The sequence below is a fragment of the Candidatus Pseudomonas adelgestsugas genome (assembly GCF_004124255.1).
GTDB classification, from domain to species: Bacteria; Pseudomonadota; Gammaproteobacteria; order Pseudomonadales; family Pseudomonadaceae; genus Aquipseudomonas; species Aquipseudomonas adelgestsugas.
This window is the reverse complement of record NZ_CP026512.1, coordinates 57,672-173,014: the sequence shown is the minus strand read 5'-3', so window position 1 is coordinate 173,014 and position 115,343 is coordinate 57,672. Positions and strand designations below refer to the sequence as shown.

At 38.7% G+C, this 115,343-nt stretch carries 53 protein-coding genes and 2 pseudogenes (1 of these 55 only partly in view); 29 read left to right on the top strand and 26 right to left on the bottom strand.

What is annotated here, in order from left to right; translation table 11 throughout:
• The 16 genes from C3B55_RS00460 to hemW form a co-directional block, all read left to right on the top strand.
• A protein-coding gene (locus C3B55_RS00460; protein WP_129210488.1) for an adenosylhomocysteinase crosses the window boundary here: on the top strand, positions 1 to 881 show its 3' portion. Its footprint begins 529 nt before the window's first position; 881 of the gene's 1,410 nt are visible here — the last part of the coding sequence; its start codon lies off the left edge, out of view; the stop codon is at positions 879 to 881.
• 68 nt (positions 882 to 949) lie between these two features.
• Positions 950 to 1,795, top strand: a complete 846-nt coding sequence (metF, locus tag C3B55_RS00455) for a methylenetetrahydrofolate reductase [NAD(P)H] (RefSeq protein ID WP_129210486.1) — start codon at positions 950 to 952, stop codon at positions 1,793 to 1,795.
• Positions 1,796 to 2,754: 959 nt separating this feature from the next.
• Positions 2,755 to 4,464 carry a DEAD/DEAH box helicase gene (locus C3B55_RS00450; protein WP_129210484.1) on the top strand — a complete coding sequence of 570 codons (1,710 nt, stop codon included), beginning with the start codon at positions 2,755 to 2,757 and terminating at the stop codon, positions 4,462 to 4,464.
• 2,170 nt (positions 4,465 to 6,634) lie between these two features.
• Entirely contained in the window at positions 6,635 to 8,041 is a 1,407-nt protein-coding gene (locus tag C3B55_RS00445; RefSeq protein ID WP_129210482.1) for an adenosylmethionine--8-amino-7-oxononanoate transaminase, read from the top strand.
• Between the two features lie 29 nt (positions 8,042 to 8,070).
• Complete coding sequence (locus tag C3B55_RS00440; protein WP_129210480.1) at positions 8,071 to 8,790, top strand: 16S rRNA (uracil(1498)-N(3))-methyltransferase; 720 nt, start codon at positions 8,071 to 8,073, stop codon at positions 8,788 to 8,790.
• A 2,793-nt stretch (positions 8,791 to 11,583) separates the two neighbouring features.
• The gene (gene gshB, locus C3B55_RS00435; RefSeq protein WP_129210478.1) at positions 11,584 to 12,537 is read left to right on the top strand and encodes a glutathione synthase; all 954 of its coding nucleotides are present in this window, start codon (positions 11,584 to 11,586) and stop codon (positions 12,535 to 12,537) included.
• Positions 12,538 to 13,271: 734 nt separating this feature from the next.
• Positions 13,272 to 13,841: a YqgE/AlgH family protein gene (locus C3B55_RS00430; RefSeq protein ID WP_129211857.1), complete on the top strand. Its 570-nt coding sequence runs from the start codon at positions 13,272 to 13,274 to the stop codon at positions 13,839 to 13,841.
• Positions 13,841 to 14,266, top strand: a complete 426-nt coding sequence (gene ruvX / locus C3B55_RS00425) for a Holliday junction resolvase RuvX (protein WP_129210476.1) — start codon at positions 13,841 to 13,843, stop codon at positions 14,264 to 14,266. Before C3B55_RS00430 ends, ruvX begins: the two co-directional genes overlap by 1 nt.
• 619 nt (positions 14,267 to 14,885) lie before the next feature.
• Positions 14,886 to 15,890 carry an aspartate carbamoyltransferase catalytic subunit gene (locus C3B55_RS00420; RefSeq protein WP_129210474.1) on the top strand — a complete coding sequence of 335 codons (1,005 nt, stop codon included), beginning with the start codon at positions 14,886 to 14,888 and terminating at the stop codon, positions 15,888 to 15,890.
• Complete coding sequence (locus C3B55_RS00415) at positions 15,887 to 17,158, top strand: dihydroorotase (protein ID WP_129210472.1); 1,272 nt, start codon at positions 15,887 to 15,889, stop codon at positions 17,156 to 17,158. Before C3B55_RS00420 ends, C3B55_RS00415 begins: the two co-directional genes overlap by 4 nt.
• Before the next feature lie 1,297 nt (positions 17,159 to 18,455).
• Positions 18,456 to 19,133, top strand: coding sequence for a YggS family pyridoxal phosphate-dependent enzyme (locus tag C3B55_RS00410; protein WP_129210470.1), 678 nt, complete (start codon positions 18,456 to 18,458; stop codon positions 19,131 to 19,133).
• 38 nt (positions 19,134 to 19,171) lie between these two features.
• The gene (gene proC, locus C3B55_RS00405) at positions 19,172 to 19,966 is read left to right on the top strand and encodes a pyrroline-5-carboxylate reductase (protein WP_129210468.1); all 795 of its coding nucleotides are present in this window, start codon (positions 19,172 to 19,174) and stop codon (positions 19,964 to 19,966) included.
• Between the two features lie 37 nt (positions 19,967 to 20,003).
• A complete protein-coding gene (locus tag C3B55_RS00400) occupies positions 20,004 to 20,591 on the top strand; it encodes a YggT family protein (protein WP_129210466.1) in 588 nt (195 codons plus the stop codon).
• 132 nt (positions 20,592 to 20,723) lie between these two features.
• Complete coding sequence (metX, locus tag C3B55_RS00395) at positions 20,724 to 21,866, top strand: homoserine O-succinyltransferase MetX (protein ID WP_129210464.1); 1,143 nt, start codon at positions 20,724 to 20,726, stop codon at positions 21,864 to 21,866.
• A 23-nt stretch (positions 21,867 to 21,889) separates the two neighbouring features.
• A complete protein-coding gene (metW, locus tag C3B55_RS00390; RefSeq protein ID WP_129210462.1) occupies positions 21,890 to 22,498 on the top strand; it encodes a methionine biosynthesis protein MetW in 609 nt (202 codons plus the stop codon).
• 762 nt (positions 22,499 to 23,260) lie between these two features.
• Positions 23,261 to 24,463 (top strand): radical SAM family heme chaperone HemW, encoded by a 1,203-nt coding sequence (gene hemW / locus C3B55_RS00385; RefSeq protein WP_129211855.1) that lies wholly within the window; start codon positions 23,261 to 23,263, stop codon positions 24,461 to 24,463.
• A 263-nt stretch (positions 24,464 to 24,726) separates the two neighbouring features.
• Here the strand turns inward: hemW and trmB are convergent, their stop codons facing one another.
• The 3 genes from trmB to ftsY form a co-directional block, all read right to left on the bottom strand.
• Positions 24,727 to 25,452: a tRNA (guanosine(46)-N7)-methyltransferase TrmB gene (gene trmB, locus C3B55_RS00380; protein ID WP_129210460.1), complete on the bottom strand. Its 726-nt coding sequence runs from the start codon at positions 25,450 to 25,452 to the stop codon at positions 24,727 to 24,729.
• Positions 25,453 to 26,645: 1,193 nt separating this feature from the next.
• A complete protein-coding gene (rpoH, locus tag C3B55_RS00375) occupies positions 26,646 to 27,500 on the bottom strand; it encodes an RNA polymerase sigma factor RpoH (RefSeq protein WP_129210458.1) in 855 nt (284 codons plus the stop codon).
• Positions 27,501 to 28,807: 1,307 nt separating this feature from the next.
• The gene (ftsY, locus tag C3B55_RS00370) at positions 28,808 to 29,974 is read right to left on the bottom strand and encodes a signal recognition particle-docking protein FtsY (protein ID WP_129210456.1); all 1,167 of its coding nucleotides are present in this window, start codon (positions 29,972 to 29,974) and stop codon (positions 28,808 to 28,810) included.
• A 929-nt stretch (positions 29,975 to 30,903) separates the two neighbouring features.
• Between ftsY and C3B55_RS04540 the strand changes: the two genes are divergently transcribed.
• From C3B55_RS04540 to C3B55_RS00355, 4 genes are all read left to right on the top strand, one after another.
• Positions 30,904 to 31,044, top strand: a complete 141-nt coding sequence (locus tag C3B55_RS04540) for a hypothetical protein (RefSeq protein ID WP_157978044.1) — start codon at positions 30,904 to 30,906, stop codon at positions 31,042 to 31,044.
• A gap of 1,064 nt (positions 31,045 to 32,108) precedes the next feature.
• Positions 32,109 to 32,726, top strand: a complete 618-nt coding sequence (gene rsmD, locus C3B55_RS00365; RefSeq protein WP_129210453.1) for a 16S rRNA (guanine(966)-N(2))-methyltransferase RsmD — start codon at positions 32,109 to 32,111, stop codon at positions 32,724 to 32,726.
• A gap of 3,701 nt (positions 32,727 to 36,427) precedes the next feature.
• On the top strand, positions 36,428 to 36,907 hold the full coding sequence (coaD, locus tag C3B55_RS00360) for a pantetheine-phosphate adenylyltransferase (protein ID WP_129211853.1): 480 nt from the start codon (positions 36,428 to 36,430) through the stop codon (positions 36,905 to 36,907).
• A gap of 105 nt (positions 36,908 to 37,012) precedes the next feature.
• Positions 37,013 to 37,264, top strand: a complete 252-nt coding sequence (locus C3B55_RS00355) for a YfhL family 4Fe-4S dicluster ferredoxin (RefSeq protein WP_129210451.1) — start codon at positions 37,013 to 37,015, stop codon at positions 37,262 to 37,264.
• 123 nt (positions 37,265 to 37,387) lie between these two features.
• Here the strand turns inward: C3B55_RS00355 and mutM are convergent, their stop codons facing one another.
• Positions 37,388 to 38,200 carry a bifunctional DNA-formamidopyrimidine glycosylase/DNA-(apurinic or apyrimidinic site) lyase gene (gene mutM / locus C3B55_RS00350; protein WP_129210449.1) on the bottom strand — a complete coding sequence of 271 codons (813 nt, stop codon included), beginning with the start codon at positions 38,198 to 38,200 and terminating at the stop codon, positions 37,388 to 37,390.
• 2,310 nt (positions 38,201 to 40,510) lie between these two features.
• Here mutM and C3B55_RS04615 point away from each other — a divergent pair.
• Positions 40,511 to 42,290: pseudogene (locus C3B55_RS04615) on the top strand (dihydroxy-acid dehydratase domain-containing protein).
• Positions 42,291 to 43,856: 1,566 nt separating this feature from the next.
• Here C3B55_RS04615 and C3B55_RS00325 read toward each other — a convergent pair.
• From C3B55_RS00325 to C3B55_RS00295, 5 genes and pseudogenes are all read right to left on the bottom strand, one after another.
• Complete coding sequence (locus C3B55_RS00325) at positions 43,857 to 44,369, bottom strand: dihydrofolate reductase (protein ID WP_129210441.1); 513 nt, start codon at positions 44,367 to 44,369, stop codon at positions 43,857 to 43,859.
• Positions 44,370 to 45,437: 1,068 nt separating this feature from the next.
• The gene (locus C3B55_RS00320; RefSeq protein WP_129210439.1) at positions 45,438 to 46,271 is read right to left on the bottom strand and encodes a thymidylate synthase; all 834 of its coding nucleotides are present in this window, start codon (positions 46,269 to 46,271) and stop codon (positions 45,438 to 45,440) included.
• Between the two features lie 70 nt (positions 46,272 to 46,341).
• A complete protein-coding gene (gene lgt, locus C3B55_RS00315; protein ID WP_129210437.1) occupies positions 46,342 to 47,139 on the bottom strand; it encodes a prolipoprotein diacylglyceryl transferase in 798 nt (265 codons plus the stop codon).
• A gap of 797 nt (positions 47,140 to 47,936) precedes the next feature.
• A pseudogene (locus C3B55_RS04610) lies at positions 47,937 to 50,168 on the bottom strand (putative PEP-binding protein).
• 22 nt (positions 50,169 to 50,190) lie between these two features.
• Positions 50,191 to 50,670, bottom strand: coding sequence for an RNA pyrophosphohydrolase (locus C3B55_RS00295; protein WP_129211847.1), 480 nt, complete (start codon positions 50,668 to 50,670; stop codon positions 50,191 to 50,193).
• Positions 50,671 to 50,818: 148 nt separating this feature from the next.
• Here C3B55_RS00295 and C3B55_RS00290 point away from each other — a divergent pair, with 148 nt between their 5' ends.
• Positions 50,819 to 51,478 carry a histidinol-phosphatase gene (locus C3B55_RS00290; RefSeq protein ID WP_129210433.1) on the top strand — a complete coding sequence of 220 codons (660 nt, stop codon included), beginning with the start codon at positions 50,819 to 50,821 and terminating at the stop codon, positions 51,476 to 51,478.
• A gap of 1,741 nt (positions 51,479 to 53,219) precedes the next feature.
• Complete coding sequence (rpiA, locus tag C3B55_RS00285; RefSeq protein WP_129210431.1) at positions 53,220 to 53,918, top strand: ribose-5-phosphate isomerase RpiA; 699 nt, start codon at positions 53,220 to 53,222, stop codon at positions 53,916 to 53,918.
• 4 nt (positions 53,919 to 53,922) lie between these two features.
• Here rpiA and C3B55_RS00280 read toward each other — a convergent pair whose 3' ends face one another.
• The 8 genes from C3B55_RS00280 to ubiH all read right to left on the bottom strand — a co-directional run bounded on the left by C3B55_RS00280 (position 53,923) and on the right by ubiH (position 74,220).
• A complete protein-coding gene (locus C3B55_RS00280) occupies positions 53,923 to 54,807 on the bottom strand; it encodes an ABC transporter permease subunit (RefSeq protein ID WP_129210429.1) in 885 nt (294 codons plus the stop codon).
• Entirely contained in the window at positions 54,804 to 55,724 is a 921-nt protein-coding gene (locus C3B55_RS00275) for an ABC transporter permease subunit (protein WP_129210427.1), read from the bottom strand. Before C3B55_RS00275 ends, C3B55_RS00280 begins: the two co-directional genes overlap by 4 nt.
• Positions 55,721 to 56,863, bottom strand: a complete 1,143-nt coding sequence (locus C3B55_RS00270; RefSeq protein WP_129210425.1) for an ABC transporter ATP-binding protein — start codon at positions 56,861 to 56,863, stop codon at positions 55,721 to 55,723. Before C3B55_RS00270 ends, C3B55_RS00275 begins: the two co-directional genes overlap by 4 nt.
• Positions 56,864 to 57,983: 1,120 nt before the next feature.
• Entirely contained in the window at positions 57,984 to 59,081 is a 1,098-nt protein-coding gene (locus tag C3B55_RS00265) for a polyamine ABC transporter substrate-binding protein (RefSeq protein WP_129211845.1), read from the bottom strand.
• Between the two features lie 3,850 nt (positions 59,082 to 62,931).
• Positions 62,932 to 64,266, bottom strand: coding sequence for an OprD family outer membrane porin (locus C3B55_RS00260; protein ID WP_129210423.1), 1,335 nt, complete (start codon positions 64,264 to 64,266; stop codon positions 62,932 to 62,934).
• Positions 64,267 to 68,822: 4,556 nt separating this feature from the next.
• Positions 68,823 to 69,206 carry a glycine cleavage system protein GcvH gene (gene gcvH / locus C3B55_RS00255; protein ID WP_129210421.1) on the bottom strand — a complete coding sequence of 128 codons (384 nt, stop codon included), beginning with the start codon at positions 69,204 to 69,206 and terminating at the stop codon, positions 68,823 to 68,825.
• Positions 69,207 to 71,310: 2,104 nt separating this feature from the next.
• Positions 71,311 to 72,534 carry a 2-octaprenyl-3-methyl-6-methoxy-1,4-benzoquinol hydroxylase gene (locus C3B55_RS00250; RefSeq protein WP_129210419.1) on the bottom strand — a complete coding sequence of 408 codons (1,224 nt, stop codon included), beginning with the start codon at positions 72,532 to 72,534 and terminating at the stop codon, positions 71,311 to 71,313.
• A 498-nt stretch (positions 72,535 to 73,032) separates the two neighbouring features.
• The gene (ubiH, locus tag C3B55_RS00245; RefSeq protein ID WP_129210417.1) at positions 73,033 to 74,220 is read right to left on the bottom strand and encodes a 2-octaprenyl-6-methoxyphenyl hydroxylase; all 1,188 of its coding nucleotides are present in this window, start codon (positions 74,218 to 74,220) and stop codon (positions 73,033 to 73,035) included.
• A 2,429-nt stretch (positions 74,221 to 76,649) separates the two neighbouring features.
• On the opposite strand from ubiH, the gene C3B55_RS00240 reads away from it, so the two are divergent.
• Positions 76,650 to 77,264: a 5-formyltetrahydrofolate cyclo-ligase gene (locus C3B55_RS00240; RefSeq protein WP_129210415.1), complete on the top strand. Its 615-nt coding sequence runs from the start codon at positions 76,650 to 76,652 to the stop codon at positions 77,262 to 77,264.
• A 6,334-nt stretch (positions 77,265 to 83,598) separates the two neighbouring features.
• Here C3B55_RS00240 and ubiD read toward each other — a convergent pair.
• The 5 genes from ubiD to hemB all read right to left on the bottom strand — a co-directional run bounded on the left by ubiD (position 83,599) and on the right by hemB (position 93,142).
• A complete protein-coding gene (gene ubiD, locus C3B55_RS00235; protein ID WP_129210413.1) occupies positions 83,599 to 85,074 on the bottom strand; it encodes a 4-hydroxy-3-polyprenylbenzoate decarboxylase in 1,476 nt (491 codons plus the stop codon).
• 1,532 nt (positions 85,075 to 86,606) lie between these two features.
• Entirely contained in the window at positions 86,607 to 87,866 is a 1,260-nt protein-coding gene (gene rho, locus C3B55_RS00230; protein WP_129210411.1) for a transcription termination factor Rho, read from the bottom strand.
• 242 nt (positions 87,867 to 88,108) lie between these two features.
• Positions 88,109 to 88,438: a thioredoxin TrxA gene (trxA, locus tag C3B55_RS00225; protein ID WP_129210409.1), complete on the bottom strand. Its 330-nt coding sequence runs from the start codon at positions 88,436 to 88,438 to the stop codon at positions 88,109 to 88,111.
• A 1,458-nt stretch (positions 88,439 to 89,896) separates the two neighbouring features.
• A complete protein-coding gene (gene ppk1 / locus C3B55_RS00220; RefSeq protein WP_129210407.1) occupies positions 89,897 to 92,110 on the bottom strand; it encodes a polyphosphate kinase 1 in 2,214 nt (737 codons plus the stop codon).
• Between the two features lie 21 nt (positions 92,111 to 92,131).
• On the bottom strand, positions 92,132 to 93,142 hold the full coding sequence (gene hemB / locus C3B55_RS00215) for a porphobilinogen synthase (RefSeq protein WP_129210405.1): 1,011 nt from the start codon (positions 93,140 to 93,142) through the stop codon (positions 92,132 to 92,134).
• 211 nt (positions 93,143 to 93,353) lie between these two features.
• On the opposite strand from hemB, the gene C3B55_RS00210 reads away from it, so the two are divergent.
• Positions 93,354 to 93,989 (top strand): DedA family protein, encoded by a 636-nt coding sequence (locus tag C3B55_RS00210; protein WP_129210403.1) that lies wholly within the window; start codon positions 93,354 to 93,356, stop codon positions 93,987 to 93,989.
• Positions 93,990 to 95,076: 1,087 nt separating this feature from the next.
• Positions 95,077 to 95,742 (top strand): isoprenoid biosynthesis glyoxalase ElbB, encoded by a 666-nt coding sequence (gene elbB, locus C3B55_RS00205; protein WP_129210401.1) that lies wholly within the window; start codon positions 95,077 to 95,079, stop codon positions 95,740 to 95,742.
• Positions 95,743 to 101,339: 5,597 nt separating this feature from the next.
• Here elbB and C3B55_RS00200 read toward each other — a convergent pair.
• The 4 genes from C3B55_RS00200 to hemC are packed head-to-tail and all read right to left on the bottom strand — an operon-like array spanning position 101,340 to position 105,415.
• On the bottom strand, positions 101,340 to 102,581 hold the full coding sequence (locus tag C3B55_RS00200; protein ID WP_129210399.1) for a heme biosynthesis HemY N-terminal domain-containing protein: 1,242 nt from the start codon (positions 102,579 to 102,581) through the stop codon (positions 101,340 to 101,342).
• A gap of 5 nt (positions 102,582 to 102,586) precedes the next feature.
• Positions 102,587 to 103,687 (bottom strand): uroporphyrinogen-III C-methyltransferase, encoded by a 1,101-nt coding sequence (locus C3B55_RS00195; protein WP_129210397.1) that lies wholly within the window; start codon positions 103,685 to 103,687, stop codon positions 102,587 to 102,589.
• A 40-nt stretch (positions 103,688 to 103,727) separates the two neighbouring features.
• Positions 103,728 to 104,477, bottom strand: coding sequence for a uroporphyrinogen-III synthase (locus tag C3B55_RS00190; RefSeq protein ID WP_129210395.1), 750 nt, complete (start codon positions 104,475 to 104,477; stop codon positions 103,728 to 103,730).
• Complete coding sequence (gene hemC, locus C3B55_RS00185) at positions 104,477 to 105,415, bottom strand: hydroxymethylbilane synthase (protein ID WP_129210393.1); 939 nt, start codon at positions 105,413 to 105,415, stop codon at positions 104,477 to 104,479. The genes C3B55_RS00190 and hemC overlap by 1 nt, the downstream gene beginning before the upstream one ends.
• Before the next feature lie 4,401 nt (positions 105,416 to 109,816).
• Between hemC and lptM the strand changes: the two genes are divergently transcribed.
• Genes lptM through dapF form a run of 3 tightly spaced genes read left to right on the top strand, consistent with a single transcriptional unit; the run spans position 109,817 to position 112,073 of the window.
• Complete coding sequence (gene lptM / locus C3B55_RS04605; protein WP_129210391.1) at positions 109,817 to 110,005, top strand: LPS translocon maturation chaperone LptM; 189 nt, start codon at positions 109,817 to 109,819, stop codon at positions 110,003 to 110,005.
• Positions 109,992 to 111,239 (top strand): diaminopimelate decarboxylase, encoded by a 1,248-nt coding sequence (gene lysA, locus C3B55_RS00170; protein ID WP_129210389.1) that lies wholly within the window; start codon positions 109,992 to 109,994, stop codon positions 111,237 to 111,239. Before lptM ends, lysA begins: the two co-directional genes overlap by 14 nt.
• A 3-nt stretch (positions 111,240 to 111,242) precedes the next feature.
• Positions 111,243 to 112,073 carry a diaminopimelate epimerase gene (gene dapF, locus C3B55_RS00165; RefSeq protein WP_129210387.1) on the top strand — a complete coding sequence of 277 codons (831 nt, stop codon included), beginning with the start codon at positions 111,243 to 111,245 and terminating at the stop codon, positions 112,071 to 112,073.
• The last annotated feature ends 3,270 nt before the right edge of the window (positions 112,074 to 115,343 follow it).

The following is a 115,343-nucleotide window of genomic DNA, read 5'->3' as shown; positions in this document are numbered from 1 at the left end:
ATAAAGGCGAGCTAAGGATCCCAGCCATTAATGTTAACGACTCAGTGACCAAAAGTAAAAACGACAACAAGTACGGATGTCGCCACAGTCTAAACGATGCTATCAAACGCGGCACCGACCATCTGCTGTCAGGCAAACAAACTCTAGTGATCGGCTACGGTGATGTTGGCAAGGGTTCATCCCAGTCTCTACGTCAAGAAGGTATGATCGTCAAGGTTTCCGAAGTTGATCCAATCTGCGCTATGCAAGCCTGCATGGACGGTTTTGAAGTAGTTTCGCCATTTGTCAACGGGTATAACGACGACACTGAAGCAAGCATAGATAAAGCCCTGTTGAATAAGATTGACTTAATCGTGACTACCACCGGTAACATGCATGTCTGTAACGCGCATATGCTTAAAGCCTTAAAAAAACGCGCCATTATCTGCAATATCGGTCATTTTGATAATGAAATTGATATCGCTTTTATGCGCAAAAACTGGATATGGGAAGAAGTCAAACCTCAAGTACACAAAGTTCACCGTGCTAATGATGGTAATGTTGACCCACAAAACGACGACTACTTAATCCTGCTAGCCGAAGGCCGTCTAGTTAACCTAGGTAACGCTACTGGCCACCCAAGCCGAGTCATGGATGGCTCGTTCGCCAATCAGGTATTGGCACAGATTTTCTTGTTCCGCCAAAAATACGCCGACTTGACGTTATCCCAGAAAGCTGAGCGTTTAACAGTAGAAGTGCTACCAAAGAAGCTCGACGAAGAAGTAGCCATGGAAATGGTCCGTGGCTTTGGCGGAATGCTAACTTACCTAACTAAAACCCAAGCTAACTACATAGGTGTACAAATTGGTGGTCCGTTTAAACCGCAAGCTTACCGCTACTAAATAAGCCGGCCCATGTAAATATTAGCTGCATATACCTTTCCAATATTCTGAGTTTCATAGGTATTATAATGTTCCAAAACCGTCGCTATAGTTTTGAGTTTTTCCCAACAAAAACTGATGCCGGGCATAAAAAACTAATGACAATAGCTAAGCAGTTAGCTAGTTACAACCCTGATTTCTTCTCTTGCACCTACGGTGCAGGCGGTTCAACACGTAACAGCACAATGAAAACTGTTTTGCAACTTGAAAACGAAATTAAAATTTCTACTGCTCCGCACTTGTCATGTATCGGCGACAGCAAAGCTAACCTGCGCAGCCTACTGACCCAGTATAAACAAGCTGGCATTAAGCGCATCGTGGCCCTACGTGGCGATCTGTCATTAGATATGAGTATGTCTAGTGGTGAGTTGTGCTACGCTAATGACCTAGTAAGTTTTATTCGTCAAGAAAGTGGCGATCACTTCCATATTGAAATTGCAGCTTACCCGGAAATGCACCCGCAAGCACGTAATTTCGAAGATGATCTAAAGAACTTTATACGCAAAGCTAACTCCGGCGCCAACAGCGCAATCACCCAGTATTTCTTTAATACTGATAGCTACTTCTACTTTATAGAGCGTATACTGGCCATGGGTGTAGATATTCCGATCGTACCTGGCATCATGCCTATCACTAACTATAACAAGTTAGCACGGTTTTCTAAAGCTTGCGGTGCTGAAATACCACGTTGGATATGCAAGCAACTAGAAGTTTATGGCGAAGACGTTAAAAGCACCAAGGCATTCGGTGAACAAGTTATCAGTAATATGTGTGAACAATTGTTACAAGGTGGTGCACCAGGGCTGCACTTCTATACTATGAACCTGGCTGAGCCAAGCCAAGCTATTTTAGACAGCCTTAAACGGCTAGACTAAAACTAATTCATTCTAGTACAAAAAGTTTTTTAATCAATAAAGCGTGTATTTGAAGTGCGCCACATCAATATGCTCACGCACGTATGCGCCAGAGCTTACTTAAAGCCAAAAGCATTTGAGCCTATAAAATATTTATAAATTTTTAAGCTATATTTATAATTTTTTAGTTATTGTTAGCTGTTTTATATTTACTTTAAACTACTATGTACAAATGAAAAATTGCGCATTCTAAATGGACCTTTAGCGTATTATGTTTGCAATAATAAGGACTGTATACAAGACCTAGATTACGAAATAATAGTGTTTTAGTGGCTATGCACAGCTTAAAATACCGTTTAACGATGCCCAGCCAAAACTATGCCAATCTAAATATTGTCTGCAGCTTTATTAATGCGACAGTCCTGTTAATTTGTAGGATGCTAAACTTTTATTAGGCGTTAAATTTATGAATACCTATACCAATAAACGGTCATACCCAGTAGAAACCTTAAATGTGGAGTTACCTCAATAACAATATCATTCAGAGAATTAACTCTGTTTAACTATGAGTAAGTACCTAAAATAGGATCAGCTTCAGAACGCTATCGTTAAGGCACATTACTCTAGTTATCACAGACTGAACAAGTACATAGCCTGTAAGTAAGGCAGTGAGCATAAATGTAAAGGCTTTTGGCTAAAGCGATATTTACCGTATTCAAAATACGCCGTTAAGTTGCATGTCAGCAGCATGCGGTAATTGCTCTGTGATGCTCTAGCCTTTCTGTCAGACCTAAACTAAATTGCCGAAGTATTAAACAGGCATTCAACTAAGCCGTCAGGTAATTTTCAGTCTACGCGACCCGGCGGGAGTACTGCTAAACACAAGCATGGGCGGACGTGGTTGTGCTCCCCACTGAGCGCCTACAACCAACAAGATAACCCCATTTGGGCCAAGTTCTTACTAAAAAACAGGATTACTCATGTCCTTTGCTTCCCTTGGTCTCTCCGAGGCTTTAGTCCGTGTCATCGAGGCAGCTGGCTATGCTGAGCCTACTCCGGTGCAACAGCGAGCTATTCCTGCAGTATTGCAGGGTCGTGACCTGATGGTTACGGCTCAGACAGGTACTGGCAAAACCGGTTGCTTTGCCATCCCAATTCTAGAGAGGTTATTCCCTAATGGTCACCAAGATAAACCACAACGTCACTGGCCACGCCAGCCACGCGCCCTGATCCTGACCCCTACCAGAGAGCTAGCCACCCAAATACACAAAAGCTTTCAACTGTATGCCGATGAATTACAGCTAGTTAGCGCCTGTGTCTTCGGCGGCGTTAATCTCAATGCACAGGTTAAAGCTATGTCCAGCGGTGTTGATGTGCTGGTTGCCTGCCCTGGTCGTTTGCTCGATCTTTGTAATCAAGGCAATATTGATATATCTCACGTAGAAATACTTGTACTGGACGAAGCTGACCGCATGCTTGATATGGGCTTTGTACATGCTGTCAAAAAGATTCTTGCTAGCCTGCCAGCTAAACGTCAGAATTTACTATTCTCAGCGACTTTTTCTAACGACATCACCGCCCTAGCTAGAAAGCTGCTGCAAAACCCTGAGCACATTGAAGTTACACCACCGAACTCTACAGTAGAACGTATTGAACAACGCGTATTCCGCGTGGCTGCTGATCACAAGCGTGCGCTGCTAGCGCACCTGTTTACCATAAATGCTTGGAAGCAGGTGCTAGTATTTACCCGTACTAAGCACGGTGCTAACCGTCTAGCTAAACATTTAGACAAACATGGCTTCACTGCAGTTGCCATCCACGGCAACAAGAGTCAAAACGCGCGTACTAAAGCGCTGGCTAACTTCAAGGACGGTTCCGTACGTATCCTGGTAGCTACTGATATTGCCGCTCGTGGTCTGGATATTGACCAACTACCACACGTGGTCAACTTCGAGTTACCAAACGTCTATGAAGACTATATCCACCGTATTGGCCGCACCGGTCGTATCGGTCGTTCGGGAAAGGCTATTTCTCTGGTTGCACCTGAAGAAGAAAAACTGCTAAACAGCATCGAACACATGACAAAGCAAAAAATCGCTGCAGGTGACCCCCTGGGCTTCAATGCCAGCGCCGTGAAAACCGAAAAACTTGAAACTCGTGAGCGTTCAGACATGTGTAACCCACGCAAATCGAATAGCGACGACATGAATAACAGTGGTAGCGGTCGTCGCGACAAAAACAAAAACACAGGTAGAGCAGAAAAAGCGTCTACCGATAGACATGACAAACATTTAGCACGCACGCCCAAGCTACATGACAGAACCACGGTCCGCAAACAACACAAGCTGCCACACACGCCTGTCGACCGTGCACCGGACGAGTTTCTTGACGATGATGTAGATAACTTCGGTAATCGTATTGATTATGTACCACAGACTAAAATAACTACAGGCCGTAGTTACCAGCCACATAATAGGCACCAGAATTACTTACGCAATAACGACCGCCAGACTAGTAACTACCAGCCACGCTCATCTGAGCGTGCTAAGCAGTACTTGAGCGGTAGCCAAGTGCCGAAGATTATCCACAAAGAATCTAAAGCGAATCGTTTTCAAGCACCCGAACAGTTGAATGAGTTACCAGATCGTCTTTATAGGAAAAAACCAGCGCTGCTGACTCGTAATCGATAATATTTTAACACTAATAAAAACGCCTAGATTAGGCTAGGCGTTTCATGCATCTAGCAACTCACTTATTAATTATAAACACTTTATTAAATTATAGAATTGTATCGTCTTTTGACGAATAACAGCTTTAGATTAAAGTTGTATATTCACAGCAAGGCATGCTATGATGATTAAATTTTGCTAACTATTTACTAGCTATATCATACGCGACAACAATGAAAAACTCGGTCTATCTTATTGAGATATAAGATGTATAATCTACTGAAATAATATTTCACAAATGCTGCAACTCCATTAAATATAAGTTAAAGTATAGTGCTCTTGGCATTAATAACTTGCTACTATTATCCGTAGCTTACTCATTTTATGAGTAGTGGCTATTATCAGATCTGTTTGTAAAAAGAATTTACAAATTGAATACTGCAAATAACTTGTCACACTTGCTTACCTTCAAAACACTGACTCAAACTAAGCAAATGTGAACCAGTTGCATGTAAACTGATGCTAATACACACTAATAGCGGCGAGCTTGTTTAAGTTAGTCAATATCAGTATATATAGTGACGCCTAAAAATATTGCTATGGCGCACTAATTTTAGCCTTCTAATTTAGTTAATACATAGAATGGATCCAGATCACAGGCAGCTAGCCTACGTATGCCGCACACTGCTATATGTTCTGACCCATAAAACAATACAACCTTTGACATAAACCACCTAGCCACACAACTAGCTTAAAGACCATATACTAACATATTAAACAAGATTATAAATCCTGCAAATAGCAGGACACTACTATATAATTTAAGCTTAACATTTTAATTAACTGCATAATTGCTTAACTTTGGTAAGTTAAAGGTTACGCGCCATTAAACCAGATTAGATGTTAAGTTAAGATTTAACTGATTGATAAAATCATAACGATTAATTATAGATGATAATACCTTCGAGATTAGCATAGCAGCCGCCTTAATTGGATTTTTTTGATTTCATTAAAAGCAGTTTTAATCACTACTGGTTTAGTTACGCAAAGAATAATCTGGCAGATTGCCATGTTAATAATAACTGTGCTGTCAGCATTCTTACTGGTGGAGTGATCATTGTAATGGAGACTAACTTAACGGCGTTTAAGTTTAACTTATCATTCAAGCACCATGAATTTAATGTTAGATAGCTAATTCCAGTAGCTAATATTGAGATCGCAAAAGTGTATTGTCTTCTTATTAATTGCTTACTCAATAGCTATTATTAAACCTACGTATATTATAGTTAACCTAATTATTAAAGCGATGAGCATCTTTTTTTTAATATATTATCTATTCCTTGTGAATTAAGATTAACCATCACGCTTATACTATGGTATTCGCGTCAGAGTCACATCAAGACCAATAAAATAGCATTAAACACAGCAGTAGCCGCCATGTAAACCGGCAAAAAAAACTACCATACCCTAAGCGAAATGCTAGATATAAACCTAATATACTAGCAGAATCTACCTTATCCTGAAGATGATAAACTATCATAAAATCTAAAATAAGCTATATATCTGGATATTAATTTAATCTTATCTGAGGTAAACATCAGATAGCTGATGATCATAATGATAAACAGCTAAAAACAGAAGCATACTTAGCCGTACGCGGCACCAAGAATAATTATATGAATACCATCAATACTAGTAGCAGAAATATGATAAAATTCTAAACATTGACATAATGGCACGTAACGCTATGCTATTTTATATGCAGATAAAACGTATCTTTTACAGAAAGTGCTATAGTGGCTATAGGTAAACCATAACATAAGCTAGAAGTAAATAAAACCGCATACCAAAGCGTATGCCTGAGTGCAAATAATATTTACCTGACCATAGCTAACCGATGAGTTACGTAGTTATATATCCTAAATTTGATACTGGATGTCACCTAGTTATTAGGTAATGTATCTATCAATTATAGTGAAAAAATAGCTTTAAAATATCAAAAAATACGATTAAAAATTATATATAGCATGTTAACAAATGACTAGTGATTAGTCCTAAGAAGCTAGAAACATCATCTAGCGTCTAATGTTCATTAATCCGTAATTAATTTATTACGCTACCTAGTATTATATATGCCTACATAATTATTTCCCCTACAACAAAGCGCATAGTCTCTTCGAGGAAATAACTGATGAACTTGAATAACCAGTGGATGCAACGCGACCTTGCAGTACTGTGGCATCCATGTACACAAATGAAAGACCACCAGCAACTGCCACTAATCCCGATCAAACGCGGCGAAGGCGTATGGCTAGAAGACTTCGAAGGCAAGCGCTACATCGATGCCATCAGCTCATGGTGGGTCAACCTATTTGGTCACGCTAACCAGCGCATTAATAAACGTATTAAAGACCAGATCGATCAGCTTGAACACGTCATTCTAGCAGGTTTTAGCCACCAGCCAGTAATTGAGCTATCGGAACGCCTCATCGAAATCACGCCAGAAAGTTTAACGCGGTGCTTCTACGCAGATAATGGTTCTTCGTGTATTGAAGTTGCACTAAAGATGAGTTTTCACTACTGGCTTAACCGTGGCCTACCGAAAAAAAAGCGCTTCATCACTTTAACTAATAGCTATCACGGTGAAACCATTGCTGCAATGTCAATTGGCGATGTACCTCTATTTACAGAGACCTATAAAGCATTGCTACTTGACAGCATTAAAGTACCCAGCCCGGACTGCTACCTGCGACCTGATGGCATAAGCTGGGAAGAACACTCGCGTAACATGTTCCTAGCCATGGAACAAGCTCTAGCGGAAAACCACAACACTGTTGCTGCTGTAATCATCGAGCCATTAATCCAGGGCGCTGGCGGCATGCGCATGTACCATCCGGTGTATCTTGAACTGCTGCGTGAATCTTGCGACCGCTATAACGTACATCTGATACATGATGAAATCGCTGTTGGCTTCGGCCGTACTGGCAGTATGTTTGCCTGTGAACAGGCATGCATCTGCCCAGATTTTTTATGCCTATCTAAAGCCCTCACTGGTGGTTACTTGCCACTAGCTGCTGTAGTCACTACAGAAGATGTATATAGCGCATTTTACGACGACTACCAAACCCTGCGCGCTTTCCTGCACTCACACAGCTATACTGGAAATCCATTGGCGTGCGCCGCAGCATTAGCGACCCTAGATATCTTTAAAGAAGATAATGTCATTGTAAAAAACAAAGCCTTAGCTCAGTGCATGACTAAGGCTACCGCTAATCTAATAGATCATCCTCATATTTCGGAAGTACGCCAAACAGGCATGATAATGGCAATCGAGATGGTGCAGGATAAGACCAATAAAGCAGCCTACCCATGGCAAGAACGCCGTGGCTTAAAAGTGTTTAAGCACGCCCTGAAGCGTGGTGCGTTATTGAGGCCACTGGGCAGTGTAGTATATCTTTTGCCACCGTATGTAATCACACCAGAACAGATTAGTTTTTTAGTTGAAATAGCCAGTGAAGGCATAGATATCGCAACTAACAGTAAAGTAAGCGTTGCAATGTCTAAAGACTTCTACCCAAACTTCCGTGATCCTGGCTGATAACCCTCACTTACTTTGAAAGTATATAAATGAGATTTTCTCGCTTTTTCACCAATATTCCACTTAACATTGGCAACCATGAGCTGCCAGAAGCTCTAGCATACTACATTAGCCGTGTACTGCGTAAAAGAAAAGGCGACACCATACGGCTATTTGATGGTTCTGGTCAAGAATTTCTGGGAATATTATTAGAAGTTGGAAAACAACAAGTCACCGTACAACTAACAAAAAGCTTTGCAGGCCAAACTGAATCACCATTATACGTCTACCTAGGTCAGGGCTTGTCTAGAAGCAAGCGTATGGATTGGGCGATCCAAAAAGCTACTGAATTGGGTGTTAATGAAATTACGCCAATTTTTAGCGAACGCTGCGAAATATATCTAAAAGGCGAACACAACAGTAAACGTCTATTACACTGGCGCCAGATAGCAATTAGCGCATGTGAGCAGTGCGGGCGCTCAACAGTGCCAGTGATTCTTCCACCGCTGTTGCTAATAGACTGGTTGAAACAAACTGAGGCAGATTTAAAACTGACATTGCACCCAGTGGCCGAGCCGATGACCAGCTATGCTAAACCTGCTAGCATAGCCTTCTTAATTGGGCCTGCAGGTGGTTTGACCGATACTGAAATCAAAACCGCTCAAGGTGCTGGCTTCCACACTGCCAGCCTCGGCCCGCGCATACTACGCACTGAGACAACGCCAGTCGTAGCATTAGCTGTTGCTCAACAACTCTGGGGTGACTTTTAATCCAGCATTACAAACCAAATTAAAACTGTAAGAGATTGGTCTACTTACAATCATGGTCAGCGTATTCAATATACGCTGTTTTCTGATCTACTTACTATATGAATAGTAGACACACAAATAAATACCAAACCATAGAAATGGTACAAACTATCCACCGCCTAAAGCAAAAGCACAAAATAATACCAACAATATATAAACACTACGCATGACGTCAGTCAAACAAGACTAACATTATTCAGTGCTACTGCAAACGGTTTAATCATTAACATCAATAGCATGATCTAGATTGTCATTAACGTAGATCACAATTAATAGAATCAGCACATCAGACGAAATATGATTTTTTATAGAATGCAACATTACCACAACCGTACATAATCCAAAACAACATCTAACCCACGCTATATCTCAGATAAAACAACATATAACTATCAGTAAACAGATAGAAAATATCAACTTTTAAATCATCTCTTTTGCCGCTACCTACACTCTAGGATATATAGTAGGTGCGTTACATAAAACTAGCAGCATAAAAATTATGAATAGCTCCAGGCGTTACATGATTCTTCATAATATACGTGTAACTTGTGGCGTAACTAGCTATACAGCAAGCAATACGTATTTCTTTATTTACGTAATGTTCCATAATACCGATAGATAATTGATACCGTAGTGTCCAGGAGAATCTAAGCATATCTAATCGCGAATCTGCATCCCACAAACTAAGCCTGTAGCGGTAAGAGCCTAAAAATGTCTTGCGCAGTACTCTAGTTGAGTTACTTTCATCGCTAAGTAAACTACCCACGATAAAGACATTTATCGCTGTACTTCATAAGCCGTGACCACAACACTACAATACCTAACATTAGTTGGTTACCAACCTGGACCACTACGTTAAACACAGTGCTGTCAGTTTAGTTTATATTATCTCAGATAATATAAATCTCCTGAGAGAACTCAAAAAACGCTTGTGCATGTATATAAATGTTCTCAATTTGCCCAAAAATGCCATACGTGTCATGAGGACAGTATTTTGTGCATTAACTTTGTTGCATGTATTAGTCATCTTTATCGAACGCTCCGCTCGCTATAGTCTAAGGGTAAATAGCATTGGCAAACATTTGGCCTAATGGACTAAATCATCTGATAAGTTGCGATGTAGACTATAGTGATTTGCTAGACTTGATACTAAAGCTTTTTAGCTAGACGCATAATGATGTTTGAATTATGCTCGTTTTCTGGGAGTTTTGTACAACTGACTGTTAGCTACACGTAGCTATTAGCGAGATTGATAGGAATAAGCAAGATCTAAATGCCAGCAAAACACAATAAATAACGGCATAAAATATCGAAATTATACCAAATAACAAGGTTTGCAAAATATGCAAACAGGTGCCATGACTGTCTTAAAAAAGTTTGCAACAAACTGTCTGTATTACTCGCAAAATAGGTACCTCGAATAATTGTAACGAAGTTTTGATAATTGTACTCAGCCAGGCCGTAAATACACTTTAAATAGCCATGCTATTTTATTAATCGCGTAAATAGTAGCAATAACTATGTTTTATTTGTCATATATAGACTATGATGTTGAGGTCTGCAAAATTAGCGAATAACAGCACGATGCATACATTAGTGTGATAAAAAACAATATCTATACAACCATGACAGTCCATATAAGACTGTACTCAACTACCAATAACTGCCGTTACTTGCGTACCTTAGACACTTTCAAGCCACAGGCATACTAATATTTATCGCTAGCAAAAAGCAACTACGCATATTTAGCCACGAGCACAAATGTTAGATTTATTTATTATGGTAACCCATACTATATGTTGCTTGCTGGCTTTTTGGATAGCTTGCGCATACATCTTGAAACCATTAAGACCTGATAATTAATTTGCTTATCAACTTTATATAATGCAGTTTTTTATTTGATCAGAGCTACAGAACCTAGCCACGCTATTTTAGCCTTATATGACCTTTAAAACTTTATGACAGTGCTGAAATTGCGCTACCAGTAAATTTATATATTCAAATCAACAATCGTTGAAGGCGGATGAGGATGCTATAGTTTATTCAGCTGCATCAGTATTTATTGCGTTAATCTATAAATAGCTATTCATAAAACGTTATTAACGTACTTATTTTGCTCTAGCAAAGACATCATTACAGGCTTTTAAGTTGCACCTATATAGTTTTTTGCTGAATATTTAGTTATAATCTTATTAACCCAAACAACATACTTCTAAGCTTGATCGCACAAGTCTCTTTGGTGGAAGAGTAGAGAGTATGATCACCATAATCAAGCTAAAACGCCTAGTCAGATTTTACTAGTATACAGATTTTTTATATCTAAACGTAAAATTATACATTGATAAAAATAATAATCTAGCTAGCAGCTATACAGATTCGTAGCTATTAAAACTATCAGTTGTCTAGATTATAAATCGCACCTCAATGCCTTACAATAGCATTGTAGCAGCGCATTAGATCAATTTCGAGTTATTAATTGCTATCATTCTGAAGGCGTCAAAAAACACTATCCAGTGTTTACTTTGAGATAGTTACAACAGATTAGTTTTCGGTGTATATCGCATAATATTACGTCAGGATAAGCGCTGAATTCTTGGAATTCAATAGCTGCTGCTCAGTGGCAATATTTTTAGCATAGTTTCCTGACACAACCTATATGGCAAATAATTAAGTATTTTTTCGTAACTTGCGATAGCAATAACGTGGCCATTATACCATTTTATGGTGCGCTCTAATTTAACAGAGGACATATATATGAACGTTCGCGGCGGTATTGTTATGGATCCTATCGCTCATATTACTTACAACAAAGACAGTTCGCTAGCTATACTTTTAGCTGCTCAATCCAGCGGATGGACTCTGTTCTATATGGAGCAACGCGATCTTTACTATGGCGATGGTGAAGTCCGCGCACGTATGCGCCAACTACAGGTATTTCCTAACCATGAGAAATGGTTTGAGCTCGATAACGAAATCGACAGCCGGTTAAGCGATTTTGACGTGATCTTAATGCGCAAGGATCCTCCATTTAATATGGAGTTTATTTATTCTACCTACTTACTAGAGCAGGCTGAGCGCGTAGGCGTGTTGATCGTCAACAAGCCTCAAAGCTTGCGCGACTATAATGAAAAACTATTCGTTACATTTTTTCCACAATGTGCGCCACCGACTGTAGTCAGTCGCCACCCTGATGTGCTGCGTAAGTTCGCCTCAAATCATAGTGATGTGATCCTTAAACCACTAGATGGTATGGGCGGTACTTCAATCTTCCGTCATCGTGCAGGAGATCCAAACCTATCAGTGATCTTAGAAACTATGACTGCCCTAGGTACCCAGCAGATCATGGGGCAGACTTATCTACCAGCAATCAAAGACGGCGATAAACGCATCTTGATGATCGACGGCGAGCCTGTAGATTACTTTTTAGCGCGTATTCCAGCAGCTGGTGAAACCCGTGGCAATCTAGCAGCTGGCGGTCATGGCGAAGCTCGAATATTGTCGGACAAGGATCGTTGGATTGCATCTCAAGTAGGGCCAACCTTACGCGAAAAAGGCTTGCTATTCGTAGGACTAGATATTATTGGTGAGCATCTAACTGAAATCAACGTTACTAACCCTACTTGCATTCGCGAAATTGACAACGCATTTGATATAAACATTAGTGAAATGCTAATAGAAACGATTGAACGCAAGCTACAAACCAAGTGAAATAGAACAGCTAGACAAAAACTAATATTACGTTACCATGCATCACCTATAAAATGCGTAATTTTAATTTTTTTGTAGTGATGCTACAAGATTGACATGCCCTACGGATTCTTCCATAGCAGCGTGCTACTGGCTGAGCGACTCAAAGTTACTCTGTTTTTTAGCATCACTAACCTACCTAGTATTACTGTTACTATTTAGCCCAAGCTTCACATAAATCAAATCAATACAAATCACTAAAACCTACAACTCACTATTGTTATATTCAGGAATCAAAGAACCACACCACAAAAAAGATCGATGCCTCGCAAAGAAGAATAAGTAAAACAGTAAAAACAGTGATTAATACTATTAATCTGACTCCCACTCCATAGCAAAAACTATAAATCACTATTACGCTGACACATAAGACAGAAGCAAGAAGCCAGCAGATCTATAGCAAATAATGCTCACTGGTATCAATTAATCGCGACGGTATAAGTTAGATACAGCAAAAATGCTTGAGCATTACATATAAGCCGCTGCATAAATAGATATACTCAGCGCATCGCGTATCTAGGCTGCGCTGTTCACACTTTTTACCTGTAACCTGAATAATATAGACCGTCTGGAAATCATCAGCACATTGAAATTTATCAGGAGCGAAAACAAGCTATCGAACAATTGATAACAATTGTCGTCTGGAGCACAGCCACCGCTTGTTAGTTTATTCCTCCAGGACCACACTAATGGACATGAAAAATGCTAGTTCTACATACCTTAAACACCAATTCCTAATCGCTATGCCACATATGACAGACCCTAATTTTACACAGACCTTAACCTATGTCGTTGAGCACACAACTAATGGTGCCATGGGGCTAGTAGTAAATCGCCCACAAGAGCTAAGCTTAGCTGATATCCTTGAACAATTGCGCCCAGAGATTGATCCGCCAATCAGTTGCCAAAACGTGCCGATCTATATTGGCGGACCAGTGCAAGTTGATCGTGGCTTTGTATTACACCTGACCGGACCCAAGTTCCAGGCTACAATCGACCTTGAAGATATGTCGCTGTCTACTTCCCAAGATGTGTTGTTCGCCATCGCCGATGGCGTTGGGCCTAAACAAAGCGTAATCACTATTGGCTACGCTGGTTGGGAAGCCGGGCAACTAGAAGATGAACTGGCTAGTAATATCTGGCTAACATGTCCATTCGATGCCGACATCCTGTTCAACACTGCTAGTGAGCTGCGCCTAAAAGCGGCCGCAGCTAAGCTGGGGGTTGACCTCAGTCTGCTAACTAACCAGGCAGGGCATGCTTAATGTCTTTACGCCTAATCCTTGGTTTTGACTACGGCACTAAAAAGATCGGTGTAGCTATCGGCCAGTTAATTACTGGCCAAGCCAGAGAACTATGCACATTGAAAGCCAAGAACGGTACACCAGAGTGGAATAAGGTAGAGGCTTTGATAAAGGAGTGGAAGCCAGATGCGATCATAGTCGGTCTACCTTTAAACATGGACGGCACTCATGGCGACATGTGCCTGCGCGCGGCAAAATTTGCACGCCGTCTAAGTAGACGCTACAGCTTGCCTTTTTATACCTATGACGAACGCTTAACTACTGTCGAGGCTAAATTCGAACGTCACAACCGTAGCGGGCAAATAGGCAACTACCGTAACGATCCAGTAGACGCTATCGCCGCAACCTTACTATTACAAGGTTGGTTGAATGACAAACTACTTTAGTTGAAATCTAAATAAAGTGGCTTGCTACGTATTTTTACGTTTTAGCCAAAACTTTAATTATTGTAAAATCTTGAAAGAGTCATCATGAGCTAGCTAAATCCAAGTAAATCGATAAGCCATACAGTAATTCGCCTCAATATACATCTGCAATACCGTACTAGTCAGTACGGCACATTTTATCGGCATCTGCACTAACTATGTGTACGGACAGCACAGGCATTATCGAAAAATTTAGCAATAACTTTCTTCTAGAGCGTACTATAATAGTTGCGTTATCGTAACTACTTAAGCAAAAAAGACCTGTACCCACGAGTGCAGCCATCAGAGCTACCGTTCAAGGTAAACAGCAAATATCTGTGTGCCGATCAACGATTATTGACAAGCAACCTCACTATTTGCACCACCTTAAACTAGTTGCTCAGCTAAGGCTACTTGACCAAAGTAACTTAGTGTGCCTAATAAGCTTTAAGCTATAGAATAGCTAATGAGTCTTAATGTGGTTAATAACAATCCTATCTTTAGAAACCACACTAACGCGTAAACTACTACATGATACGCTACACAAGTTTGAACTACAAATCTTGCCCTTTTAACTATATTGTAAAGAGTTAACCATAGGATGATACCGCTAAATGCTAAGTGTCAGCTGCAACTGAATGCTCATGGCCAGTTGCAACATTTCTTGTCTATAGATGGCTTACCAAGGCGACTGCTCACTGAAATCCTAGAAACTGCCAATTCGTTCCTTGAAGTCGGTGGTATGGCAGTAAAAAACATTCCACTGCTAAACGGCAAAACTATCTGTAACGTATTCTTTGAGAACTCAACGCGCACCCGTACCACATTTGAAATAGCAGCCCGTCGGCTGTCTGCCGACGTGATCACATTAAACATGTCTACCTCATCAGCAAGCAAAGGCGAAACTTTGCTCGATACACTGCGTAACCTACAAGCTATGGCTACTGATATGTTTGTGGTGCGCCACAGCCACTCTGGCGCTGCACATTTTATCGCTGAGCATATATACCCGCAGGTATCAATTATCAACGGCGGTGATGGCCAACACGCCCACCCAACCCAAAGCATGCTAGACATGCTTACTATTCGTCGACACAAAGGTGATTTTGAAAACATCTCAGTAGCTATTGTTGGCGACATATTACACTCGCGTGTAGCACGCTCAAATATGCTAGCTCTGAAAACCCTAGGCTGCCCAGATATCCGCGTAATTGCGCCCAAAACTCTGCTACCGATCGGCATCGGGCAATATGGTGTAAAGATCTACACCAATATGAATCAAGGCCTCCAGGATGTAGACGTAGTAATTATGCTGCGTCTACAGCGCGAACGTATGGCGGCAGGCTTGCTGCCAAGCGAAGGTGAGTTCTATCAAATATTCGGCTTGACTACTGCGAGTTTAGCAAGTGCTAAACCTAATGCAATAGTGATGCACCCTGGCCCTATCAACCGTGGTGTAGAAATTGAGTCGACACTAGCTGATGGCCCGCAGTCGGTAATTTTAAACCAAGTCACTTACGGCACTGCTGTTCGCATGGCCGTACTTTATATGGCTATGCAAGGACAAACTATACACTGTCAATTACAGCAGGAGAACACCCATTGAGGCGTAGCATTATTGGCGCTCGCGTTATTGATCCGGCTAGCGGCCTAGATCAAATCACTGACCTTTATATAGAGGCCGGTAAGATAATCTCTATTGGTGCTGCCCCAACTGGTTTTAGCGCGATTGAAAGCTACCAAGCCCAAGGACTAGTAGCCGCGCCAGGCCTAGTAGACATAAACGTCGCCTTACGCGAACCAGGTTACAGCCACAAAGGCAACATCACTAGCGAAACCCGCGCTGCTGCAGCTGGTGGCGTGACCAGCCTATGCTGTCCGCCAAATACCAAGCCTGTGATAGATACGTCAGCCATAACTAAGCTGATCCTAGACCGCGCCCGCGAAGTCGGCAACTGCAAGGTCTTTCCTATTGGTGCTCTTAGCAAAGACTTAAAAGGTGAACAACTAGCCGAGTTGATAACTCTACGTGACGCTGGCTGCATAGCTTTTGGCGGTGGTTTAGAAAATTTCTGTAGTACCCGCACATTGCGTTATGCTCTAGAATATGCAGCTACCTTTGATTTAACGGTAATCTTACACTCACAAGACCGTGATCTGGCTGAAGGTGGTCTGGCCCATGAAGGAACAGTAGCTAGCTTTCTTGGCTTACCCGGCATTCCAGAAACTGCTGAGACTGTAGCTCTAACTCGTAATCTATTACTCGTAGAGCAAAGTGGCGTACGTGCGCACTTCAGCCAATTAACAAGCGCACGTGGCGTAGCATTAATAGCGCAAGCGCAGGCTTGCGGCCTTCCAGTAACAGCGGATGTGGCACTGTACCAGCTGATTCTAACGGATGAAGCGCTGATTAACTTTTCTAGTTTGTATTATGTGCAGCCGCCACTGCGCACTAGCGCAGACCGTGATGAATTGCGTGCGGCAGTAAAGTCTGGCGTAGTTTCAGCCATCTCCAGCCACCACCAGCCACACGAACGCGACGCTAAGCTAGCACCATTTGGCGCTACAGAGCCAGGCATCAGCAGCGTGGAGCTATTGCTGCCATTAGCGCTAACGCTAGTGAAAGAAGGCCTTCTTGACCTGCCAACGCTGTTAGCACGCCTCAGCACTGGCCCGGCAGAAGCGCTACGCTTACCAGCTGGTAAGCTGACGATAGGTTCAGCAGCAGATCTAGTACTATTTGATCCAACGAGCTTTACTGTTGCTGGAAGGCGATGGTTATCCAGTGGCACAAACTGCCCGTTTATCAGCCATAACCTACCAGCTACAGTTCGTTGTACCTTGGTGGATGGGCAGATTAGCTACCAGACTTAAGAGATCATTGATCTACTTTAAACGCGATCAGTGCTGGAGAAAACTTACTTAATCAACGCACAACTGCATACAATTGGCTTATTTAATTTAAATTACCTAGTCACTTAAGATACTTAAGTATCTATATTAGAAGTGAATTTAACCCCCACAACCACAATACAATTATCATATTTAGATATCTGCGAGTATTTACGCCAACACTATATACCACCTTCACTGACAGCCACTCCTTGCTACCCAATGTCAGCAAACTTATATGCTAGGCTTTTATTACTGACGCCACGCTAGCCCAAATCACTAAGATCATCTGCGCCACTTTTATTTACACGAATATCAGTCATACTTAGCAGATACACCCAACATCAATTGAGCAAACAGTAATACTGCCTTGCTACTAATCTTCTCAACCAGTCACCTAGACAACACTAACCGTAATAACTCTGATGACAAAGCACGCATCCATAGTTTTTTCAATACCATAAACGCGTTTACTAACTACTCTAAAATGTTTACGACCTAAGATAGTTAACGTGTAAAGGCCAATACATACTAAAAGAACAAATATCTTATCTCAGTATCCATTAGTAGCAAGCGTATAGTTTCCAAGCCATACAACTAACCTGCCAGCATTATATTAGAAATGTAATATCATGCTAAACTTGGCACTGCTATAAAGCAGTCAGCATTGCTAGATACTGGGCGCGCACTGATCATGGTTATTTCAGACTGCAGCCTCATTTTGTACATTTAACCTCATCTTCCATGGTAAGAATGCGTTAGCGTCGATACTGGATTAGATAATCAATCATTATCGACCACTTTATCAATTTACTGGGCTTAGATGAAGAGGTCATGCTTAGACTACACAACAATTTGGCAATATACCAGAAGATTAAACTAAGGTCGAGAGTTTCATGGGCTTGTAATTTGGTCTAAACATGAATTGTTTAAAATGCAACACCTAAGCCGCAATCCTCATATTGAGATAAATTCCTCTAAAATAGTTATAAAGTAAGAAAGAACCAAGACACAATTTATTTAAAGAAATTTTTTTAAAAGCTTTTAATGCTGGTTACGCAAAAAGCTTAGTATATCTACAGCCTATGTTTACGAGAGTAACGACGTATGTTATGACCATATCTAGCTATTAATATACAATATTAGAGCTAAGTGAATCGATAAATGCAAGTCATAACTCTCTAGTTTACGATAGCCGTTAGCAGGCTAGCTAAATCTATAAAGCGCTCAATTTTTAGTAGAATTACCTTAGACCTTAATATTCACGAGTATATTTTATATGTCAACAATAGCAAACAACATTAGCCAGATTAGTAAGCGGATCCGAGCTGCGGCTCAAGCAGTGCAACGTGACGCCTGTAGCATTCACTTGCTTGCTGTTAGCAAAACCAAACCTTCACAGGCCGTGCGTGAGGCATATGCTGCTGGGATGCAAGATTTTGGAGAGAACTACCTACAGGAAGCTTTAAGTAAACAGGCTGAATTAACCGACCTGCCATTGAATTGGCACTTCATAGGCCCTATTCAATCGAATAAGACTCGTGCGATCGCTAAAAATTTCGCTTGGGTACATTCCGTAGACCGCCTAAAAATTGCGCAACGCTTGTCTGAGCAACGCCCAGCTGACCTGCCTCCACTTAATATCTGTATTCAAGCCAACATCAGTGGAGAAACCAGCAAATCTGGCTGTACACCTGACCAGTTAGTACTAGCTAGCGCTATTAGCGCTTTACCGCGCCTCAAACTGCGTGGCCTAATGGTAATACCTAAGCAGACTAAAGATCGCGCCGCACAAGATGCAGCATTCACAACATTAAGAGACCTGCAGTCTAGCCTAAAACTACCGCTAGATACACTTTCTATGGGTATGAGTCATGACCTGGAGTCGGCCATCTCCAAAGGAGCTACATGGATACGGGTAGGTACCGCTCTATTTGGCGCCAGAGATTATGGCTAGTCATAAAATGACTGATTTTCTCTGAAAAGGAATCTGTTATGAGCAACACGCGCATTGCCTTTATAGGTGCTGGTAACATGGCAGCTAGTTTGATCGGTGGCTTACGGGATAAAAGCTTAGAGATCATACAAATTAGCGCCCGTGAAAGTGCTAAGTACAATATCAACACATTTGCCGATATCACTGAAAAGATCAGCGAAGTTGACATAATTGTGCTGGCGGTAAAACCGCAAGCCATGCAGGCCATATGCAAAAAACTGCGCCCCAACCTACAACCACATCAACTGGTAGTATCAATTGCTGCTAGTATCACTTGTGCTAGCATGAAAACCTGGCTCGGTGCTGCACAACCGATAGTACGCTGCATGCCTAATACGCCAGCGCTGCTACACAAAGGCGTAAGCGGTTTATATGCTACCCCTGAAGTCGTAGCTAAACAGCGAAATCAGGCTCAAGAGTTGTTGTCCGCCGTAGGCGTCGTGGTTTGGCTGAAGCAGGAGCAACAACTAGACGCAGTTACCGCTTTATCAGGTAGCGGTCCGGCATATTTTTTCCTGTTAATCGAAGCGATGATCACTACTGGTGTAAAACTAGGCCTGCCCTACGAAGTAACTAAGCTATTGGTTGAACAAACTGCTCTAGGCGCTGCAAGCATGGTCATCGATAGTGATGTAGATACTACTGAATTACGACGTCGGGTAACTTCACCTGGTGGCACTACGCAAGCTGCTCTAGAATTGTTACAGGCTGGAAATTTTGAGATCTTAGTGGAAAAAGCACTGATTGCCGCAGCACATCGTTCGGCTGAATTAGCTAAGCAACTCGGCAAATAGCTGTCTTCAATGTCACCCTATTAAATAGGAAGCAAATATGCTCGGAATTAATGACGCTGCCATTTTCATCACTCAAACTATAGGTAGCCTATATTTACTAATCGTACTGATGCGTTTTATTTTGCAACTAGTACGAGCAAACTTCTATAACCCACTATGCCAATTCATAGTTAAGGCCACCCAGCCGCTGCTAAAACCACTACGTAACGTGACGCCAAACTTATTTGGTCTAGACATGTCGTCTCTATTGTTGGCTTTGCTGCTGCAGATCGTGCTGTTTGTAGTGATTATGATGCTTCATGGCTACCAGGCCTTCACTGTATTGTTATTGCCATGGGGGCTAATCGGCATATTCTCACTATTCCTAAAAATTATTTTCTGGTCGATGATTATTAGCGTAATCCTTTCATGGGTCACTCCAGACAGTCGCAGTACTGGCGCTGAGCTAGTAACACAGATCACAGAGCCAGTGCTAGCACCATTTCGTCGCTTGATCCCAAACCTGAGCGGTATCGATATCTCGCCAATATTCGTATTTATAGTGATGCAGCTATTACAAAGCTGGGTAATTCCGCGCCTAGCATATTATGCATTGATGCCTAAAGAGCTATTTGGCCTAATCTAATGTGCAATATATAATTAATGATCTAGATCATACAGGGAAGCTAGCTTCCCTGTATTTTGTATCTACACTATTACTTGCTGCTATGGTTACCGCTCTTTAAACTTACACTTCATTTAAATGAGAGCACGGTCGATGCCAACTGCCTTCCCCCCAGATTCTGTTGGACTAGTTGCGCCAAAAGTGGCGCACTTCAGTGAACCGCTAGCTTTAGCCTGTGGCCGTTCGCTGCCTAATTATGACTTAATCTATGAGACCTACGGTCAACTGAACGCCATGGTGAGCAACGCTGTACTAATCAGTCACGCGCTGTCCGGTCATCATCACGCCGCAGGCTTTCACAGTATCTATGAGCGTAAACCAGGTTGGTGGGACAGTTGTATTGGCCCTGGTAAGCCTATTGACACCAACAAGTTTTTTGTAGTAAGCCTAAACAACCTTGGCGGCTGTAATGGTTCTACTGGCCCAAGCAGTCTCAACCCTGCAACTGGTAAACCATTCGGTGCTGACTTCCCAGTGCTGACTGTGGAAGACTGGGTACATAGCCAGGCACGACTGGCCAATCTACTAGGCATTGCCCAATGGGCAGCAGTGATAGGCGGAAGCCTTGGCGGCATGCAGGCATTGCAGTGGACTATTTCTTACCCGGATCGCGTGCGCCATTGTTTAGCAATTGCATCAGCTCCAAAACTATCAGCACAAAATATCGCTTTTAACGAAGTAGCACGCCAAGCTATTCTCACTGACCCAGAGTTTCACGGCGGTTTCTTCCAAGAAGCTGGCGTAATCCCCAAGCGCGGCTTAATGCTAGCGCGAATGGTTGGGCATATTACTTACCTGTCCGATAACTCCATGGGCGAAAAATTTGGCCGTGGTCTCAAGAACGAGAAGCTTAACTACGACTTCCATAGCGTTGAATTCCAAGTAGAAAGCTATCTGCGTTATCAAAGCGAAGAGTTTTCTGGACGTTTCGACGCCAATACCTATCTATTGATGACTAAAGCTTTAGACTACTTCGACCCAGCAGCAAGCTATGACAATGATCTAGCGAAAACCTTTGAACAAACAACAGCTAAGTTCTGTGTAATGTCGTTTACCACTGACTGGCGTTTTTCTCCGGCCCGCTCACGTGAGCTAGTAGACGCATTGATGGCTGCCCGCAAAGACGTCTGCTACCTAGAGATTGATGCACCGCAAGGCCACGATGCTTTTCTGATTGCAATCCCGCGCTACTTACAGGCTTTTAGCAACTACATGAACTGTATAACGCTTATATGAAGCATGTATACGTAGGAAAAAACATGAGGGCAGACCTAGAAATTATCCAAGACTGGATCCCGTCAGACAGCCGTATTCTTGACCTTGGCTGCGGTGATGGCGAACTGCTAAGTTGGCTACGAGACAATAAGCACGTCACTGGCTATGGACTAGAGAATGATCCGGACAATATTGCCAAATGTATCACAAAGGGCGTCAACGTAATTGAGCAGGATCTAGATAAGGGTCTAATTAATTTTACCAGTAATAGCTTTGATATTGTAGTCATGACACAAGCCCTACAAGCTGTACACTACCCTGACCGCATTCTTGACGAAATGCTGCGTGTTGGCCGCCAGTGCATTATTACTTTTCCTAATTTTGGCCATTGGCGTTGCCGTTGGTACTTAGCTACTAAAGGCTGTATGCCGGTCTCGGACTTCTTGCCATATACGTGGTACAACACGCCAAACATCCACTTCTGTACCTTCGAAGACTTCGAAACATTATGTAGCAAGCGTAAAGCTAAGGTAATAAATCGTCTTGCAGTAGATCAACAACACCATCACGGCTGGGCAAGTAAACTATGGCCAAACCTACTAGGTGAAATCGGTATTTACCACGTCAGCAGTCCTGGTCTAACAGACCATTAAACTGATGTTTAACCGTCTTCAGGCAAAATATATGAGCTTCTTTAGATATTTTACTCATCATGTGCCTTGGCCTTTATAACCATGGCAACAGACGCTACCTATGGCACTACTAGAATTTTGTCTGATGGTGTCATAGGTATATTGAAATACCTTACTTCTTAGAAAGTTGCTCAACAAATCTGGATCATGCATAGCCACAAAACCTGACATACTTAAAAAACTACAAATCATGCTTAATAAATATATATAACTACACTGAATCAGTAAGACCAGCTAGATTAGACTGGAAATACCAACCTGTTATTTGTCGAAAATACGACCTCTAAAGCACATCCATGCTGCGCTTATCTATAACCTTGCTAGTTAAAACAGATAGCCATAGTTAAACTAGAGATTATTTTAGCGACCATGGCTTAGCATTTACTTTAGCGCAAGACAACTAATAGTAAAGATGATGCAGTTGGCTGCACTACGCTATGTGGTAATCTCAAAGACGTGCCAAATGCTTGACGTAGGACACGGTTTGCCTGTTTATATAGACTAAGTGTATTATACCGATGACTATTCACCAATCATATACTAAAACTTGTAGCGCTAATGTATTTTACATATAGCAATTAGCAGATAAGGTTTTGGCGATGCTTTATTATTTTGAATACTGTAACACAGTATTTCTAATGTCGAACTTAGCCATACTAGCAAGTACTAGACTAATCGCCATGCCAGTGTAATGTATTTACTACGCAAATGCCTAAAATCAAAATGACCAAGAACACTGCTTCGCAACCAATTGCCAGCGGTGGCATAAAAATGCCCTGGGCAGCTTTACCGCTCCTACCGCCACTAGCACTGTACATCCATATTCCGTGGTGCGTACGCAAATGCCCTTATTGTGACTTTAACTCCCACACTGCTCACAATGTCCTGCCGCAAGAAGAGTATGTAAATGCTTTGCTAGATGATTTTGCTCAAGATCTCAATACGGTGTACAATCGTAAGCTAACCTCGATTTTTTTTGGTGGCGGTACACCGAGCCTATTTAGCGCTGCTGCGCTGAGTTATATACTCAAGAATATCGAGGCCCATATCCAATTTGCCGATGAAATTGAAATCACATTGGAAGTTAATCCAAGTACTGTGGAACAAGAGAATTTTGTGTCTTACCGCAAGCTAGGAATTAATCGCCTATCTATCGGTATCCAAAGCTTCCAAAAAAACAAGCTTCAGGCCTTAGGCCGCATACATGATGCGGATGAAGCTCTACGCGCTGTTAATATGGCACACAAAGCCGGGTTTAATAACTTCAATCTAGACTTAATATACGGCTTACCTGGTCAGTCCTTGGGCGATGCCCTGAGAGACTTACGCCAGGCCATTATCCTGAAGCCAACGCACTTATCGTGGTACCAGCTAACTATAGAACCCAACACTATATTCTGGAGTCAACCACCTACTCTACCAGAAGAAAATACTCTGTGGGAGATTCAGAAAGCCGGCCAATCATTACTTGCTAAGAATGGTTATACGCAGTACGAAGTGTCGGCATATGCACAATCAGGCTACCAAGCACAACACAACCTAAATTACTGGAACTTTGGTGACTTTATTGGCATCGGCGCTGGCGCACACAGCAAGCTTAGTCATCCAGATGGGCGTATTGTACGTACGTGGAAAACACGAATGCCGAATGACTACATGAATCTGGATAAAACTTTCCAAGCCGGAACAAAAGAACTAACTAAAGAAGAACTTCCATTTGAGTTCCTAATGAACGCTTTGAGACTAACTGAAGGCGTTGATGCCAACCTCTATACACAACGTACTAACCTTGACCTAGATAGCCTAAACAAAGGCCGTAGTCAAGCAGAATACAGTGGCTTAATGCAGATTAAACCGTCACAACTAGCAGCGACTAACCGCGGACAACTATTTCTTAATGACCTACTGCAAAAATTTTTAAACTAAATACCTATGGAAACTAAACAAACTTTATGCTAGATTTTGCTGTTGTATCTAGCGATAGCAATAGCAATATATTAAAAATATCCATAGCTTGATCAGATACTGATCTGATGTAATTTAGCGCTTAGATAGATTAATGGTTGTAAAATAAAGAACAGTTATAACGCATTTATAATGCACTATGCATGCTATAAATAGCACGATATAACCTAAGACCTATAGCGATTGCAGCGTTGATTTGTATTACGTCGTAGATCATACGAAAGCTAAGTCAGTTTCTCGAACTTAAAATCCCAAATTTTATGCCCTAATCGTTCGCCGCGACACTCAAACCTAGTGATCGGACGATCAACCGGGCGCGGCACACATCTACCAGATTCTGCTAGGTTATGATAACCAGGCGCGATATCCATCACTTTTAGCATATATTCGGCATACGGTTTCCAATCGGTAGCCATGTGCAAAATACCGTTCACCTTAAGCTTAGTGCGCACCAGTTCAGCAAAGGAAGCTTGGACAATGCGACGTTTATAGTGACGAGATTTATGCCATGGATCCGGGAAAAATAGCATTAAGTGATCGAGACTATTATCGACAATACAACGGTTGAGCACTTCAATCGCATCGCAGTTATACACCCGTAGATTAGTTAGGCCCTGGGTTAATATACCATTAAGCAATGCACCGACACCTGGGCGATACACTTCAACACCGATAAAGTCCTGTTCCGGAGCGGATGCCGCCATTTTTAGCAAGGATTGGCCCATGCCAAAACCAATTTCTAGTGAGCGCTGGGCCAAACGACCAAATATCTGGTCGTAGTCTACTGGTGAGTTAGCCAATGGCAATACAAATAATGGCGTACCCTGCTCAAGACCATTTTGCTGTCCTTTAGTCATACGACCAGCACGCATTACAAAGCTTTTGATACGGCGGTATCTAGCTTCGTTACCTTTTTTTACCGTGTACAATATTTCATTTGATTTAATCATTAATTATTATTACTTAATTATGACATCCAACAATAACAAAGCACTAGCAGACGGGTTTTTCAATATGCACCCGACAAAACATTGTAAATAGTATACAGCAATTATGTATTTTATGACTGTAGTTTATTAAATTGACTACTGAGAATATGTGATAATCGAGTTAATCAGCACCTAGATTTTAGTTTTTTAAAGAATATCTCTAAATTGCATAAGTTGCAGGATACCTAAATTAAAGTAAATCAGACAAACAGTTTGTCTTACTATAATACAGTCAATTTAAGTTCATTAGCTGGCTATAATCAGGTTATAGCTAGTAAGAGTAACACTATTATATCAAGGCTTTCCTTAACTAAAATTTAGCAATTTTGAATGGTTTGATCACGTTTAGTTTTCTGGCTTGATCATCAATAATAACTTCTAGCGATAACTAGAAAAGTTTTTCTATATTGCGATATCTGCCGATTATGAATAATAAATGAGGTGTAGTGAGTAGTACGTACTGTGTTATGACAAAGAGATTGTCTATATAAATAATGCTTATAAGTAATTGTCAAACTATGTTGAGACCTTACCGGAGTCTGCAAATAGTCATTTTGTGCATACAGGTCTGCTAGTTGTAGACAATAATCTACACTATTTAGCCTAATTATTTTAATGAGAGTAACACTCAAAGCACTGGTTATGCTGAACGACATCTAGCTTCAGCTAAATGACGACGTAACATTTAGTTAAATCTAAACTATTAAGCATGTCTACAACAGCTCTACCTGCAACAACTTAAATAATTAGCTATTAAACTAAATAGCATACTTATAGCTCACTATCGTTTTACTGATCTGTACTGTAACTAGATTAGCGTTGCTGAGCTATAACTACCTAAGTGCACTAATCGATTATAAAGTAGTTCAACCTAGTCAACATACGCCTCATAGCACTAATGCGTATGTTGACTGACAAACTGATACGGTTCTTTAATATTCTATTTTTTTATTTTATCAAATAGTAGCTTTTCCTGTATATTAGGCGTGCAGCAAGGGCCATCCAACTGCGTTGACATGACAAAATTTAGCATGTATCAGCAGTTAAGCTAGCTGCGTCGATCAAATCCAGTGATTTTAAATTTTTTTAACTCCAATAAAAAAATAGAATAACTAGCCTTCCAATCAAAGCATTTTTTGTCTTGTTATAGCATTCTAGGCAGCTATTGATAACTTAAGTTTATTCATCGCGCTTTTCTCAAGTTGACGAATTCGTTCGGCAGACACATTATACTTCTGCGCTAGATCATGTAGAGTTGCTTTTTCCTCTGCCAGCCAGCGCTGACAAAGGATATCACGACTGCGGTCATCCAGTGCTTTTAGCGCTGCGTGTAGATTTTGATTTGAATTATCACTCCAATCAGCGTCTTCTAGTTGGCGCGCCGGATCATAACGGTGGTCTTCCAGGTAATTAACCGGTGATTGGAATGCATTATCATCGTCTGCTTCAGCGGCAGGGTCAAAAGCCATGTCATGGCCAGTCAGGCGGCTTTCCATCTCACGTACTTCATGCGTTTCAACGCCTAAACTTTCGGCCATGCGATGGACTTCCTCATTACTTAGCCAAGCTAAGCGTTTTTTTTGGCCGCGCAGGTTGAAGAATAGTTTGCGCTGAGCCTTGGTGGTAGCGACTTTGACAATGCGCCAATTGCGCAAGATAAACTCGTGAATCTCTGCCTTAATCCAGTGCACAGCAAAAGACACTAAGCGCACGCCCATTTCAGGGTTAAAACGCTTTACGGCCTTCATTAGGCCTACATTACCTTCCTGTATCAAATCAGCCTGGGCTAAGCCATAACCGCTATAACTACGAGCAATGTGTACGACAAAACGAAGATGGGCAAGAACTATCTGTCTGGCAGCCCCTAAATCCTGCTCATAGTAAAAACTCTCAGCCAGTTCACGCTCTTTCTCTGGAGTCAATAGTGAAATGCTATTAACTGTGTGCAGATATGCTTCCAGGTTTGCACCAGGAACTAAAGCATGGGCAGGTTGCAGAGAAGTGATCATACAAAAAACCTCCGACTCACATAACTAATTCAGTTCAAAACTACGAAAATTAACCTAAAACCTATGACGATTTTTCTAAATTATCAATACGGTCAATATAAACGAACCCACATTCATATAAACATTCATTGCTTCGGTAATAGCTCAAATAAATAAAAGGCCACCGTAATCTAAGCATCTACATGACCCAATACAACAGCCATACACAACAATTTTTAAACCATCAACAACAAAAAACAGCTTTAGAAAAAATTTCTAATACACAAAACTATAAAACACGCCAATATACATGAAGCAACGCATACAGCTGTCTATACCATGGACCAATTCAATTGATTCTATCTCAATATGCCGATATTCAATATAAATGCGAATAGTATGATTTATCACTAAATTAATACAAATACTAATTTTATCGTCAGTTCACATTTTGTTTGTTATACCTTTTTTAGTATGTATGCAAGTTTTTATCGTATAATCTCAAAGTCATGTTTAGCGAATTTATTCAGTACCACTAACTTTTATCAAACAAAGAGCTCTATGGGTAATCCTCTAAGTACCTCACTAGAGCTGAATAATTACTATAAATACTTAGGTAGTTTGATCTATGCTGATACGCTCAACATCCAGATACAGCCAGTAAAAATCTTTATTTTATCTAGCAATCTTTCACTCTTTTTTACCTAGTATTTGAAAAGCTAATTACAAGGAAATCTGCACTGCGCACCGCTAACTCCACCAGCATTCAAAATTATCAAAAAAACTTATACCACCACGTCAGTATACAGATAAAAGCAGCCGATCATCTGCTTTGCAGGTGACTAATATCTTGAGACAAGCCTTATAATCTTGAACATCAGACGTATATCGAAGTAATCAATAAACAAGATCACTATAGTATAAGGTAAGTCTTGTTCGACAGCTCTATGTATTCAATAGCCAAAAACCAAATTGATGCGTTAGATAGTTTGAGTCTGAGACAAACTAAAAAATCTATCATGGCAAGGCGATTTTATTAGGCACAATGCGATAACATGATAATTAAGAGTGCCGGAACAATACGATCTAGAAGCCTAAGAACAGAATTTATGCATTGCTAATAGCATTGAAATATCTAGCCTGCTATTAGCAACTTGCCGATAGCTTAACATACTCATTGCCTAGCAAAAGTAGTAAAGCGAAAAAACTTACTTCCACTAGCGTTAGAATACTTAATTATAAAGAAATTCGATGCGATGCACTAGGAAGTGCAGCTTATAAGAACCTTATATACACGTTAGTGTCGGCGTTTACTGACTAATTCAAATCTAATCATAAACACTTCGCTCGGCGAAAAGCGCTTGCATAAATGGTTCAGCTTCAAAGGTGCATAGATCGTCTATGCCTTCACCGACACCAATATAACGAATTGGTAACCCAAACTGTTTAGCCAGGGCGAAAATTACACCACCCTTGGCCGTACCATCGAGCTTAGTTAAAACTAAGCCAGTTAGCTTTATGATCTGATTGAATTGTTTAGTTTGACTGATAGAATTCTGACCGACGCCAGCATCAAGCACTAGCAACACTTCGTGCGGGGCTTCTGCCTCAAGCTTACCAACTACACGTCGTACCTTTTTCAGCTCTTCCATCAGATTATTTTTTGTATGCAGACGACCAGCAGTGTCAGCAATCAATACGTCTATGCTGCACGTCTTAGCGGTCTTCATAGCATCAAAAATCACAGACGCGGGGTCGGAGCCAGTATGCTTGGCGATGACTGGAATTTTGTTACGCTCTCCCCAGACCTGCAACTGCTCAGCGGCTGCAGCACGAAAGGTATCGCCAGCAACTAGCATGACTTTTTTGCCTTCAAGCTGCAGTTTTTTTGCCAGTTTGCCAATTGTTGTAGTTTTACCGACACCATTAACTCCAACCACTAAAATCACGAATGGCTTCTTTGACGTGATCATCAGCGGTGCTTCTACTAACTTGAGAATAGAAACCATCTCAGACTGCAGTGATTTGTAGAGCGCATCAGTATCAGACAGTTTCTTGTGTGCAACTTTTGTTTTCAGATTATTGATGAGTACAGCAGTAGTTTCAACACCAACATCTGCGGTGAGAAGACGGGTTTCTATACTCTCCAAAAGCTCGTCATCAATAATTGTCTCGCCCAGAAATAGACTAGCTATACCTGCGCCGATTCTGTCGCTAGTTTTACTCAGACTTTGTTTTAGGTTAGCGAACAACCCAGTTTTGCTAATTTTAGCACGCGTGGTGACAGCCTTTGATGTAGCTGCTGACTCTTCATCTGTCAGCAACTTTAGCAATGACTTATGCTCGGATTCTGTAACAGCTTCTGCAGTCGGTTTAAGCTGAATTTGTGGCTGCTCGACGACGCTTCCCTGTGGTTTGTTGCGCAACCATCTGAATAATCTTTTGTTTGTACCAACTACAGCTGAATCTTTCTTATCACCATCAAAGCTAAACATAGAAAAGGGCTCTCCAAAAGTAGAGATGCGCCAGAACGCCTCAGTAAATAAATTTATTACAGAATAAACGACTGTAACATGCGCTTGTTTATACGAAGCGTATCATAAAATATAGATAAAGGCCTCAACAAATTGTTTTGATAAGGATTGAAGTGATCAAATCAGCAAAAGCTAGCAATAGTATGATGCTTAGCTTAATTATTGCATTCCTAAGACTATAATCTAGCGCATAATAGCTATTGTTTATCGCTCTATCAGTAAGAATACCTTTTCGCTTACTGAAATTAAGATGAAGCAAACAAAATTAACTGATTAAAACACGAATGAATGCTCTGGCTTGATACACCTCTAGTTTACTGTTTAGGAACAAATTTATCTAATCCTTTTAGCTTTGGCTGCCAGACAAAAAAACCAATATATGCTTTTACCCTAGATAACGGCTGTCTTTAAAATATTTTTATGCGAATACAATCATAAACGAGTAGTGGTTTTTTCAGATTTAGCAGAAAATCGATTCTAGCTATGCAGTCCTAGACTAGACCCAGTATTAATTCTCAACCTTTGCATGTGTAAAGCCCAAAGAAACGCTTGAAGTCTCTCCTGGAGGAGCATCGTTGATCTTGCATGATAATCTATATCGCCTTTAATATAAACACTAACTGCATTATAGTCTGTGCTGACTGACTAATGAGTGCAGTGCAACTACACAATCAAAATGATCAAAAAATCCGCATATGCATTGACAACAATTAGGGTACCTATAGACCTACTGGTACTTTAAAAAGATAGCCTATCGACACAAGCAAACACCATAAACGTAGACCATTGACTAGATGATGAACCGAAAACACACACAAATCAAAGAGATGTATAACTAAATTAGTATTAGTGATACTAATACAATAACACCATCATGGTAACCATGTGACATGATCACAGATAAAGTCAAGCAGCATAACTCGAAGCTACTTGGGCTTGACTCCATCGTTAAAGATACCACTAGTGAAGCTCTCACTAAAACTAGCCTAGACAGACAAATATTTGCGCTGACTATACACGTGTTGTTATAACTGCCGAGCGTAATCATCGGTTCTAATTTGATGGGTTTAGATACCACTAAATCAGCATAAGACAAGACCACTGCTACATACTGAAACCAGTCTATGGAGCTTATCAGGCAGGTTGATAGTTAAACTGCAACTATTGCAGCACTAAAACATATCCGTACCTAAGTGATTTCATAATTTACTAGCGTTTGAAGGATAAACTAGGAAGCTGATAGTTTCCTGGAAACTATCAAGCAATTTTAGAGATCCATAGACAATAAGTTTGCTCACCTGCTAGATAAAATCTAGTTAAAATATCTAGAAAGATCCACGCATATATTTCATCTGTAAACATTTGAGCGTTATCTATATTTTATCTAAGTAAATAGCTTATGCATAATTATAAAATAGACGACTGATCTTATTACATCTGATCGACGCAACCACGTTTTGTCACTGCTAGCAACAAGACGGTAACACCTTCTAGACATAGCACTATTAACTAACGCTATACTCAATAGTAGCATGATAAATAAAAATAGCAGATAAAATCACCAGTAGATTTGAAAATCATGACGCCTATTTTAAACAAAAAATATGTATCGCTTGTGCAACTCTAGCAATATTTAGCAAAATAACTGGCAGTAAGATTGAACTAAAAGCCAATTTAGCCAATATTAAACTTACTATTTAAGCAAATGTATCCTTTATTTGCGCAACTATGCATCGACTAATGCTGACTAGAACTACGAAACCTTATCTATGGATAACCAGATTATTAGTGGTAGTAGTTTAAGTATACACTTAAATTAAGTGAGGTAAGTACAAGGTATTCTGATACTTACGATATATGCCTTGGACTTATTGCCGATACAGGTACATGTGGCCAACTAATAATTAATTAATTAACAAACCCAAGCTACTCATGAACGACTGTAACCATGCACTTATTGGAAGACATATGTTTACTAACCACATTAAAGACTTGACCAAACGCAAAGAAAAATGGAAGATACTATGCGTAAGTTAACCGAAGGCGTCACCACTGATAAACCTGCTAAGCAGCCACTAGTAATTCTGGAGTATAAATGACCAGTTTATTTCGCCAGAAAAAATTTATTCACAACATCCATCGTAGTATGGGCCAGCTACGTATTATTGGTGGTGAATGGAGTAACTTTAAACTAAGCTTACCAGATGTTGTCGATCTGCGCCCAACGCTAAACAATGTGCGTGAAACACTATTTAACTGGCTTGCACCATACATCAGTGGCGCCAAGGTACTAGACCCATTTACAGGCAGCGGCGCACTATTTCTAGAAGCTTTGTCTCGTGGAGCGGCACATGGTTTGAGTTTGGACACTAGCAATATTGCAGTATCCAAACTCAAAGAACACCTACGTACCCTGCATTGTACTACTGGTGAGGTTCAGACTGTAGACGCATTACGCTACTTAGAAATCCAAGCAACCAATAGATATGACATAGTATTTCTTGATCCTCCATTCAACCAAAACCTGTTACCGACAGTATGTGCATTGCTGGAAAAACGCCAGTGGCTAGCAGTGGATGCATGGATCTATACTGAAAGCGGTAGCTCGCTATCTACTGTTAGCCTACCCAGCAGCTGGCGTCTACATAGAGAGCATAAATCTGGTCGGGTATATTACGCATTATGGCACCGTTTCGTAGAAGGCACTGTTTAGATTTGTAATAAAGCTATTATTACGTACCGCTTACACGTCTTGAATATAAAAACAAACTATTACAGCGTAAGAGATAATGATTTGCCTAACCTTGATTGTCGTAGAGCTTATGACAATCAAACCACCACCAACAACCATCGGCACCTGATACCGTATAGGCTGACTATCTTCTCTAGCTTTCTCTAAGTGACTCACCTGCAAAAAAGCTTCGTCACTCAATTAAACTAATGCCGCCTTAAACTAGTCAAGACATTTGAATGAACACAAGCACACGAACTAACAGTCATAACGCAGATTATTCGTTTAGCAACTTACGTTAAACACTTCACTAAAACTAGCCAAGCATCATGGCTATAAGGTAATATAGTAATATTGGTATTGTTTTAGGTAAAAAGTGCGCTAAATCCATATCAAGCTAGGTTTTTCGTAAAATTTATTATGATACATCATATGTGAGATATTATTATATGTCTGCATCAGATTAATGATATTTTTTTATACAGAAAAACCTAATTGACAAAATAAAAACCATTTTATGGGCTTCACTAAATAAGACGTGCACCTTGTAAAAATTTAATGGTTTAGTGACAGAACTGCTGCACAGCTTCATAAGCATTAAATACTATTATCATTGCACGATACGTTATTCATTACTTGAGTAGAATTTACACTTTAACTTTGACAATACAAGCTACCAAGCAGTCTATGATAGTTCACTAACAGTATGCTATAGACTGGCTATTTATAAAACTGCATTAAGTACAAGCTTGCCTGCTCAAGGTAGGCAGGTAGGTGGCCATCAATAACTCACTGAAACAGTGTCAACTCATGATAACCTGCAAAGCTGTATTCCATAACAACTACATGGTTATAACACAGACTATATTATAAAAGCTAAATTACAAACTTCCATGTTATGAGTAAATTTAACCGCTATGGACACTAGGATCCTTGAGTGCGATCTTCTACACAGGATCATTAATTTACTAATTTGACAATTATGCTATACAGCTTGTAAGGCAAGCTACCTAATAAACTCAAGCCAAACAGATTATGTTTAAACTATAACTACCAAATCCGCAATATACGACTAGCTTACAGATTAGCCGACTAGATTTTATAATAAAAATACGGCTACGCGCAGGTATCAATAAAGAATTACACCTAGTTTACTCAAACGTTTTACAGATACTTAAAATTTTCACAACAGGCAGCTATTTGGTATACATATAAAAAATACTTGCATAAACTACAGACACATCTAATCTCAACTGGAAACAAGTGGCATAGCAGGCTGCCAAAATACCGTATACAAAGATATACAAAATCGCGCTTGACCCAAGCTAGACTTGCAGCCACTAGACATGGATAGCATCCATACTAGAGCTTTCATATATAGGAATATATTTATATCAGGGTTACCACCCTAGTCCTGTAAATGTTTTGCGAAATTATTCGTCTCCAACAATTAGTGATAACTAATTAAATGGCTTACTTAGCTAACGCTCCAAGATAACATCTTGCGTATTGTGATATTTTTTCAGAGCAGATGTTCGAGATTTCCATCGCAAAGCGATATAACAAATTACTAAAAATATATTTTAGAGAAGTCTGACTTAACTTTTTCAAATGCTTAGTGTAGCAGTACATAAAACTCTTTTAAACAAAACATATACAGCCTTTGAAGCTGCGATAGCCTGATAAATACTACTATAAAACTAATGGCTAACATACATTATGCTTCATCGCTTTAGTGCTAGAGTACACTGAGTTTTTTTTCATTAGTGCTGTATAAAAAAACTCAATAATGATATTGAGATAATCTAGGTGTTACATACTTAGAGCCTCGTCTTATAGCGTAGTTATATTCAGGATACCAACGTATAAACCCATTAATAAATAACGTTATTTTAAATCAAGTAACGCTAAAAAATAGCGATACCTATATCTGGTTGTGGACTGCCTTCTGGCGAGCGCTCAATATTATAGTACAAAACAGATCAAGCCATATGCTGATCAGACGTAAACTAGTCAAACGTTTATCTTCAGCAGTAACAATGCGCCAAATAAAAGGTGGTGCAAAAGCTGCTTACTAATACTTTGTATTTACAAAGCGACAAAGCAATAACCAATAACTTATTACGTAAGTCTTAGTGTACTAAGAAATTTTCACAGGGGCAGCAATCATAGTTGATATTTATATTGCGCTAATCATATAGATTTTTAATAAAGTTTTAGTTTGTTTTGCATAAACTACAAATTTAACCATAATAATCTTTAGCGATAAATATTAGAATTAAGATTCTAAATATCCCAGCATACCAATAACAAGTGGGAGCTGCGCTATGCCTGCTAACGTGCTTATCTATACATTCCATAGCACTGGATTAACTCCATAGCTTACTCGTTTCCACAAATGAAAACTATGCTAGCAAAACCTAATACAGCTGGCTGCTGCTTAAAACCAACAAGCACCTCAAAAACTAGATAAAATTTTACAATAGAGCTAAAGCTTGTAGCTTATAGCCAACATTAGCTAAAATCACCTATCAATTGCCCAATGCCTAATTCAGGTAGTTTACCAACTATAGAATGGTTGACTATTCCCACGAAATGTCTATTAGGTAGCGCTTGACCAGAAAGAAAAAATAAAGAGTTGCTTTACCTAAGAGCACTAAATACATAAAATATAAAGAAGGCATTATTAGAAACCTAAAATAGGTGACTATTAATGAATAACGTATAGTACTTACTGCGCACAAAATCACGGTTGACGCTCAGTCTTGTATACTTGATCAGCAGTAACACCACTAGTCTAGTGTTACCATAAACACCTAAAATACTCAGCCATGAGTATGTATCTTGGTATACGCACGTCACTATATCTAATGTTAGTTTTCTCTAACTAACTAACTTAGTAAATTTGACGAACTAGTTTTATGATGCACCATAATTTGTATATTCCGATTAGCTTTAGAGCTTGACAGCATTGTCGGTACAATATTTTATAGCTAGACACTCTACTATTAGAACCAAGGATTACTTAGCCCTTATTATTCGTTGTTAATAGCACTGGGGGATTTCTTAGAAAAATATTGATTACTAACACCTAAGTTATTGCTTACACTACAGTATACTTGGTTTTTTCCTGACTGACTACGTAATAAAATAGAGTTACACAGCTACGGTTAGCTGTTGTTTAAGAATTCGGTATCAAGCTACCCATAGGGACCGGATACACTCTATATTTTATATAATTACTGATATTTAGTTCGCAACATGGCAAAAAACAGTGCATACCACAATCAAAATACCTGCTACGTAATAACCTAACTAAGGCGCATAGCCTTAATGGGTTAATCAAAATCTAAAATGCGTCGAATTACGTTAAGCAGAATCTATGTGATGAGTAGTTGCCAGCAGACGAAGATTTTAAAAAACACGGTGACTGATAATCACGACTATCTTTATTAACTACGTAGCTTGTTGATCTACAATAACTCAATGTTCCAAGCTCACATTGACAAAAACCATAGTAATAGATCTATAAGTTAACCGTGCAACTGGCAATAACATTAGCCTAACACCTGAAAACAGCATAAAAATAGAATTTTAGCAGTATCTATCCACATAAACTGACTTGGCCGACCAGGATGGCTACTATACCATCCGCACTCAACGGACTCCGCAAGGATGACGAGATGAACCGAGTGTTGTACCCAGGTACATTCGACCCGATTACTAAAGGCCATGGTGATATAGTTGAACGTGCCTCTCTCCTGTTTGATCATATGATCATTGCGGTCGCCGCCAGCCCTAAAAAAAATCCGCTGTTCCCTCTAGAACAGCGTGTAGAGCTAGTGCGTGAAGTCACTAAACACCTGCCTAACGTGGAAGTAGCAGGCTTTTCAACACTGCTGGCGCACTTCGCTAGAGAACAAAACGTTAATGTATTCCTGCGTGGCTTACGTGCAGCTTCAGACTTTGAATACGAATTTCAGCTAGCTAACATAAATCGCCAACTGGCACCAGATGTGGAAAGCCTATTCTTCATGCCAGCGGAGCGTTATTCATTTATTTCCTCGACATTAGTGCGTGAAATTGCTGCTTTAGGAGGTGATATTACTAAGTTCGTACACCAGGATGTCGCAGATGCACTCAGCATACATTTTAAGAAGTAAGACTACTCAATCAGCGCCTACTCGCACTACAGGCACTAATACGGCATAATTACGCATATTAGTTTTCTGTATGCCTTGGATTAATTATCTTGGCTTGAGGTATCCATGTCCCTAATAATCACCGCTGATTGCATAAACTGCGACGTCTGCGAACCAGAATGCCCAAACGCTGCCATCTCCCCAGGCGAAGAGATCTACGTTATTAATCCTAACCTATGCACTCAGTGTGTTGGCCACTATGACCAACCGCAATGCCAACAAGTATGTCCAGTTGATTGTATTCCTCTAGATGAAAACTATCTAGAGACGGAACAACAGTTGATAACCAAGTATCAGCTGATTACCGGTAACACTTAAGATGATATGGTTCGCGGATGGACCTCATCGCAAGCAAGTCAATCGGCACATTTAAAATGTGTTAATATATTGCAGTGTAGAAGCTAAACTATCTGCGATATCAATATAAAGATAACATGGCTATCAACTTTGGCATGTACGGCAAAATACACTAGCCCTCTGCTCTAGAGCTATATTTCGTAACTCGCCACCACAAACTTTGCATGCTTCACCTCCACGACCGTAGACTAATAGTTCCTGCTTGAAATAACCAGGTTGTCCATTACTACTGAGAAAGTTGCGCAATGTAGTGCCGCCATACTCAATAGCAGTCGTTAATATGCGCTTGATTTCAAGCGCTAACCTTAAATAGCGCATACGCGAAATACTACCAGCAACCCGACGTGGATCAATCCCAGCTGCAAATAATGTTTCCGTCGCATAAATGTTACCTATACCCACCACAACCTTGCTATCCATAATAAATGGCTTCACCGCTATCGACTTGCCACGCGAAAACTGAAACAAGCGCTCACCATCAAACAGGTCGGTCAATGGTTCCGGGCCTAAACATATAAGCAGCTTATGATTGAGCGGGGCCTGACTCCATAGCATTGCACCAAAGCGGCGAGGGTCAGTATAACGCAGAGCTAGGCCAGATTCTAGTTCGATGTCTACATGCTCATGCTTGAGTGCTGGTAAACCAGCCTTTACAAGACGTAAATTACCAGACATACCCAAATGGGTAATTAAGGTGCCATTTTCGGTATTGATTAAAAGGTATTTAGCACGTCGCTCTACTAGCATAATGCGTAGTCCAGACAGGCGCATATCTAGATCTTTGGGAATAGGCCAGCGTAAACGCCACTCACGTACTACTACACGACTAATACGATATCCTTCGAGGTGTGGCGCAATCCCGCGCCGTGTAATTTCAACTTCTGGTAATTCTGGCATGTATGCCTCTTGAGAAAATAATCAGTGCGCGTCCAGATCGCTGATTAACAACGTCATATTTTTAAAGTCGTAATTAGATAAACACACGTAATTTAGCACTAAATGGTATGAGCATATCTAGTCGGTCATTCTGATAGATGGCCAATAATTTTAGCTATAGGTTGTGTGATGACTGATCTCTAAAAAAATTATTAACGCATTGTAGTGCGTTGGCGATTTCGTCATTTATACTGTTCGTCATAGCACGGCTGGTGTTGAACGCATTTTTATGTATTAATCACGCGGCAATCTAGCACTACATTTGCGTAAGTCTGTTTCAGAACCGCTATATATAAGGATAATTCTTAAACAAGCAGTACACCGCAATCGCCGGATAGTATGTTCACAATAAACATACACTTTATCAATGATTAACGAATCAGCGCCTCTTACTTAAAACAGTGTCCAGCAAATACTCTACATTCTTGGTAAGCAATATCTCAAAAACGGTTGAGGTTAAGGATAGTATCCTTACTCATACGATCATTTATGGATTGCACATTGCGTATATTACGCATTAAAAGTCTGCCCGATAGTTTTTTTGTATGCTATATCAGACTAAAGCAATAATATAATAGATTGACGATCTTCAGCTATGCTACATGGTGGTCCTTAATCTTTAAGAGATCAAACGCGCATTAGACTTGCAAAGTCTAGCAGCATAGTAACGCTCTGCACAACAATACAAATCTACCATGTTTCCAGGAACAAAATCATCTCGAGTTAAGTTTACGCCTCAAAACAAACACTGATCATATATTACATAACTGCTCTACCTATTGAACCTACAATAACGAAATCAATATAGCGTTACACCAACCAATTAAAATTGGTTATGAAAGCGATGATCATCGTCCTAGTAAAACATTAAAAGAAAACATTATGGTTGCAAAATTAAAAACATACATCGAATGTAAAAGATATTAAAATAACGCTAATGCCATGCCTATGCATGAACAAGCAAACCTTAACTCTATTCAGTAAAAACGGCATCCTTGTTGGCAATAAGGAGCACTTAGACTATAACATCTAGTACAATCAAACAAAGCGTCCATAGCCTTGACATAACCCAGGTATACCAAGAGATTATCCAATCGCAGCATATTAACAGCATTACATGTCGTATTATGGCCGAATAGCCAATGTAAAATACAGTTACATATTTATTTGCATCAAGCTAGACAGTTTTTCTAAATACTTGGCATCATATTAATTTAAAAAAATCCCTTACAATAATGTCACTTAAGTGCTATTATATATTCACTAATACTTTTAATTAAAGTTACTTGCAAACAGGTGATAATCAGCCATATTATGATATAGATCGTGGACGCCCATATCTGCACACTAGCAATAGGTTGCCTAGAATTATTACTATTTAAAAGCGTCCTGATTATGTATCAGGATTACTTTTTACTAAATTATAAGCTGATATTTACCTGCCACTTCTGCGAATCAATATTAGGCTGCTAATTTTTTATAGATGTATTGCAACTTACTGCTTACATAGCAGGCATTGGCGTTCATAGTGTATAAAGTAGTTTATTTACTCGGCAACATTACGACCTTATATTTTATAGTAACGTATATCGCTGTTCTAATAAATTAATATCAGCATGAAATTACTGTTTATTACAAAAATGTTGCTGATACCTGTCATCAATTTTGAAGCTATCACTACCGTAATGCTACTACTTCCTATACTAATAAGTGCTTTAATTATCAGGATAATTTATCCTAGCGGTACATATTAATAATATACTGCTGTTCTTAAGCAAAGTAGATACATTAGCATCAACATTGCTCATTACATTCATTACCAGTAAGGCACTCATTTCAAACAAAAAAACTAGCAGTCATGTATTAATAATACCTATAGTAATTTAAGAACTTTCAACCCATGTAAGATTAATCGATGCATGCGCTAAATTAAAAGATAATCCTTACCAAAATATATCGTCAGCGCGATATTCATGCTTACGGCCATTCCTTGCAGGAACTTACAGTGCAAAATCTAGACTACTTATTATCAATTATCATCTAAGTAAATTCTTGAACTCGCGGTGCAAGCGAGCGCTAACTCAGAGGCACAAGCGGTAACATTTAGATGTTAGCTATTTATTAAATGCTATAAACAGCCAAGAGAAACTCTCTATGCTTTACAGTAGCTAAATTTTGCTAAGAATGTTTTCAATGCCAGATTATCACTCGAAGATATCTACTCATGGTAGCAACATAACAGGAGTACACGCACTGTAGTGTGCAATCGGAATGCAATATTATGGCTTTAAAAGCCCATTATCAAGATTACTAATTAGCGCACCCAGTTCGTATTAGGCAGAGTTCACCTTAAAAACCTAGACTAACTAGTCGTCAGTGAAATCAAAAGTACTGAAGGCATAAGCCAAAGAGCTTAATGCTATTGCTGTGAATGACGACAGCGCTATTGGCCATGGCGGAATGCTTTGCTCTCTGCCAAGCTGCGAGATTATTGCTGACTCCACAGAATACATGATAAACGCATGCTATGCTTACACACTTATATGCATTTCCAGCTACGATAAGATCACTCCAGGCATACTGCTAGCCTCCCTACGTTTAAACATTACGACAATTTTCGTGTCTGCCAGCTCAATCAAAGCCGGCAAAATTCAACTTGCTTGCCATGGCATTAATAAAGTGGAGGCTATGGTAATAGCTGCTGACGCTAGCGTTTCTGACGAAGAAGTAGCGGAATACGAACGAAACGCCACCAAACCTGAGATTCATGTTCCAGTATATTCACCGCCAACTCGATGAACTGCTTGATAGAAGCTTTAAATCTAGCTTTGCCTGGCAACGGTTTTATACTTGCGACCCATGGACGACCGCAAACATCTATTTTTTTACAGGCAGGACAATCTTATTGTTACGTTATACATGCATTATTACTATGAAGATGATCGGGCAGTACTGCTACGCAGTATCGCTAACTTCTAGACATTCGAAAACGCCATGACCTATAGATATCTTTATGGGCAACTTAACTAGTATTATTCTACACTTGGTAGCAGCAGCACAAGAAGCTGAAAATTGATTTCAGCCTATACACTTATACAACATTGACCGTCTGTCTAGTCACGTACCTCAACTTATGCAAAATTACACTAAACATCCAGGAGTACCATATAAAAGATGTGCGCCGCACCGGTGGAATATTGTTGATTTTCTGTTCTCTAGCGCATGGCAGCTTATTACATACAAGCCTACCGACCGTACATAGTAAATCTATTACCGAAAGCATTGCTAATTGGATATTACCCAAACTAACGATGAAGACGCGCGTACATTCTGTAAGGCTAGCCCAACAGGTACCCAACCTAAGTTTTGTATTTAGCTAATCAACCTGCTATCACACTATTGATGACGACCATCAAAAATGCTGCATACTTAGTGCAGAATAAGCATATTCTTAAGAAGGTAGCTTAGCCGTACTTGTGCGGCAATATCAATTTAGATGGTTGCATAGTCAAAATAGCTGGTGTAGATGAGTCAATTTACTTGTTTGAAGGCAATGCTAAAATTTTTGAAAGCCAAGATAGCGCCGTACATAGTATTCTGGTCAATAAAGTCAAAACCAGCGACATCGTGATCATCCGCTACAAAGACCAGAAAAAACAGTTCTGGTATACAAGAAATGCTCCATTTAATTTCATATCTAAAATCTAAAGGCCCAGGCAAATCCTGCGCTTTACTAAACAATGGCTAATTTCTCCATAGACGCATCGACCTTTCTATTAATCACGCTTCGTCAGAAGCTGACGATAGTGACGCAATTAGTCGAGTGCAAGATAGTAATAAAGCGCTAATCGAAATTCCAAACTGCTCAATCAACCTATTGGTCAATAACAAAGAGCTAGCTGTACGTCTGATCACGCAGAATAAGAAAGGCTAGAAAACCTGTAGAGAATCATCTACACAAAGTTAATACAGCATAAATGCTTGCGCATTGCTGGCTGCTAGCGCTAACAGAGGTACTGCACGCAATAAAGCTAAACTTGATAGCTTGTAAAGGCTCGCAGATAAAATGCCTGAACTGCGTATGTGAAGTTTTTATATCTGACAATATCTACTGGGCAATAAAAACTAACTTTAAAAGTCAGCCTGACTGCAATATCAACCTAAACAACCAGTTAGATTATTTGTTTTTTCGATTGATCTACATAGCTACATCTATGTTACTGAATAATATTCAGTAGACACTGATGAGTGTGTCATGACTAACCATTACAGATTGTGCTACCAACCAAGAAAGGTAAACATAACTAAGTGTTTATCAATCATCCAAGTTACTTGGGTTTATAAGTATGCGGTCAATCTCAATGGAGATCGACCTTCTCTTTACTTTTAACAACGGCTATTTATTTATAGCCAGCAGTCAAGTCGCTTGTTTTATAGTCATTCAGCAGGATACCTAATGTTAACAACGCTGTTGGATTTAATGTTGTCCATATTTTTAATAAGCAACGACTACCTAGACTAATTTCTTTAATTTGATAGTGATCAAATACACCTCGCTTCTATTTTTTATTAGCTTGCCGTATAACTTAATCTGACTCATGAAGATTTTAAATAGCCGTACTTCCATATTATAGACTGCGTCAACTTTATAAATAAGTTACTAACACTATTTATCATAACGCTACGACTCAGTCGACGCAGCTCTTGCATATATCAAGAGTGACACCGGAAAAATCTAAGTAATCTACAGGTGGCAGACACTATATTTTTCCTTATAAACAATAGCAGTCACTAAACTAACTTTCCTTATAGTATATATCCGCGGTATCCCTGAAAGTAATCAGCTTTGGGGAAAGATTTATAAGATTACAAGTAATTGTACTATTTTCATTTATATATAATAGCAAGAACTCTTCAAGTTTATAGTAGTAACTAGTGTTTTTTTGTTTAAGAATACGAAATAATCTTATTGATGTTGGTGGTAATTGTTTTATTTAGTTTCTTGGCAAACTAACAATGATCAATGTTTTAACGCAGTGACAATAAATAGTTTTGTTACAAGCCATATAAGTACTTTTTCTTTAGTGAAACATATTAACATTAATAAATCTATGTGATCATTATCACCAGAGCATAACTACTTACATTACAATAATACTAAAAACATGTTATCTAAGCAAATAGATATTTATTTAAATTAATCACAGCAACTATTTGATATAAGTATTATATATATATTTTTACAAGCTATGACATTCAACTTACTAATCCTTGTAAACTCACACTAACTCATCATAGTACAAATCCGTTCACATATACTGAAACCTCGCTCAGAGGATCCTGTTTGCTCTAGCAATTCATATTATTTAGTGATACGCTATAGGTTATTTGTTGTGCTAGTAATCTAGTCTTAAGGTTTAATTAGTTAACTTGTTTAGTAGGCAATAGTTAGGTATAGTTACTGTAGATGATCGTAATTTTATTAGTGCTTACCTCAATATCACGCCTCTTAGCACGCTAGTAAAAATCGCGTCACTAGGGAAAAGCAGGCGACGCGATCAACGTGACCTTGACTTGTGATATCTTTATCCCATTAGCCGTACTGCTGAAGATGCGCTTAGGCTTTTTCCCAAACTTCGAAGCTGTAAGCCGGCTTACTATCTATAGCTGGATTTTTTAGGCTTAAGACTAACTTCCACTGCTGCTTATTAAACTCTGGAAACCATGTATCGCCTTCTGGGCTCAACGCAACCCTAGTCAAATATAGACGATCCACCTGCGCAAGCCACTGCTTATATAGCTGCGCACCACCGATAAGCATTATCTCATCGACGTTATGCTCTAGCGCCCAAACCTCAGCTCCTTTAATTGCTGCATCCAGTGACGAAAAAATTTCTGCACCTTCAAGATAAAGGCCGGTCTGACGGCTCACTACAATATTTAAACGCCCAGGCAGCGGTCGGCCTATAGAATCCCAAGTCTTACGCCCCATAATGATAGGCTTACCCAGCGTGGTAGCCTTAAAATACTTAAAATCGTCAGGCAAATACCAGGGGATGGTATTATTAACACCGATTACATGATTATCACCGATAGCTGCGATTAAGCTAAAAGAAAAAGTCTTTTTCATAGCAACGAGAATACCAGAACTACGAGTAGACAATTATGACACGGCTAATTTATTTAAAAGAACAGCACGTGCATGTGTTAGACCTGCCACAAAAACTCTAACTAACAAAAAAGACGCCCGTATAACAAAAAAATACGTAAGTTACCATCTAGATCTTCAAAGTGGTCTATTGAGCTTATTAAGCTAACGATCTTATTGATGCAATCTTGTTGGTTTACTTGTTGCATTTAGAAAAATACAATAGATTGACCATCGCTTATATCAACTCGCTACAGCACAAATTTAACTTTGGTACCGTTAATGGATAATGCTGTTATTGGCGATGCTAGCCAAGCTTCTCGCTATATTTAAAAAACTATTTGAAACGTATAAATGTGTTCTTGGTACTGAATAGACTGTTTGTATTGAACATAGTATTATTAATCAGTTTAACCTTGAGTGTGCGATTTGTAGGCTTATACAGCATGAATCTTAAGCATCTATAGTTATAACCAAGAACAACTCGTGTATAATTTTAAGACCATCTAGCTAGATATTAGCGTTTCTGATTTTGTATCAATAGCATACACTCAACCTGTCCAGTTATAAGCCAGATACGTAAACTTCTAATATCTATCAGAACATGGCCGACCTGTATACATTACTGCCGTAACCTTGATATGACTATATTAAAAAATCCACAATACTACTAGGTGGTTTGCACAATATTCATAACAACTTATACGAAAGCGTACATAAGTTTATAAACGATCATATTTACCATATTAATATATAGACTTAATTAGTTGTTAGCATCATAAATACGGTTGTTTAACCTAAGCCGATACTGTAGCGATAGATCGAATATGGATCAATGCAAAATCTTGCAGTCGCTCGAAGTATAACCAGCATGGCTAAACCTTTTCACATGCCGGCAAAATCTGCAATTTTTAGTCTATACGAGGTAAAATCCAATATAAATATGAGAGCTAGCCTACCTACATTGTGGACATTCAGATACTTTAGTTTTCACTGCAGTTATGTTAATGTGGGCAAATCAGCGCTTAGATTGATATTGACCAAAACAGCTCACATAGCCACATTGGCCTTGATGCTTGGATCAGCGTCATAGCCGACAATTGCAAAATCTTCAAACTTATAGTCATAGATCGACGCTGGCTTACGATTAATGACTAACTCAGGTAGTTTCTTTGGTGTACGCGCCAGTTGAGTATAGATCTGTTCTATATGATTGCTGTATGCATGAGTATCACCGGTAGTTACAATGATCTCGTGCGGAATCAAATCACATTGCTGGGCTAGCATATGGGTTAGCAATGCTAGTGCAGCCGTGTTATACGGTAAACCAAGAAATACATCAGAACTACGAATATACACTTGCATTGATAAATAACTATCATGTACAAATGCCTGATATAATACGTGGCAAGGCGGTAAGGCTTGTTTACCACCATGCGCGTTTTCCTGCGGACTTTTAGTTTCATCAGGCAGATATTCGACATTCCAACCGTGGAACAGGATACGACGGCTATTAGGGTTGTTCTTCAACGTGCAGACAATATAATCAATCTGGTTGATCTTGCCACCATCTTTAGTGGGCCATGCAGTCCACTGCTTTCCATATACTGGGCCTAGATTACCATCTTCAGTGGCCCACTTGTCCCAGATTTTCACACTATTCTCATTCAACCACTTGATGTTTGTATTGCCACTTAACATCCAAATCAATTCGTTAGCGATACTCTTAAAGTGAAGTTTTTTAGTGGTTAGCAGCGGGAAACCGTCAGCTAGGTTATGCCTATACTGACGGGCAAACACGGCTTTGGTACCAGTACTAGTGCGATCACTCTTAGTTAATCCTTTAGTTATAACTTCGTTTAGTAGTGCTAGATATTGCTTCATCTATTTCCCGATATTGTTAAAACCAAGGTTACGCAATAAACTCAACATGCAAATTTACAGTGCAGCGTTTTTAATATTTTTGTCGAAAGTTATAAGCCCACCATAATAGGCTTAAGCCAAATAAGATCATAGGCATGCTAAGAATCTGACCCATGGTCAACCAACCCCACGCTAAATAGCCCAACTGTGCATCCGGCATACGTATTAACTCTACAATACAACGGAAAATCCCATATAACAGCAAGAACATACCAGATATCGCCATGGTCGGGCGTGGCTTACGCGAAAAAATATACAGAATCAAAAATAGTGCTACACCCTCTAAGCCAAACTGATAAAGCTGCGACGGATGGCGCGGCAGTTGCGCTGGATCACTAAATAGTGGGAACACCATAGCCCATGGCACATCACTTGGCTTACCCCACAATTCAGCATTGACAAAGTTACCGATACGCCCAGCGCCAAGGCCAATCGGCACAAATGGCGCAATAAGGTCCATCAGTGGAAAAAATAATTTCCTATTGCGGCAAACAAACAACCATGCTGAGATTATTACACCAACAAAGCCACCATGGAACGCCATACCACCTTTCCATACTGCAAAAATTAGCATCGGGTTAGCAATATAAACTGGCAAAGCGTAAAACAACACATACCCAAGACGACCACCAACAATCATACCAATAGACATCCAGAACACTATATCGGAGAACTCTTCTTTTGTCCAAGTTGGCTTTAAACGGTTTAAACGCTTGGAAGCTAATAGCCAAACACTACCGATACCAATCAAGTACATTAATCCGTACCAGTGAATTTGCAGAGGACCGATAGCCACAACTACCGGGTTGATTTTTGGGTAAAACAGCACTACCACTCCTCATTAAACCATAAATCATGGTGCACATAACTATGCTGATGTGTCATTAAACATGCTATATACACTACTAACACGTATATAATAGTTAAGTCATGCTAATGGATCAAAAGCATAAAACTAAACCTTAATGCAATTGATAAACATTTCTTGTATAAATACATTAAATAACACGCAAAAAGGAGTGGCATACCAAATATACCTAATTATTTTAAGCGAATAGCTAGGTTGCGCCTAGCCGATAACTGTCATAGTTAATCATTATTAATTATGCATTTAGCTTAACCTGCTGCTAGCCAAACATCCGCAATGTATGCACACTATCCAATGACACATAAGGTAACGCTGAATGGGTAGTATTACTAAGCTAATAGCTGCACCTAGTCTATAAGGTAGGAGACAGAAGTTTATAAGTTATCTAATACCTATCTGAATATTCCATAACCTGCATTGCTAAATGCAAAAAAGTAATGCTGAAGAAATAATATATACCGAAGCAGATAGCGGTTATACCATACATTTTGAACGATTCACAAACTGCGCAGCCTACTAACTTACCGTATACCGGTATAAAAATTTGCAACAGAGCACCTCTTTCTAAAGCGTTTATCATTAGCATAAACCATATAATACTAGTTAGTATAAGCGCTCATTGTAAGTGCAGATACTGCACTTACAATGAAGTAAGCAATAGTACTAGGCTATTGAGTTGTAGACTGTATTCAAATTGAAATTTGAAGTTTTAAAAACCTTTAGCATCAATAAAGCAAATCCTATAAGGTATTTGTTGATCATGGATTAATCATCTGTATCAGTCCTAATTTTCAACGTCAATTGTAGAGAGCCATTGATAGCTTGCTGGTTATCAATAAATATTGACTCAACCTGACGCAATATCCAGTTGACTTTTGGTAAGTTGATAGCATTTATGGATAAACTATCCAAACCAATTGCTTTGAATAAAATCGCTGCTTCTAGGTCGCCGATCATTGCGCCGCAAATACTCACTAGTATGCCTTGGATATTGGCGTCATGCACTGCATGCTGCAAGACTTGCTGTACTGCTGAGTACAGGTAGTCGTAAAAATCAGCTAGCTACTCTCAAGTTATTACAGTCTATGACCAGAAGGTATTGAATTAAGTCGTTAGAACCAGCTGAGAGGAAGCCTACTTGCCGTGCTCACTCTTGAAGTTTTGGTAAATTACCGACTGGATTTGAATTATCAAACTAATCGATTACATCAATACATCTGTACCTTCGTAGCGTATTTAGCCTCAAGCGAGGTTAATTAGGTGCACTGCTTGTGTCAAAGCTTATAAGCACCAGAGATCATCTGGCAACAGAATGCTTGGGTTTGTCAAAGAACCTTCGCTAGCTTTGAGAATAGCGCGAGTATGTACAAAAAAGATTCAGGATAGTCGATAATCACACGTATACCACGCTAGCTAAGAATGGAGGGTAGTCATCTTCCTTGATCTAGAAATATGATAATGATTTATCGTTACCAATATCTAAGCTACACATTATCACTAACAACGAGCAAACAGCAGACAGTTGCTCATAATAAAATACCAGCTACTTATGAATGGTACTTCAATACAGTATAACCATACGCCTCCTTCAGCATCGTGCTAATAAGCATAAGCCACATAGCTAGCACAAGCCAGCCTTAATAAATAATGGCACGCAGTAGTCGTCAATGGTTTACACACGATAGCTCGCGCAGCGAATCAAAACTAATCGCTAGTTGTTTCTCTTTTTCCACTGCCTCGGCGTCTTACTTGCATATTATGTCACTATGGATTACGTAAAGACTTTGCCAAGATAGTCACCTATAATCTTATCTATGCCATTGGCCTTTAAATATGGCAGATCTACTAAACCCATCACTGTCGGAATACCCATAGCTAGAGCCAAGATCGCAAGATGCGAGATACTAGCACTAAGTACAGATACCAGAACCCATAAGTTCTACTTTATAGCACTTTGCCCAGCATGGCAGCAATTAGTTCTTTACTGACCAGAATCATATTATTTGGGTAGACCAGATGAAGTAGTACGATCTACCTGTAAATAAGTTGTAGATAGCAACCTATGTAACACATATCCGAGGCGTGCTTATACAGACAGGCGTCATCCATCAAGTTGCAACAGTGAACATAGTCGTTGACTACCTGGCGTAATGCGTGTGTCAGCTAGTCGGTTTTAATTATAATTTTAAACTTATTACCTATGGACGCGTTGTTGAGTATCATTTATTATGAGTAAAATCATGCCTGCTCTTCAAAGCGCAACTGCATAGGTAGTTTATATGAATGTGATATCTCATATTAAAACGCGTTTTCCATAGTTATCTTAAATAGTTTAATTTCAGTATCAATATCGTCAATCAGTTTTGTCTTACGCTATATTTAGATCGACAGTTGGGTAGCATAAGTCACGGTTATACTAATAACTGCAGCGCTAGGCAAACTAGGGCACGCCGACAGATTTGGCTACCTCGGATATCCATGCCCTAACAGCCAAGACTGTGGATTGAACAAATCGGTTCAGCATTGGCAAGAACCACAGCAAGCTCTGTGCTTATAATTATAAGAAAAGCTTCTTGGTCTTCGTTAAACTAGAGGTATGCTTTTTGCTAGACAACTAAGCGCCTACAACACTTAGATAATGAATGATCAGTACTCCAAAGAACGCGGCATAGCGCTCTTCACCAATGTCGGCAAGTAGCAATAACTCTGAGTGATACACCGCGTAATCAAGGTTAAAAGGTTCTTTACGCGCCCCCTGCCAAACCAACTTAACCTTCATAAACATCATATTAAATTTACCGATCAAGAGCCTATTTAAACACTCGGCAGCCATCAGCGTAAAACGGTTAATCTCAAAATCCTACAGATCAACAGAGCTAACCTGACTACCCATAGCTTTCTAAACGCACAACATAATAATCTATAATGCAGCCATTGAGATCCTGAACAGATTTAATTTCCTGGACAATCTTACGTAGCTTGTTAAACATGACTAGTGGTTGAACTCCGTCGTCATTCACGCACTAAAAGACGTGGGGCAAGCTCTTTAAGAGCACGGCGATAAACCTCGCGCTTAAATGTCACCACTTGGCTTAATGGGTACCAATAACTAACCCAGCGCCAGCTATCAAACTCTGGTTTATTAGTCAAATCCACCCTAACCCGCCGCTCATTAGACAGTAAGTGCAGAAGAAACCATTTCTGCTTCTGACCAATGCATAGCGGTTGGCTGTGAGTACGCACTAGTCTCTGAGGCAGACGATAACGTAACCAGCCACGAGTACAAGCTAAAATTCGCACATCTTTGCACTCGAGGCCGACTTCTTCATTTAGTTCACGGTATAAAGCGTCTTCATAGGTTTCATTTGGGTTGATTCCGCCTTGAGGAAACTGCCAAACAACTCGGTTGATTCGACGAGCCCATAGTACCTGTCCAATATCATTTGTAAGAATGATCCCGACATTAAAACGAAAACCATCGGCGTCAATCACGGCAACAACCTCATAAGCGGATATTATAATATTGTTCCATAAAGGTTCATTAAGTGGCAACGAGGCCTCTATACTTTATATAGGTTCTTATAAAGAAAAAGCGTATTCTAAATATCTTTGTTAAAGACTTTTTAGCGAGTAACTTGTAATGCATCTAGCTTTATTTGACTTAGACAACACCCTTCTTAGTGGTGATAGCGATCACGCGTGGGGTGATTACCTCTGCAAACGAGGAATTATTAACCAACAGGCTTATCAAGCTCGCAATGATAAGTTTTACCAGGACTATTTGACAGGTACACTAGACGATGCTGCCTACCTAAATTTTAGCCTAGAAATCCTTGGCCGCACTGAAATGGCTAAACTGGACGAGTGGCGCAGTGATTTCATGCGCGACTGCATTAACCAGCTTATGCTACCCATGGCTATAAAATTGCTAGCTAAACATAGCGCTATTGGCGACAAGTTGGTGATTATCACTGCCACCAATCGCTTTATAACTGCACCGATTGCCAAACTGCTAAGAGTTGAAACCCTGATTGCTACCGAATGTGAGATAAAAAATGGTCGCTATACTGGACGCAGCACCGATATCTCGTGTTTCCGTGAAGGCAAGGTGAAACGCTTGAACCATTGGCTGAAAAAAAGCGGTTATAATCTAGAAGGCAGTTACTTCTACAGTGATTCAATAAATGATTTACCACTGCTAAAGCAAGTAACACACCCAGTAGCGGTAGACCCAGACCACAATTTACGTGCCGAAGCCGAAAGACATAACTGGCCGATAATTACCCTACGTAACTCATAAAGTTTTCGCTATCAAGCTCGATCTAACATATTAAATCGCATTAATATTGAATCTCGATCAAGAGTGAATGCTAACTTGCCTACAATAAAGTCAACTCAGTTTTAAGTATTAAACTAATTTAATATCTATTAATCCGACAACTATCAAAAAAAACTTAACTAGGTTAATATACCTAACACTAAGATAGAATTTAAACTGCTACCGCAGCAATGAAAAACTGCAGGCAATTAAACCGCACCACTAGTCAGAACTAGACCACCAATCTTAAAATCTAAGAGTCAGGTTTACTATAGCTAACATACAATCACATATGTTAACCACCAGGAAATGAATAGGTATACTAACAACCACGGCACACATTAATTAATAACTACTATAAATACTCAAAAATATTGTATAGCAATTGCTGGAATAGCGCTGCAATTGCACAATAACTATGGCCGCCGAGCGGCAATAACATATTAATGGTAATATAAATAGCCTTTATGGTGTTTAGCGTTTCTGTGGTATTTAATGTTTAGGTTGCACGGGTAGCGTAATCGCCAACCAAATAAACAGTTAGAAAGCTAGATTTCTTCTTTTATTCTGATACGAGTAAAACAATTTTTTTACCAACAAGACTAATACTGGGTAGCGCTAAATTTATCCACCGTATTAGCAAATGCACAACTTGACTATTTATATTAGATCAAATCCAGAATGAGAAGGCGATAACTAGTCAAACTAGCGATTAACGACCTACGCGAGTTATTCTCATGGTAACTCTACGCGCTAACAAAGATATGTACCTCACACATAAAGTGATAGTAGTAGTGAAATCCAGTAATATAGCGTTTGAATACGTCATCGCAAAAGCACTGTTAAAGTTGCTAGGTTTTCTAAAATAGTTACCGAAATTATAACTTGGCGCCTTTCGCTACACTTAGTGTGCTTAGCTAAATGGCGCATGTTGATTAAAATCTATATTAGTGCTGAATTTAATGTCTATCTAAACTTTTTAGTGATGCCACTCATGTATACGTATTTATTAATACTAGCTATACTCTATATTCTCACTGAATCAGCTATACAGTTGGTATCGCTACACATACTCTTGATCAGCAAACAGATTTCATCAGTGCTCATGATAATTACTGCATAAACATAGTCTTTGTAAAATTAATAATATGCTTTACTAATTCGTCATCGACATTACGCTGTAAGCAATATCAGCCGTTCGCCTATAACCATAAAACTTATATGGCAATTGAGATTATTTAGTTCTATGCTGATAATTGTTATTTGCAGAGCAGTATGTAGCGTCACGATATAGACATGAAGCCACATGACACATTATAAGCCATGGTGAAATTTTTTGTACATAATGTTATAGTATAGATAGTGACAACAACTGTAGGTGTATTTTTTTCTGAGCAGAGTTTGGTGAACTGTGTTGTAAATAACGCATTATCTTAAATGAGAACATTATCTATCAGTCTAAATCCTTGTAAACCCAATCTTATTGCCTGGCCTACTTTCTAAGCCCAGCAGTGTATAATAGAGCTTTTATTGAGACTCTATTAATATGCGAAATGAGTGTCTTTATAGCTTCATTTTTAGATATTAGCAGGAGTCAATAAGCATGGTAAACATAGCTAAAGAGCCTAATTTAGCGTTTAACTAGACAATCATACGAATCCCGAAAGTTTTGTTGGTCTATACTTGCCACTATCGATCACTCTACGTCAGTTCTGGAGCCAGCATGAACTATAATCAACTTAAAAAAGTAGTGGCCCAGGCTGCCATCAATTTAATTCTTCCTAAGCTTAACAACAAAAGCATTATTGGTGTTGGTACTGGCTCCACGACTAACTACTTTATCGATGCGCTGGCTAAATATAAAAGCATATTTGATGGCGCTGTGGCTAGTTCAACAACCACTGCTGCACGCCTTAATAAATATGGTATTCCAGTATACGAGCTCAACACTGTAAGCGATTTAGAATTCTACGTCGATGGCGCTGATGAAAGCGACAAACATCTGAATCTAATTAAAGGTGGCGGTGCAGCTCTGACTCGCGAGAAAATCATTGCAGCCGTAGCCAAAACTTTTATATGTATCGCCGATGCTAGCAAACTAGTGCCTATCATCGGTGCATTCCCATTGCCAGTAGAAGTTATTCCAATGGCCCGCAGTCACGTAGCTCGCGAGCTAGTTAAACTAGGCGGTGACCCTGTATACCGCGAAGGCATATTGACTGATAACGGTAACATTATTATTGATGTATTCAATATGCAGATCACTAATCCAGTAGAGTTAGAGGCTAAGATTAATGCAATTGTCGGCGTAGTCACTAATGGTTTATTCGCGGCACGCACAGCTGATATATTGCTATTAGGTACACCTGAAGGGGTTGAAACCATCAAAGCAAACCAAGTTGAAAATTTTCAACGCGTTTAGACAGCTAAAAAAACATAGACGTGCTATGTTTATCTGACTGCAGCCAGTTATCTGTAGCTGCCTCGTCAATTGTTTGCTGGACTGCTTTTTTCCGCATCTCCTCGGCACGACGAATAAATAACCATACTATGAAGGTTACCAACGATACTATCAACAGAATTAGACTAGCTACAGCGTTAATCTCTGGTTTAACCCCAAGACGCATCGCTGAGAATACTGCCATTGGCAAAGTAGTTGAACCAGGACCAGACACAAAGCTTGCCAGTACTAGATCATCTAACGACAACACGAATGACATCATACCACCAGCCACTAACGACGGCGCGATCATAGGGATAGTAATTAAGAAAAATACCTTCCATGGTCGCGCACCTAAATCCATTGCCGCTTCTTCAATTGACAGATCTAGCTCACGCAAACGGGCCGACACCAATACAACAACATATGCTGCACAAAAAGTAGTATGGGCAATCCAGATTGTAACAATACCACGCTCCTGAGGCCAACCAATGATCTGCGCCATAGCTACAAACAGCAGCAATAGCGACAAACCAGTGATAACTTCTGGCATCACTAGCGGTGCAGTCACTAAGCCACAAAACAGCGTGCGACCCTTGAAGTTTGTGATACGGGTAAGCACAAAGGCTGCCAGCGTACCCAAAGCCACTGCAGCTACCGCCGTATAGCAGGCTATTTCTAATGAACGACCTATAGACACTATCAACTGGGTATTGTCCAGCAGGCTAGCGTACCACTTAATCGACCAACCACTCCACACCGTAACTAGTTTAGATCCGTTAAAAGAATAGATTACTAAAATTAGCATAGGCAGATAAACAAACAACAACCCAGCCCCCAGCATAAAACCAGAAAAACTAAAGCGCCTCATATCTTACCTTCTATCTCTTTAGCTTGACTGCGATTAAATAGAATGATTGGCATAATCAAGAGCACTAACATCACTACCGCCAGGGCAGAAGCCACGGTCCAGTCGCGATTATTAAAAAATTCTTGCCACAAAACTTTGCCTATCATTAGGGTTTCCGGACCGCCTAGTAGCTCGGGAATCACGAACTCGCCAACTACCGGAATAAATACCAGCATGCAACCGGCGATGATACCGTTCTTGGAAAGCGGCACAGTGATTTTCCAAAAGCTATTGAAAGTGCTTGAACTCAAGTCAGATGCTGCTTCTAGCAGACTTGGATCGTGTCTTACCAGATTAGCGTACAACGGCAAAATCATAAACGGCAGATAAGAATAAACAATACCGATATACACTGCAAAATTATTATTGAGGATTTGCAGCGGTTCATTGATTAAGCCTATACTCATTAAAAAGCCATTCAACAAACCATTAGTGCTGAGAATACCCATCCACGCATATACACGGATCAGGATCGCAGTCCAAGTCGGCATCATGATTAATAATACAAGCACAGTCTGCACATCTTTACGCGCGTTAGAAATAGCGTAGGCCATCGGATAGCCGATCAATAGGCATAGAATCGTACTAAAAAACGCTATCTTCAGCGAGCCTAAGTATGCGGCAATATACAACTCATCGTTGCCGAGTAATGCATAATTACCAAGGTTGAGCACTAATTGTAGTTTTTGCTCAACAAAAGTGTAGATTTCAGTATAAGGTGGAATCGCTACAGCAGCTTCAGCAAAGCTAATCCTCAGGACGATGAAAAACGGTAGTGCAAAAAACAGTAACAGCCAAAAAAAAGGAATTCCAATGACTATATATTGGCTATCTGGCATTATTCGTTGCATCTGGTGCTGGAGTTTCATCATATTCATGAGCGCAGTACTACGCCGCTGTCAGCTTCCCACCACACATAAACCTGGTCACCCCAGGTTGGACGCTGGCCACGGCGTTCAGCATTAGCTACGAAAGACTGCACAAGCTTGCCGCTTGGCAGCTCTACATAGAATACAGAGTGACCGCCTAGGTAGGCAATATCATGCACCTTACCGCTGGACCAATTGTGTTCACGGGTTGGCATTTCTATGGTGACTAGTAACTTTTCTGGACGAATAGCGTAAATTAATGATTTGTCTTCCACTGCCGTAGCAATACCGTATCCTACATAAATATCGCGATCTAGATCTGGGCACTTGAGTAGCGCATGACCTTCAGCGTCATCTACTACTTGGGTATCAAAGATATTGACGCTACCAATAAATTCACAAACTAGGCGACTAGTAGGTGTTTCATAAATATCAATCGGGCTACCAATTTGGGCGATCCAGCCCTGGTGCATAATCGCAATACGTTCAGCCATAGTCATGGCCTCTTCTTGATCGTGGGTCACCATTACGCATGTCACGCATACACGCTCAATAATTTCCACCAATTCTAACTGCATCTGTGAACGTAGTTTCTTATCTAGTGCACCCATTGGTTCATCTAGTAGCAGTAGTTTCGGACGCTTAGCTAAAGAACGCGCTAAGGCCACACGTTGACGTTGACCGCCGGATAGTTGATGTGGCTTACGCTTAGCGTACTGAATCATTTGTACCAGCTTGAGCATTTCGGCCACGCGAGCATCAATTTCAATCCTAGAGATTTTGTCCTGCTGCAGACCAAACGCGATATTCTGCGCTACCGTCATATGTGGAAACAAAGCATAAGATTGAAACATCATATTGATTGGTCGCTTGTAAGGTGGCATATCAGTGATATCTACACAGTCAAGATAAATGCGACCCTCTGTTGGACACTCAAAGCCTGCAAGCATACGTAATAAAGTAGATTTACCCGAACCTGAACCGCCAAGCAAAGCAAAGATCTCGCCTTTCTTGATTTGCAGAGACACATCATCGACAGCGATTGTCTCGTCAAATTTCTTTGTAACCCGGTCGATTTTAACTAGAACCTTTTTTGGTGTCTGGTCGCCATCGATGGCTTTCTTATAAGCGCCGGAGGCAATTGCCATTTATGAAACTCCCAACAAAATTTGCAATTCGCCCAATACAGGCAACACCTTAGATCATTTGAGCTTGAAACTTTACTGGCCAATTTTTACCTTGGTCATACTACTAATCATGAAAAGCTGTACTTTCTGTAGTAGTTCGAATTTGACGAACGTCTTATGGAGAACTACCCATGACAGATAAACTACTGCTTCAATGCGTATTGATTGATCCATTAGTGTATCTGTCTATAAGGTTATGGTTGGCTTGATTGACTTGATCATAAGCCTAAACAATCACCTGTTATTGCAATAATATAATTATTGCAAAGTTCATCTCTTTAATATCAACCATATTCTTGCTAGTTACCAGTACGTAAAACTACAGGTTATCGCTATCTTTAGCGATCGTGTAGACGATATTTATGTCATTGCTTGTATTGCTTATAATGGTCTTTACCTAAAACGCATAACTAGAAAAACAAGACATTACCTGGATATTGCTGTTGGTCAGATTTAGGATGTACGTGAAAGAATAGAAATAAATCATATATGGCTGCACTGTACACGGCTTCTTTTCAATATTATTGTAATCTTAAAACTTAGTGCTGTTGGGATTCAGACCTGTATTGTTGCGCATTGCTAAAGATGCTTCATCCGTAGAGTCCATAAATGAAATGCTTATAGATAGCTAGTCACATTATAGCTTCTAACTCAAACAGCTAAAGACTAGGAAGAAGTATAATTGACATTCAGTATTTATTTTAATTTAATTCATATTTGAAATTAATGCCATTAATACCACATACATACTATACTGAGAGCCCATTAAAAATGTATCGCTTTTTTCTAGACACTTAAGCAACGCTAGATAAATATAGTACTGATTAGCTATAAGTATGCATACTTAGCATGTCCTGTACACTGACAATAAACGTAATATCTGCACTGACTGGCAAAATTTATGAAATAAATAAATTAGCAGGTGCAAGTCTTATAAAATAGTTAAACACATAGTTATCGGCTGACCAGAAAACCAGCACGTAACTTACCACCAATAAAACGAACAAAACTTCTTACTATGTAGTTTTTTATTAACTGCCACGATATGTGCAGCGGTTAATAAAACCGCTTTTTAAGCAGATTACTTGCCAGATTTAATTTTCGTCCAACTACGTGTCATCTCACGCTGAGTTGCAGCTGGCAAGTCAGCAATAGCATAAAGCTTGGCTTGCACATCAGCTGGCGGGTAACTGCCGGGATCGCTAGTAATATCTTTATCGACTAATGCAGTAGCTTTCTCATTACCATTCGGGAAATGTACACTATTGGTGATTGCAGCCATCACTTCTGGCTTAAATAAATAGTTCATGAATTTGTAAGCTGCACCGATATTTTCTGCGTCCTTAGGAACAGCGATCATATCATAGAAGCTACCAGCACCTTCTCTTGGGATATCATAAGCAACTTTAATCTTACCACCAGCTTCGACCGCACGTGATTTAGCTTGTTGCACATCACCAGAATAACCCACAGCGACACAGATATTACCGTTAGCTAGGTCGGAAATATATTTAGATGAATGGAAGTAGCGAATCGATGGGCGAAGCTTGAGAAATAGATCCTCAGCTTGCTTCAGATCAGCCTTTTTCTGGGTATCGGTCGGTAGACCGAGGTAATGCAAAACTACCGGCAACATTTCAGTTGGCGAATCAAGAAAACTAACTCCGCAGTTTTTCTGTTTAGCGAGATTTTCTGGTTTGAGAATAGTGCTCCAGGAGTCGATCTTGTCGATACCCAATACAGCCTTAACTTTTTCTGGATTATAACCAATACCAATCGAACCCCACATGTACGGGAAAGCATGCCTGTTGTCAGGGTCACTGATTGATACGGCTTTAAGTAAAGATTTGTTTAGATTATCGTAATCCAATAGCTTGGACTTATCTAGTTCCTGATAGACACCAGCTTTAATCTGCTTAGCCAGGAAATTATTCGACGGTACAACTATATCGTAACCTGACTTACCTGCTAGCAGCTTAGCCTCTAGAGTCTCGTTGCTATCAAAAACATCATACACCACTTTAACTCCTGACTCTTTTTCAAAGTTAGAGATGGTATCCTGTGCAATGTAGTCAGACCAATTATAGACATGTAGCACTTTATCGTTAGCATAAACTGTATTAGTTATTGCACCTATTATATACAAGACGAGGAAAGTTTTCCTGCCAGCATCTTTCAAACATAATGCCTTCATTTGGTAATACTCCAATTTTGGTTACGTTATTTTGTTGTCTCACGGCTCTTCTAAAATAACAACAAAACAGGGCAACAGTCTGGCAAGATCACAAATTAGATTTTAACACAGCACCTTTTATAAACGCAGATTTACAATTACTCAGTATGCAACGCTGGAAGATACTCCATACTGAACCTGGTAATTTCTAGCTAAGCAAGTAATATTACGAAATTTAATTTAGGCACTAGTGAATTTTCCATTACTAGTTCATCAATTTCCATCTTACTTATTTATAGTACTAGCGAAATGATAATAATATCACCTATAAACTGCACGTATGATCATGCTATTTTGGAATAGAAAGTATGAGCAGATTATGCTAATACTCTAAACTTCATAAAGTTTACGCAGAAATCTTGTCCTGCAATAGCACAAATCTCATAGTATATGCATACACTACGAACTTTACCTATTGATAGTTAATGATTAGCCAGTTACATTAAATCTCTTAACAAATATAGTGTCGTTTTTTGTGCGCGAGCTTCACTATTGTTTTATCACGCATCATGCAGATGATGTTTAGCTTTACTACAGTGATTGGAGCAAATAAAGATATGATTAAATACATTATTTGCATTAAGCACAGTAACTACGTTTTAGGCACCACCAGAATGCCAATATCTAGCATCTAACCTTTTAAGTTAGATATTTAGCAAAACCATCATGCAAGGTTTAAGGTCGTCTAAGTCGTTTCTAAACCACTAATCAGTACGGACGCAACTGAAAATCAATTAGTCTACGACAAATATATGCCTAACCAAGCGAAGACCACATTAACACGCGAATACACGACCAGATAATTTTGACATCACTATTATACCACTAGCACTTCATTTAAGCTCGGCAATAAACGCACAAATATTATTTGTGCTTAATTCTGCAATCTTTTTAGCTGCTTTTAGTTAACTAGTTGACAACTAGGATCTTAGCTCTTCCTGGCTTATATTGCTACCCAATTATATAAGTACGGTCTGACGATATATGGTAGTGCCTAAGATTCATCAGTCAGTTTATTTATGCATATAGATTATATGCACCAAGTATATGCTAGATATTCTAAATCATTCTCAATAATCTTACTGTTTTCTATATATTCAAAACGTCTTCGATTTTTTAGTGGTAGTTATAGATGTAGCGCCCATCACCATATTTTACTACTAACACAATTGGGTGTACCTAATTTAACCATATCTATCATGAATAGATAGCAGCTTAGTAGAGATTATTAGTTATGAGTTAACTTTATCGCATAGCAAGTAGTTTTCTACGTGCCAATTTTGTGGGCAAGCATCTAATATGTGTAGACTAACGATATAGTTTATAATCTCATTACACGTTAACCAACGCCTAAGTAGCAGATAAAAAGCAGTGGCATCAATTTAAATTAGCAAGATAAATAGCAGTATCAATTTAGCGATATACTGCTACTAAGCCGCTTATCTTGGTGGAGAAATAGCCAAGAGGTTAACTGGATAGTTAAAAACATAAGAAACATAGCGTGTTAAGTTATAACAATAGCTCATGTCGATCCTAGTTAGGACAAGCAATCCATAATCAATGTAATCTTTAGTATAGCTGCATATTAAGATCTACAATAAACAGATCTCTGGTAGGCCAATGTCTTTTCCAGCCTTTTCCGGCAACTAGCTTATTGGTCAGTGAGACCTTTACTAGGTAAGTAATACTAATTAGCCAGCCAATTATGTATTTAACTTTTATGATTTTATAATCAATCAAATAATTGATAAGCTGGTCTAAATTATTACTTATATATGCTTTTTGGCTGTGTTGCTTTACACTTATATTAAAGATTAGGCGTACTGACACAGTATTCGTAGCTCATTGCATTTTTAGTTTTTTAACAAGCTAAGTAAAATCTTAGCAAATTATAATACAGTACCAGTTAGAGCTTATCTATCATTCGCGGTACTATTACACCCATAGAACAAAAGCGTTCGCTACAGCCTGCACTTGGCTCTGCTGTACTTTAAGCGGTTAAATTTCGCCTTCACGATAATCCATCATGCCAAGTAACTGTATACACCTTTCGGTGTAGACGCCTGCTTAAGGCTACTTTTATTTTCTAGCATTAATAGTAAACCACTAGTACTGGTGTTCCTTTTACAATTGTAGCAGGCAAGAAAAACAAAATAGTTTTAGGTACTCTGACATATACTCAATCAACATTCATTCAATATATTTCCATAATGAGTTTTTGGCGACTCATCTATAGTGCTATCGAGAATCTAGAAAAGCCTTATGTGAAAGCTATTTAAGTACTGGCAGCAGTTACGCTTACGCGCTATCCTCAGAATACATTATCTAACTTATTGTCTTCAACAAGACAATACCATTGGGCAATTACTGAACCTTGAGAATCAACAGTACATGGTTCACAACATAATTAACCGCTAGCATATAGAACGAATATTACCAAGGTAGTTATCATAAGCAATAAAATTGCGTGCACCAAGACAAGATTAAACAACAGGTTAAGTGAGATTTGCAGTGCACCAGAAAATAAAACTTTGTACACTATAATAAATAGTGATAACCAAGCTATTATCCTGCACAATTTGCTACAATCATCCAATAACCTTAACGCTTTTAAGCAAATGCGCAACAAATTTTTAGACTGAAAAGTCAGTATCTGATATACTTGACATATCTAAGTTTTATTTGCAGTTACGAACTGATTTTGCTAGTAAGCGTTTAGCGCGATAACACTACAAAATCTGTACTCTAAGTGTTATAACTAGCATAAAGATATTATGTAAACAAGTATCGGCGCCTTGCTATACAGCCGATAACGCTTAGTTAAAACTAACCTTGTTAGCTAATTTATATGTCTATAAATCTAAAATGAAAAGACGATAGAAACAACTAAAATTCTTACTATATAAGATAGTTTACAACCTAAATATTGTATTAATCGAAGCTAGTCATGCCAATTTTAAAATTAACGATTTAGTAGAGCTCTTAACCATAAGTACGAATTTATAGCGCAACACTATCTGCAGAAAGCATTGGATAATTTCTTATCCATATTGGACAAGATAGCATAATCATTACTTCATCACAGTCCTATAAGGTTTGAGGACTATGGAAATCATATAGTTGCTAGTTTATTATAACAAATTAATAACTCAAAGGATTGCGTAAAAATCACGGCTAGTACTTGCTGATCAAACAAGGTTTAATAAATAAAATTGTATACATACGAAATCTTGATAAACAGCATAAGCTAGAATCAACAAACTGATAATAGTATTTTGTGTTTCATTTATGTTTTCGATCCACTGGCAATACTAGTTTGCCAGGTTAACCGACATGGCGATAGCTTTAAAATAGTAGTTGACGAATTCTCTTTTAAACTCTTTAAATTTAATAAAACTATATGCATTAGAGTGAAATTTAATATATGAAAACACAACATGCCATAAACATCTAGCTATTTATACAAACGAATGTTATCAATGCAGGCTATGCTCAAAGTATAAAATAATATTGCCTAGTCTTGGACCTATAGTGAGCAGATACTGTAGTCTGCTATGTCTGAATTAATTATTTTGATAAAAAATAAATATCAAACTACCCAAACAATATAAAATATTTTATAATCTATTAAATGAGATTTAGCAATAGACCATAATCAACATTCTCTGTAAGGCTCAAAAAGTTTTAATATGTCGCACAAAGAAGGTGTTTGGAAAATGCCTGTAGGAAGAAGGCTACACTAAACAGTACGTTTTACTTTGCCTAGCACCACAATGCCAGACAAAGCATAACGCGATTAAAATAGCGGGACCGAATAGCTCGCAGTAACACGATTTTCGCCTTGAGTATGACCGGCGACGCCGCTGTGCCACATTGCATTTTTCCAAGCAACACCGAAATTTTTTAGCGGGCCATTTGGAATAACATACGTTATGATAATATCACGTTCCCACTCAGACTTGTTGCCAGCCAACATTTGGATACTAGTACCTTTGAGGTAAACAATACTAGCAGTCATACCATGCACACCAACTTTAGCGAAATCATACGCATAGCGCACTTGCCAAGTACGCTCGCCGGCACTGGCAAACTTCTGAATCTGCATGTCGGTAGTAGTGCTATTTGACGAACCGTCGCCTTGGTTCAGCCACATAAAATCACTGCTACCATTGATATACTGATATCCACCACCAAAAGTATGGCCGCTCATAGAGTACACGCCAAGATAACTATAGAGGTCGTTATCGACCTTGCTGTTAGTTACAGGTTTGGCGCCGTCGGTATAGTAGCACGAGGTATAGCAGTTTACGGTATTAGTATATGCTCCATTGTCGCGACTACGATAGTAGCGTAAATCACTTTTCAGTACACCAGAGCCAATTGCTAAGTTGTGTACTACGCCAAGGAAGTTCTGAGAGTAAAATTTTTTCAACTCACCAAAATAGTACGAAGCGGTCAAATCCTTTGTAATTTTATAGTAAGCACCGGCATAGTAAAACTTGTTGCTAAATTTAGCAGTATTATAGTGTAAATTTTTATTTACGCTAATAACCGATAGGTTTTCATTGTTGCTAGAATTACGACCCTTGACAGATTCTATCTGCCCAGCAGTCAGAGTTAAGTTTGTGATTTCATTAGACATGATTTCACTACCCTGGAAAGTTTGAGGCAACAAGCGACCGTCATTAATCTTGATTACAGGGTTATTTGGTTGCAAAGTGCCAATTTTCGCGACAGTCTTAGAAATCTTAATCTTACCAGTTACACCTAAGCTAGAAAAATCGTTGACAGCCTGATTGCCGTTGCTTGGGAATACAGTGCTTCTAGACTTGGTGCTGCCATAGTTAATATGGCTTGAATTTAGCCGTAGACCATATAGACCGATAGCGTCAATACCGAATTGGAGGGTACCTTGAGTAAAGCCAGACATAAAACGCAGATCTAAACCTTGGCCCCATTCAAAATTTTTGCTATGACTGTTTAAAGTAAGACTGCTATTGTAATTGTTAGTATTAATATAAAAGTTACGCAGGCTAAGAGTAGCCTGGCTGTCTTCAATGAATTCAGCAGAATTTACTTGTTGAGCAATCACAGCAAAAGTGATTGCTGCTATAAATATTAATTTATTCATGTACCATTCCTATCATTTGTAATTTTATATATTTTTTAGGCATAAAGTTCAGTGCTTTAGATCTGCAGATAGGCAAATTAGCGCTAAATCATGGCTATGAAGTTTGTCATAGCTTTGTATTCTTGCTATTTTCGTCTAATGACAGTTAGTGTATAGTCTCCCTATAAGATAATTAGTTTTATATACACCCAAAAATATTTACTAGCTTTTATAAAAATAAAACTAATTTAGTTGTTATCACATATGTTAGCTACAACAAAAAAATAAAGCTATTATTATAGATAAAGCCATATTTCTATCATTTCTAGTTAATTTTAGTTTTTTTGTTAATAAGACTTGCCTTTAATGTTCAGGTAATCGATTAAACGATCACATAACCTTTTGTCTTGATTTCTGATTTTATGGCTTGCTCAGTGTGCTAAATCACTAAAAACTAAATACTCAAAAATCAAAGCAGTTGACTTATAATTTATAGAAATGATTGCTACATAAAAAACGTAGCTGTATCAATAGCATACTTATTTGATCAACAATACGAGAATCTGCATTCTGACACAATCTTAATTGAAGCAAATTTTGAAATAGTTTCATATAAAACTACAGGTATAAAACTCACATATATTTTCATTGTGAGGTAAAATGCGCAAGCATTCTGCAAATAAACATACTAACGCAGTTAACCAGGTTAACTAAAACTACACTAGTTTATTTTACTGAAGATACTCTTCATAACAACATCTAGGCTATAAACTCGAAGTCATCATAGAGTATTGCTAAGCTGAGAAATTTAAATACTACCGATAACCATAAAATATGGATTAGTAATCTATATCTCGGATATCAAGGCTAAGCAAGCCAATCTTATTATTTTAATATAGAAGCACAACGAAGTCAATTTAAGAAAAGCAAAGTTCTTTAAAAAAACAGAGCAAGTTAGGCTTGGCATAATTATGTTATATAGTTTTTTTATATGACTGATAACTTTGCCAGACACTAAGCAGCAATTAAATATAATTGCTGAGCTTTACCTGTAATATCATTATTTTGACTTACCTGGAAGACTAAACAATCTGTATTGTATGGCAGTAAGCTATTATATAGTCCGATAATCTAATAAGAAAACTAGAACTATGACGTCTTCTCAAAATTCTTTGAATTACACTGACAGGTAGCGTGAAGATAAGTGAAATTTTTTTCACCTGCGTCTGGATATTAATTTTGATACATTTAAGCAATTTGCTACCGTACTATTTTAGTAACGTCTTGAATGACTGCTTCGCATACTCACTTAAATAACTCTTCAGTTACACTAGTCGGCCTCAGCTATCACTAGGAAATAAAATAGAACATACCAGTTTTCAGCGTAGTTAGCCATAAAAGACATCACACTCTACTACTATAAATCTCTAGATGGCAGCACTAAATATAGTCTAGTCCAATAGTTATTGTATCAATATAATAAGTAATATCGATACTTAGTGTATGCGCATATTATATGCTAAATAGTTATATTCGTCGATCAAACCTGGATTAGCATTAATCCATAAAAACTTATCAGCATCCAACTTGGTAATGAAGCATGTAGCGATATCTTCGCAGATAATATTAAATATTTTGACGGCACGCAAATAGTTAAATAGCATAATCAGCATTATGGAACTTGTCTCAATCAGTTAATTGCTACATTTAAAATTCACTCAGAGCACTTGTAATGTGCTCATAGTCTACATTTTTAAGCACAAAAAACCAGCTAGGCTATTAATTTAATCAAGAAAACGCCTTGACGTAATACGCTAGCATACGCAGCAGTCAACACGGTATGCTGTTATTTTACAGTTAGTCATGACATGCGCAACTTTATCATTTATTGTAAATAGATTCCATTATAACATTATATGCATGAAATAATAACTATTATAATGTATCGTTTGTGGGTTTATTCATGTGAACTGTACAACTTATTAGAAGCGACTCTTATCTGCTTTTATACTCTAAATTTTGAATGTTCTAGCGATCTATAAACACACCATCATGAAACTTTAAGTCAGCTGTAAAATATTTGTCGCTAAATGTAATAAAAGAGTCTGAGACTTAATGTAAGCTGATGAGCTACAGTGCTTTATACCACTTCATAAACGCAAGCAAGTACTGGTTAAATTACACTATATAAATGCAAAAAACGCAAAGAATTTACCAAGATTCATTTAGGCCTAAGGCCATGCTCAACGTTAAGAATAGATAGCAAGTGATTAACTTCAATAACTAATGAGCTAGATAAAAGCTATTAAGTCGATCAGTACGACTTATTTTATGAATGAGCGTACCAAAACCACTAAGATTGACCATAGTAGTGATTTTGGTTAATTTATACCTAGATCATATAGTATATGATCAATAGTTATTTAACAAAAATATATGATTTAAAGTTAAATCCAATGTAAAAAATTAGTTTACCATACTAAAATAGCTAACTAAGGAACTATAAGATATTAAGTAAGATGCATACCTTTACTGCAAAACTGACGCTACCTAGCTTAGGATGTCACTCTATAACTGACGTACATCGAATATCTATAGGCTTAAGCTATAATCATGTACATAAATAATGAACATTATAAAAATAGACCACTTAAGTTACACGCTGAATAGACTAATTACTGACGGTTGTCTAGTCAGTAATTTATAAATTGCTGGTATAGCGCATACATCAAAAGAAATATAGTATTTCAGATACTTTGTCTAGACTTGGCAAACTTTACTGCACCTGAAATATCATTTCGGCAAACAAGACCTATTGGAGCAATATTATAAGATCAGTAGTAGCCTTAATATAAGGCTATAATCAAAAATAGAATTTAAAAATTTTAACATGTGCAGCGCCAAAAAAAACTACTTTAACTATTACTCGCAGTAACACGCAGAACATCAATAATATTGACACCAAACGCAAGATCAGATCGTTACTGACGCCGCAATAAATAAACTACGCATTCTTAATTATGCACTACAGTTATTGACAACGCAGTCAATAAATTTGAATATAGAAAATATCTATTCAATATAAATATATGTATAACAGAGCAGCTAAGTTAGCATCATTTCTAAATAATCAATAAAAAATCAAAATAATCTAACCAGCGTATGCTTGTTAAAGGTATAGCTAAATAACTCTTTTACGACCTCATCGTTCAGCAACAACCAACCTGCCAGAGTCCGCAAGGTACCAGCCAAAGCAAGCTTTTTAAAAAATTAATTTATTTTCAGTTTATACTGAACACAAACTAGAAATATATATATACACAACTGCTAGTGTATAAACATCAATTAGAACTACATAAATTATTACTTTCACTAATCAAACAATAACTAAGTGCAGCGGATAATAACGCACAAATTATTATTTGAGCTACAGTTATAACCATATATCTAAAAAAATAAGAAGCCCAGTTTAAACAAATGCTTAGATGATTAATTCAGTGCAATATTGCTCCTCTATAGGATATGCAGCGTTAAATACACTAGCCATGTTAGCCAGCTACATCCTTTAATAGCACTGATTACAATGATCACGGTCATCAGTAAATTAGAATTACATAATCTCTACGCTAGCAATTAAGAACAAACGAGTAATGATACACTAGTTGCCACTATCATGATTAATAAGCTATATAGTATAAATTAATCAAACTGGTTAATAATATTTATGTTGGACTTTGTTATGACCAAAGCTACGCTAGCTAATATTGATTATTAATAAGTTGCTTAATAAGCATATATAGAAAAAATAAACAACAACATAAGTTGTTATGTAACATTTAAATTTTAGCAAAAAAAATCAAAGTAAAGCTATATTGTTTAATCGTGTCAACAGCATTTAGTAAAATGTTTTATATAAATTTTCGACTAGCAGATGCCACTCAAAAATTCTAACTTATTGTGCTTATTACGCACAGACAAATAGCGTTAGCAAACTATAAATAATTACACTAGTAATATTATTTAAATAATATTGACAAGCCTTACCCATAAATATACTTATGCTTTATGCAATAACTAACAAGTACAACTTGACTAATATAGCAACAATAATCGGATTAGATGAATTACCTTGATATCGAAAATCTCACCATCTAACGATAAAACCTAACACTACACTATTTCCACTGCCCGGTAGTAATTTTTAAAAGAAATACGACATACCATTACTGACGGCAAATTTTGTAGAAAATAAATCATATGTATCTCAGATAAGATTACTTAAACGTCAAAATAATAATCTGATATAAGCTATTTATATAAGGTATGATACAGGTATACAGCATTAGCACTGATACCAGTCAATCTATCTGCTTATTCTATATTAGGCGCAGAAACGAGAAGGCATACTCCAAATATCAAAGCATATTCAGTATTTAATCATTTTATTACTAATATTCACAGCAATTACAAAGGCTAACGCAAAACTGTTGATTTCATCAGTTAACGCTGTATTAAAACAAATGAAACATAACTTATTAATTCCAACAGTAATTTATACAGTTCTAAATATGTTATGCTTACCTGTTAATAATAGCTTGGTAACTAACAATATCTAGTAATTTTTCTAAATCAGCTAGGTTGCTTGGTTTAATTCTGAAGATCCAGGTATTATAAGGATCAGAGTTTAGCAGCTCCGGACTTATACTCAGCTCTTCGTTAACGGCAACTACTTCACCAGCAATCGGGGCGTATATATCCGAAGCTGATTTTACCGATTCCACTACGCCAGCCTGACTTTTAGTGTCACAGTTGACGCCAATCTCAGGTAGTTCAACAAAAACCACATCGCCTAAAGATGCCTGTGCATGGTCAGAAATTCCAACGATTACGGTGCCATTGGCTTCTAGAAGAGCCCATTCGTGACTTTTAGTAAAACGCAGTTTAGCAAAGTTATTGCTCACAATCTGTATCCTTAAAAATATCGGCTACCTATAGCCTATCAGAAAATATTCTGATCATAGTTTTGCTATGAAGTACGAAGTTTTACTTAGCTAACTAAATCAAATACCGCTTATTTTAGATTTTTACTTTAAATAGATAGATAGTAGTTGTTAATACGTAACCAGGATTAAGCATGAACAAGACGAACTTCTATATAAATCATGAGAGCCGTAGATGGCCAGCATGACTTAATACGAACTATTATATAATTCTACTAAATATCTACTAGTTTACGCTTGCAATCTGTATTATATTCTAATCATAGACATAGATGATGATAAATAGCTGATAACCAGTTTCTTAACGGTAGAAGATTAATGTTGTTTACCGTATTGCCCTGCCTATTTAGGAGGACGTACTATTAGAGCATACAGCTCTATCAATACTCGATGTGATGAGTTAGTAGATGCTGTAACCATGTATTAGCCTAAAACTTTATATGACATATACCAAAAGTCATACGAAATATATCAAACACCTCAAAATAACGTTACACATTATAGCACCCTCAAACTCATGACCATGCAGTGCAGAAGTACACCTCAACAGCTAAGATTAACTATTTTCATAATTAGTGGCGACCTATAGATGATACAAATGGATACGCTGTGCTCCTGGTTTCTCTTTCTGAGTTTAGCAAAATAGTGCGGAATTGCTTTTAGTGCTTAACGTTTTAGCAACAATAACGGCAGATACACTTTGTAAAACATTCACAACTAGTTTACCAAGAGACTACAGAATATTTTTAACAACAAACTAGTAGATTTTAACTAGACTATTTCTAGTGACTCACAAGTCACCTTAGAAAACATACTTTGTATATTATTAATAGCACTAACAAACTGCTAAACAGCAAAAGTTTTCCAGCATCGTTGGGCCAGCTTAACAGAGAAACTAATCACTTAACGGCTTAGGTAGCTTAACGCTAACATAATCAACGCTGTTAGCGTCAAACACAACAGCTTTGCGTTTGCTAGCGTCACTTAAGCTATACCAGAATGAATTGCTTAAATTAGCGCTATCTTGCTAACGAAGGCAAATATAAATGCTATTTATAACCATACTCTAAGTTAAAGTATCAATACCAATTGAACTAGATCACCAATGATAATATTTGTAATAACAATGGTACAGGCGAATATACTAAACGACATTTAACTTAGATGAAACTACCTTACACCTCAGCAAAGATATATAACGCATTACTACGTAATCACTCATTACTTGGATAGCTAAAGCAAACCTAGCGTGCCGCTCAGCTTGCAGCACTCGAATCAATACCAATCAGATATTCTTAGACTGAATATTTAAGCGGCACTAGAACAACTCAAAATATATCGACTATAAACTTACACTAGTTATTACCTATACAAGATAGCAGTACTGCTACGTGAGGCTTCCGCTGATTTAAGCAGCCTTCAGTAGCACATCCTAAGATGATATCAATCAACAACTACCTACACCTTATTAATAGCCTTAAATACGACGATATTGTCGAAGACCTAACTGCAGGCAAACTTTGTATGTACTTTTTAATTAAAGTTTCGTAAGTAATTACGTCGCTTAACTTTAACTAGTCAATAGAATAGGTGATAATTTCCATACACAGTCTCCAACTAATCTAAACATAGTTAAAAGAATTATACTGAAGAGGCTACTTTATCGATCGCCGCAAAAATACAAAGTAGCATGGTACTTTGTATTTCATCTGCCAAAACTCTCGATGTTGGCGATAAGCGACAGGTTAGCCATGATGTTTTTATCTACAGCTTTGTGATACGCTACATCAAACTAAACTTCTTTGTCAATCATACAACGTTACCAGTATGCTAGTCTTTATTAGTATAAGCACTAAACGTTGCGCTACTGACAAGATCAATTTGTTAATACGCGTTAAGGCAGGTAAAGCTATACAAATCAATTATATGTAATGGTAGCTCTATCAAGAAGCGCCATAGATGCTACTATGGATGCAGCTTCTTATTTTGCAAATGAGACCAATAAATAATTAAGTGGACATTTACTGGCGCCTAGCAAAACTTTATAGGATACCGCTAAGTTATCCTACAGACTAACTAGACTTGGCAAATCTCCAGTTAACCCTAACGCCTTACGCATAAAAATTGCCTTGGATTCAGGCATCTGATTAATCAATTTCAACCCAACATTACGTAGCCAACGTAATGACAGTTGGTCAGCTTGGAATAAGCGTTCAAAACCCTCCATTGCCAACATCAAAGTTATATTATGCAGCATACGTCGACGCTCATAACGGCTTAATACTTTCGCATCAGCTAGATACTCACCGCGTTTAGTCGCCATTAACAGAACTTCAGCTAACACTACTACATCCAAGAAACTCAGATTCACACCCTGCCCAGCCAATGGATGAATCACGTGAGCGGCATCACCAATCAACGCTAAACCTTCACATACATAACGTTTCGCATGGCTTTGACGCAACGGTACACAGACACGCTCCTCAGTGCTAAGTACTGCGCCAAGTCGCCCTTCAAAAGCGCGCTCTAACTCATAGCAGAAGCTGTCATCATTTAACAACATCAGGCGTTCAGTTTCAACTGGTGTAGTTGACCAAACAATCGAGCACCAATTTTCTTGTTTATTATGCACTAATGGTAAAAACGCTAGCGGGCCTGTATCAGTAAAGCGCTGCCACACAGTATGTTGATGCGATTGGCTGGTGCGCACGCTCGTGACAATGGCGTTATGCAGATAATCCCATGCGCGGGTTGCGGCACCCGTCAGGCGACGTACAGTGGAGTTGGCGCCATCAGCGGCAATTACTAACGACGCACGTAACGTGCAGCCATCAGCTAGAGTCAGCAACCAGTCATTGCCAGAGCGACTCATTTCTTCTAGGTGCGCGTTAGCCAATAAGTTCAAATCGCAATCATGTAAGCGATCAAGTACAGCATCCTGAATTACGCGATTCTCAACGATATACCCAAGCACTTCAGCGTGCACGCTAGCTACCGAAAAATCAACGTAGCCAGTACCACTGCCGTCCCACACTTCTATTTTACTATAAGAACTGACACGCCGAGATACAATACCATCCCATACGCCTAATTGTTCCAGGATACGCTGGCTAGTAGCTGATAAAGCGCTAACTCTCGACTCAAAGGTCGCATTTTGATTGAATGGTTTAACTATCAAGGGACTGCTGTCCAGCAGCAATACTTTTAGACTACTACTCTGCAGTGCTAACGCCATGGTACTTCCGACCATTCCAGCCCCGATAATCAGTACATCTGTATACATGTCCATGCTGTAATTTTATTTTATTAGCAGCTTGTGCCATAAGTAATAAATTGATCAATCTGTCTCATTGTGGAGACTCTAGCCGTTATAAATCTGTGCCTTGAAGGTTAGACAAGTATTTAACACTGCCATCAGTTCGGCAATATATGCCAAAAGCAAAGTATTTTTGATAGAAAATTTAGCATATATTCAACCTTTTACTAAACTAGACAAGGTCAGTACTCACGGCTTGACTACATACGATATATACGCGACCTAAGTTCTCTGTAAGCAATAACAACATTATTCAACTGATCAATGAATCAATATTAAGCCATTGCACAATTACGTACCAAAGATAATTGTGATTATTCTAATTTAAGCCCACCAATATAAGAAGCCATTAGTATAACAAAAATCTACACTAAGTTCCTGCACCAAAATGCACTGCACTAAAGTGCAGTGTGTGAATAATTAAAAACTAGCAAAGCAACGGATGTTGTGATTAGATGTTTAATCTAACAATTACATATCTGGACGCGTGCCCATACCCATAGCATGACTAGCAAACCAATGCTTGACCTGTGGTAGCAAGTTTAAACTAAGTAAACCTATATTACGGCTTAAAACTACTAATGGCTGCGCACTACCAAACAAGCGCGTGACTTGATTAGAGAAACCTACGGTGAGTTTTTGATCAAGATACTGACGCTCACAATAGTTTTGTAAGGTTGCCAGATCACCGGGCACTGCCGGCCCGGCCAGCAATACTTCAGCTAAGGTACTCACATCACGCATAGAAAGGTTAAAACCTTGCCCAGCAATTGGGTGCAAGCTGTGAGCAGCATCGCCAAGAATCACTAAGTGTGAGCGCACTTGTTCTTCAGCTTTCACCAATGTAAGTGGATACAAATGACGCGTACCAACTTGTTTTAACATGCCTAAGCGATAGCCAAAAAAACTTTGCAATTCACTGAGGAAACTGCGTTTATCAAGACCAAGTAAACGCTTGGCGTCTATGTCCTTACGTGTCCACACAAGCATACAACGGTTGTCAGGCATGGGTAACAGGGCTATTGGCCCTTTATGAGTAAAACGCTCGAACGCTTCTCCATTATGAGCTTTGTCAGGCGTGATATTAGCGATTAATGAGCTTTGGTTATAAAGGCGAGTTTTGACGCGAATACCCAATTGCTCACGCAAATTAGATCTGCCACCATCAGCCAGTACTGCGAGGTCGCACTTCAGTACAGTGCCATCGTTTAGGGTTAAACAATAGCCATGTGGCAACGGCTCCATGCGCGTCACCTTCATCTGATAGCGCCAACTAACAACTTCTTTATTTAACCCCTGCCATAGGCACTGACCAAGCCAGGCATTTTCTACCACATAACCAAAGGCCGGCACACCTTCCTCTGCAGCAGACAGGAAAATAGTAGAAAACCAGCCACGATCAGACACATGAATCTTTTTAATCGGCTCAGCTCGACGAGAAATATTTAGCCATACACCCAGACTTTGATAGATCTGACGTACGCCAAAAGACAATGCCGACGAACGTGCATCATAGCATGGCTGATAAATACTGCCTGGTGTAAACTGATCAATCAACAAAATCTGCCAACCACGTGATTCGGCGCCTGCCTGTAAGGCTAGTGCTAGACTAGTACCCACAAGGCCGCTACCAATAATGGCGAGGTTGACCCGACTCATCTGGCCGCAGCTATTAAAGCTTCGATCTCAGCAAAAGTTGTAAGCACGCTGCTAGTGAAAATTTCACTATCTCGATTGATCGCTGTCACGTCGTCCTCAATACGTACACTGATACTACACAATTTTATTTGTTACGCTCTAATTATACGGCAGGATGCTTGCTAGGCTATCATAGCTAATGCTATGATAGCTTTATAGTGCACACCATTCAAAGCTAAATTTTATTATTACTAGAATCGCACACATCAATTATCTAGCTAATACTTGATGTTAGTACATCAAGTAGATGTTATAGAAAACTTCGCTGATAATCAACTCTATCAGTTGTCTCACGACAACCTGAACCTCAACAACCATCCACCCTTGCAAGTAATGACTTAAAATTAACACTTCATTGGCATAGCCCTAATGATTGTTTGACGTAATCTAAACGAATATTAGCCTTTACAAGGCTAGCATAATCTCATAAATCATAATCTGCCCAAGTAAAAAAATTTGCAGTTGACGTGGCCTTAGTGTACTAATATCATGAACATCAACTAGTAAATTTGACAACTCATATCAATAAGCATCAGATTAGCATCCTTAAGCACCGTGTTTTTTTGCTAAAATACAGCATGCTACATGTAGTTTTTTTACGTCAAGCGTCAACAATAGAACTATACACTAGTATCTATCGTAGACATAATAAATTCGTAATTGAGTTTTGCCTCTAGACTGAACATATACAAATCAGCGCTGTTGGCCTGTAAAACCTTTATTTATGCCGCTAATTCATATTAATACATATCATATGACCTGATACTCAAGAACAATAAATTCATTTAAAAGCTAATAGTTAAAGTTAATTTAAATTAACTATCACATTAATTAATTCCATAATACACTAATAAATTAGGCATTTTTCTACAACTAAATACATTAATCGTCACCTTCAGTGACCGTGCCATAGAGTTTAAATAATTAAGTGTAGTATTTTTCGCAGAAAAACAGCAAAACTATTATGCCGTTATGTTTTGTCTGTATTATAAGTTTCTTTGTAGTGACTAGTGCATTCTAACGTTCTGGATATAAATTATAATCATTAACTTTTTCTTGTTTATGCATAAATAGTTTGAATGCAGCTAGATCGGTAAACTTTTAAATCTTAGAAAACAAGTATAGCAGCTGAACTAGCAGATATTACTATTACTTCTTGAGTATTCGAGCTTCGCTCTAGACCGCTTGTATTTGCGTCCAAACCATGGAAGAGGTCATTATACCAATTTGTCAAGCAAGTAACGGCAGTACGCTGGCTATATACCAAGCAGGACGATTATAAGATCGTGATCAAGTTTTATCCTAAACCATTTGTCTATAAGCCAATCAGTGCGCTATACATTTGTTAGTAATTTAGTTTTCGACAGTTAAGCCAAATAGGCCAACCAGTTGCGAGTATTCTAGTGAACGCCAGTATATATAGTTGGGCAGAAAAAACAAAAAAATAATCGTTCAAACTCCGCAATTTAGAAACAATAATCATATGAGGAATTCTGAACTTACATGGTAGACTGGCACTCCTAGGTACTAGATTGCTTATCCTGAAGTAGCTATATACTAGTCAAACCCAGTAAGCCAAATACAAGCGACTAACCTGTAAACACTAATAGTCAAACTCAAACCGCTACATGATCAGGTCGAGTAACTGAAAAGTCAAATAAAACGCTTATTAACTTAGGCAAAGAACTGGAATGAAGGGTGCAATCATCTTATTAAACAACATAAAATACGCTACGTATAAGACTGAATCGATAGTCTCACGCCTGCAGGCCATAGAGCAAAACTCATAAATTCATACAATAGCGTTAACTGTACAGGTCATTAATAAAGAATATTTAATTATTTTCTTTAAAAAGAGCATAGCAATCTAATCATTATTACCCGCTATCTGAATGGTAAAATACATAAAATTTGTAGTCGCAGCAAAATGATTAGTGCCGAATATAATTCGCTATTATAGCCACACTGAATATTACTTACGATTTACTACATAAACAATAACAACTTTACATAACAGACCAAATACTCCTTGCATGAGCAAGCGCAGTAACTAACTGAAGCTAGCCATATGTACCTTCCATTTATCTTAAGCCACCCAAAAGCTGATCACTACGTCTATTTATGGTTATACTTACACCACTCCATGACGTGCTTGCTTTTTTAGGTATATCCATACATTGATTTACAAAACTATGCAAATTATACGTCACACTTACTGTGCATACCTGTCAAATAAATAGCTTTAAAACTAATATGCAACTATACATTAAACGTTCTAAAAACGTTTTAATTCAAAAACTACATTAATATGGACTCTATCGGTAGGTGACTAACATTAATAAACTCAATACTAACTTTAAAGCCAACATTGTTTTGTAAGTCAAAAAATCATGACTGAACCTAAGCTGCTTTCCCGCTCACAACTTAGACGCATATTACGCAAAACTCGCAACGCCCTCACGCCGAGCGAACAACGACAAGCCGCTCAAGGTTTATACCGACAAATGGCACAACACCCGCTATTTCGTCGAGTCAAGCATATATCTTTGTATATATCGACAGATGGTGAAATTAATCCACATTTATTACTACGCGCCGCTCAGCGCCGCGGCAAGGCTACTTATCTGCCCGTACTTAGTACGTGGCCACGAACTAAGATAGTATTCCAACGTGTACGACCTGAAGATAAGTTACTGACCAACCGCTTTAACATACTTGAACCACAAATGCATGCTAATTGTCAGCGTTGCATTTGGGCATTAGACTTAGTGCTATTACCTCTAGTTGGCTTTGATAATGCGGGCGGGCGACTAGGTATGGGCGGTGGGTTTTACGATCGAAAACTGGCCTATCTTGCTCGTCGCAAAAATTGGCACAAACCAACACTGCTCGGGTTAGCACATGAATGCCAGAAAGTTGATTTTCTAGTACGTGCGAGCTGGGATGTAAAGCTAGCCGGCATTGTTACCAACAAGAAATGGTATATCGTAAAAAACAATACCTGAATAAGCGACACTTTGACAAAGTATTAATACTTGAGCAGTAATAACATTATGCAACTACTTACAACTTAGAACACATGTAGTGGTTATAACGTTTAATCTAAACAATATAACGAACAATCTATAATAAATCAAGTTTATGTTCTATAGATGACCATTTCTCTTGATGTTCTCCTATACACGACGACAAAAAAGTTTTAAAACAGTTGTTTGCAGTTTGATTAAGCTTAATAGTATATGTTATGCATTAACGTTAATTAATACGTAAACCTGACAATAGCTAGATAAAATAATACACCGTCATCGCTAAATTGTCGCTGATATAAAAGCAGTACCTACTACACTAATAAAGTAACGCCCTACAATTACATTTCTTATACATACATTTGTGTACTACATTAATTAAACTTATACTGCATATAACTAGAATTAAGAATTTACTGGCTTAGCTAAGCATCTGAATATTACAAGATATATGTATGTCTACATAAATATTATATTTGTCGCGCATTTTTACCATTCTTACAATCACTATCTAATTAATTACCAGCAGCTTTGGTGAATGCTTCAAAATAAATTACTCGTATGCATGAATCACTGTATTTTTAAATACCTAATATGCTAAAACTAAAATCTCAACAATGCGTGCTAAGGAAAACTTTGTCACTGCTCAGGTTAATGTTTAATTACACTGAAAGAAGCATTTGCGGGCTAGCTAAGAGATCTAAAATATTTAGTGATTATACAATTGTGTAATCTCTAGTAGCTAATTGATTGGCTAATAACAAGCACAACAAAATACTAGCAATACCACTATGATCACTGTATAAGAATGAATTACTATTACGGTAATTAACAGGCACCGGTATTGATATAATTTTAGTCTGTCTGACTAGTATCAGCTACTGCTTGCCGCGGCAAAGCAGTCAAGGTACTGCGACCAGTATAGTGTTAGCTATGTGCACTACCGATCTACGACTAACTGAGCAAAATCATAAATAAAGCAAATACACTTTTATTTTTAAAAAAACCAGCAAAACCTCTAGAAAAACACGTCAAGCAGGTATCAGCCTGGAGTATAAATTCCAGTTGATATCGTGGCGATAAGCTAAAATTTTTTAGATAAGAGTTATATTAGAAAAAAATTTCCTAACATGAGTTAATGAATTATAGCATACAAGATAACACAGTTTATTATACTGACGTTATGCAAAACATTAATATGGATAGCAATTAGTGCTTATTGGTAATTTAGGATCGTCAATATAATTATCCTGACTATCATACAAAAAACTATGCACTACTACAGAAGCGTACACATACAATGTGTAACGAGTTTGCTGATACTTGCAACTAATCATGCAAGATGTTATGCTAGTCACAATCTAGGACAATATAATATAGTTGTACTATATACGCCACTATCGCTTTAATTGGTATTTAAAAGCTACTAATAATTCAGATGATCATTTTAATTTATTATTGTCTAGCGTAGTGAACCACTGACTAGCATGCCAAAATAGTTACAGCGGGTCATACATAATTCGCAGTCAACGTAGTTTATGCATTTAAAAGTGGCAATTCTTCTTCTGGGTACTTATGTAAGTATAATGTAGCAGGATTTACAGACGTTTAATATCTAACTTTGCTGGGCATTTCGCCGTATAGATATAGCATACCACATATCCTAACTTGACTGGATATATAGTACTCTCCGAAACCTTTAGCATGATCTACGGCATCTTGACCTATAAACTAAAATAACACGTTAACCGAATATCCAGTACAACCATGTTAGCACTTGACATTACTGGTTGTGCGCACCTAACTATAGTGGAAATTAGAAAAAATAATGAGGCAGACAGTAATGATAATCAACATTACTAGTAGTAATAACAAGTTCATACAAACTAAGACAAACCGGTGTTGATTACTATCAACTAAAGTATAATATTGAAATTAAGTGTATGACTGACGTTGATATTGGTTCATATGATTTATAACTAAACAGGTAATGATCTGCTTAATTAGGCTATTTACGGCATTTACCTGGAATAACTACATACTAAGTGGCAGGCCATTACAACTAGCGTATCTATAAGTTGTAATTAAACGTAGCGGTTGCTCAAGGTACATGTTTATAGTCCAGTATTTATGACTCTCATTTACTAAATGTTAGCTATATAAAATACTGTAAGCTAATAACAGCTGTTGCTTATGTAGCATACATACAATAGGTTAAACCCATTAGCGTTGCTCAGTGTATCCATTAGAGTAAATTACACAATTATTCAATAATAATTCAGCATAACCTATGCTGCAAACATAGGTGGTAGTCTAAATCTAGTAGTAATATACAATATGGATACTATGGAAGCAAAATAGTTTTTTACATTGAGATCTGTAGCGTTTTAAAGAAATTAATTATGACTAATACTTATCTATTAGAGAAATGTTAATAAGAGAGCGATATAATCGCTTGACTATTTACGTTTATAGATTTAATCGTAATGTTATATGTATAAGTAATATTATGAATATGTGCGTCAGCAGCTAATAAAAAATTAAAGATTTTGAATGTTCGCTACATTATATATTGAAAAGATATAGACAATACCTATAGCTGGCTGGGCTGACAAATTTTTGCCAGTATTTCTTACGAGTACCTAGCAAACTACTACCTACTGCATTAAAGCATCTCGTATAGCCATGCTGTACTTAATTTATAAAAGTTCAAAACCACACCACACTGAAGTGGTAATCTTGACTATTTAAATTACCTATGACTGAATTTAGTTCTCTGAGAAGCTTTATATTCGTGTGATCTAATTTATACTATGTATTGCTTTAAACATGTAGATCTCTACTACAGTGATTTTAATTTTACTTTTTATTAATCATAAGATACTAGGTACGGCTTGATTAATGACGCATAGCAGGTATACTATCTACATGCGACTAAGGCATAAAAAGTAGAAATATTTGCGTATATCTCATACGCAGCACACATAAATCAGAAAACTTGGTAGTTAACAGTATAAAATAACTACCAAGAAAGCCATGACAATAAATAGAAAGACGAGTGTGGCGTCAAGAAAATCTTGACCTGCATCAGCGTATTTGGTCTATCTATTACGCTACAGCGTTCTCTGCTGGCTAGGTTCCACCCAGATGCAACAAGAAAACTGAGCACTATAACGCTGCCAAAGCATCTTGGGTGTACTTTGTATAAGTTGACGAAATTTTAGACACGCTGCTATACAATCTAGATGCTACAATGTAATTATCTGTGACCAATGACGCAACCTGATCAGTATAATATTTATAGGCTGCCTCAGCATAACGGCTATCTGGTTATACTGTTGACCATTTTAGCTAGAATTTTTTCGATATTATCGGCAAGAGGCATATTTATTGGTAATAATATTCTTGATCTAATCACTATATGCATATCACAAACATTAGCGCTGTTATGTCAACTACCAGAATATTTATTTACATAATAATTAAGCCGCTATATTACAGATTTTAATCTAATAGCATATAACCTATAAAAAGCGTCAATAATCTACTTAATACAATTGTGAGTGGTGCAGTAGTGTCTGTAAAAGCTTTACAGCACGTAGTTAATCGCAATATCAAGTGAGCTTGGTCTAATTAAATAAGTGTTGCCTTAACATACACTCTAGCACATAGACCTACCTACGCATCCATAATATAGCAGCTGAACTAGTAAGTTGCTCCCTGAGCTTACCATGAAGAAGTATGGCTAAGCTTATAGTTGCAGACTACAAGTAACTCATCTACCTAACCATATGCAAACACGTCCTTGGTAGCCATATTTGCGTGGCTACCAAAGATCAGCACAGCAGATAACTATTTTGGTTAAGCGCTAGGATATTTATTAAACGTATTACTCACCAAGTAAAACGCCGACATCTCGTCGCTTCGCTTACTGTAACTGCCAAAGATTTTAGTGCTTAACCATATCATTGAAGTAGTGCTCTAAGGTTAACTGAAATTTGCTTTCATTAATTACTGACTCAAATTTACTAAGCACACGCTAGCCATAAATTGCAGAATCAATACTACTAGGATAAAAATCATCGCTGACATAGTTAGTGTAATAGTGATCGGTAGCTGCACTTAAATGTAATGATACAGCTGTTATCGCCTAAGACACACTCAGTGTTGCTATGAATATTGCGTAGGATGCAGTCGCCTTTCTTGTGCTTGCTAAACTTAGTCGAGGTTAAACCAAATATGGTTATCATACTTAATAGTCATATTTGAGCACCGCCATAATTGCGCTAGAGACATAATATATTAGCTGTATACAAGCACACTACACGTTAATATGACTCACTGTGAGTGGTTAAATATATTTAACTTTACCAGTGACAACACTGCATATATGGCTCTACTAAAATAAAAAAAGACGTTCATGTAGCTGCGCAAAGTATCCACCAAAAATAATATCAATAGATAACAAAAAAAGCACTGGCAGTACTCTCTTTAATGCTAATATTGATTATACTGTCACTATATTGAGTTTAGTACATCTACAGATACTAGCTCTTCTGTCAGAACTAAATTGACGCCCATAAAAGTCAGTAAAATTCCTGACAAAATCGCTATATATAAAGTGTATTTATTGTAACCTACCCAATACAGGCCAAGACTGAATAGTAAATTCAGTAGTCATTACCAAAAATTAATATTTTTAGCTACTACAGACCATCAGCTTGGTAGGCAGTAGCAATTAATCATGGTTGTTTGGTAAAAAACAATCAATCATCAGTTGTTTATAGCTTGTATTAAATTGCTTTAAATATCTAAAATACCGCAAGAGGCAAGCGTAGAGACCAATGCATTTTTAGTACACTTGTGCTAGCTATCCATTTAAACAACCATCAAGATCGAACCGTGAAACACCTTTTAAGCGCGCTATTTATAGCGCAAACCATTATGTCTTTAGTCACTAAAAGACGCAGTAAAATAATAATGGCCTTTATACTCCCAAGACTGACTTTGACAGCATGCTCTGCTCGAACAAAATTCCAGCACGGTAACACTTAAAATTTAAGTACCCTATAACGCTATGCAACATCATGTTTAGCGTTATAGTATAGCGCTATTTCTTAATTTATTCGGATAAGTAATCGCATTACGCACTACGCTAGCAAATGCTATAATCTTAGTAACTAATAAGTTGACCTAAGATCAACTGCGTGCGCGCTATAGTATTCTCACAGCAAGTACCGCGATAAAATCTAGCTCTACTACCACTTTCAATTAACAACAGCGAACACTACATCTGTCCACATTCGCTTTAGTCACAAGGTAGGCAAAAAGTTATTCTTGCTGGATTATTATCCAACCATGCTGAGGATAGGGAGTGCATTTATAGCTAAACTATGTAGCAATATCTAAGCTAGCAAGTCAGATTAGATATTGCTACATAGTTTAATATAGAGGGACAACACACTGAAATCTTGTCTTATGTAGCGTCTATATCTAGATCTAGCGTATACCAGCTCTTCCAAAAAACGCCAAAGATTTGTTATATCGCTTTACTAGTGTAAGCATGCAAGACCTGCAAAGAGTTAATAGCTTCACTATATCTAGTTGCTATATCTAACAATGCTATTTATAATCATAAATAGCATTCAACTATCTTATGCAAGGATAAACTAGACGGTTATCGTCATTACCAGCGTTTAATCTTACCACAGTATGCATGGCTATATGCATTTTTAATAGCTATAACTAGATGTAGAAGCCCAAAAAATAGTGTAAGTAAGATTGCATCAAGAAACAACAGCTCAGTACTGGTTTGTCTAGTTACGCTATAACTGGTCAACAAAATTCATGGCGCTGCCATTAGATACACTACAATAATATGACTTTAACTTGGCGCCAGGCACATGATTAAAGGCTATGAGCAATCATAATTGCTAATTATTGATCCGTTACATTATAAAGTACCATTCACAATAATGATTTACTACTTTACTATTTAGTTAAAGCTATACTTTAATCACTATCAACTTCTATAAAATCACTAAATTGACATGACAACCTACGTAACGATAAATCTTCAGGCGCTAATAAACTATAGATTAAAAATATTTTGCAATCTTATTCATGTATCGACGATAACAGTGTAAATCTTACAATAGTTAAACACTTTACTTACTACACCAGGCTTTGAACTAGTAAAGCGGCTTAAACATAAACACGTACCTGTGAGTATTTTATACTAAACGGCATATATTCTAAATAATTAACTTACTATAGACAGATTTTCACAGTGCCGCGCTAAAGAATTATACAACTATAGGTATTCATTTATTCCTAATTCTTGCCAGATTGTATCAATACGTGCAGTCACAGCTTTATCTTTAATAATTACCTGACCCCATTTGCGGGAAGTTTCGCCTGGCCATTTATTGGTAGCATCCATGCCTATTTTTGAACCTAAGCTAGATATCGGCGAAGCAAAATCAAGATAGTCTATCGGCGTATTATTGATTATAACAGTGTCACGCTTGGGATCCATACGCGTAGTGATAGCCCAAATTACATCGCTCCAGTCACGGGCATTGATATCTTCATCAGTAATAATAATAAACTTAGTATACATAAACTGCCGTAAAAATGACCATACACCAAACATTACTCGCTTAGCATGACCTGGGTAAGACTTCTTCATAGTTACAATAGCTATACGATAAGAGCAGCCTTCTGGCGGCAGATAAAAGTCAATAATTTCTGGAAATCGCTTCTGTAATATTGGTACGAATATTTCGTTAAGCGCCATACCGAGAATAGCTGGCTCATCTGGTGGCCGACCAGTATACGTGCTATGGTAGATTGGTTGCATCCGATGAGTAATACATGCAACGGTAAATACCGGAAAACTATGAACTTCATTATAATAACCAGTATGGTCGCCATAAGGGCCTTCCTCAGCCATTTCTCCTGGATGAATCACGCCTTCCAGGATAATCTCAGCAGTGGCTGGAACTTGCAGATTATTGCTACGACACTTCACTAACTCGGTACGACTACCACGCAGTAGGCCAGCGAAAGCATATTCAGATAAGCTATCCGGAACAGGAGTCACAGCACTAAGGATGGTTCCTGGGTCGGCACCAATAGCTACAGACACAGGAAATGGTTGATCATGGTATTTTTCGCACCACTCACGAAAATCCAGTGCGCCGCCACGGTGGCTTAGCCAACGCATAATTAACTTGTTTCGGCCGATTACTTGCTGACGGTAGATACCTAGATTCTGGCGGTCTTTATGTGGACCTTTAGTAATAGTCAGACTCCAGGTAATCAACGGGCCAACGTCGCCAGGCCAGCAGGTCTGCACCGGCAGCATAGCTAAATCGACGTTATCACCCTCAATGACCACTTCCTGACACGCTGCGTCTTTAACTACTTTAGGCGCCATGGCAATAATCTTACGGAATATCGGCAGCTTCGACCAGGCATCCTTTATCCCTGTAGGTGGTTCTGGCTCTTTAAGAAAGGATAAGAGTTTACCGATCTCGCGTAACTCATTAAGCGACTCAGCCCCCATACCAAAAGCTACGCGTTTGGGCATGCCAAACAAGTTACCAAGCACAGGAATATCAAAACCAGTAGGGTTTTCGAAAAGTAACGCTGGGCCCTTGTTATGCAAAACGCGGCTACAAATTTCAGTCATTTCCAGTACTGGAGAAATCGGTACTTGGATACGTTTCAATTCTCTGCGCTGCTCAAGTTGCCGTACGAAATCCCGAAGATCTTTAAATTTCATTAATCTTGGCTACCAGTAAAATACAACGTATATCCTGCCTGCTCTTACGAGAACTAGTACATCATTACACATCACCACAACTCACATCCGACTCAACGGATGCATGATGTAAAGCACAGATGTAAAAGAGTTATACTTATCAGCGTGCCTGAAGCTGAAATGTAGCCTTCATCTGTATACAGCGACTAGCCGCTATGCTCAACCAGTAATACCAACTTATTGATATCAGCACAGCTTGAGTATAGAATTACGACAGCTTGACACATTATGGACTACACTTATCACAGTGTACTCAAAGACGTTGCTTATATCAACTAGTAGGTTGACGTACTTAACAATTGTCGACCCACGCCTTACTTTCAGCTAGATGCACTGATATCGCTAATTATGTAATCTATTAATATTCACTGCAGACATGCAATAGCATATATATATACTAAATACTTGCCAATACCAAGCTGGTGCACTAGCACTAATCATGCCATCAATGAATAGTGGTTATGCTGTTAAACGATCGCTCGATCATACCTCTTCTATATTATGATGATATAAAAAACCAATTTTACCTAAACACTAGCCATTAACGTATAAGCTTTAATGGAGCTGTTGATACCACTCTTAAAGCAGTAATTCTATATTACTAGAACAAGTATACCTCATCACTAAGTTCAAAATAAACTAGGCCTCAAGCTCCTACGACAGCAGATATTTAGCCAGTCATCACATGGAAAAATATTCGCGTCGCAACTAAGTACCGCCACTACAATACTGCTAAGGTTGAACCTGTGCCAACATCAATAGACAATATTGAAACCACCAATAATATCTAGCAGAAGGAATATTTATCCTACTAATAAACTATTTTTGGATAATATAAGCCACTATAAATGACACCGAAAACAATACAAACAAACCTTGCTTGTATTGTTTTCGGTGTCATTTATAGTGGCACTAGTAACAGTGAACAAACTATTATACAGCTGCTATTAAACTGAACCTAAACCTAAGTATTACACCTTGATTTATGTTCAGGATTACAACCAAGTGATCATCTTGATGCAATCATAGCAAATGAGAGATAAGTACAAAGAGGTTAGCCGTTGAGCGCTCTAGCTTTTATAAATCTTTGAGCACCATCATAATATAGCCTGCCGGTAAGTTATTTAAACATTATCACAGCATCACAAATAGAACCGGCAAGACAAGCTAAACTAGTGACACTCAAAAAATCTACAAAACTAAAATTTTTTGTTTTGAATGCGCGCCAGATGATAGAAATAATTAGATAACCTGAAACAGAACAACGATATAAGCAAGCATAGCTATTGCTATCTAGTTGTTAATCTCAATTCAGTAGATAAAAAGATATATAATTATAGATTGTAGAATTAGCCTGATTAAAATGTAGATAAGTGTAGTCATGTTCATTATTTTTTATTTATCAATTGATACTACTGTCACGTAATCTATCTGTTTTAATGCAAAAAAATTATTTTTTACATGACGCCATTTTTTGCGCATAAATCATAGTGTTATTTACGCTTCATTGATAAGAAAAACTCGTCGTTAGTCTTAGTGGTTTTTAGCTTATCAACTAAGAACTCAATTGCAGCTACTTCGTCCATCGGATGCAACAGCTTCCGCAGAATCCACATACGTTGCAGTTCGTCATCAGCGGTTAACAACTCTTCGCGGCGAGTGCCAGAACGGTTAATATTTATTGCAGGGAACACTCTCTTTTCAGCGATACGACGGTCTAATGGTAGCTCCATGTTACCAGTACCCTTAAATTCCTCATAGATTACCTCATCCATTTTTGAGCCGGTCTCCACTAAAGCAGTGGCAATAATAGTTAGTGACCCACCTTCTTCGATATTCCGCGCAGCACCGAAGAAACGCTTTGGTTTTTCTAGAGCATGGGCATCAATACCACCAGTGAGCACCTTGCCAGAACTCGGTATTACAGTGTTATAGGCGCGAGCTAAACGAGTGATAGAATCAAGTAAAATTACCACATCTTTCTTATGCTCGACTAGACGTTTAGCTTTTTCAATCACCATTTCAGCAACCTGCACGTGACGGGTTGGCGGTTCATCAAAAGTCGAGGCAACTACTTTGCCGCGCACAGTCCGCTGCATTTCGGTTACCTCTTCCGGGCGTTCATCAATCAGTAATACGATTAAGTGAACTTCTTGATTATTACGTGCTATGTTCGCTGCAATATTCTGCAGCATAATGGTTTTACCAGCTTTCGGTGGCGCAACAATCAGACCGCGCTGTCCTTTACCAATGGGAGCACATAAGTCAATAACACGGCCGGTCAAATCTTCAGTAGAACCGTTACCAGCCTCCATCGTCATACGCACTGTTGGAAACAGTGGGGTCAAGTTCTCAAAGAGAATCTTATTTTTTGCATTCTCTGGACGATCGAAATTAATAGTATCGACTTTGAGTAAAGCGAAATAACGCTCGCCCTCTTTTGGAGGGCGGATCTTACCAACTATGGTGTCACCGGTACGTAAATTGAACCGACGGATCTGGCTCGGTGAAACATAGATATCATCTGGGCCGGCAAGATACGAGGCATCTGCAGAGCGGAGAAAACCAAAGCCGTCCTGAAGAATTTCCAACACACCATCACCGGAAATTTCTTCACCGCTTTTCGCATGTTTTTTGAGCATAGAGAAAATTATATCCTGCTTGCGTGAGCGGGCCATATTTTCTATACCCATTTTTTCAGCTAATTGGAGCAGGTCAGCAATTGGCTTTTGCTTGAGTTCAGTCAGATTCATATAGGAATGACATAATCATTTATGGAGGGGGGTCAATTAAGCTTTTGGCTTTAAATAAAGCCACGCCACAGAGATAAGGCAACAGAATCGCGTACTAATCAAAAAAAGAATGCGTGAGCGACATCTTGAAGGGGCACTAGATAAATTAGTTAACAACTAAATATACCACCTAAATTTTGGAACGTCTAGCCGTGTTTTGCAACAAACAATTATACAAACAGCATAACTTCTTATGATATTTATTATAAATTCTCGTCGAGGAAAGTTTGTAACTGGGACTTCGACAACGCGCCAACTTTGGTAGCTGTAGCGTTACCATGTTTAAAAAGCATTAGAGTCGGGATGCTACGCACGCCTTGTTTAGCTGGAGTTTCTTGGTTGTCATCAATATTTAACTTGGCAACAATTAGCTTGCCTTCATAGGCAATTGCAATGTCATCCAGAACAATGGCGATCATTTTACAAGGACTACACCATTCAGCCCAGTAGTCAACTAGTACCAGGCCTTGAGCTTTAAGTACTTCGGTTTCAAAAGTCGCGTCAGTAACGTGCTTAATCAGGTTATTGCTCATGTATGTCTCCAGCTTGTAAGTAAAAAATATTAAACTATCACAGCTCTTATTTTCTTTGCTTAGGAAGCAGCCTGTAATTAGCTTTTTATCAAAAGTAAAGTATAAGTTTAGTTATAGATCAACACACAACGTAGCCAGAGGTCAAGATATAATGCAGATATGCAATATTTCATTTTGCACATGTTTCTATGCATCATTCTACACTACCATAGCTCGCTAGAATAGCTTGACATTGATATACTTAATGTTCGCTAGTGCCTAATCACTGCTTGATCAATAAAATCCATCACTAGTACTGGAAATCCAGCCACACTGCAGCTTCAAAATTACTAGATATAAGTCACTTGACACATATACTGAGTATTAAATTAAAGAATATCCAATTGATTCAGAGTTAGCGTTGCTAACATCAAAACTCTGCAATTTTTTTTGCAAAAAAACGCAACTGAAAAAATATCTAACAACTTTACCATAAACAGTCATACTACTAGGAAGATACTGAAGCCTTGCGCATATTTTATAAAAACACGCTTTAACCGAAATATACATTTGTAACATTCAGCACACCACAAAGAACTGTAGCGTGTGACCTGCTAAAAACCATTGCATTAAAAATGCTTATTGATAGCCTGCAAGGCTACTTCCAGTGCAACTTGAACCATTAAGTACATAAAAACTAATATTATTAGTAAATGAAACTACTTGTTGTAAAACTGTTCGCAGGCATTACAGTTACTTTTTTAATTTAAAAAGTTTGCAGATTTGTATGGACGCTTAAAAGCGATACAAAAGTGCAAAATACTATTCAAACTAGTAGAATTACCTAAACTTAATAAATATAAAGTTTACACACTATATAAACAATTTAATATAAACCTAGCAATAACTCAAATCAGAGCATTCCCGCTCTATTTTCTGGAATAGTGATCGTAATGAAGCGCTACAACCACCTGCTAACTAATTTGTTTTCAGTCTAAACTGAGTTAGACGTGAACTCCCCTATAATACCAACGACCCAGTAAATATTATGACTCAGTGGTACAATTTAATAACTGCTCCGTAACTGCAGGATTTTTACCATTTAACTATAGCGACTAGGATATAAACCTTATAGTTTGGACATAAAGTATGATAAATGCTGCTGGCTAATCAGCGTCAAGGTCAAGATGGAACTTGAGACCCCAAGATTAACAGCAGAAATATGCACTCCTTTAATCAGATAGCCAAGGATCAAGACCTTGAAGACAGCATCTGACGTGATGCTCATCAGCCAAACAACCCAAACGCATAAAGTAAACCTAGACATAGTGATATTCCCTAAGGTTAAATAGATGAAAACCAACGGATCCACACTAATTGCAATTAGATAACAGAGTAACTAATGTAGGTTGAATTCAATTCAAACCTACATTACAAAATACTCAGAACCAAATCCTGAAGATAGTCAGTAAATGTTTATTAGTTAATAGACAAAATTGGACTGCCCAGTTTTTCCAATAACGTCGACTGCGCACTACGCGGGTTTTGATTGCCGGTCGGCATGCTGCGCATATAGCGCCCATCCGACTGCAAGCTCCAACTATGAGTGTTATCGGTTAAGTAACTGTCTAGCTCTTTCTTAACTCGCATGATTAACTTCTTACCTTCCAATGGGAAACAGGTTTCTATACGCCTATCAAGGTTACGCTCCATCCAGTCAGCACTAGAAAGAAACATCTGCTCTTCGCCACCATTAAGAAAGTAAAATACTCGCGTGTGTTCTAAAAAGCGGCCAATAATTGAACGCACACGTATATTATGTGAAACTCCTACGATACCTGGGCGCAAGCAACACATGCCACGCACTACTAAATCAATACGCACACCTGACTGGCTAGCCTTGTATAAAGCGCGGATAATCTTTGAATCAGTCAGCGAGTTAAACTTAGCGATAATATGTGTAGGCTTGACGTCCAGGGCGAATTGAGTTTCGCGAGCGATCATATCGATCATACCCTTTTTCAAGGTGAATGGCGCATGTAGCAATTTTTTCATGCGCAAGGTTTTACCCATGCCGATTAGTTGGCTAAACAACCTGCCTACATCTTCACATAAGGCATCAGCAGATGTTAGCAGGCTATAATCGGTATACAGTTTAGCGTTACCAGCGTGATAGTTGCCAGTACCCAAGTGGGCATAACGTACAATTTCACCAGCTTCACGACGCAGAATTAGCATCATCTTGGCGTGGGTCTTGAACCCAACCACACCGTATATTACTACTGCACCAGCCGCTTGCAGTCGGCTGGCCAATTGTAGGTTCGACTCTTCTTCGAACCGCGCACGCAACTCAATCACCGTCGTCACTTCTTTGCCATTACGTGCAGCATCTACCAGCGCATCAACTATTTCTGAGTTAGCACCGGAACGGTACAATGTCTGACGCACAGCTAATACATGCGGATCTTTAGCTGCTTGGCGCAGTAAGTCAACCACTGGAGTAAAAGACTCAAACGGGTGTAATAGTAGAATATCTTGCTTGCTTACAACATTAAAAATATTCTCGCTATTTTGCAGCAGCTTTGGAATCTGCGGCGTAAAAGGTATGTATTGCAGCTCTGGGTGACTATCTAACCTAGTAATACTGAATAGGCGCGTTAAGTTTACTGGGCCATTAACTTGGTAAAGCTCACTCTCGCTGAGGCTAAACTGCTTAAGAAGGTAACTAGAGAGATGTTTAGGGCAGGTATCTACAACTTCTAGACGCACTGCATCACCGTAACGACGCGAGAATAGCTCGCCGCGCAAAGCGCGGGCTAAATCCTCAACATCTTCGGAGTCTAGCGCTAGATCAGCGTTGCGGGTAAGGCGAAACTGGTAACAGCCCTTAACCTTCATGCCCTGAAATAAATCATCAGCATGCGCATGGATCATTGAGGATAGGAATACATAGTTATCACCAGCACCTCCAACCTCTGCCGGTACCTTGATAATCCTTGGCAATAAACGCGGCGCTGGAATGATCGCTAAACCAGAATCACGACCAAAGGCATCAACACCTTCAAGCTCGACGATAAAGTTGAGGCTTTTATTTACTAGCAGCGGAAATGGGTGTGTTGGGTCAAGACCGATTGGAGTAATAATTGGTGAAATCTCTTCGCGAAAATAACGGCGCACCCAGGTCTTCATCTTGATGGTCCAGTAATGACGACGGATGAAGCGAACTTGATATTTTTCTAGCGCAGGCAGTAGGATCTCATTGAGAATTGCGTACTGGCGGTCTACATGGCCATGCACCAGCTCACTTATGCGCACCAGTGCCTGATGCGGCTGTAGGCCATCAGCACCAGCTTGTTCACGAGCGAAAGTTATTTGCTTCTTTAAGCCAGCAACGCGGATCTCGAAGAACTCATCTAGGTTACTGGAAAAGATCAGCAGGAATTTTAGCCGTTCTAACAATGGACAGGACTCATCCAGTGCTTGCTCTAGTACGCGTACATTAAATTGCAGTTGTGACAGCTCACGATGAATGTATAAACTACTGTCATCTAGATTAGTTAATAGAGCGACTAACGCAGGAGCTTCAACAGCAGTAGAAGATGACGATTCTAGATTTAACAGTGTCTCTGTAAATTGTTCCACTAACTGGTAAGCGTCTTTTACGGCAATTTCTAAAAGTCCTTCAGTATGCATCGAATGTTCCTTTGAAAGCTATTATGGCTCTCTAAGCAATTGAGCTGCGCGTGCGGCGAAGTAAGTTAGAATGCCATCAGCACCAGCACGCTTAAAGGCAGTCAGTGATTCGAGGATCACTCTTTCACTTAACCAACCATTTTGAATTGCCGCCATATGCATCGCGTATTCACCGCTAACCTGATAGACAAAAGTTGGTACCTTAAATTCTTTTTTGACCAGATAAAGAATGTCAATATAAGACATTCCAGGTTTTACCATCACCATATCAGCACCTTCCGCCAGGTCAGCTGCCACTTCATGCATGGCTTCCTGTCTATTAGCCGGGTCCATTTGATATGAGATTTTGTGAGCTTTGCCTAAGTTCAGTGCCGAACCAACTGCATCACGAAATGGACTATAATAAGCACTAGCGTACTTGACTGAGTAAGCCATAATCCGCACATTAACGTGGCCGGCTAGCTCCAGAGCGTCGCGAATTGCCTTGATGCGACCGTCCATCATATCCGATGGTGCGACCACCTGGGCGCCAGCTGTAGCATGTGATAAGGCTTGCTTAACAAGTGCATCAACAGTGATGTCGTTCTGAACATAGCCATCTTTATCAAGGATCCCATCCTGACCATGCGTAGTGAATGGATCCAACGCTACGTCAGTAATTACCCCTAGCTCCGGACAATACTTGCGCAGAGTACGGGCAGCGCGCTGAGTAATGCCCTCAGGATTCCATGCTTCAGCAGCATCCAGGGATTTAAGTTTAGACGGCGTAACCGGAAAGATAGCTAATGCTGGAATCCCCAGCTCAACCCAGTTCGCTACTTCTTTAAGCAGCAGATCAATGGTTAAGCGCTCCACGCCAGGCATCGACGCCACAGCTTCACGACAATTTTCGCCGTCAAGCACAAACACTGGAAGAATCAAGTCATTTGTCGTCAGTACAGTTTCACGCACCAGACGGCGAGAAAAATCATCACAGCGATTACGGCGTAATCGGGTAGCGGGAAATAAGCGATTGGCAAGGGTAAAACTCATGACAGACTCCTTGGCTCGCTTTTACTAGCGAGTATTGCAATTATAAACGGCTATTATGACGAAGAAAGAATAGTTGTGCTTATCAATACGGGTTTATAGTCATATTCATCGTTTGTATAGAAATTATTCACTTCGTAACACGTCTCAATACTTTCATGAAAGTTCACGAAGGCGTAGGCTGCGCGTTTATTTCGCTAGCACCAACTAAACCATGCTTCAACAATTTCTGCATGACTTCGGCTATTTTGCGCTCTTTTTGGGTACCTTCTTTGAAGGCGAAACTATTTTAGTTATCGCAGGCTTTCTAGCATTCCGTGGATACATGGATATCAAAATAGTTATAGTCGTTACCTTTTTTGGTAGCTATGCTGGCGACCAGCTATGGTATTTCTTAGGACGTAAACATGGACGTAAACTTTTATCGCGTAAACCACGATGGCAAGTGATGTGCGACAAAGCCTTAGAGCATCTCTGTAAACACCCAGATATCTGGGTACTGAGCTTTCGCTTCATTTATGGATTGCGCACCGTGATGCCAATAGCAATTGGTTTGTCAGGATACCCGCCAACTCGTTACTTAACTTTCAACGGCATTGGTGCCGCTATCTGGGCTACCGCATTAGGCAGCGCGGCTTACCACTTTGGTTCAGTGCTAGAAAACATGCTAAATATCGTTACAAAGTATGAGTTGTGGATACTCTGGATCTTGTTAGTATTGGGCTTTAGCCTGCAACTACGCCGCCGCTTCAAGAACATGGGTATTACCCGTAAATATTATGCTAAAGACAAAGCGTTACGACTTGCTAAACTGGCGCAGACCAAAAAGTCTAGAACACCAAAAGAGTAGGTCATTTGATATGGAAGCAAAATGCTAATCACGCTGATCTAGATATAGCTCACTAATCTTAACCAATCCAAGTTTGCTTGATAGCGTCAAGCACACTATGTGATAACTATGTTAATAGTATATTTGGCCACAAGTACACAGGCTTGACTTGTAGTGCTAAAGGTCAGCTATCTATCAATTACACAAAACAAGCAATTTCCTCTACAATAATCATTGTATAACTACTAAAGTATAGATAGGTTATAAATTACATGGCAATATGAACCTGTTGGTGTGCAGACAGAACAACAATTCACATTTACATAGCTGGTGTAAACCTAGTTTATACATTATGGATTTTAGCAAGAGCATTAGCCAGGTCGCAGATAGTGTGCATGAACCATAATTCACAGTTTACCTTGCCAACTTTACATACGCCGTGCATAAATTTACAGCTATGCACAACTACAGGTTAATCAGTGATTGCCTAGAGCTAACCAAAGACTACTTATATACCAAAGATCACTGGCTAATTATTGTTTTCCTTATGGAAGCTGCTAAACAAGCGAATTTAGATAATGAACATATCGTCACAATTACGATCCATATAAAAATGTTTATATATAAAAAGCTAGATATTTAGGCATTTTGACGAAAAACTAATCTAATTCGCGGAGCCTCAGCACATATAAGGTATGCATCTATAATGAATACAGAAGATTAAGATGGATTACGTTAATAAACACAATTGATGGCACGCTAAACACAACTAGCAACAGATAAATATATAGCTTAGCAGAAAATTAAGGAACTGGTCTAACGCATGGCGGTAGCGTAATTGTAATTACGGCTCTAGTAATTGACTTAGTGCATAGTCTATAGAATATTAGATTTATGACTGCAGTACTGCAACCAGTAACAATGAAATTGTATAACATAAAGCGAATGCCTGGGTCCAAACCATTGTAGATAGGCAGCTTAAATAAGTGCTATATGTTCTATTTTAACAGCAAGGCAAGACGGTACCGAGCAAGCATGAAATTTATGTAATATTTGATATGTAATAAATTCGTAAACATTAAACACCAATAAGACAGGAAAGATGTCTATGAGCAAAAATATTGCAGTGATCCTTTCTGGCTGCGGCGTGTACGATGGTACAGAGATTCACGAAAGTGTGATCACATTGCTGTGCCTGGACCAACATGGTGCTCAGGTTCAATGTTTTGCGCCAGATATTACGCAGCAGCATGTGATTAACCACCTAACCGGTGAAAAAATGCCAGAGTCGCGCAATGTTCTAGTAGAATCTGCGCGCATTGTTAGGGGGCAAGTAAAAGATATTTGTGAAGCAAATGCAAACGCATTTGATGCACTGATCATGCCAGGTGGATTTGGCGCAGTAACAAACCTGTCGAACTTTGCGATAGAAGGTGCTGGTTGTAGCGTTAACCCACAGATACTAGAGCTGGTCAAAGCGTTTGCTGAAGCGCGCAAGCCAGTAGGACTAATCTGCATCTCACCAGCCCTAGCTGCAAAGATCTATGGTCCTGGTGTAAAATGCACCATCGGCAATTGTCCAGACACTATTGCTACTCTGGATAAGATGGGCGCTACCCACTGTGAATGTACAGTTGAAAACATCGTTGAAGATCAGGCTCGCAAGTTACTAAGTACGCCAGCTTATATGCTCGGTAAGAGCATTAGTGAGGTGTCTTCAGGTATCAATAAGCTTGTAGAGCGAGTATTAGATTTAACCTATGAGAATGAGTGAACTAATGATATATCATCAGTTTATAATGAGAACGCTGATTATCGATAGCTGGCTAGCAAACATCTGCTTTCTATATTCCTCATTGGCATGATCAGTTGCCCATCTAGCCTTATTCAAGTAGCGCAGCTAACTGGTTGCCTACTGTTAGGCAAATTACTCTTTTACAATTAGCTCAACCGAACTACTTATTATACTGGTTGCAAGCTGCTGGCAGCCTTTCTTACCAGACAGTCAGCCAGCAGCTCAATGCTGCAAATTACCTGATCACTAGAGATAATTTACTCTAACAAACATTAATCTACTGTATCTGAACTGCTTAATACCAAGACCCAGTCTTGACGTACACAAAGTGCAGCCTGATTTAGTCTTATTTTGCTATTGTGCGCAACCTGAAACTGAAGCTTAAAGGCAAATATTATTATTTAGTTCTCATCAATTAGCTAGCAGGCATCCAAATGAATCCGGACACGTATACCTAATCCACTACTAGATATTTTTCAGTCAAGCAAGCTATAAGCCACACAAAAACATCATCACTAGAACAGCTACCGCTTACTCGCCCAACGAGCATGCATTCTGGCTTTATAGGCTGTCAGCTGAGGAATATACTAATTTAGTATAGACTAAGCAAGATACTAAGCTGGTGCCGACAAAGCCAGAGTAAATTTTCATCTATAGTCAATATAAAAGACTGTATTAATTATATCTAAAGATATAGATATATAAATCTAGCAAAATACTAAAATGTGAAGATGACATGCTATATTAGTGCAATATCAAGCATTATTTTTATAATACGTCAATGGCCATTGACGATGCCAGTAATCACTCAACAGTGCTTCACTAAATGCTATTGGCAGATTTATATCTGATTAAGACGCGCACATTATTAAAATGATAGTGTACGCGGCCGCCTAACTAAACCAGCCAAGTATAGTAACAAAAGCATCAAAATAACTAAGTAAGAATCTGCAGTTGACTGAATAGCTAGACAACTAGACGTGAAGCTACCTTACCAAGGTACCTTGTAATACGACATACTCTAGATAGATAAAGCTCTATAGATTTTATATTAATCTAAAGTATCATAAAATATAAATATCTAATGTAGTTTTTAGTTATGCCGTTATAATATACAAACTAGTTAACCACCATCAAAAACATATAGGCGCTGATAATGATCGCATGCAAGATTACGTCCTGAAGAGATAGCGATGCTTGCGTGTATATGAACTATAATCACACAGCCAATATAAACGAATATGGAAACTTTTAGATTACTAGCATTAATGAGGACATAAGGAAACATTATGGCCATTAGTTTATGAGTTTAGTATACGGCCTACTAATCGCTCATGTTGATTAGTAGGTAAATTATCGTTTAACTACAATGAACTATTTTATTATATATAATTCAATAGGCGAAGCTATCAAGATATCGCCAAACTAGCAAACCACTATAACAATCTATATTGTTAGACCCAATTTAAAACTTATTGCATGCAAGTAACTGTGCAGAAAACCGTATGAAGACTTTTAGGTATAGATAAAAGCACACCAAAATAAAAGAGAATCCAGCTAACCATAAATAAAACTAACAAAGTTATAGAGCGTCATCGCATACCTCATGGAAAAGTTAATTATTACGTCTTATGCAAACTCAATTGACTAAAGACAAGCTATAATTTTTATATGAGTAGCGAATGTTGCCTATTGCTAGGCAATATATAAGTATTAAGCTAAAAGCCATACTAAAAAATGGCAAATAAGCTATTAGGTATTTATATGATACCTTTATTAAAGTAGCTCAGTCCAAATGTAAGCAGCATAATTTAGAACAAGTTTATAGCCACTGCGAAGCCTTTTATATCTGGTTTGTCGACGAGTATCTGCCAGCTTGACGATGCTATATAAACAAAATGACTAGATAATAAGATTAAAATTACACTAAGCACACTTAGTGTAAGTGCTGACCATAATAACACAAAAAACTAACACAGGCTTACAGCAGAAAACTGTAACAGCTCTATCTATAATAACTTACCGAACATCCTTAAAGCGCTACAGTACCAAAATTAGAGCACTGCGTATAATAGCAACTTGACTACTATAGTATCATTAGTGCAATGCTTTTAAATCTATTTCCAAGGTTTAAATAGTTTATGACCTATCTATAAGTTTTCTCTAATCGTATTGCGTATCAATGTGAACTAACCTTGTTAGGTTAGCAGATCGTGTAATTTATCCTTACACACCGTCTCGTAGATAGCGCTTCTTGCTCAGTTCTCTTTGATAGTATATTTAGCGTTTATGCATCTTACTAAGCTTATTTTCTGGTTTATTAACTTTATGCTTTATGCAGTACTTATAGATGAGACATCTTTACGCTTAAAGTATTAAGATTTATTATAAATCTTCTGTCTAGCGAGGCCTGAGCTATTGATTAGCTGGCGCCATTTATAGAAGATCGTCTGTCAGACAGTACACGCTACTTTTTAGATAGCTGTTCAATTCTATAATTTTGCCATCAGTTTCTAACTATCATCTCATTGACACTATTAAACGATAATCCATAGGCAGAAGCTACTAAAACTGTAATTCTTAATTCATACTAAGTCGCAAACAGCGCCAAAATACGTTTATTAATGTGAGCTAGCTACCTAGCTACCAATATGCTTCACTAATATATAAACGATTAAATAAGGTTTAGGCATATGTAATACTTATCCGGTAATAAGTAGTTTATAACATTCGTGATTAGCTCACCCAGTAAATATGGTGAATAATGTAGGAAGTGGACTGCGCTGTTGACGCAGAACATATCAGTCTTTGACTGAACGTACAGGATTAAACTAGATATCCTCAACAAGATGTAAAAATCACGCTATAATGTTAGACTGTAAGATCAAATTATCATTACGATGCCATGTATATGTTTCGTTAGCTGCTAATTTCATTGTAATTCTATGTATTGACTTGGAGCTTACATCAAATATAACGCCTAAACTACTACTTTCTGCATGCAGAAGTAATACGTGCAACATACCTACTGGGTTGATGACCTACAATAGTTATACATAGATCAAGTAGCACGCTACGACTCTTAAGCATGTGTTTATTAAGCTAGTTTAGCAGTGTACCTAATCATATTAAAAAGCGATAGTTGAACTGTTATAAAAGTGTTGATGTAATGGTAAGCTACGACGCTGCACTATTTGTTTCTTGCGGTATTACACGAACTACTGAAAACTCTAAAACCAGCAGCCAAGCAGAAATTGCTGAAGCGCCTAGCAGTTGTTTGGCACTATACAGCCACACCATGTATGGGGTAAGTGAGTGAGAAGTAAATTAATAAAATACTTTAAAAGTTTAGCTACTGAAAACGCTAACCAAAAACTGCGACGTACTACAGCAGTAGTGTATCTAAATCACCAGTAATTAGTGAAGCATTAGTTGATATAATTACTGAGCATTATCAATGTAGACTTGGTGGCAACTGGCTTTGCCTTAGTAGTTTTAATAACTGTCTATTCAGACAAATTTAGCTATAGCTTGCGCTTCTGCTAGCCTTTACTAGCGCATGAGCAACTAGGCACTTTGGCTGCATTTTCTTTTCATATACCTAAATGCTATAAACTGGTTTAACCCCCCTGAGTACACCCTTTAAATTTATCAATGTAAGGTAAGAGTTTTACAAAATTAACTATCATGGATAGCATTCGGTGAGTCTATCAGTTTTTTTGAGAATATTATCAAAATACGCTATTGGTTTGCTAGCAATTCATAGAGATCTGTAGTTTAGTATAAAATGTATGTAACTTTTCTCATACCTAATTGCACTATTTCTAGTGTAGTTAGCAGTTTTTGCTGCATCCACAAATACTTTCAAACACGCGCTTTCCAGATATTTTAGTAGATTACTTAAAAGTTACTTGAGTAAAAGGCAAAGGGTTATTAACAGACTTCTATTTAGCTAACACATAGCTTACCTCTTCGTTGACAATTAAGTGCAGCTTATGCTCACTATCTAATTAGCGGCTTCAAGAGAGCTGCTAAGAAAAAATACTTGCTTTAATCACGCATGGCATCAAACAGATCTTCACCACACACCAAGCTTAGACTAAGGCCGAAGGTAAAGCTCTACAGAATGAAAACAACAATAGTAGATAAGCAGCAACTTTTAGCCAAAGCATAAACTAGAAATAGTATATAAAAGTACAACGGCTGACATGCTGCTTGCCAGACTAGTAAATATTACAGATGGCAAGCTACCTACTAGTAATAATAAAGCACAAGCAAACAAAATACATAAAACATTTGCTCGATAGCATCGTATTTTTAATAAAAAATACGCAAATTGAATAGTGTTACCCAGACAGTGCATCATGGGCGGCTAGAGACTAAAAACACTATAATGCATACTAAATATTTGAAGGAACTAGCGGCTGCTAATTTTGACAGCTGAGGAGCTGTCACACTAATAATGTGGATGAGGTGATCCAAAATTACGCAACACTTTAACAGAATAATCTTCTAGTAAGAAATGCTCACTCAGCAAACTAGCTGATTATTTTAAACTTTAAATAACATATTTATTGCCATTAAATAGCTAACCAATAAGAAATAAACTTCTTGCCGAGGAAGTCTGGTGCTGGTAGATAATCTTGCCACTCACCAAATGAGACTGCATGTTTATAAGTAGGCTTATAAAGCCTGTAGTGCTAAATTAGCGCTATATCATTATAGGTATTTAAGTATAAAGAAAAATTTCTATAGGTATTTAATTTTTATTAAAATAAATTGCTGCTAGTATCCAGTACTTCGTAAAATATAAACTATGCTATAACATAGTCAACATATGCATACTTAAGACTGTATCCTGATTAAAATTAAAATCAACATAAAAGAATAGTAAACTCTATTCAGGTTGCTTGAAATTAAGCATATTTCCAGTTAATATTTATAAAATCGTGTAGTAACCGCAAGATTCACTTGCAGAAATTAACTTAATATAACTGGTTTGTGATTATACAGCAATGCTGGTGGAGCACTTGTTTGTCTGCCAAGTGTAGCACTTTACAACAGTACCATCCTACATTCCAGTAATAGCACAAAGTAATGCTAAGTATATTTTAGCAAGTTTGTAGTAGAAAATAAACCACAAGGCGTTTTGCATGACGGATGACTATGACCAGCTTGATTAGCATACAGGTAGTCAAAAAATATGCTGTATTTAATACAGAAAGCAACAAAATAAAAAACACGTAAAAACTTAACATCAAAAGATAGACTCAATATTAATGAGCTAACCATGCATGCTAGAAAAACAGATAACATATAACGGTACAAGACGTTGCACTACATTACTGCAAGATATGGATAATTATAATAGAACAATTATGTTAATGTGCAATACACGTTAGAATAAAGCATTCTACAAAAAAATTGATAATATCTTGTCAGACATTGAATAAACTACAAGTGGCTAGCACCATAAATTTACAATATAGTATTGTTTTGCTAAATAGTTTGCTATATTAAAAAATAAGTTAGCTATCAAGCTAAGTATTAGTCAGCATTTGCTTGAATTTCTAATTCTATGCGTGCGTAGGCGTAGGCAGCGGTAACGCTAGCAAACGACTGTCTAGAAGCTTGAGACTTTCTTGAAATAGTTGGTTGCTGCGCTTAGAGTCGCCTAGCTGATCCAGCAAGCGTGCCAGCTCAGCACAGGCTTCTGGATTACGCTGCACTTGTAGGCTGCCCTCAAAATAGCTATGCGCCTTTCCCCACAGGCTATTTTGTAAACAAAGACGGCCAAGCGTCAGCAACAGGCTTGCATCTCCAGGATGTCCTTCAAGCCAGCTCTCAGCAAACTTTAACTGATACCTAGGATCGCTGCCGCGTAGTAAACCGTAAAGTCGGATTAGATAGCTGTCATAGCCGCACTTAATAGCACCACGCAACACCTCCTCAGCTTTAGCATCAGCACCCAGTAGGCGCAATTGCTCAGCATATGTCAGCACTAGTTGCGGTTCTTGGCGCCTAGCAGAAGTCAGTTGCTTCCAGGACCACTCTAAATACTGTAACCCTGCATTATTTTGCTCTTCATGCTCGATGACTAAACCAAGGTGTATACCCCAGGCACGACGCTCAAGCTCAGCTAGCTCAGCATCAGGAAGCTCTTTATCCTTGCGCAATTCCGACAACAAGCGAATCACTAATGGCCAATCACCACGCTGCTGATGTAAACGCTGCAATTGACGTAAAACCTGTGCATGATGAGGGTAACGCTCATACATCGCCTGCAACGTTACTAGCGTACCATCAGTATCACCGCGGTCCATTTGCAGTTGTGCATGACTCAGTGCAACTGCTAGTTCCGCGTGTGGCTGGCGTTCTAAGGCCCGCTCAAGCAAACCATCAGACTCTTTATATCGACCTTGCTCATTAGCGGCGCGTGCAGCACCAAGATAATATAGCAAAGGGTAACGCTCAGATTCAGCCACGCAATGCAAATAGCGTTCGGCGCTAGCCCAGCGACCTTCCGCTAAATCTATTGGACCATTCTCAATCGCTATCTGTACACGACGAATGCGATTGCGCCGCGACCACGGATTCAGGACACCACTAAAAGTAATTAATAATCTGAGTAATACTAGAATCAAATAAATAGCTAAGAGGATGGCAAACACAGCTACTAACATTGCCCACAGGCTCGATTCGTAATGTAGTAAATGAGGATAAGTAATCAACACGTAACCAGTATGTTTCGAGGCACTTACGCAAAGTATTATGGCAATCGCAATTACAAACACTAAAATTATATGAAAACGCTTCATCGGCTCTACTCCTGAGTAGCCGGCACGCCCGCTGATGCCTTAGGTGCATAAACAGATAGATAGGCCTGCACAGCAGCTAGGCTCGCAGCTAGACTAGGGGTTACCACAGAGACAGTCTTAGGTTCGAGCTCAGCAATCTGAGCTAATATCGCTTTGCTTTGCTGGTTATCTTGATTAAAGTTATTTTGTAGCATTTTACGCGCCTCACCCATCGAACGGCTGTACACTATCTTGTCGTTATTAAGAACTGCCCATTGCGCTTGCTCTAAAGTCAGATTCAGCGCTATGTGCGCCTGATTTAAGCTTTGACCGGCACGTAATGGATGAACGTTGTCATCAGGCTTAAAGTCAATACGGAAATAGCGAAAAATCTGCTTCCACCAATGACTTAAATAATGTCTCGTATCGCTTGTCTGGAACTCTTCAGGCACTTGCTCAGTAAGTTGGTATTCCGGTGCAATAGACGCAAGTTGCATAGCCTGTTCACGTAGCGCTATCAGTTGTAGATATAAGCCGTTGCGGTCTGGTTGATCGATATTACGCAACGCCGCAAGGCTCTTAGCCAACTGCTCATGGACAATATAAGCACCTGGATCGCTCTGTTTACGTAGAATTTCGTCAGCACTCTGAACTAATAAGTAAGCACTGTTAATGTCTTGTAAAGCGGAAAGACGCAAGCTAGCCAGTCGAATCAGATGCTCTGCTTCAGCTAGGTACCAGTCTTGATGACTCAAGCCAAGCACGGTTTCCAGATGATCACTTAGGCGCTGCTGATCACCCTGCAATTTGGTAATCAGATAGCGACAATTCTCAAACTCATCCGTAGTAGGCAATTGCACAATACGTGCAGTCAATTGTTGCTGGCTCTGCTTTAGGGACTGGAATTGGTCATCCAAAGTCTGCACCTGGTTCAGATGTTGCTGGTTGCTGGCTTTCAGCATATGAGCCTGCAAAATACTCCAAATGCCAACAGCTGCGCCTGCGACACCAAGAAACATACCGATCACTGCCAAGATATTGCTATGGTGTAGCTTGGCTAGCTGTAACTCAACAGGTGCTTGCAGTAGGGGCTGGGCTTCATTTTTATGAATAGTTGTGTCGCTCACATATCCGTCCTTTGCATCTCAAAGAGTGGTGGCGCTTGTCTCACAAGGCGGCGCTACGCAACGCCATTAATAAGGCTGTAACATTTGCGCCTCGACAATCTACAACTTTTTGTGCTCCGGCAGCCCGCGCCATTGCACAAACTCGCGAGCTGGGCACGAACAACGGCAGCCGCGCTAACTTTAACCAATCATGACCAGCCAGAGCCTGCAAGTGTAAAAAACCTTGCCCACTGCAAACTACCAAGCCATTCAGGCGTTCTAGTTTAATGCGCCGCATTAACGCTCCAGTATCGTAATCTGGAAGAAAACGACGATACAACTCAAGATAATCGACATTAACGCCTTGTGTACGCAAACGCTCGGCTAGAAACTCTCTCCCGCCCTCGCCACGCATGATTAAAATCCTAGAGCCTGGCTGTGCAATCACTTTACGTAAAGCAGGTAACTCGAGCAAAGCCTCACTATTGTTACCGGTTTGCGGATAGCTAAAGTTAAGGCCATGATTAGCTAGCACCTGCGCGGTAGCAGCACCGACACTGAACCACGCTACTTGCGGCCAAGGTTTATTCAGCTGCCTTTCAGCGAGGCGTGCAGCTGGCTTGCTTACCACGATTACCGCGCGATAACGGTCTAAGTTACAAAAGACTGATTGTTGCTCCGCAGTGACTGGTAAGGCTTCGATATCTAGCAAAGGTAAAATACTGCTGAATATACCGATTTTAGACAGGATACTGGCTAAAACTGCAGACTCTTCAGCAGGTCGCGTCAGCAACACACGCCAATCAATCACTACAAAATGGCCATACCATAGACTTTTTGCAAAATGGCATCAGCGCCTTTATCTAAAAGTTTTTCAGCAACCTGGATACCCAAAGCAGTCGCATCACGTCGTAACCCACGCATTTCAGCAGTAAGCAATATGCCTCCGTCAGGGTCACCTACCAAGCCTCGAAGCCAAAGATTTTCACCTTCAAGCACAGCATAACAAGCAATCGGTACTTGACAGCCGCCATTTAGACGCCTATTCATGGCGCGCTCAGCAGTGATGCGTACCTCAGTATCGACGTGATTAATTAGTTTAAGTAAAGTGTGAATTTCGCTATCGGCGATGCGACATTCAATGCCTACCGCACCCTGCCCACCTGCCGGCAAACTTTGTTCGACCTTAATAGCTGAAGTAATACGGTCTTCTAAACCTAAACGTATCAAACCGGCAGCAGCAAGGATAATTGCGTCATATTCACCGGCATCAAGCTTCATTAAGCGATGATTGACGTTACTGCGTAGTAAACGGATTTGCAAGTCTGGACGGAGAGTCAGTAATTGAGCCTTACGACGCAGACTAGAGGTACCAACAATACCACCAAGAGGTAACGCATCTATAGATGTATAAATATTAGAAACAAAAACATCGCGCGGGTCTTCACGCTCACAGATACAAAAAATATCCAGATCTTCAGGAAAGTCCATAGGTACATCTTTCATTGAATGAACGGCGATGTCGGCTTTGTTTTCTAAAAGCGCAGTTTCTAGTTCTTTAACAAATAGACCCTTACCACCAATTTTTGACAGTGGTGAATTCAATAACTTATCACCACTACTTACTATAGGCAGAATCGTTACTATTAAATCCGGATAAATCTGTTTAAGGCGTGTTTTTACGTGTTCAGCCTGCCATAAGGCTAAAGCGCTTTTACGAGTGGCAACACGAATCGCGCAAGATGACATAGATTTATCCGGATTTAATATACAGATGACACATGATAGCTGCTGATACAAGCACGATTTGATTTGAATAAGCAAATACCTGGCTTGTTTAGCCGTACTGCGTCGGGAGCAAGGAATACAAATATAGCTACAATCCTTTAGTTAAAACTACTATATTTGGCTCAGAGGCGTACAACTATAGGTTTTTATTCACTCAAATAGTACTGGCAAGTTGCGGGAATTGTGCACGAAGCAGTCTATAAATTTATCTTCAAGAGTTTTAAATGACTTATCAAGCATAACTTCACTAATTTTATAAAGTAGAGTTACTTACTTATAACAAGTAATCAAATAAACTACCAGGTCTAACTAAACTAAGTCGACACCTTTACGTATTACGCGCCAATATATCTGCGTAGCACGTTAACGCTTTCAGCGGCTGGTCGTGTTAACATAAAGAGTTGTGCTCGCTTTGATGCTTAGCTTTCTTCATAACCTTAAGGAATGTGCACCTATTACTGACTTAATAATAAAGCTAACACTGCTAGTTTCTAGCATCTTAGTAGAAAGCTCTTTTTAGACTACGCCTAACATAACGACAGGTAGTAATTTTATTAACTTAGACAAACAGCAATTTGCAAATCGTACAGACTTCCTAGCAAACTGATATCAAGCAACGAGAAGTCTTGCTTGAGACTATTGATTAGCGTCAATGCTTCTGAACTATCGGTGGTGCTTGGCTGAACGCCTATATAATCCTCTGTTCAATGACTAAGCGAATTATTTGCTCACGAGTGTGGGATTTATTATTAATAATCAGAATATTTATATTGCGCTGATTCCTGCGTTAATATTGCATAAAGACAACGTAGACAGGCGTGTTAATTGGATGATAGCGATCCACGCTAAAACTAGTATGGATTACAAAAGTTCATAGCCTCAGTACCCTAAGTTTCTTAGGCTAATTGCATTGTATTTACGCACTTTAATGTTTGATAGTTAGTGTTATAAAGTATTACTAATACGCAATTCAAATAGGCCACCAGCTTTTTAATAAAGAATAGTCTAGGCTATGATCAAATGTATCAAACTATCGTATATTTATACACTAGTCTATGTAACTATAGATGGCTGCTGAGGCAGCAATATTGCTAAATCATCAAATATCGTTACAAATTAATTTTTGCCTCTAATCTCTTCCCAGTTGCTTACGGCGGCAAGGCACTTAGCCATTCTTTACACAATTAAAATACTAATCACTAGTGATATTGCCTCTACGTGTAGTTTTTTTGATTAAAGGTACCAATGTATAGCATTTTCATAAACAAAGCACAGGCAAATTTATAAGCACTAATATAATTAACTAATTTGTAGCAGCTTTTTCAGTAAACTTATCGCATGCTTTTGTCATGCGTTTTACCACCTATCATAACTGTTAAACATAACTTTTATCGCTATAACATCATATATTTAATTACATATCGATAACAATTTTAACAAAGGATAGAGTGCTCACTCTATAAAGCCTGGCAAATATCCATAATTATTTGTAACGATAATATGTAAGAGCTAGAACAAAGCTCACGCTATACATGAAATACAAATCGGCAATCATGAAATTCTTCTATTAACATATACAATGCAGTCTTACCAAGTAAAATAAAAGAACTATACTTAGCAGTACCTCGACTTTAATTTTATTCTTGAACTTCTCAAATATCAGTAAATCTAAGAACACCACAGCAAAACAGACACAATACAGTAGTTTAATTGCATAGCAAAACTTCCCTGTACAACGCCACTTCGGCACATAAATATATATTCTTTAGTAGCAACTCAAAGTTTCTATATGGTTGCTTGGTATATTTAAAGATTACGTTAGTTATCGTCAATTACCAGAGCCTGTTTGATACTAAGTACTGAGCACTTTACCTTGTTAGCTCACACCTAAAGATTTTACTGTATTACTTGTATCACAATACTTATTTAAAAGATAGGTTTTACTCTGACAGCACTAATTTAATTATCTTGTAGTAGTTGCTCGCTGATAATCTGTAACATTGAATTAATGTAATTTACTTGTAGATCAGATGACAAGTTAACTGTCAAAGATTTATCAATCTTCCTTAACTAGCAGCCAAATTTACCTACTTCATAGTATGCAAATTAACATTTTTCTTTAACAAAACTTGCTATGAGTGAGCCAATCAATATATACAACAACTAAAAAATAATGTACCAAAATATGCTGATTTGAGTTATCTAAAACTTGATTGAAAGCGACAACTTGCCTGCCACTAAAGTCACCTTCAACAAGAACGAGCTGACGCTAATAAGTTATGAGGGCGACGACATTTTAAACTTCATCACCTAAGTGCTAATAATAGATATAGATAATATGCTTGAAGAAAACCAAGTATTCAATACTAAATGGTACGAAACAGAGCTAAGGGCATTACCCAAAATGTTTCTAGAAAATAACTGAATCTGCTAACTTGATAGCTAAGAAGTCTGATATACTCTTAATCTAAATTTCCAATTTAGTCCGGAATCTTTGTATTATATACAGACGAGTAAATTACCAAACGAGAAATCAATGTTATTTGATCCTGGAAAAAACTTAATAAAGCCTAAAAGGCTACTAACACTGATCTTATAGTTATGGCTGCCGCTAAACGTTTCTTATACGACAGAACTGACAGACCAGCTAAATAGTAGCCATTTTACTAGTTGATAAGGTAAACCTAAATTTTAGTATCACTTTCTTACTCTGTAGACACTAAAAAGCTGACAAACACCTGATACCGCCTACAGGTTTTGCCTGTCAAAGGATTTTGATAGTACTAATTTTTTCTTTCAAACCTGCTACGCTTATGGCTATAAGCGCGCACACGGCTATCTGTACTAGGTAAATTAATTAGTGGTGATGTAGTGGTTATTTAAAAGGAGGATAAAACATTTCACAAATTAGTACTCAGCGACTGATGAGGTATTGCAAAATTTAATATTTTAACTGAACGTATACTGCCTCAGTATGCGCTTCAAGCATATAGCATTTGCTAACTAGGTTAGTTACAAGTTAAACAAACACTCTAACATAGTAATCTAATGTTACCTTGAGGGATACTCACTAAGGCGTGCAATAAACCAAAACACCTAAAACCAGTACAGCGCACTCTAACTAAACATTAATTGCAAGCTCAGCACCACTGTATCGAGAAATGTAACCGAAATACAATCAGAAATAAATGACATTAATTGATATTGGTTAATCGGTAACACTAGACAATTCCAGATTAGGCATTTTACCACTAAGTGCCAGCCAATCAATGTGCTGACCTCCTTGTAGTTTAAGCGACGCGCTGATAACCGACATCCTGCTTTGCAGGTCTTACCCTCATTAATATCCACGCGATTAGAGTACACTAGAGTCATGTGGCAGCCATATTACCTCTGCCTTGATTACAGCAATACACTCTGAAGTTCATGGTTATAATAGCAACTATTATTTCAATAGACGCATTTCTTTGCGTAAACGCAAAGCCACACTAAAAGTGGCGTTCTCATAGGCATACATGCATAGATGTCTGCCTTAGTCACTCCGCAACGACATAAATAAAAGACATCTCAAAGTTGCAGCTCAGACTATTCGGTCTCAGCACAGATCATCAAGCGTCAAGCATGACGAGAGGAGCTCTATTTTTTAGATGTCTCCCACATAGTAAAAGTAGCAGAGAAATGCTGTGTACTTATCCAGGTAATACATAATAACAAAATGTGAAGATACAATCGTTGCTTGCATTATTGAACAGTAACTTAGGCTTGCATATAAGTACAGGCTTAGCCTTATTCAATCTCGGCGAGACCCAGTACTTCATTAGTGTGCTCACGGGCTAAACTCATCAGTATTTCACCTAACAGCTTGTTACTGCCATGACATTGCTCTGTTTACCGCTTGCTTCATCATAGTCGCAGTAAATGTCACCAAAAAGCGTGCCGCCAACTATAAGCTAACACGTCAGTTTCTGACGAATGAAGATTAGTTAGGTGTGATTTTAAATCTAACATTCAGTACATTTACTAGGTTTACATCTAGGGCGTTATTGTAGAAAATATTCCAATAGAAAATAACTGGTTACATCTATTAAATCTTAAAAATAACTTCAGCCATACTCAATTACCCAAATACATAAAAATGTTTTGTCACGCTCAAGCAGCGCTTGATATGGATGCACCATGATGATTGCATCAAGATATCTGTTCTCTTTATCCGTAGTACGTGAAATATCCTCATTAATAACGTAGGCAAAATTACTACAAACTTAATAACCTACCAGCTAGATAACTATTGTGACGTATAGGCAAGCTGGTAAGCAGTCAATATACTCTAAGGCAATTAATGCGCAATTAAAGGATTATACCGTGAAGCGTTTAATTTCTTTCTTTGCTGCACTCGTAATAATTAGTTGCTTCATTATTGCTTGTGGTCAAAAAGGCCTACTCTATATGCCAAACGATAGCAGAGGCTCGCATAATCAAGCACAAACACTGCAATCTCAAACGCACAATAACAATACTGACTCAACAAAGGAAATCTATGGATGCTTTTAACTACCGTGATGGTGAGCTATTCGCAGAAGGTGTGGCTCTGTCTACGCTTGCCGAACGTTTTGGTACCCCAACCTATGTGTACTCCCGTGCACATATTGAAGCCCAATACTACTCTTTTACCGATCCACTGGAAGGCGTTTCATACATGGTATGCTACGCAGTTAAAGCGAACTCTAATTTGAGTATATTAAATATACTAGCGCGCCTAGGCGCTGGTTTTGACATCGTTTCTCGTGGCGAGCTGGAGCGTGTGCTAGCTGCCGGTGGCAAGCCTAACAAAATTGTATTCTCTGGCGTCGGTAAGAGCCGCGAAGACATGCGCTACGCTCTAGAAGTTGGTGTGTATTGCTTCAACATTGAATCTAAAGATGAGCTGAAACGTCTGCAAGTAGTTGCCGCTGAAATGGGCGTTTGTGCGCCAATCTCCTTACGAGTCAACCCAGACGTTGATGCTAAGACACACCCGTATATTTCTACCGGCCTTAAAAAGAATAAGTTTGGTATCGCCATTACCGACGCCGAAGACTTATATATACATGCCACGCAGTTAGCAAACTTGGAAGTGCTAGGCATCAACTGCCATATCGGTTCACAACTGACTACCCTGCTACCATTCCTGGATGCGTTTGACCGCTTATTAATACTGACCGATCGACTCAGTAAATGTAATATCTACCTAAAGCACATTGATTTTGGTGGTGGATTAGGCGTGCGGTATCACAATGAAAAGCCACCTCAAATTACTGAATACATTCAGGCTGTGCGTAAGCGCACAAAAGGCCGAGGTCTAACACTAATATTCGAGCCCGGCCGTTATATCGTCGCTAATGCTAGCGTGCTTCTAACTCAGGTTGAGTACCTTAAGCATACTAAGCACAAGAATTTCGCTATAGTCGATGCGGCAATGAACGACCTGATCAGACCAGCATTATACGAAGCCTGGATGGATGTCACTGCTGTAACACCTCGCGTAGGTGTTAGTCGTACCTATGATATTGTCGGCCCTATCTGCGAAACTGGCGATTTCCTGGCTAAGGATCGCAAGTTAGTGATGGAAGAAGGCGACCTATTAGCTATACATTCGACCGGCGCTTATGGGTTTGCCATGAGTTCTAACTATAACACCCGTGGTCGTGCCGCTGAGGTAATGGTAGACGGTGAACAAGCGTTTGAAGTACGTCGCCGCGAGATGGTAGCCGAACTATATGCTAGCGAAAGCCTGCTACCGGAGTAAGTCATGCTACTACGTTTTACTAAAATGCATGGACTAGGTAATGATTTCATGGTTCTGGACCTAGTAAACCAACATGCGCACATCCTACCTCAGCAAGTTAAACAGTGGGGTAACCGCCACACCGGTATCGGCTTTAACCAGTTATTGATCGTCGAAGCACCGAGTAATCCTGAGGTAGATTTTTATTATCGGATCTTTAACTCTGACGGTTCCGAAGCTGAACAGTGTGGTAACGGTGCACGTTGCTTTGCGCGCTTTATACTAGACAAGCACCTAACTACTAAACGGCATATTCGCGTCGAAACCAAAAGCGGCTTGATTGATCTGGATATTCATAGCGATGGCCAGATCAGCGTGAACATGGGTAAACCACGTCTGGTGCCAGCAGATATTCCTTTCCAGGCTACTAAGCAGGCGACTAGTTATGCTCTAGATGTTGATGGCACATTTATAGATATCTCGACTGTATCAATGGGCAACCCTCATGCCCTGCTGCGCGTAAATGACATCAATAGCGCCCCCGTGTATGAACTAGGACCTAAGATTGAGCATCACCCACGTTTTCCAGCACGAGCCAATGTTGGCTTCCTGCAAGTAATAGACCGTTCTAGCGTAGAATTGCGTGTATGGGAACGTGGCAGTGGCGAAACCCAAGCGTGTGGTACCTGTGCCTGTGCTGCTGCTGTAGCTGCAATTAGCCATGGATGGATGGACTCTCCACTATTAGTTAACCTGCCTGGTGGGCGTTTATCTGTCGAATGGGCAGGCCCTGGATATCCAGTAATAATGACTGGACCAGCTTCACTTGTATACGAAGGACAAGTCAGTCTATGAATGAAAGCCAAGCTAATAACCAATCGGCCTTAGGTGTCAGTTCATGTATTCCTGAGCAAAAAACTTAAAGGCTGCTGCTGTTGCTAAGTATCTTAAGATTAACAAGAAACTAATCATCAAGCATGAAAGTGTACTTCCAGATCTATGTATGCATGACCTAAACGGTAATACTATATCACTATTGGAGTAGCAAATGAAGATCATGAGTAAGCGTAATATCGAAATGCGCTATATGCTATACTTTAAAACCTGCTAGATATTGTTTACAACAACGACCATCTATTAGGCAAAATTAGTTGCCTGATCAGAACTATAATACAGGTCGCGAGGTCCAGAAGAAACCTTGATTACAATAAAAATATAACCTAAGAAGAAAATCTCTAAGTATTGTTTTGATTAGCATAATCTTTTTCAGCGATACTTTAATGTAAATTGGGTCATGCAGCTAGCTATAGCGAAGCTATAACTAAAATTAGCGTCTTGCCTTTAGCAGGGCAAGACCACTAACGGTCGCATACGTTAGTATGCACTGAACTTTTTGCTTAGTGTAAAACAACGCAAAATAAATCAATTCCACTTATCAATAGTCACCTTGAGCTATTAAGCTCACTCGCCATCTTAGCGATTGCTAGCCGCGATATTATGCACTTATTAAAAACTTAGTAAACATGCTTGTTTTGATCTATATCTCCACAATGCTGAGTCATATTTTACTACGTTACAACCACTGTACTTTGTGCGGTACACTGATCGTAGAATTATAACTAGATGTTTAGCATTTACCTATATACCAAACATTATATATTACCCTATAAGCTTTAGCGTATCAACATAACTTAAACAAAAATTTTGTATACTGTACAAAACAAAAAACTCGTCAGCTAAGAAGCTGTATATGTTTAGAGTTTACACAGCTTTACACTCACACTAATTTTGAGTATATAGCTAATAAATACTAAATTTACATAGTAACTGGCCAATTGCATCGATAGCAACGAATCACAAGTATTAAGCTCATCACTTTGAACTTGGATAACACGCTTCAGAATAGTTAATCCAGTTATTATCAGGATTTAGGTGTCGATACACAAACAGCTGACAGTTAACACCTTAAGGTTTATAATTTTCTCTAAACATTACGCCCGCCTTCGCTAGCAAGTACCAGCGCATTATCCTGAGTTTCAATACTGTATCAGTATTCAGCGCTACTGAGCGCTGATGAATGCGTTTGTTTACAGAAAATTATCAAAGTCTAAAGTGACGCTAACGATTAATACGTGTTCGAATGTTCATATAAGCGCATCATTAACTCACCGTCTTTCTTTAAGCTAAGACGGCACCTTAAATACGAAGTCAATATTTTCTGTTTGACACTATGAATTACAATGTAACTAATATGAAATATATTATCTTAATTGGTTATTTTAACCTTTTTGCTCGCCTAGAATATAAAGTCTGGATATCTAAAGTATAAATATAGGAGCAGCAGTATATATTGAACTATTGCCAGGAAGCAACATCGATACATGATAGCAGGCAAGACTGTGCGTTAGGTTTAGTTTAACTAAACAGATAAAGACCTAGATGCATATACCCGAGCATATTAACTGAACTGTCGCTACTGATGTACAGCTAGCGTCAGCACTAAATTTAATATTACAGTAATAAAAGTATTTTGAAAGCAAGCTGGCGTTAACACTAATATATAGTAAATATTCTGAATTTATTTCAGATAAGTAACTCATTACTATACATGTTGCCTGCTGTATTAGTTACCTAGTTTATGTGGTTAATCTACCACTATATTAGCCTAAACTTTATATACTTTACTTCTTTATAACCAGGTATTATGCTATCGTTAGAGTCAAGGCTGTGAGCTATTTTGATTTTAGCCTAAATGCTGAGCAATTTATTTTGCAATAATTACTTTTAATCTGAACTTTAACTACTTTAACAGATGCGTGATTGCCTTCACAATAGCTATTGTCAATAGCTACTGTGACAAGACTATCAACAGTCTTGTTATCTTTATTTATTTTAAGCTCATCGTTTTTCCAGATTACAAGATTTTTTTGTTTTACTTTGTGATTTATAAAAAGCAGATTTATTGACAACTAAGCTTCATCGTATATTGAGGTCACCAGACAAAACAACACCCACTAGGCAATCAATGATTTATGCTTTGTCAGCATATATGATGACAAAGCATTTTACGAGTACTACCATATACTCACGATACTGGCCCAGGTAAATATTTTCTCAAGTTTACCATCAGTAAACGACTAAACTTCAACAGAAAACTCATGCAATATTTAAGCTGATTAGCACTTGGAGTGCGCTTACAAATAATCTAGATATTAGTTTGTGTATGTTTGAACTTTGCTTATCTTTGAGATACTAACTAGTTAAAAAAATCTTGAGGTCAAGACAGATTTGTCTTATGAATATTTTTTATTTATGATCAAGAAAATCAACATGCGTTATAGTTATAAATACAATATATTCAAATAACAAGCCTACAATTTATAACCGGTAGGTAACTAATCTATTGTCAAATAAAACCCTGTAGCCTTAGATTACAAATTATGAATTAGCATCTAATGCCTACATACAATCCTCTAACTATTAGCATACATGAGGTCACGCTTTAAGAAAAAACAAAGTACTAAATTTGTTTTATAGTACTTACAAGATATTTTGCATCTTGAAAGCTACAGAGCTGCAGAGATCTTATAATACAGTCAACAAAACCAAGGCACTTGTAGCTCAAGGCAAATATCTTTTACTTGAAGGATGATGAAAATAACGATAACCATATATCAAGGTGAAATTAGAGCGTTCGCGTTAAATCTAAACCTGGTTAGCAAATGTTGGCAGCGATCATCTTAAAACCACTATAGTAAAGCAGCTACGAACACGCTGGCAGGAAGTACGCTAAACACCATCGATACTGTACACGTAGAAGGCATCCAAGAAAAGTTTTCGTAGCCCAATATAACACTTCAACATTATGATAAAAAGAAGCACGCCACAACCTAATTACTAGATCAATAGCTAACACGCTCATAACGTTAATCTTGCCTGTAAGTAGTAATGATCACAATTAGACTAGACATACATGCCCTTACTTATAACAAAGACCGATGTACGCAGTGTATTATAGATAATTAACTCGGTAAAATATTTAGCTCATTACTCTGCATTATCTGTAATGTATGGATGTAACTGAAGGTTATGAAACATCACCATAGTGATATAGAGGCTTTATGC

What these genes read in the sequence shown, in the direction of transcription:
- C3B55_RS00420 (WP_129210474.1), top strand. Translation starts at nt 14,886, where the DNA reads ATGATACCGCTAAATGCTAAGTGTCAGCTGCAACTGAATGCTCATGGC.
- C3B55_RS00275 (WP_129210427.1), bottom strand. Translation starts at nt 55,724, where the DNA reads ATGAATATGATGAAACTCCAGCACCAGATGCAACGAATAATGCCAGAT.
- metX (WP_129210464.1), top strand. Translation starts at nt 20,724, where the DNA reads ATGCCAACTGCCTTCCCCCCAGATTCTGTTGGACTAGTTGCGCCAAAA.
- rho (WP_129210411.1), bottom strand. Translation starts at nt 87,866, where the DNA reads ATGAATCTGACTGAACTCAAGCAAAAGCCAATTGCTGACCTGCTCCAA.
- C3B55_RS04540 (WP_157978044.1), top strand. Translation starts at nt 30,904, where the DNA reads ATGATCACAGATAAAGTCAAGCAGCATAACTCGAAGCTACTTGGGCTT.
- metW (WP_129210462.1), top strand. Translation starts at nt 21,890, where the DNA reads ATGAGGGCAGACCTAGAAATTATCCAAGACTGGATCCCGTCAGACAGC.
- C3B55_RS00210 (WP_129210403.1), top strand. Translation starts at nt 93,354, where the DNA reads ATGCTTCAACAATTTCTGCATGACTTCGGCTATTTTGCGCTCTTTTTG.
- C3B55_RS00250 (WP_129210419.1), bottom strand. Translation starts at nt 72,534, where the DNA reads ATGGACATGTATACAGATGTACTGATTATCGGGGCTGGAATGGTCGGA.
- C3B55_RS00280 (WP_129210429.1), bottom strand. Translation starts at nt 54,807, where the DNA reads ATGAGGCGCTTTAGTTTTTCTGGTTTTATGCTGGGGGCTGGGTTGTTG.
- C3B55_RS00430 (WP_129211857.1), top strand. Translation starts at nt 13,272, where the DNA reads ATGAAAAATGCTAGTTCTACATACCTTAAACACCAATTCCTAATCGCT.
- mutM (WP_129210449.1), bottom strand. Translation starts at nt 38,200, where the DNA reads ATGCCAGAATTACCAGAAGTTGAAATTACACGGCGCGGGATTGCGCCA.
- C3B55_RS00320 (WP_129210439.1), bottom strand. Translation starts at nt 46,271, where the DNA reads ATGAAGCAATATCTAGCACTACTAAACGAAGTTATAACTAAAGGATTA.
- ubiH (WP_129210417.1), bottom strand. Translation starts at nt 74,220, where the DNA reads ATGAGTCGGGTCAACCTCGCCATTATTGGTAGCGGCCTTGTGGGTACT.
- trxA (WP_129210409.1), bottom strand. Translation starts at nt 88,438, where the DNA reads ATGAGCAATAACCTGATTAAGCACGTTACTGACGCGACTTTTGAAACC.
- ruvX (WP_129210476.1), top strand. Translation starts at nt 13,841, where the DNA reads ATGTCTTTACGCCTAATCCTTGGTTTTGACTACGGCACTAAAAAGATC.
- hemB (WP_129210405.1), bottom strand. Translation starts at nt 93,142, where the DNA reads ATGAGTTTTACCCTTGCCAATCGCTTATTTCCCGCTACCCGATTACGC.
- C3B55_RS00270 (WP_129210425.1), bottom strand. Translation starts at nt 56,863, where the DNA reads ATGGCAATTGCCTCCGGCGCTTATAAGAAAGCCATCGATGGCGACCAG.
- C3B55_RS00355 (WP_129210451.1), top strand. Translation starts at nt 37,013, where the DNA reads ATGTCCCTAATAATCACCGCTGATTGCATAAACTGCGACGTCTGCGAA.
- C3B55_RS00410 (WP_129210470.1), top strand. Translation starts at nt 18,456, where the DNA reads ATGTCAACAATAGCAAACAACATTAGCCAGATTAGTAAGCGGATCCGA.
- dapF (WP_129210387.1), top strand. Translation starts at nt 111,243, where the DNA reads ATGCTACTACGTTTTACTAAAATGCATGGACTAGGTAATGATTTCATG.
- C3B55_RS00440 (WP_129210480.1), top strand. Translation starts at nt 8,071, where the DNA reads ATGAGATTTTCTCGCTTTTTCACCAATATTCCACTTAACATTGGCAAC.
- ppk1 (WP_129210407.1), bottom strand. Translation starts at nt 92,110, where the DNA reads ATGCATACTGAAGGACTTTTAGAAATTGCCGTAAAAGACGCTTACCAG.
- C3B55_RS00400 (WP_129210466.1), top strand. Translation starts at nt 20,004, where the DNA reads ATGCTCGGAATTAATGACGCTGCCATTTTCATCACTCAAACTATAGGT.
- rsmD (WP_129210453.1), top strand. Translation starts at nt 32,109, where the DNA reads ATGACCAGTTTATTTCGCCAGAAAAAATTTATTCACAACATCCATCGT.
- coaD (WP_129211853.1), top strand. Translation starts at nt 36,428, where the DNA reads ATGAACCGAGTGTTGTACCCAGGTACATTCGACCCGATTACTAAAGGC.
- C3B55_RS00325 (WP_129210441.1), bottom strand. Translation starts at nt 44,369, where the DNA reads ATGAAAAAGACTTTTTCTTTTAGCTTAATCGCAGCTATCGGTGATAAT.
- C3B55_RS00200 (WP_129210399.1), bottom strand. Translation starts at nt 102,581, where the DNA reads ATGAAGCGTTTTCATATAATTTTAGTGTTTGTAATTGCGATTGCCATA.
- lysA (WP_129210389.1), top strand. Translation starts at nt 109,992, where the DNA reads ATGGATGCTTTTAACTACCGTGATGGTGAGCTATTCGCAGAAGGTGTG.
- C3B55_RS00445 (WP_129210482.1), top strand. Translation starts at nt 6,635, where the DNA reads ATGAACTTGAATAACCAGTGGATGCAACGCGACCTTGCAGTACTGTGG.
- C3B55_RS00290 (WP_129210433.1), top strand. Translation starts at nt 50,819, where the DNA reads ATGCATCTAGCTTTATTTGACTTAGACAACACCCTTCTTAGTGGTGAT.
- ftsY (WP_129210456.1), bottom strand. Translation starts at nt 29,974, where the DNA reads ATGTTTAGCTTTGATGGTGATAAGAAAGATTCAGCTGTAGTTGGTACA.
- trmB (WP_129210460.1), bottom strand. Translation starts at nt 25,452, where the DNA reads ATGATTAAATCAAATGAAATATTGTACACGGTAAAAAAAGGTAACGAA.
- gshB (WP_129210478.1), top strand. Translation starts at nt 11,584, where the DNA reads ATGAACGTTCGCGGCGGTATTGTTATGGATCCTATCGCTCATATTACT.
- ubiD (WP_129210413.1), bottom strand. Translation starts at nt 85,074, where the DNA reads ATGAAATTTAAAGATCTTCGGGATTTCGTACGGCAACTTGAGCAGCGC.
- rpoH (WP_129210458.1), bottom strand. Translation starts at nt 27,500, where the DNA reads ATGATCACTTCTCTGCAACCTGCCCATGCTTTAGTTCCTGGTGCAAAC.
- proC (WP_129210468.1), top strand. Translation starts at nt 19,172, where the DNA reads ATGAGCAACACGCGCATTGCCTTTATAGGTGCTGGTAACATGGCAGCT.
- hemW (WP_129211855.1), top strand. Translation starts at nt 23,261, where the DNA reads ATGACCAAGAACACTGCTTCGCAACCAATTGCCAGCGGTGGCATAAAA.
- elbB (WP_129210401.1), top strand. Translation starts at nt 95,077, where the DNA reads ATGAGCAAAAATATTGCAGTGATCCTTTCTGGCTGCGGCGTGTACGAT.
- rpiA (WP_129210431.1), top strand. Translation starts at nt 53,220, where the DNA reads ATGAACTATAATCAACTTAAAAAAGTAGTGGCCCAGGCTGCCATCAAT.
- metF (WP_129210486.1), top strand. Translation starts at nt 950, where the DNA reads ATGTTCCAAAACCGTCGCTATAGTTTTGAGTTTTTCCCAACAAAAACT.
- C3B55_RS00260 (WP_129210423.1), bottom strand. Translation starts at nt 64,266, where the DNA reads ATGAATAAATTAATATTTATAGCAGCAATCACTTTTGCTGTGATTGCT.
- C3B55_RS00450 (WP_129210484.1), top strand. Translation starts at nt 2,755, where the DNA reads ATGTCCTTTGCTTCCCTTGGTCTCTCCGAGGCTTTAGTCCGTGTCATC.
- C3B55_RS00240 (WP_129210415.1), top strand. Translation starts at nt 76,650, where the DNA reads ATGACTGAACCTAAGCTGCTTTCCCGCTCACAACTTAGACGCATATTA.
- hemC (WP_129210393.1), bottom strand. Translation starts at nt 105,415, where the DNA reads ATGTCATCTTGCGCGATTCGTGTTGCCACTCGTAAAAGCGCTTTAGCC.